Origin of the sequence: Sorangium aterium (assembly GCF_028368935.1) — a bacterium.
In the GTDB taxonomy this organism is placed as follows: domain Bacteria; phylum Myxococcota_A; class Polyangia; order Polyangiales; family Polyangiaceae; genus Sorangium; species Sorangium atrum.
Map to the genome: position 1 here is coordinate 1,494,774 of NZ_JAQNDK010000001.1, position 115,343 is coordinate 1,610,116.

81 protein-coding genes (2 of these 81 cut by a window edge) are annotated in these 115,343 nt (G+C 72.1%); 30 read left to right on the forward strand and 51 right to left on the reverse strand.

Going from position 1 to position 115,343, the window contains the following annotated elements:
• Positions 1 to 289, reverse strand: the 5' end (the start) of a protein-coding gene (locus tag POL72_RS05515; protein ID WP_272093959.1) for a carbohydrate ABC transporter permease. The gene continues 644 nt to the left of window position 1, outside the view; the window shows 289 of its 933 coding nt (coding positions 1-289); it begins with the start codon at positions 287 to 289; its stop codon lies off the left edge, out of view.
• Positions 290 to 418: 129 nt separating this feature from the next.
• On the reverse strand, positions 419 to 1,822 hold the full coding sequence (locus tag POL72_RS05520; protein ID WP_272093960.1) for an ABC transporter substrate-binding protein: 1,404 nt from the start codon (positions 1,820 to 1,822) through the stop codon (positions 419 to 421).
• 687 nt (positions 1,823 to 2,509) lie between these two features.
• Between POL72_RS05520 and POL72_RS05525 the strand changes: the two genes are divergently transcribed.
• The 3 genes from POL72_RS05525 (at position 2,510) to POL72_RS05535 (ending at position 8,347) form a co-directional block, all read left to right on the forward strand.
• Entirely contained in the window at positions 2,510 to 3,790 is a 1,281-nt protein-coding gene (locus tag POL72_RS05525) for an isochorismate synthase (RefSeq protein ID WP_272093961.1), read from the forward strand.
• A gap of 97 nt (positions 3,791 to 3,887) precedes the next feature.
• A complete protein-coding gene (locus tag POL72_RS51140) occupies positions 3,888 to 6,104 on the forward strand; it encodes a chorismate-binding protein (RefSeq protein WP_272093962.1) in 2,217 nt (738 codons plus the stop codon).
• 89 nt (positions 6,105 to 6,193) lie between these two features.
• Positions 6,194 to 8,347 (forward strand): anthranilate synthase component I, encoded by a 2,154-nt coding sequence (locus tag POL72_RS05535; RefSeq protein WP_272093963.1) that lies wholly within the window; start codon positions 6,194 to 6,196, stop codon positions 8,345 to 8,347.
• A gap of 491 nt (positions 8,348 to 8,838) precedes the next feature.
• Here the strand turns inward: POL72_RS05535 and POL72_RS05540 are convergent, their stop codons facing one another.
• Positions 8,839 to 9,666, reverse strand: coding sequence for a GNAT family N-acetyltransferase (locus POL72_RS05540; protein ID WP_272093964.1), 828 nt, complete (start codon positions 9,664 to 9,666; stop codon positions 8,839 to 8,841).
• 313 nt (positions 9,667 to 9,979) lie between these two features.
• On the opposite strand from POL72_RS05540, the gene argG reads away from it, so the two are divergent.
• Both argG and POL72_RS05550 read left to right on the forward strand, forming a co-directional pair.
• The gene (gene argG, locus POL72_RS05545; RefSeq protein WP_272093965.1) at positions 9,980 to 11,332 is read left to right on the forward strand and encodes an argininosuccinate synthase; all 1,353 of its coding nucleotides are present in this window, start codon (positions 9,980 to 9,982) and stop codon (positions 11,330 to 11,332) included.
• 150 nt (positions 11,333 to 11,482) lie between these two features.
• Complete coding sequence (locus POL72_RS05550) at positions 11,483 to 11,842, forward strand: phage holin family protein (protein ID WP_272093966.1); 360 nt, start codon at positions 11,483 to 11,485, stop codon at positions 11,840 to 11,842.
• Between the two features lie 19 nt (positions 11,843 to 11,861).
• Here POL72_RS05550 and POL72_RS05555 read toward each other — a convergent pair whose 3' ends face one another.
• Entirely contained in the window at positions 11,862 to 12,845 is a 984-nt protein-coding gene (locus POL72_RS05555; protein ID WP_272093967.1) for an aldo/keto reductase, read from the reverse strand.
• Positions 12,846 to 12,894: 49 nt separating this feature from the next.
• Entirely contained in the window at positions 12,895 to 14,700 is a 1,806-nt protein-coding gene (locus POL72_RS05560; RefSeq protein ID WP_272093968.1) for a MutS-related protein, read from the reverse strand.
• 118 nt (positions 14,701 to 14,818) lie between these two features.
• Here POL72_RS05560 and POL72_RS05565 point away from each other — a divergent pair, with 118 nt between their 5' ends.
• Complete coding sequence (locus POL72_RS05565; protein ID WP_272093969.1) at positions 14,819 to 15,709, forward strand: BON domain-containing protein; 891 nt, start codon at positions 14,819 to 14,821, stop codon at positions 15,707 to 15,709.
• Positions 15,710 to 15,785: 76 nt separating this feature from the next.
• On the opposite strand, the gene POL72_RS05570 is transcribed toward POL72_RS05565, so the two are convergent.
• From POL72_RS05570 to POL72_RS05590, 5 genes are all read right to left on the reverse strand, one after another.
• Entirely contained in the window at positions 15,786 to 17,408 is a 1,623-nt protein-coding gene (locus tag POL72_RS05570) for a serine/threonine protein kinase (protein ID WP_272093970.1), read from the reverse strand.
• Positions 17,409 to 17,990: 582 nt separating this feature from the next.
• Positions 17,991 to 19,052, reverse strand: a complete 1,062-nt coding sequence (locus POL72_RS51145) for a 3-oxoacyl-ACP synthase III family protein (RefSeq protein ID WP_272093971.1) — start codon at positions 19,050 to 19,052, stop codon at positions 17,991 to 17,993.
• 225 nt (positions 19,053 to 19,277) lie between these two features.
• On the reverse strand, positions 19,278 to 19,904 hold the full coding sequence (locus tag POL72_RS05580; RefSeq protein ID WP_272093972.1) for an endonuclease III domain-containing protein: 627 nt from the start codon (positions 19,902 to 19,904) through the stop codon (positions 19,278 to 19,280).
• Complete coding sequence (locus POL72_RS50205) at positions 19,901 to 20,656, reverse strand: c-type cytochrome (protein WP_272093973.1); 756 nt, start codon at positions 20,654 to 20,656, stop codon at positions 19,901 to 19,903. Before POL72_RS50205 ends, POL72_RS05580 begins: the two co-directional genes overlap by 4 nt.
• Positions 20,653 to 21,891 carry a YncE family protein gene (locus POL72_RS05590; RefSeq protein ID WP_272093974.1) on the reverse strand — a complete coding sequence of 413 codons (1,239 nt, stop codon included), beginning with the start codon at positions 21,889 to 21,891 and terminating at the stop codon, positions 20,653 to 20,655. Before POL72_RS05590 ends, POL72_RS50205 begins: the two co-directional genes overlap by 4 nt.
• A gap of 267 nt (positions 21,892 to 22,158) precedes the next feature.
• On the opposite strand from POL72_RS05590, the gene POL72_RS05595 reads away from it, so the two are divergent.
• On the forward strand, positions 22,159 to 23,796 hold the full coding sequence (locus POL72_RS05595; protein ID WP_272093975.1) for a metallophosphoesterase: 1,638 nt from the start codon (positions 22,159 to 22,161) through the stop codon (positions 23,794 to 23,796).
• A 121-nt stretch (positions 23,797 to 23,917) separates the two neighbouring features.
• Here POL72_RS05595 and POL72_RS05600 read toward each other — a convergent pair whose 3' ends face one another.
• Together POL72_RS05600 and POL72_RS05605 are read right to left on the reverse strand one after the other, a co-directional pair.
• Entirely contained in the window at positions 23,918 to 24,658 is a 741-nt protein-coding gene (locus tag POL72_RS05600; RefSeq protein ID WP_272093976.1) for a 4'-phosphopantetheinyl transferase family protein, read from the reverse strand.
• Entirely contained in the window at positions 24,659 to 25,498 is an 840-nt protein-coding gene (locus POL72_RS05605; protein ID WP_272093977.1) for a metallophosphoesterase family protein, read from the reverse strand.
• A gap of 234 nt (positions 25,499 to 25,732) precedes the next feature.
• Here POL72_RS05605 and gltB point away from each other — a divergent pair, with 234 nt between their 5' ends.
• The 4 genes from gltB to POL72_RS05625 all read left to right on the forward strand — a co-directional run bounded on the left by gltB (position 25,733) and on the right by POL72_RS05625 (position 33,348).
• Positions 25,733 to 30,340 (forward strand): glutamate synthase large subunit, encoded by a 4,608-nt coding sequence (gltB, locus tag POL72_RS05610; RefSeq protein ID WP_272093978.1) that lies wholly within the window; start codon positions 25,733 to 25,735, stop codon positions 30,338 to 30,340.
• Positions 30,333 to 31,772 (forward strand): glutamate synthase subunit beta, encoded by a 1,440-nt coding sequence (locus POL72_RS05615; RefSeq protein WP_272093979.1) that lies wholly within the window; start codon positions 30,333 to 30,335, stop codon positions 31,770 to 31,772. The genes gltB and POL72_RS05615 overlap by 8 nt, the downstream gene beginning before the upstream one ends.
• Before the next feature lie 9 nt (positions 31,773 to 31,781).
• Positions 31,782 to 32,777, forward strand: coding sequence for an MDR/zinc-dependent alcohol dehydrogenase-like family protein (locus tag POL72_RS05620; RefSeq protein WP_272093980.1), 996 nt, complete (start codon positions 31,782 to 31,784; stop codon positions 32,775 to 32,777).
• Between the two features lie 160 nt (positions 32,778 to 32,937).
• Positions 32,938 to 33,348, forward strand: a complete 411-nt coding sequence (locus POL72_RS05625) for a hypothetical protein (protein WP_272093981.1) — start codon at positions 32,938 to 32,940, stop codon at positions 33,346 to 33,348.
• A 106-nt stretch (positions 33,349 to 33,454) separates the two neighbouring features.
• Here POL72_RS05625 and POL72_RS05630 read toward each other — a convergent pair whose 3' ends face one another.
• Together POL72_RS05630 and POL72_RS05635 are read right to left on the reverse strand one after the other, a co-directional pair.
• The gene (locus POL72_RS05630; protein ID WP_272093982.1) at positions 33,455 to 34,762 is read right to left on the reverse strand and encodes a GRAS family protein; all 1,308 of its coding nucleotides are present in this window, start codon (positions 34,760 to 34,762) and stop codon (positions 33,455 to 33,457) included.
• Between the two features lie 962 nt (positions 34,763 to 35,724).
• Positions 35,725 to 37,113, reverse strand: a complete 1,389-nt coding sequence (locus POL72_RS05635; protein WP_272093983.1) for an FHA and sigma-54 interaction domain-containing protein — start codon at positions 37,111 to 37,113, stop codon at positions 35,725 to 35,727.
• A gap of 206 nt (positions 37,114 to 37,319) precedes the next feature.
• Between POL72_RS05635 and POL72_RS05640 the strand changes: the two genes are divergently transcribed.
• Positions 37,320 to 37,967: a hypothetical protein gene (locus POL72_RS05640; RefSeq protein WP_272093984.1), complete on the forward strand. Its 648-nt coding sequence runs from the start codon at positions 37,320 to 37,322 to the stop codon at positions 37,965 to 37,967.
• A 128-nt stretch (positions 37,968 to 38,095) separates the two neighbouring features.
• On the opposite strand, the gene POL72_RS05645 is transcribed toward POL72_RS05640, so the two are convergent.
• From POL72_RS05645 to POL72_RS05675, 7 genes are all read right to left on the reverse strand, one after another.
• On the reverse strand, positions 38,096 to 39,502 hold the full coding sequence (locus POL72_RS05645; protein WP_272093985.1) for a beta-helix domain-containing protein: 1,407 nt from the start codon (positions 39,500 to 39,502) through the stop codon (positions 38,096 to 38,098).
• A 101-nt stretch (positions 39,503 to 39,603) separates the two neighbouring features.
• Positions 39,604 to 42,540, reverse strand: a complete 2,937-nt coding sequence (locus POL72_RS05650; protein WP_272093986.1) for a TonB-dependent receptor — start codon at positions 42,538 to 42,540, stop codon at positions 39,604 to 39,606.
• A 198-nt stretch (positions 42,541 to 42,738) separates the two neighbouring features.
• Positions 42,739 to 43,176: an ExbD/TolR family protein gene (locus POL72_RS05655; protein ID WP_272093987.1), complete on the reverse strand. Its 438-nt coding sequence runs from the start codon at positions 43,174 to 43,176 to the stop codon at positions 42,739 to 42,741.
• Between the two features lie 4 nt (positions 43,177 to 43,180).
• The gene (locus tag POL72_RS05660; RefSeq protein WP_272093988.1) at positions 43,181 to 43,642 is read right to left on the reverse strand and encodes an ExbD/TolR family protein; all 462 of its coding nucleotides are present in this window, start codon (positions 43,640 to 43,642) and stop codon (positions 43,181 to 43,183) included.
• Complete coding sequence (locus tag POL72_RS05665; RefSeq protein ID WP_272093989.1) at positions 43,593 to 44,303, reverse strand: MotA/TolQ/ExbB proton channel family protein; 711 nt, start codon at positions 44,301 to 44,303, stop codon at positions 43,593 to 43,595. Before POL72_RS05665 ends, POL72_RS05660 begins: the two co-directional genes overlap by 50 nt.
• A 57-nt stretch (positions 44,304 to 44,360) precedes the next feature.
• Positions 44,361 to 45,137 (reverse strand): energy transducer TonB, encoded by a 777-nt coding sequence (locus POL72_RS05670; protein WP_272093990.1) that lies wholly within the window; start codon positions 45,135 to 45,137, stop codon positions 44,361 to 44,363.
• A gap of 177 nt (positions 45,138 to 45,314) precedes the next feature.
• On the reverse strand, positions 45,315 to 46,022 hold the full coding sequence (locus POL72_RS05675) for a response regulator (protein WP_272093991.1): 708 nt from the start codon (positions 46,020 to 46,022) through the stop codon (positions 45,315 to 45,317).
• 258 nt (positions 46,023 to 46,280) lie between these two features.
• Between POL72_RS05675 and POL72_RS05680 the strand changes: the two genes are divergently transcribed.
• Positions 46,281 to 46,862, forward strand: a complete 582-nt coding sequence (locus POL72_RS05680; protein ID WP_272093992.1) for a serine O-acetyltransferase — start codon at positions 46,281 to 46,283, stop codon at positions 46,860 to 46,862.
• 8 nt (positions 46,863 to 46,870) lie between these two features.
• Here the strand turns inward: POL72_RS05680 and POL72_RS05685 are convergent, their stop codons facing one another.
• The 9 genes from POL72_RS05685 to POL72_RS05725 all read right to left on the reverse strand — a co-directional run bounded on the left by POL72_RS05685 (position 46,871) and on the right by POL72_RS05725 (position 59,910).
• Entirely contained in the window at positions 46,871 to 48,487 is a 1,617-nt protein-coding gene (locus POL72_RS05685; protein ID WP_272093993.1) for a PrsW family glutamic-type intramembrane protease, read from the reverse strand.
• A 408-nt stretch (positions 48,488 to 48,895) separates the two neighbouring features.
• Positions 48,896 to 49,594, reverse strand: a complete 699-nt coding sequence (gene lolA, locus POL72_RS05690) for an outer membrane lipoprotein periplasmic chaperone LolA (protein WP_272093994.1) — start codon at positions 49,592 to 49,594, stop codon at positions 48,896 to 48,898.
• Positions 49,595 to 49,887: 293 nt separating this feature from the next.
• Positions 49,888 to 50,427, reverse strand: a complete 540-nt coding sequence (gene ruvC / locus POL72_RS05695; protein WP_272093995.1) for a crossover junction endodeoxyribonuclease RuvC — start codon at positions 50,425 to 50,427, stop codon at positions 49,888 to 49,890.
• Positions 50,427 to 51,935: an FAD-binding oxidoreductase gene (locus POL72_RS05700; RefSeq protein ID WP_272093996.1), complete on the reverse strand. Its 1,509-nt coding sequence runs from the start codon at positions 51,933 to 51,935 to the stop codon at positions 50,427 to 50,429. The genes ruvC and POL72_RS05700 overlap by 1 nt, the downstream gene beginning before the upstream one ends.
• A gap of 156 nt (positions 51,936 to 52,091) precedes the next feature.
• The gene (locus tag POL72_RS05705) at positions 52,092 to 54,263 is read right to left on the reverse strand and encodes a hypothetical protein (RefSeq protein ID WP_272093997.1); all 2,172 of its coding nucleotides are present in this window, start codon (positions 54,261 to 54,263) and stop codon (positions 52,092 to 52,094) included.
• A 41-nt stretch (positions 54,264 to 54,304) separates the two neighbouring features.
• Positions 54,305 to 54,496 carry a hypothetical protein gene (locus POL72_RS05710; protein WP_272093998.1) on the reverse strand — a complete coding sequence of 64 codons (192 nt, stop codon included), beginning with the start codon at positions 54,494 to 54,496 and terminating at the stop codon, positions 54,305 to 54,307.
• Positions 54,497 to 54,739: 243 nt separating this feature from the next.
• Positions 54,740 to 56,245, reverse strand: coding sequence for a PQQ-dependent sugar dehydrogenase (locus POL72_RS05715; protein ID WP_272093999.1), 1,506 nt, complete (start codon positions 56,243 to 56,245; stop codon positions 54,740 to 54,742).
• Positions 56,246 to 57,148: 903 nt separating this feature from the next.
• A complete protein-coding gene (locus tag POL72_RS05720; protein WP_272094000.1) occupies positions 57,149 to 58,309 on the reverse strand; it encodes a peptidase associated/transthyretin-like domain-containing protein in 1,161 nt (386 codons plus the stop codon).
• Between the two features lie 29 nt (positions 58,310 to 58,338).
• Positions 58,339 to 59,910 (reverse strand): serine/threonine-protein kinase, encoded by a 1,572-nt coding sequence (locus tag POL72_RS05725; RefSeq protein WP_272094001.1) that lies wholly within the window; start codon positions 59,908 to 59,910, stop codon positions 58,339 to 58,341.
• 177 nt (positions 59,911 to 60,087) lie between these two features.
• On the opposite strand from POL72_RS05725, the gene pdxH reads away from it, so the two are divergent.
• Positions 60,088 to 60,708 (forward strand): pyridoxamine 5'-phosphate oxidase, encoded by a 621-nt coding sequence (gene pdxH / locus POL72_RS05730; RefSeq protein ID WP_272094002.1) that lies wholly within the window; start codon positions 60,088 to 60,090, stop codon positions 60,706 to 60,708.
• A gap of 100 nt (positions 60,709 to 60,808) precedes the next feature.
• Here pdxH and POL72_RS51150 read toward each other — a convergent pair whose 3' ends face one another.
• Complete coding sequence (locus POL72_RS51150) at positions 60,809 to 61,183, reverse strand: HNH endonuclease (RefSeq protein ID WP_308738107.1); 375 nt, start codon at positions 61,181 to 61,183, stop codon at positions 60,809 to 60,811.
• 150 nt (positions 61,184 to 61,333) lie between these two features.
• On the opposite strand from POL72_RS51150, the gene POL72_RS05740 reads away from it, so the two are divergent.
• Entirely contained in the window at positions 61,334 to 61,747 is a 414-nt protein-coding gene (locus POL72_RS05740; protein WP_272094003.1) for a secondary thiamine-phosphate synthase enzyme YjbQ, read from the forward strand.
• A gap of 78 nt (positions 61,748 to 61,825) precedes the next feature.
• Here POL72_RS05740 and POL72_RS05745 read toward each other — a convergent pair whose 3' ends face one another.
• On the reverse strand, positions 61,826 to 62,284 hold the full coding sequence (locus tag POL72_RS05745) for a globin domain-containing protein (protein ID WP_272094004.1): 459 nt from the start codon (positions 62,282 to 62,284) through the stop codon (positions 61,826 to 61,828).
• 329 nt (positions 62,285 to 62,613) lie between these two features.
• Between POL72_RS05745 and norR the strand changes: the two genes are divergently transcribed.
• Positions 62,614 to 64,191, forward strand: a complete 1,578-nt coding sequence (gene norR, locus POL72_RS05750) for a nitric oxide reductase transcriptional regulator NorR (RefSeq protein ID WP_272094005.1) — start codon at positions 62,614 to 62,616, stop codon at positions 64,189 to 64,191.
• Positions 64,192 to 64,255: 64 nt separating this feature from the next.
• Here the strand turns inward: norR and thpR are convergent, their stop codons facing one another.
• Together thpR and POL72_RS05760 are read right to left on the reverse strand one after the other, a co-directional pair.
• Complete coding sequence (thpR, locus tag POL72_RS05755; protein WP_012237718.1) at positions 64,256 to 64,843, reverse strand: RNA 2',3'-cyclic phosphodiesterase; 588 nt, start codon at positions 64,841 to 64,843, stop codon at positions 64,256 to 64,258.
• 27 nt (positions 64,844 to 64,870) lie between these two features.
• Positions 64,871 to 66,853, reverse strand: coding sequence for a M2 family metallopeptidase (locus POL72_RS05760; protein WP_308738108.1), 1,983 nt, complete (start codon positions 66,851 to 66,853; stop codon positions 64,871 to 64,873).
• Positions 66,854 to 67,341: 488 nt separating this feature from the next.
• On the opposite strand from POL72_RS05760, the gene POL72_RS05765 reads away from it, so the two are divergent.
• Positions 67,342 to 68,382 (forward strand): phosphatase domain-containing protein, encoded by a 1,041-nt coding sequence (locus POL72_RS05765; protein ID WP_272094006.1) that lies wholly within the window; start codon positions 67,342 to 67,344, stop codon positions 68,380 to 68,382.
• An 83-nt stretch (positions 68,383 to 68,465) separates the two neighbouring features.
• On the opposite strand, the gene POL72_RS05770 is transcribed toward POL72_RS05765, so the two are convergent.
• The 8 genes from POL72_RS05770 to POL72_RS05805 all read right to left on the reverse strand — a co-directional run bounded on the left by POL72_RS05770 (position 68,466) and on the right by POL72_RS05805 (position 84,533).
• Positions 68,466 to 69,308: a glutathione S-transferase family protein gene (locus tag POL72_RS05770; RefSeq protein ID WP_272094007.1), complete on the reverse strand. Its 843-nt coding sequence runs from the start codon at positions 69,306 to 69,308 to the stop codon at positions 68,466 to 68,468.
• Between the two features lie 168 nt (positions 69,309 to 69,476).
• On the reverse strand, positions 69,477 to 70,946 hold the full coding sequence (locus POL72_RS05775; RefSeq protein ID WP_272094008.1) for an alpha-amylase family glycosyl hydrolase: 1,470 nt from the start codon (positions 70,944 to 70,946) through the stop codon (positions 69,477 to 69,479).
• 195 nt (positions 70,947 to 71,141) lie between these two features.
• Positions 71,142 to 72,065, reverse strand: a complete 924-nt coding sequence (locus POL72_RS05780) for an MYXO-CTERM sorting domain-containing protein (RefSeq protein ID WP_272094009.1) — start codon at positions 72,063 to 72,065, stop codon at positions 71,142 to 71,144.
• Positions 72,066 to 72,203: 138 nt separating this feature from the next.
• Positions 72,204 to 72,806 carry a hypothetical protein gene (locus POL72_RS05785; protein ID WP_272094010.1) on the reverse strand — a complete coding sequence of 201 codons (603 nt, stop codon included), beginning with the start codon at positions 72,804 to 72,806 and terminating at the stop codon, positions 72,204 to 72,206.
• Positions 72,807 to 72,864: 58 nt separating this feature from the next.
• Entirely contained in the window at positions 72,865 to 76,200 is a 3,336-nt protein-coding gene (locus POL72_RS05790; RefSeq protein ID WP_272094011.1) for an amino acid adenylation domain-containing protein, read from the reverse strand.
• A gap of 147 nt (positions 76,201 to 76,347) precedes the next feature.
• Positions 76,348 to 79,563: a hypothetical protein gene (locus POL72_RS05795; protein WP_272094012.1), complete on the reverse strand. Its 3,216-nt coding sequence runs from the start codon at positions 79,561 to 79,563 to the stop codon at positions 76,348 to 76,350.
• Between the two features lie 176 nt (positions 79,564 to 79,739).
• On the reverse strand, positions 79,740 to 81,182 hold the full coding sequence (locus POL72_RS05800; protein ID WP_272094013.1) for an FHA and sigma-54 interaction domain-containing protein: 1,443 nt from the start codon (positions 81,180 to 81,182) through the stop codon (positions 79,740 to 79,742).
• Between the two features lie 162 nt (positions 81,183 to 81,344).
• Positions 81,345 to 84,533 carry a hypothetical protein gene (locus POL72_RS05805; protein ID WP_272094014.1) on the reverse strand — a complete coding sequence of 1,063 codons (3,189 nt, stop codon included), beginning with the start codon at positions 84,531 to 84,533 and terminating at the stop codon, positions 81,345 to 81,347.
• A gap of 161 nt (positions 84,534 to 84,694) precedes the next feature.
• Here POL72_RS05805 and mug point away from each other — a divergent pair, with 161 nt between their 5' ends.
• Positions 84,695 to 85,273, forward strand: coding sequence for a G/U mismatch-specific DNA glycosylase (gene mug, locus POL72_RS05810; RefSeq protein WP_308738109.1), 579 nt, complete (start codon positions 84,695 to 84,697; stop codon positions 85,271 to 85,273).
• A 222-nt stretch (positions 85,274 to 85,495) separates the two neighbouring features.
• Here mug and POL72_RS05815 read toward each other — a convergent pair whose 3' ends face one another.
• Complete coding sequence (locus POL72_RS05815; RefSeq protein WP_272094015.1) at positions 85,496 to 86,002, reverse strand: hypothetical protein; 507 nt, start codon at positions 86,000 to 86,002, stop codon at positions 85,496 to 85,498.
• A gap of 290 nt (positions 86,003 to 86,292) precedes the next feature.
• On the opposite strand from POL72_RS05815, the gene POL72_RS05820 reads away from it, so the two are divergent.
• The 4 genes from POL72_RS05820 (at position 86,293) to POL72_RS05835 (ending at position 90,929) form a co-directional block, all read left to right on the forward strand.
• The gene (locus POL72_RS05820; RefSeq protein WP_272094016.1) at positions 86,293 to 88,836 is read left to right on the forward strand and encodes a PAS domain S-box protein; all 2,544 of its coding nucleotides are present in this window, start codon (positions 86,293 to 86,295) and stop codon (positions 88,834 to 88,836) included.
• A 96-nt stretch (positions 88,837 to 88,932) separates the two neighbouring features.
• Positions 88,933 to 89,505, forward strand: a complete 573-nt coding sequence (locus POL72_RS05825; protein ID WP_272094017.1) for an OmpA family protein — start codon at positions 88,933 to 88,935, stop codon at positions 89,503 to 89,505.
• A 358-nt stretch (positions 89,506 to 89,863) separates the two neighbouring features.
• A complete protein-coding gene (locus POL72_RS05830; protein WP_272094018.1) occupies positions 89,864 to 90,370 on the forward strand; it encodes a YtxH domain-containing protein in 507 nt (168 codons plus the stop codon).
• A gap of 10 nt (positions 90,371 to 90,380) precedes the next feature.
• Entirely contained in the window at positions 90,381 to 90,929 is a 549-nt protein-coding gene (locus POL72_RS05835; protein ID WP_272094019.1) for a hypothetical protein, read from the forward strand.
• A 378-nt stretch (positions 90,930 to 91,307) separates the two neighbouring features.
• Here POL72_RS05835 and POL72_RS05840 read toward each other — a convergent pair whose 3' ends face one another.
• Positions 91,308 to 92,432 (reverse strand): CBS domain-containing protein, encoded by a 1,125-nt coding sequence (locus POL72_RS05840; protein ID WP_272094020.1) that lies wholly within the window; start codon positions 92,430 to 92,432, stop codon positions 91,308 to 91,310.
• Positions 92,433 to 92,865: 433 nt separating this feature from the next.
• Positions 92,866 to 94,047 carry a mechanosensitive ion channel family protein gene (locus tag POL72_RS05845; protein ID WP_272094021.1) on the reverse strand — a complete coding sequence of 394 codons (1,182 nt, stop codon included), beginning with the start codon at positions 94,045 to 94,047 and terminating at the stop codon, positions 92,866 to 92,868.
• Positions 94,048 to 94,454: 407 nt separating this feature from the next.
• Here POL72_RS05845 and POL72_RS05850 point away from each other — a divergent pair, with 407 nt between their 5' ends.
• From POL72_RS05850 to POL72_RS05865, 4 genes are all read left to right on the forward strand, one after another.
• Positions 94,455 to 95,051, forward strand: coding sequence for a hypothetical protein (locus POL72_RS05850; protein WP_272094022.1), 597 nt, complete (start codon positions 94,455 to 94,457; stop codon positions 95,049 to 95,051).
• A 545-nt stretch (positions 95,052 to 95,596) separates the two neighbouring features.
• Positions 95,597 to 100,624 carry a HAMP domain-containing protein gene (locus POL72_RS05855; RefSeq protein WP_272094023.1) on the forward strand — a complete coding sequence of 1,676 codons (5,028 nt, stop codon included), beginning with the start codon at positions 95,597 to 95,599 and terminating at the stop codon, positions 100,622 to 100,624.
• A 272-nt stretch (positions 100,625 to 100,896) separates the two neighbouring features.
• Positions 100,897 to 101,418: a hypothetical protein gene (locus tag POL72_RS05860; RefSeq protein WP_272094024.1), complete on the forward strand. Its 522-nt coding sequence runs from the start codon at positions 100,897 to 100,899 to the stop codon at positions 101,416 to 101,418.
• A 184-nt stretch (positions 101,419 to 101,602) separates the two neighbouring features.
• Positions 101,603 to 103,471 (forward strand): serine/threonine-protein kinase, encoded by a 1,869-nt coding sequence (locus tag POL72_RS05865; protein ID WP_272094025.1) that lies wholly within the window; start codon positions 101,603 to 101,605, stop codon positions 103,469 to 103,471.
• Between the two features lie 34 nt (positions 103,472 to 103,505).
• Here POL72_RS05865 and POL72_RS05870 read toward each other — a convergent pair whose 3' ends face one another.
• Positions 103,506 to 104,639: a phospholipase D-like domain-containing protein gene (locus POL72_RS05870; protein ID WP_272094026.1), complete on the reverse strand. Its 1,134-nt coding sequence runs from the start codon at positions 104,637 to 104,639 to the stop codon at positions 103,506 to 103,508.
• Between the two features lie 376 nt (positions 104,640 to 105,015).
• Between POL72_RS05870 and POL72_RS05875 the strand changes: the two genes are divergently transcribed.
• The gene (locus tag POL72_RS05875) at positions 105,016 to 105,576 is read left to right on the forward strand and encodes a hypothetical protein (RefSeq protein ID WP_272094027.1); all 561 of its coding nucleotides are present in this window, start codon (positions 105,016 to 105,018) and stop codon (positions 105,574 to 105,576) included.
• A gap of 7 nt (positions 105,577 to 105,583) precedes the next feature.
• The gene (locus POL72_RS05880; protein WP_272094028.1) at positions 105,584 to 106,069 is read left to right on the forward strand and encodes a DUF421 domain-containing protein; all 486 of its coding nucleotides are present in this window, start codon (positions 105,584 to 105,586) and stop codon (positions 106,067 to 106,069) included.
• A gap of 7 nt (positions 106,070 to 106,076) precedes the next feature.
• On the opposite strand, the gene POL72_RS05885 is transcribed toward POL72_RS05880, so the two are convergent.
• The 5 genes from POL72_RS05885 to POL72_RS05905 all read right to left on the reverse strand — a co-directional run bounded on the left by POL72_RS05885 (position 106,077) and on the right by POL72_RS05905 (position 113,795).
• Entirely contained in the window at positions 106,077 to 107,567 is a 1,491-nt protein-coding gene (locus tag POL72_RS05885; RefSeq protein ID WP_272094029.1) for a DUF2330 domain-containing protein, read from the reverse strand.
• A gap of 246 nt (positions 107,568 to 107,813) precedes the next feature.
• The gene (gene trmFO, locus POL72_RS05890; RefSeq protein ID WP_272094030.1) at positions 107,814 to 109,247 is read right to left on the reverse strand and encodes a methylenetetrahydrofolate--tRNA-(uracil(54)-C(5))-methyltransferase (FADH(2)-oxidizing) TrmFO; all 1,434 of its coding nucleotides are present in this window, start codon (positions 109,245 to 109,247) and stop codon (positions 107,814 to 107,816) included.
• A 34-nt stretch (positions 109,248 to 109,281) separates the two neighbouring features.
• On the reverse strand, positions 109,282 to 111,870 hold the full coding sequence (gene topA, locus POL72_RS05895) for a type I DNA topoisomerase (RefSeq protein WP_272094031.1): 2,589 nt from the start codon (positions 111,868 to 111,870) through the stop codon (positions 109,282 to 109,284).
• Between the two features lie 127 nt (positions 111,871 to 111,997).
• On the reverse strand, positions 111,998 to 112,969 hold the full coding sequence (locus POL72_RS05900) for a DNA-processing protein DprA (protein WP_272094032.1): 972 nt from the start codon (positions 112,967 to 112,969) through the stop codon (positions 111,998 to 112,000).
• An 82-nt stretch (positions 112,970 to 113,051) separates the two neighbouring features.
• Complete coding sequence (locus tag POL72_RS05905; protein WP_272094033.1) at positions 113,052 to 113,795, reverse strand: hypothetical protein; 744 nt, start codon at positions 113,793 to 113,795, stop codon at positions 113,052 to 113,054.
• Between the two features lie 79 nt (positions 113,796 to 113,874).
• Here POL72_RS05905 and POL72_RS05910 point away from each other — a divergent pair, with 79 nt between their 5' ends.
• A complete protein-coding gene (locus tag POL72_RS05910) occupies positions 113,875 to 114,879 on the forward strand; it encodes a hypothetical protein (RefSeq protein ID WP_272094034.1) in 1,005 nt (334 codons plus the stop codon).
• Positions 114,876 to 115,343 carry the 5' portion of a glycerophosphodiester phosphodiesterase gene (locus POL72_RS05915; protein WP_272094035.1) on the forward strand. 339 nt of this gene lie beyond the right edge of the window, so only the first 468 of its 807 coding nucleotides appear in the window; its start codon is at positions 114,876 to 114,878; the stop codon falls past the right edge of the window. The genes POL72_RS05910 and POL72_RS05915 overlap by 4 nt, the downstream gene beginning before the upstream one ends.

The following is a 115,343-nucleotide window of genomic DNA, read 5'->3' on the forward strand; positions in this document are numbered from 1 at the left end:
CGACCGTGAAGAGGACCGTGAGCAGGACCGCGTCGAGGAAGTAGCTGTCCTGCACGAGATCGACGTAGTTCTGCGCGCCGATGATGCTCGCCGGCTCCCCGGTGCCGAGGCGCGCGTTCGTGAAGCTCAGGTAGAACGTCTGGGCGAGCGGGTAGAGGGCGATGAACGCGACGACCGCGAGCGTCGGCAGGAGGAACAGCCAGGCGCGCCGCTGTCGCCGCGCGTCGAGCGATGGGTGGTCTGGAGGGGCCGCCGCGCTCGTGGCCGCTGGGTTCGCCGGCATGCTCATGGGATGTCCGTTCTCGCGAGGTGGTCTGGCCGGGAGATCTCGTGGGCCACGCCGGGCGCTGCGCGCAGCGCGCCTCGCCAACGCTGGGCGAGGCGCGCGAGGGCGGCGTGCGGCGCGCGGCGCGCGGCGTCAGCGAAGCGCGCGCGTGAGCCGCTGCTCCACCTGCCCGAGCGCCTCCTTCGGATCCTTGCCCTGCAGGACCTGGCTCACCCCCTGGAAGAAGGCGATCGACGCCTCGTTGTACCGGGCGCCGGTGCTGTTCGAGGGGCGCGGCACGAGCGCGATGTCCTTCGCGCTCGCCAGGAAGGGCAGCGACTTCACCACCTCGGGGTCCTGCTGCACCGATCGGATCGTCGGGAGGAAGGAGCCCGAGGTCGCGCGGAACCGCTGCGCCTCGGGGCTCGTCATGTAGCGGACGAGCTCGATCGCCGCGTCCTTGTTCGGCGAGAACTTCGACACCGCGAGCTGCCATCCGCCGATGGTGCCCGCGCTCTTCTGTCCGGGCTCGTGCGGCAGCGGGCCCGCCGCGAACTTGCCCTTGATCGGCGACCGCTCGGCGTTACCCGCCGCGTAGGCATAAGGCCAGTTGCGCATGAAGGCGGCGTTGCCGCCCTGGAACGCGTTGCGCGCGTCCTCCTCCTCGTAGCTCGTCACGCCGGCGGAGGAGATCGAGCCCACCCAGCCCCTGGCGCGCGCGAGCGCCTTCTGGGCTTCCGGGTTGTTCACGGTGATCTTGCCCTCCTGGATGATCGCGCCGCCGCCGTGGGACGCGATCCACTCCAGCGCGTTGCAGGTCAGCCCCTCGTAGGCCTTGCCCTGCCAGACGAAGCCGAGGAAGTTCGGGCTCGCCGCCCGCTCGCCGTCCTGGATCTTCTTCGCCATCTGCTCCAGCTCGTCCCACGTCTCCGGCGGCTTCTGATACCCGTACTTCTCCAGGAGATCGGTGCGGTAGTAGAGCAGCCCGAAGTCGGTGAACCACGGCATCGCCACGAGCTTGCCGTCGACCGTGTTGTTCTGGACGATGCTCTCGATGTGCTGCTTTGCCGCCTCGCCGAGCTTCTCGCTCAGATCGACGAGGTTCGGCGCGAAGGCGCCGGGCCAGATGACGTCCAGCATCATGACGTCGATGTCCCCGGACTGCGCCTGGAAGAGGCGCTGGTAGACGGAGTAGGTCTCGGTCGCGTCCTTGGGACGGGGGATGATCGTCACCTCGATGCCGGTGTCCTTCTGGAACTGCTGGATCATCACCCTGTCGAGCTCGGCGCCCACGCCCACCGGCTCGCTGTAATACTTGAGCTTGCTGCCGGCGTATCGCTTCGCCTCGGCGGCGTTCGGTACGGCGGGGGGCTGCGCCTTAATCGCCTTCTCGCCCGGCGCCTCCGACACCGCGGCCGCCGTCGTGGCAGCGGCGCCAGGGCGGTTCTCGCGGGCAGGCGGGCTCTTGTCTCCACGGCAGGCGCACAGCCCGACGACGAAGAGGAACAGCGCTGCGGTTCGCCATGCGCGGCGATCATGCTGCCGAGTGGGGTCCATCGCAGGATCCTTTCTGAGCTCTGTTCTGGAGAATTTCCACATTCCCGGTCGCCGGCAGAGCTATCGAGACGTGCCGCTCACGCGCGCGCCGCGAAGGGCGAGTGCCCGCGGCAGCATCGACCAGATGCGCGCTCGGGGGCAAGGGTTCGCGCCGCCTCTCCATGGGTAAAAAACCCAGGAAAGAGCCGTCGATCACAGACGGGACGGAGCGCGCGCTGCTCGGCACTGCTCTGCTCGCCGATCGCGGGCAGCGAGCGCAGCACAGCAGACGGTGCGCCGCGCGCCGCACACGACGCGTGGAGAAGGCGCGTGGCGCGAAGGGAGATGCGCCGCGCGGGGACACGACGCGCGCTGGCGGCGAGATGAGGTGAGGAAACGCGATACGCCTGCAGCGCGCGGAAACGCGATGCGCCTGCGTCGCGCGGAGACAACGCGCGCAATGCGTGCGCGCCCGCGCGCCGACGCCGCCACCTCGCCTCGAAGCGCAATTTCAGCGGCAGAACGCGCGTCGCCCGCGCCCAGAACGTGGGCTGCTTTGCGCTTGCGGAGCCTTTCCGGAGGCGGTAGAGCCGATGCTGCGTGGCCGGCGCTCGCGATCCGGCACGGTGCCGCGGGCTCGTGGCCTGCTGGCTCCAGGCTGGTCCTGCCGAGCAGGACGAGCCCGAACCGGCCTGCGCACGGCGGTGCATGACTCCCCTGACGTTCTCCTCCTCGGCCGACGCCCCCCGCCAGGCGGCGCGGCTCGTCGCCCGCACCTTCCGGCTCGACGCCGACACGCTCGCCAAGCTGCCCGGCGGCGTCTCGTCGCTCATGGGAGACGGCGCGCGCGTCTGGCTGCACCCCGGCACCCAGCTGGTCGCGCACGGGGTCGCCGCCCGCCTCGAGCTGCCGCAGGGCATCGAGGGCGGCGTGGCGTGGATCAAGGAGGCGCTCGCCTCGATCGAGGCCGCCGACGCCGTTGGCCGCCCGGGTTGCGGCCCGGTGGCGCTCGGCGCCCTGCCGTTCGACCGGACGGAGCCGGCCGCGCTCGTCGTGCCGGCCCAGATCGTCGGCGCGGCTTCCGACGGGACCGCGTGGGTCACCACGATCGGCGAGGGCGCCGCCCCCGCGCCGCACCTGGAGCGAGCCGAGGGCCACCGGCGCTCGCCCGACAGCTTCACGCTCCGCTCGGCGCTCCCCCACGAGGAGTGGTGCGGGCGCGTCGCGCGCGCGGTGGCCGACATCCAGCAGGGGGCCCTCTCCAAGGTCGTGCTGGCGCGCGCTGTCGACGTCGAGGCGAACCGCCCCATCGTCGTCGAGGAGGTCCTGCGCCGCCTGACCGCGCTCTACCCCTCGTGCGCGATCTTCCACGTCGACGGCTTCCTCGGCGCGAGCCCCGAGCTCCTGCTCTCGCGGCGCGGGCGCGCCGTCTCCTCGCACCCCCTCGCCGGCACCTACGCGGTCTCCGCCGACGTCGACGCCGACCGCCGGTTCGCCGAGGTCCTGCGGCGCTCGGCCAAGGACCAGCGCGAGCACCGCTTCGTTGTCGACGCCGTGGCCGCCGCGCTCGCGCCGGAGTGCGCGTCGCTCGAGGTCCCCAGCGAGCCGTCGATCCTGAGCCTCCGCAACGTGATGCACCTCGGCACCCCGATCCACGGCCAGCTCGCGGAGGCGGCGCCGGACGCCCTCACGCTCGCCGCGCGGCTGCACCCGACGCCCGCCGTGTGCGGCACGCCGCGCGAGGCGGCGGAGGCCTGGCTGGGCGCGCACGAGGGCATCCGGCGCGGGCTCTACGCGGGGCTCGTGGGCTGGGTCGACGCCCGCGGCGACGGCGACTGGTTCATCGGCATCCGCAGCGCCACCGTCGACGGCGCGCGCGCGCGGATGGTCGCGGGCGTCGGGGTCGTCGCGGGCTCGAGCCCGGACGCCGAGCTGGTCGAGACGCAGCTCAAGCTCCAGGCCATGCTCGCGGCCATCATCCGCCCCTGATGCCGCGCCCGCCGCCGGCGCGCCTCACCCGAGCCGGGATCCGCGCCGGCTCGCCCGCATTGACGGCCTCGATGCGGGCCCCGAGGCGAGCTTCGCCGTGAAGACACTCCTCATCGACAACTACGACTCGTACACCCACATCCTCGGGCAGTACCTCTGGGAGGCGAGCGGCGAGGAGCCGATCATCGTCAGGAACGACAGCCTCTCGCTCGCCGAGATCGAGGGCCTGGAGCTCGACGGCATCGTCATCTCGCCCGGCCCCGGCCGCCCGGAGCGCCGGGCCGATTTCGGCGTCTGCGCCGAGGTGATCGAGGCGCTCGCCGGGACGCCGATCCTCGGCGTCTGCCTTGGCCATCAGGGGCTCGCCGCGCGCTTCGGCGGGCGCGTCCAGCACGCCCCGCGGGTCATGCACGGCAAGATCGTCGAGATCGAGCACGACGGCGCCGGGCTCTTCGAGGGCGTGCCCAGCCCGTTCCAGGCGGTGCGCTACCACTCGCTCATCGTCGGTGACGGCGGGCTGCCGGCGGAGATCCAGGTGACGGCGCGGACGCGCGGCGACCGGCTCATCATGGCCCTCAAGATCAAGGACCGGCCGTTCTACGGCGTGCAGTTTCACCCCGAGTCGATCGGCACCGAGCACGGCAGGAGGATCATCCGCAATTTCAGAGATATCGCCCTGAACACGCCGCGCGACCGGAGGCGCGCGGCGCTCCACCGGAGCGCACGCGCGCCGGGCCTCTCCGCAGGCGCGCTGGGCGGCTGCGCGCCAGGCGCGCCGGCGGGCGCGCGGCGACGCGGGCGCGTGCGTCACCTCCGGCTCCCGTGGGTCGATCCCGAGCGGGCCTTCGCCGGGCTCTTCGCCGCGGCCCCTTACGCGTTCTGGCTCGACTCGAGCGCGACAGGCCGTGACGGGCGCTTCTCGTTCATGGGGAGCGCGACCGAGGCCATCGAGAGCCGCGGCGCCGCCGTGACGCGGTGGAGCGCCGGCGGCCCCGGAGACGCCCTTACCTCGACCACGTCCGAGGGGAGCCCGTTCGCCGCGCTCCGGCGGGAGCTGGCGTCGGTGTCGCTCGATCCCAGCGGCCTGCCCTTCCACTTCACGGGGGGCCTCGTGGGCTACCTCGGCTACGAGCTCAAGGAGCACCTCGGCTTCGGCGCGTCCGCCCACCCGCGCCGCGCGCTCCCGGACAGCGCGATGATGATCGCGCGGCGGATCCTGGCCTTCGACCACGTCGAGCGCGCGGTATACGCGTGCGCGATCGATGCAGTCGATGCGATCGACGCGATCGACGGCGACGAGCCTGCGAGGCCTGCGCCGCCCTCGTCCGCACCGTGGCTGGACGAGATCGCGGCGCGTCTGCACGATCTCCCGGCGCTCTCGGAGCCGCTCCTGCCGCCTGTCCCGGAGGGCTTCGCCGACCGGCTCACGCACGCACCGCGCCTCTCGCGCCGAGAGCACCTCGAGGCCATCGAGGCCATCCTCCGCGAGATCCGCGAGGGCGAGACGTACGAGGTGTGCCTCACGAACGAGTTCCTCGTGCCGACCTCGCTGGATCCGTTCGCCCTCTACCGCGTCCTGCGCCGCACGAACCCCGCGCAGTTCTCGGCCTTCCTCAAGCTGCCGGAGGGCGCGGTGCTGTCGTCCTCGCCGGAGCGATTCCTGTCGGTCGACCGGGAGCGGCGGGTGCGCAGCGAGCCCATCAAGGGGACGCGGCCGAAGGGCGCCACCGAGGAAGAGACCCTCGCCCTGCGCCGCGATCTCGCGAGCAGCGATAAGGACCGCTCCGAGCTCCTCATGATCACCGACCTCGTCCGCAACGACCTCAGCCGCGTCTGCGCCATGGGCTCGATCGACGTCGAGGCGCTCCAGCGGATCACCGAGCACGCGACCCTGCTCCAGCTCTCGTCGGTGGTCACGGGCGCGCTGCGCGAGGGGAAGGGCGCGCTCGACGCGATCGAGGCGTGTTTCCCCGGCGGATCCATCACCGGCGCGCCGAAGCACCGGACGATCTCGATCATCGACGCCCTGGAGCGGCGCACGCGGGGCGTGTACACGGGCTCGATCGGGTACCTCGCCTACGAGGGCCCCATGGACATGAACATCGCCATACGGACCCTCGTCGCCGACGGCCGGGGGCTCAGCTTCGGCAGCGGCGGCGCGGTGGTCGCGGAGTCCAGCGCGGAGGCCGAGTACGAGGAGGTCCTCGTCAAGAGCTTCCCCCTGCTCCGCGCCATCTACCTCGCGGAGCGCGCCGCGGACGGGGGCCGGGCGTCCGCGCAAGAAGTGCGCGCGACGAGTGCGCACCGCGGATAACGCGCCCGACGGAGACGTGCACGCGGCAAAGATGCTGGTACGGCGCGCATGCCGCACCGCGTATACTCATCGCATAAGGAGACGCGGTCGTGAAACGAGACAGCAACATTACGCGGAGAGGCGTCGCGGTGCGGCGGACGGTCGAGGACCTCGCCGTCGACGGCGCCATCCAGCCCATCGTCGAGGCGCTCGACAGCCACCTGGGCGTGGTCCTGGCGTCCAGCTACGAGGTCCCGGGCCGGTACACGCGCTGGGATATCGGCTTCATCGATCCGCCGCTCGTGCTCGTCTCCCGGGGCCGCGACTTCCGGTTCACCGCGCTGAACGAGCGCGGGCGCGTTCTGCTGCCGGCCATCGACGAGGCCCTCCGGGATCTCGACGCTGTCGCGGCCCTCGAGCGGCGCAGCGACGAGGTGGTCGGCGCGGTCCGTCCGCCGGGCGAGCGGGTGCCGGAGGAGCTGCGCAGCCGGCAGCCGTCCATCTTCTCGGTGCTGCGCCGGCTCATCGAGCTCTTCGGGGTCCCGGGCGACCCGCTCTTCGGGCTCTACGGCGCGTTCGCGTACGATCTCGCCTTCCAGTTCGAGCCCATCCGGCTCCGCCTGGAGCGCCCGGCGGATCAGCGGGATCTCGTCCTCTACCTCCCCGACGAGATCGTCGCCGTCGACCACCGCCGCGAGCGCGCGACGCGCACGCGCTACGAGCTGAAATTCGGAGATCGCTCGACCGACGGGCTGCCGCGAGAGGGCGCGACGCGCGCCTATGTCGGCGCCGACCGCGCGCCCCAGAACGAGTACGCGCCGGGCGAGTACGCCGAGCTCGTCCGGGTGGCGCGCGAGTCCTTCAAGCGGGGCGATCTCTTCGAGGTCGTGCCGGGACAGACGCTCTACGAGCCGTGCCCGGTCGCGCCCACGGAGCTGTTTTACCGCCTGCGCGAGCGCAACCCGGCGCCCTACGGCTTTTTGATGAACCTCGGCAACGCCGAGTATCTCATCGGCGCCTCGCCGGAGATGTACGTCCGCGTCGAGGGCAATCGCGTCGAGACCTGCCCCATCTCGGGCACGATCCCGCGCGGCAGCGACCCGCTCGCCGACGCCGCGCAGATCGCGCGCCTGCTCGCGTCCACGAAGGACGAGTCGGAGCTCACCATGTGCACCGACGTCGATCGCAACGACAAGTCCCGCATCTGCGTGCCGGGGAGCGTGCGGGTGATCGGGCGCCGGCAGATCGAGATGTACTCGCGGCTGATCCACACGGTCGATCACATCGAGGGCCGCCTGCGCGACGGCTACGACGCGCTCGACGCGTTCCTCGCGCACACGTGGGCGGTCACGGTCACGGGGGCGCCGAAGGCCTGGGCCATGCAGTTCATCGAGGATCACGAGCGCTCGCCGCGCGCGTGGTACGGGGCGGCGGTCGGGATCGTCGGCTTCGACGGCAGCATGAACACGGGGCTCACGCTGCGCACGATCCGGGTCAAGGACGGCGTGGCCCAGGTCCGGGTCGGCGCGACGCTGCTCTTCGACTCCGATCCCGACGAGGAGGAGCGCGAGACCCAGGTGAAGGCGTCGGCGCTCCTCGACGCGATCCGGAGGCCGCGCGGCATCCCCACGCCGCCTCCGGCGGCCATCCACCCGGTGCCTGGCGGCACGCGCAAGGTCCTCCTCGTGGATCACCAGGACTCGTTCGTGCACACGCTGGCCAACTACCTCCGGCAGACGGGCGCCGAGGTGGTGACGCTCCGCGCCGGCTTCCCTCTCGAGGAGCTCGACGCCTACGCTCCCGATCTCGTGGTGCTCTCGCCCGGTCCTGGCACTCCGGGCGATTTCGATCTCTCGGGCACGCTCGCGGCGCTGCTAGAGCGGCGGCTGCCCGTCTTCGGCGTCTGCCTCGGCCTGCAGGGCATGGTCGAGCACTTCGGCGGCAAGCTCGGCGTCCTCGACTACCCGATGCACGGCAAGGCCTCGAACGTGCGGGTGCTCGGCGGACGCCTCTTCGAGGGGCTGCCGCGCGAGTTCCGCGCGGGGCGCTACCACTCGCTCTACGCGTTGCGCGACGCGCTCCCTGCGTCGCTGAAGGTCACGGCCGAGACCGAGGATGGGGTCGTGATGGCGATCGAGCACACGGAGCTGCCGCTCGCGGCGGTTCAGTTCCATCCGGAGTCGATCCTGTCGCAGGACGACAACGTGGGGCTCCGGCTCGTGAGGAACGCGGTGACCGAGCTGCAGCGGAGCGGCGGGCGGTGACGGTCGAGCGGTAAAGGTAAAGCGGGGCGCCGGGGCGAAATCCAGGCCGCCCCGCCCCGGGTGAGGGAATGGGCCGCACCGCGTAAGCGCGGAACGGCGCGCTCCCTCGCTCAGGGCCTCACGTCTGCTTCATGAACCAACGGACCCTCCACCCCCACCGGCGCGGCGGGGAGCACTCCCTCGCTCGGAGCGGGCGTTGAGGGGAGTCCGCTCTTCCCGGCTGGAGGATTACTGATCTTCCGAAAGGCGATGAGGGCCCGATCGATTCGCGGCAGGCCACAAAATGAAAAAGCGCCGCCGGGGCCTCGGGGGGGGAGAGGCCACGCCAGCGACGCTGAACCGGAGTATCAGCATGAGGCGTGCCATGGCGGACTTCCGTCATGGTCGGGCATTTCGGATGGATGTCCCGGGCGATCATTTCGGTTCTGCACGATCAGCGCTGCACGCCTGAAAGGTGCGCCGCCGGAGAGGCCGGGGCGCCCGGGAAGGGCTCAGGCAGGCGACTCCGGGCTCTCGCTCCGCCGCGTGAAGATCCCCTTGCTGTACGCCATGAAGAAGCCGAGCCGCATCGCGTTGCGCTCCGTGGGGATACCGGGGCTCGCGCTGATGCACGCCAGCTGGCAACCCTGCTCGCGCACCCGCTCCAGGCGGCGGGTGATGAGCGCCTGCTGGATGCCGCGCTCGCGGAACCGGGGGAGCACCGAGGCGCCGAAGAGCGCGGCGCCCTCGCCGTGGATCTCCACGCTGCCGCCGCCGGCGGGCTCGCCGTTCACGAGCGCCAGGTACGAGTCGCATCCGGGGTGCGCGACCAGGCGGCGCGTGATCTCGAAGAGCGCCGGCGACAGCGGCGCGTCGTCAGGCCGGAAGCCGCTCGTCGCGATCTCGATGAACACCCGGACCTGCGCCTCGTCGCCCGGATCGATGCGCACGATCTCCAGCCCCTCGGGGCCACCACGCGGCGCCAGCGCGCGGAGGTCGTCGTCCGGCGCGAGCTCGCGCGCCAGCACGTTCTCGAACTCGCGCAGCACGAACCCTCGATCGGCGAGGCCGCGCACGAGCGACCCGTGCGCGAAGGGGCAGACCTGTATCTGCGGCTCCGCGCCGCGCGCCGCGTAGAACCGCACGAGGCGATCGAGATCCTCGCCGGAGACGGGCCCGTCGAGCCCGAGCCCGACAGCGAAGTTGCCCCAGGAGCCCTCTCCATCGAAGGCCATCCACCCGCCCGCGATGGGCTCCGCGCAAGCGACAACGGCGGCGGTGCCGACCGCCAGCCGGCGCTCCTCGATCCGGGCGATCTCGGCGTACGACAGCTTCGGCATGGACTTGCACCTCGTTGGCGAGCAGGGCTCGCGTGGCACGGTGTCCTCCATCCTAGTCGGATGAGGCCCGGTCTGCGCCGTTTCGTGCAGGCCAGCGCGTTTCCGGCGGAGGCGCCGTCCGCCAGCCGGCGCGCGCGGGGCAGGCGGACGAGCCGACATCGCGCATCGCGCGGCCGCGCCGTCCCGGCGGAGCGGGCGGGCGGAGATGGCGGAGATGCCTGACGGCGCGCGCGTGCACGCACCGTCACGCGCCTCCGCCGCCCCGCGATCTCCGCTCGCGTGCTCGCGGGCGTTGCGATTATGCTGCGCCGCCATGAGCAGGATCTTCCGTTCACTCCCCCCGCCGGGCACCCACCTCGGCATCGCGTTCTCGGGCGGTCTCGACACGCGCTGCGCGGTGGCGTGGCTCTCGCGCAACGGGCTCAAGGTGCACGCGTACACCGCCGATCTGGCGCAGCCGGACGAGGACTCCCCCGGCGACATCCCGCCGATCGCCCTGCAGCACGGCGCGGTCTCCGCCAAGCTGGTGGACTGTCGCGAGGCGCTCGTCCGCGAGGGCATCCTCGCCATCCAGTGCGGCGCCTTCCACCTCTCGACGGGCGGCAAGAAGTACTTCAACACCACGCCGCTCGGCCGCGCGGTGACAACGACCGCGATCGTCCGCGCGATGCGCGACGACGACGTCCACGTCTTCGGCGACGGAAGCACGCACAAGGGCAACGACATCCAGCGGTTCTACCGCTATGGCATCTTCGTCGACCCCTCTCTCAAGATCTACAAGCCCTGGCTCGACCCGAGGTTCGTGGGAGAGCTCGGCGGGCGCAAGGAGATGAGCGAGTACCTCGAGCTCCACGGGCTGCCCTACCGCATGGGGACGGAGAAGGCGTACAGCACCGACGCCAACGTGCTCGGCGCGACGCACGAGGCGAAGGACCTCGAGCACCTGAACACCGGGATCAAGATCGTCCAGCCCATCATGGGCGTCGCCTCCTTCCGGCCGGAGGTCGCCATCGAGGCCGAGACGGTGACGCTCGGGTTCGAGCGCGGCGTCCCGACGACGATCAACGGCAAGCGCTTCGGCTCCCTGTTCGAGCTGTTCGTCGAGTGCAACCGGATCGGCGGGCGCCACGGCCTCGGCATGAGCGACCAGATCGAGAACCGGGTGATCGACGCGAAGAGCCGCGGCATCTACGAGGCGCCGGGCATGGCCCTGCTCCACGCCGTCTACGAGCGGCTCCTGTCCGCCATTCACAACGAGAACACCCTCGACGTGTACTTCACCCAGGGACGGCGCCTCGGGCGTCTGCTCTACGAGGGCAAGTGGTACGACCCCGAGGCCATGATGCTGAAGGACGCGCTCTCGCGCTGGATCGCCCCCGGCGTGACCGGCGAGGTGACGCTCGAGCTGCGCCGCGGCGACGATTACAACATCCTGAGCACGCGCGCCGACTACATGGCCTATGCGCCGCACAAGCTCTCGATGGAGAAGGTCGAGGAGGCCTATTTCACCCCCGAGGACCGCATCGGCGCGCTCGAGCTTCAGAACCTGTCGGTGACGGACAACCGCCAGTTCCTGATCCACCTCATCGAGAGCACGCAGGCCCTCGGCCCGGGCGGCGCCCCCGCCATCGGCGAGCTGCTCGGCGGCGACAAGCCGAAGGAATGAGCCGGGGCGGCGCCGCTGAGGCTGAGCGGAGGCCGCGCGCCGGCTCCGCCCGCGACACGCCGGACGAGGTTGCGCCCGGCACCTGCCTGGGTCACGAGGAAGGTGTGAACGCCGGCCCGCCCGGAGCGGTGCCGGCCCAGGGAGGTGGTCATGAAGGCGCTCATCATCCAGGCACTCGCCGCGGGCCTCGCGGTCCTCGTCGGAACGAAGATCCTGCCCGGCGTGCGGATCCGCACGACCCAGACGGCGCTCGTCGTCGCCGCCGTGTTCACGCTCCTCAACCTCCTGCTCGGCTGGCTCGTGAAGTTCCTGGTCGCGGTGGCGCTCCTGCCCGCCGCCATCCTCACGCTGGGCCTCGCGTATCTCCTCTTCGGCCTGGTCGTGAACTCGGTGCTGCTCTACGCCACCGACAAGCTGATCGACGATTTCGAGATCCGGGGGCTAGGGCCGCTCTTCGGCACAGCGGCCCTCATCTCGTTCGCTGGATGGCTGTTGCCGCGCCTCCTGTGAGCGTTCGCCCGGGCGGCGTCTACCAGAGCTGGTGAACGTGAGGCCGGAGCCGCCGGTCGTAGATCTCGCGGATCTTCGCCATGGTCTCCTGCGGCACCGGCGGCAGGTCCGCCGCGCCCGCGTTCTCATCCACCTGATCGGGCCGCTTCGCGCCGGGGATCACGCACGTCACCGCGTCCTGCATCAGGATCCAGCGCATCGTCCACGCGCCCATGCTCACGCCGGCGGGCACGAGCGGGCGGAGCTCCTCGACGACCTCGAGGCCCAGGTTGTAGTCGACGCCCGAGAACGTCTCGCCCTTGTCGAACGCGGCGCCCTCACGGTTGAAGTTGCGGTGATCGTCGGCCGCGAACCGGGTCGCTGCGCTCATCTTGCCGGTGAGCAGCCCCGAGGAGAGCGGCAGTCGCGCCAGGATCCCGACCTGCCGGCGCTTCGCCTCGGGGAAGAAGAGCTCGGCCGGGCGCTGCCGGAGGACGTTGTAGATGATCTGCACCGACTGCACGCCGGGGTACTCGATGGCCTTGAGCGCCTCTTCCACCCGCTCGACGCTGACGCCGTAAAACCGGATCTTGCCCGCCTTCACGAGCCGATCGAGGACGTCAAACACCTCGGGTCGATAGTAGACGTCCGTCGGCGGGCAGTGCAGCTGGACGAGGTCGAGCGCGTCCGTCTCGAGGTTCTTCAGGCTGCGATCGATGAAGGCCGTGAAGTTCCCCTCGTCGTAGCTTGCCGCCGTGTGCGGGCTCAGCCGCCGGCCCGCCTTCGTCGCGACGACGATCTCCTCGCGCCGCTCGCGCCTGAGGCGCGCGAGCAGCCGCTCGCTCCGGCCGTCCCCGTACACGTCCGCTGTGTCGAAGAAATTCACGCCACGATCGGCGGCCCGGTGCAACGCCGCGAGCGACTCCTTGTCGTCGACGTCGCCCCAGGTACCCCCGATCGCCCAGGCCCCGAAGCTCACCGAGGAGACGCGGAAACCCGTCCTGCCAAGAGGTCGATACTCCATGGCGGCGCATACAACCAGATTTCCCCCGCCACCGCGAGCGTGACCGCGCTCAGGCGGGCTCGACCCCGCGGCGGCGGTGCGCGCGCTTGCTGCGCTCGACGAGGGCGACGAGCTCCTCGCGCGTGACCCCGAGCCGCGCCGCCGTCCGGTGCGCGAGCGAGGTCCGGGCGACCCCATCGACGAACTGGTACGTCGGCCACTGCTGCGCGTCGAGCTCGACCTGCAGGAACACCAGCCGATCGACCGGCCGCTCCCGCTCGAGCCGCGCCGCGAGCTCGAGGAAGTGCGTCGTGATGAAGGCCTGAGGGCGGAGCTCCGAGAGGAGCGAGATCACGAGCTGGAAGATCTCCTCGCCTTCCGACGGGTTCGTGCCGGAGCAGAGCTCGTCGAGCACCACCATGTCGCCGACCTGCATCGCCTCGAACAGCGACCTGATGCGGAGCAGCTCCATCCCGAGGCGGCCCTCGCTCTGATCGGCCTGCGCCTGCTCGATCAGCGACACGAAGAGCCCGTGGCACGGCGAGAGGCGCGCCTCCGCGGCGGGCACGAAGAAGCCCGCCTGCCCCATCATCTGGGCCAGCGAGAGCGCCTCGAGCAGCCGGGTCTTCCCCCCCGAGTTCGGCCCGGTCACGATGACGGTCGCGTCGTGGTGATCCGTCGCGATGTCGCACGGGACCGTGCTCGCCGAGCTCGCCAAGAGGAGCGGGTTGAACAGCCCCTTGAGCTCACGCCCTGGGCCCTCGCCGTGCGCGCCGTGCGCGCCATCGGAGAAGCCCGGCGAGGCGAACTCGGGCAGGCATACGGCGAGCCCTGCCGCGCGGGCGCGGGCGCGCAGCGCAAGGCCGGCGAGGTAGAACTCGAGATCTCCGAGCAGCTGGACGAGCGCGACGAGATCGTCCTCGATGCCGTCGAAGACGCTGTTGACGTGGCGGGTGAGCAGCTCGTCGTCGCTGAACCGGTACCCCCTCCACAGCATCACGAGCTTCGTGACGAAGCGCCCGAGCGGCGACTGGTAGAAGCGGTTCTCGCTGTTCTCGCGGATCGACAGGGCGCGCAGGTCGCGGACATGGCCGTCGGAGCCGACGCGGATCCGGACATCCAGCGTCGCGATCTCCTCGTCGTACGCGAGCAGATCCGCGAGGCGGCGGTACGCCTCGGTCTCGCGCACGGCCGCGCCGAACGCCGAGAGCCGCGACAGGCCCGAGCGAGCGCCCGCGAACCCACCCGCGAGCGCGTCGAACGCGTCCTTGGCGGCGGCGAGGATGTCCAGCCGGCGCCGGCTGCCTTCGCCGCGAGAGATGGGGATCGTCTCGAGCTGGGCCACCCAGCGGCGCAGCGCCGCGTAGGCGCGCTCGAGATCGCGGCGCTGCGCCTCCGACCCGGTGAGCTCCCGGAAGATCGCGCGCCGGAGCTCGACCGTGTCGCGATCGCTCGGCGGCTGGGAGAGGGCGCGGCCCAGCAGCGCCGGGCTCGGGATGTACGAGCGGCCATCGCTCGTGAAATGGAGGCAGCCCACGATGAGCTCGCGCAGGAAGACGTGCTGCGCGAAGCGGGCTGGATCCCACGTCGACGCGGGCAGCGACGCCGACTCGACGTGCCGATCGAACGCCCCCGCGGGCGCGCCGCCCGCGAACGCGAACGCCAGCGACTCCTTGACCGCCCGCGCGTCGACCCGGAGCGCCGGCCGGTGCGAGAGGAGATCGGGCGCGGAGCGCTGTCCGGGCGGGGCGTCAGGCAGGGCGGGTTCCGGCGGCGCCGCGCTCACGACCTCGAGCCTACTACGATGCGTGGGGCCGGAGCGCTCGTCCGGTGTCCGGTGCCGCCGCCGCGCGGTGGCCAGGGAGGGTCTCGGCATGCCCCCGTCGACACGCGCGGCGCGCCGTTGTTCCCGGGCGGCCGGGAACGACCGAGTCCCTGGCACGACGTCTGCCTCGGTGTGTACCTGGAGATGCACCATGAGCTATCGCTGCACGATGAGCAGAATACGCGGGTTCTCCGGCCCAACCGTCCTCGCGCTCGCGCTCGCCGGCACGGCCTGCAGGAGCGAGAGCGAGAGAGCTGAAGGAGCGGTCCGCGAGCCCGCGAACCAGACGGCCAGGAGAGGCGAACCGCCTCCGGGCCCGAACCAGGCGCCCAGCAAAGACCTGCGCGAGCAGGCGGGGCGCGTGGGCGAAAAGGCGGAGCAGCTCGCCCAGGAGGGCAAGGAGCTCGGCAAGGAGGCGAAAGAGCAGGCCGGGCGCGCGGGCGACAAGGCAGAGCAGCTCGCCCGGGAGGGTCAGCAGCTCGGCCAGGAGACGCGCGAGAAGGCCGAGCGCGTGGGCGAAAAGGCGAACCAGCTCGCCGAGCGAGGGCACCAGGCGGGCCGCGACATCAACGACCAGATGAACAGGGTCGGCGCGCAGACCGGTGCGCTCAAGGACAACCAGGGCGCGCGCCCGCAGTCGGCGCCGCCCGCCGCTCCCAAGGACAAGGCCGCACCGCAGTCGCCACAACAAGGCCAGGCTGAGGGAGCCAAGAAGCAGGACGCGAATGCCGCCGCGATGGAGCGTGACGAGTGGACGAAGGCGGCGAAGGACAACGACTATCAGGTCACCTTCGGCCGCGACGGCTCGGTCATCGCCACGAAGGAAGCGAAGCGGACCGGCGCGCGCCCGTCTGACGAGACGCTCCGCAACGCGGTCGGCGGCAAGCTCGCGGACAGCGATCACGACGCGGTGAAGAAGTTGCACGTCACGGTGCGCGACGGCGTGGTCACGCTGCAAGGCAACGTCGCCAGCGTGAAGGAGGCGACCGAGGCGGTGAAGGAGGCCATGGACGCCGACGGCGTCACCAAGGTGATCGCCTTCATCCATCACGGCTCATGACCCCCGTGAGGTCGTCAACCTAGCCGCGGTCTCAAGCTGCATCCGGTCGCAGACGGCGGATGCACCGCCCGGATCATCAATGCGCAAAGTCCTTGGGGCGCAGCTTGACGGAGCGCTCCACGGCCTCCGCGGGTGAGAGCGCCAGCATGAGCGTCTCATCGAAGCAGTCGGACCTCGACACGACCACGACCTGCGTGCCCACGGGCAGCTCGGTCTTGAGCGGCGTCTTGCCGAGCGTCTTTCCCTTCCAGCTCACGATCGCGTCGGGCGGATCGCTCGAGATCACCACGCTCGCCTTGGGGCCCTCCTCGATCTTCTTCTCGACGGCCTCCTCGGCCTCGGCGCCGTGCGAGGCGACCGCGGCCGCAGGAGCGTCGAGGGCGGGCGCGACCTTGTTCGCGACGTGAACCGCGCCGCCGACCAGCGCGACCAGCGCGGTCAGGGCGGACGCGCCGATGAAGTAACCGCGCTTCGAGGCCGACACGGGCCCCGACGTGGTCGCTCGCAGGCTCACCGAATCGCTCACGGGCGTCCTGGGCCGCTCGACGCCCGACGGCCGCTCGACGCCCGACATGCGCTCGACGCCCGACCGGCTGGACTCACCGACATAGGGGAGCCTGCTGCCCGAGCCGGAGCTCGAGGGGGCCATCGCGAGGCCGATGCCGCTCATCGTCACCTGGCTGGAGGCGTCGCCCAGCAGCGACGCGCTGGCCACCCGCTCGATCTGCGCCTTGATCTGCTGGCGTATGGAGGCCCGGCTCTCGGCGAAGATCCCGCGCATGCAGGCGCCGAGGAACTCGCTGCGGACGTCCTCGCCCGACCACTGAAGGTAGTTCTCGAGCACATCGCACATCTCCTGCGCCGTCGCGAAGCGCTTCGATGGCTCGCGCTCGAGGGCCTTTGCGGCGATCTGATCGAGCGCGATGGGGATCCCCGGCACGATGGTGGAGAGCCGCGGGAGCTTCCCCAGCAGGAGCTGGTGCATCACGGTGATCTGATCGCCCTCGAACAGCCGCCGCCCGGCGAGGAGCTCCCAGAGCACGACGCCGACCGCGAAGATGTCCGCGCGGCGGTCCACCGTCTTGCCCGCCGTGACCTGCTCGGGCGCCATATACGTCAGCTTGCCCTTGAAGGTCCCGCTCTCGGTGCTGGAGGCGTTGACGACGGCCTTGGCCACGCCGAAATCCACGAGCTTCACCGCGCCGTCGTAGGTAACGAAGATGTTGTGCGGCGAGACGTCGCGATGCACGATGCCGAGAGGACGACCATCGAAATCGCAGAGCTCATGCGCGTAATGGAGCCCGCGCAGCACCTCGGCGACGATCCGGATCCACGTGCCGCGGACGAGCCCACCCGTACCGGACTCCCGCTCGACAGCCGCCTTCATGACGCGCTTCAGCGTCTGGCCCTCCAGGTACTCCATCACAATGAAGTAGCCGTCCCGGTCGCTGCCGACCTCGTAGGTCTGGACGACATTCGGGTGGTTCATGCGGGCCGAGAGCTTGGCCTCGTCCATGAACATGAGGACCTGGCGATCCTCCTCGTCCCCGGAGCTGCGGAGACGCTTGACGACGACCAGCTTGTTCACCGAGGCGGGCCCGTGAGCCATCGCGAGGAAGACGTCTGCCATCCCGCCGCGGCCGAGCTTCGCGATGGGACGATACCGGCCGAGCCCAAGCTGGGTCGGCGTGTCTCTCAAGATCGACGCTCCGTGTTCTCCGATCACACTCACCTCAGTGTGCAAAATTCAACAATTGCGCGTCCGAGTCAATGCGAAGAGTTTGCGTCCTCGCCATCAAGTGAAAACATGCTCCAATGAAGTGAATGGCCCACAACCGTAGGAGCGAGAGCGGCAGAAAACGACATTCAAACACACGCGCTCAAGTACTTACGCACTCACGCACACCCACGCGCACCACACCCCCGCACGTAGCGCACGTAGGTCACGCGCTGCGCTTTAGCTGCTGCGCGCTACCCGCTGCGCTTTACGTGCTGCGTGCGCAATTCGCCGCTGGCCGGGGAGGGGCCGTGCAGTCGAGCCCTGGGGTGGCTCCCTTCCCGGTGGCGCCCGCGCCAGGTCGATCGCATTGGAAACACGGGGTCCGCTGCGGGCGTTGATACAAACGTAACAAGCGATACGCCACGTGCAATCCGTCGCGACACGATCGCACGAAATTTCTGCAGCGTCCGCGCCGGACGCAATACGCCACGCGCTACCGCTGCGGCTCGACGACGATGAGGACGATGACGGCCTGCGAGCGAGGCGCCGCCGCTCAGCTGCTCAGAGCTTCCAGAGCGCGCAGCCCCAGTGGACGCCGGTCCCGAGCGCGAGCACCATGGCCAGTTGCCCTTTCTTCAGCCTTCCGGCGCGCATCTCCTCGTCGACGAGGATGGGCACGGTGGCGCCGCTCGTGTTGCCGAATCGATCGATGTTGCTCGGGAGCTTCTCGACGGGCACGCCGAGGTCCTTGCGGATGTGCTCGTTGATCCGCCCGTTCGCCTGGTGCGCCAGGAACACGTCGATCTGCTCGATCGCGATGCCCTGAGAGGCGCAGAGCTCCCGCGCGGTCGCCGGGAGCTTGGTCACCGCGAACTTGAAGAGCTCGCGGCCATCCATGCGGGGGATATGCAGGTCCTCGTCGAACGACGTCGGCTTCCAGTACGGGCGCGAGCGGAAGCCGCCGCCCGGCACGAAGAGGAGCTCGGCGAAGCGTCCATCGGAGCAGATCTTGTTGCCGCGCAGGCCGGCGTCGCGATCGGTCGCGCGGAGGACGAGCGCGCCCGACCCGTCCCCGAACAGGACGGCGAGGTTCCGGTGGCGGTCCGCGTGCGCCCGCGCCTCCGGCGTCGCGGAGCGGCCATTCTTCGGGTCGAGCGCCCCCCAGTCCTCCCAGGGCATGAAGCCGGCGTGCGCCTCTGCGCCCACGAACAGGATGGTCTTGGCGGCCCCGGTCTGGATCAGCCCGTCGATCGTCTGGAGGCCGAACAGCATCGCGGCACACTGCTGCCGGATGTCGAGCGCGGGGACGCCCGGAATGCCCAGCTTCGCGCCGAGCAGCGCCCCAGAGCCAGGGAAAATATAGTCCGGCGTCATCGTGGCAAAGAGGATGTAATCGATCTCCGACGGGGCGATGCGCGCCGACTCGATCGCGCGCTTCGCCGCTTCGCACGCGAGATCGCTCACCCCCACGCCATCCGGCGCGTAATGCCGCTGGCGGATACCGGAGCGCTGGTAGATCCACTCGTCGGAGGTCGTGATCACCCGCGCGAGGTCGTCGTTGGTGACAGGTTCTCCGGGCACGTAGTGGCCCGTCCCGATGATCTCAAATCCAATCTTTGTCACAGAGGTGCCTTACTCGAACCGCACGCGGGCGGCGACCCGGAACCGCACCCCCGCACACGACCGCGCCCGGCCGCCTCGCGCCGCAGCACGCGGGCGGACGCTCGTCCTCATGAGATCGCCGGGACGTTGCACCGTGCTTGACGTAGGTCGGCCGCCTCGATAGCCTGCCCGCTGTGCGGGGGGCGTTGTGCCCGGACACCGTCGCCGGCGGCCGCGGGGCCGCGATCATCGTCGGCGTGCGGCCCAGCTGCAGATGGGGCAGCCGGTCATGTCGTGGCGCAGCGCCGGGCAGTGCTCGCGGCCGAAGTAGATGAGCTGCAGGTGCAGCTTGTTCCACTGCTCGGGCGGGAACGTGCGCTTCAGGTCGCTCTCGGTCTCGACGACGTTCCTTCCGGACGACAGCCCCCAGCGGAACGCGAGCCGGTGAATGTGGGTATCGACCGGGAAGGCGGGGTGGCCGAAGGCCTGCGCCATGACCACCGAGGCCGTCTTGTGACCGACCCCCGGCAGGGCCTCCAGGGCCTCGAACGAGGCGGGGACGACGCCGCCGTGCTCGGTCGCGATCCGCTCGCTCAGCTCCTTCAGACGCCGCGCCTTGGTGGGCGCGAACCCGATCCTCCGGATGAGCTGGGCGATCTCCTCGGTGGGCACCGCCGCCATGGCCGCGGGCGTCCGGGCGCGCGCGAGGAGCGCCGGCATCACCGCGTTGACCATCTTGTCCGTCGTCTGGGCGCTGAGCATCACCGCGACGAGCAGCGAATATGGATCGTCGTGAGCCAGCGGAATGGGCGGGGTCGGGTACAATCGGTCGAGGATCTCAACGATCCTCGCGGCTTTCTCGGCGCGCTTCACGGGGGCCAGGGCAGCCCGTAGAACGAGAGCAGATCGCCGAGCTCCTCATCGGAGAGGACCTCGCGGGAGAAAGGCGGCATCTGCCCGCCGTAGCCGACGAACCCGCCGTGCCGGACCTTCTCGATGAAGACCAGCCGCCGGTCGGCCTCCGTGTACTCGCCGAGCGGGTGCTCCTTGAGCGTCTGCTCGGGCAGCGCCGGCGCCCGCGGCACGAGCCGGCCTTCCCCCGAATGGGCGCGCCCGTGACACGAGGCACAGGCGCGCTCGTGGATGCGTTCGCCGGCTGCCGCGTCGCCGGCCGGGATCTGGCTCAGCTCGTAGACCGGCGTGAAGGGGACGGCCTCGGCTGCGCCTCCATCGCTGGGCAGCGATTCCAGGTACGCATAGATGGCCTGCGCGGCGTCGTCGTCCGCGGTCCAGGGCAGATCCTTCGTCATGAAGTAATACAGGCAATGGTTGATCGCACCGAGGAGCTCGACCTCCTGCCCGCCCCAGTAATGCGGGCGCTCGACGGCGCCGGCCAGCGGGGCGCCCGGGAGCATGGCGTCGCCCGCGTCCCCGGCGGCAGCTTCATGGCACGTCGAGCAGGCATAGTGATTGAAGCGCGTCTCCGCGATCGATGGGTCCCAGAAGAGCGCCGCGCCGTGGTCGACGGCCGTCGCGTCGACGACCTTCGTCTCGGGATCGCCCGGACAGCCGCAGAGGAGCGCCGCGCACGCGAGCGCGGCGGCAAGGCCAAGGAGCGCCCTCACGGCGCCTCCGGCGCGACGCGCACGAGCCCGTCGGGATAGAGGCCCACCTCCGTGTCGCTGAGCGTCTCCAGCGTCTCGGGGTCCAGCCGGAGCACCTTGCCGGGCGTCGTGCTCCGATCGCCCTCGCAGACGAGGAAGAGCCCGTGCTCCTCGTCGAGCTGCGCGAGGTGCGGCCGCATGCATTCCTCGGCGATGTTCCGGGTGACGACCTCATTGTCGTCCGGGGTGACGCCGATCCGAACGATGGTGTCGGGCACCTGGGTCGGCACGTAGATGGCGCTCCCGTCGGGGGTCCACGCGGCGAAGTAGGGCGCGCCGATCGTGAGGATCTTCCGGGAATCGTCGAACGTCTCCGACGCGACATCGAAGAAGCGCACGTCCCTGCTCTCCGTGCTGCTCACGGCGATGGTCTTCCCGTCGGGCGACATGACGGCCGCGTAGGGTCCGTAGTTGCTGGCATGGGGCGAGGGGTTGGAGGTAGACCCCACGGGCACGCGCTTCACCTCGGCGGAAGGATCGGTCAGATCGACGATCGCGAGCACGTCCTCGCCATAGCAAGCGACGTAGGCGCGGGCGCCGTCCGGGCGCGAGAGGGCGACTCCGTGGGCGGCCATGCAGACCGGAATGAACACCGGATCGGACGATCCCGAGAGCCCGACCTTCTCGGGATCGATCACCGCGAGGGACGAGCGCGCCGCCTCGACGTCGCCGGGGTTGTCGAGCACGCGTTTCAGATCGAAATGAGAGACGACCACGCGCCGGCCGTCCTCCGAGATCACGATGTCGCCCGGGTTGGCCTCGACGCGCACCTGCCCGAGGATGCGCAGATCGTCGAGCGCGAGCTTCTGGACGTAGCCCGCCACCGCGCTCCCGCCGTGCACCGCGTGGGGGCCGATCGCGCCGGCGACGTCAGGGTACGACAGCGCGACGTAGAGCGCGCCGCCCTCGGCGTCCACGGCCACGTGGTGAGGCCCGTCGATCGTCACGGGATCGCGGCCCACGGGGTGGACGCCGAACCGCTCCCCGGTCGCCAGCGAGATAAGAGAGATCGTATCGGAGAGGCTATCGCTCACCACGCCCATTCCGCCCTCCGGAATCGTGATCTCAGGGAGTCGGTCCGGATAGGCGTCGCCCTCGTAGGCGCTGTAGCGGTATTCGATGATGGGCTCGGGATCGCTGCAGCTCACCAGCATCGCCGCCGCGAGCGCGCAACCCAGGAATCGCGAAATGACCATAGATGACCTCGAGACGAGCGCCTCCGGCTCGGACGCGCCGCATCCTAGCAGCCGCCGGCGCGCCGGCCGCGGCTCCGCCCTACCATGGCTCGGCTCGCTCGTGCGCCTCGACGTGACGCTCCGCGGCGCCACGCTGAGCGACGTGGGAGGTACTACGCTCGTTCCGAACCCTCTCTTCCTCGGTCGGCACCGGCCCTCAACGGCAACGCTACCGCGTGGGTGAACATTTCTTGATCAGGCGCTGTCGTGTTGTCATGTAAGGAAGCGATGAGCCAGACACGAGCGGTGGGCGTCACAACACTAGGGCCCGGTCGGCGGCGGATCGCGCGAGCGCGCCCAGGTCGCCCCGCGGCGCGCTTCTTTCTTACGTCTCTTGCGTCCCTTGCGTCTCTTGCGCTCGCGGCGTGCGCGGGGGAGGAATCCATCGCTCCGGCGCCGCTCCCTGCGCCGGTACCGCTGCCAGCGCTCCGCGGCGCGCCGCCGCTGACGACCGCGCGCACCTGGGCGCCGCGCGCCGCGGTGGCCGATCCACCGGACAGGAACCCCGCTGTCCCGGCGGCGATCGAGCAGATGCTCGCGGAGGGCTACGGCGAGCTCGAGAGCGGGCCGGGGCAGCCGCTCGCCCCCGCGACGCTCGACGACACCCCTCCACCACCGCGCGGCGAGCGGTCGAGGCTCCTGACGAGGTTCGTCCACCTCGCCGACACCCAGCTCGCAGACGACGAGTCGCCCGCCCGGCTGGCGCTCTTCGACTCGCCCGGCGTGTTCGCGTCGGCGTTCCGCCCGCAGGAAGGGCACGAGTGCCGGATCCTCAACGCCGCCGTCCGCACGATCAACGCGCTCCATCGGAGCACGCCGATCGACTTCGTCCTGCTCGGCGGCGACAACGCCGACAGCGCGCAGACGAACGAGATCGCGTGGTTCTCGGCCATCCTCGACGGCGCCGAGCGCGTCGAGTGCGACTCGGGCGCTGACGACGACCCCGTGCCAGGCCCCGACAACGATCCCAAGGATCCGTTCTTCGCCGAGGGGCTGCTCATGCCCTGGCGGTGGGTGACCGGCAACCACGATGTCCTGCACCAGGGGAACTTCCCGGTGCACACGCGCGCCGAGCTCGCGACGGGGAGCTGGTCGGACGGCGGGACGCGCGACTGGTCTCTCCCCGGCGCTCCGGTGATCACGGGCAACGTCGTCCCCGACCCGAGGAGAGCGCTCCTGAGCCGCCCCGATCTGCTCGATCGGGTCGCGGCGACCGGCGACGGGCACGGGATCGGGCCCGACGAGCGCGCTTACGGGAAAGCGTTCTACGAGTTCGACATCCAGGACACCCCCCTTCGCGTCATCGTGCTCGATACGGCCGCCGAGACGGGCGGGCCGAACGGCGTGATCCTCCAGGACGACGTCGATCGGTTCATCCGGCCCGCGCTCGACCGCGCGAAGCGCGAGCGCAGGTGGGTCATCCTCACGTCCCACCACGCCTCGCGCTCGCTCGGGGACGGCTCCTTCGCCGCGACGGGCACCCCCGCCGTGCCCGGCGCGATCGACGTCGAGGCGTGGCAGTCGCTCGTCGGCGGCTACGACAACGTCCTGCTCCACCTCGCCGGACACACCCACGTGCACCGGGTGACCCGGGTCTCTCCAGCCGGCGGGCACGCGTACTGGGAGCTCGAGACCTCCGCGCTCGCCGACTACCCCCATCAGGTCCGCGTCATCGAGATCTGGGACGAGGACGACGGCTTCGTCGCCATCCGGGGCGCCGCCCTCGACTACGCCGTCGACGACGACCCGATCGCCGCCGAAGGGCGCCGCCGGGCCGTCGTGGACGTCACCTCCGGCTTCGGCGACGACGGCCGCGGAGAGCCCTCGTGGCGCAACGTCGAGCTCTGGATCGCGCGGCCCGACTGACCTCGCGCGCCGCGCGCCGGGGCCGCGGGCGCGCCGGCCCAGCCAGCCGGAGGCCCGCCAGGGAGGGATGCGCGACGGCGCCGCCGCGCGGCGGCCTCGCGCCGGCGACCTCAGCCGCCGCTCATCCGCCGTCGCGCAGCGGCACCGTCTCCCTCAGCTCGATCGACAGCGGGGGTCCGCCCCCGCTGCGGATCGCGGCGGCCATCGTGTGCCGCGCCGAGGGCTGGTAGAGCGCGAACTGCCAGGCCGAGCGATCATCGCCGAGCCGCGGATCGAACGAGATGCCGATCGCCGGCCCGTCGTCCAGGTGGAACGAGAACTGATCGAGCGGGATCGCGAGCCCCATCCCGCGCGCCTTGATGTACGACTCCTTGAGCGTCCAGTACTCGAAGAAGCGCGCGCGTTGCCTCTCCTGCGGCAGCGCGCGCAGCGCGCTCACCTCGCCTGGCGAGAAGAAGCGGTCGGCGATGTCCACCGCGCTGCTCGCGCGCTCGGTGTCCTCGACGTCGACGCCCACGTCGCGATCCAGCGCGACCAGGCAGGCGATCAGCCCCCGCGTGTTCGACAGGTTGAACCGGATCGGCGGCACCCCCGGAGGTCCGGCGATCTGCGGGCGGCCAAATTCGTTCCGGACGAACGACCACGCCTCGGGCGCCACGTTCGCGTACTTCGAGAGGACCGTGCGCACGAGGGCGCGGGTGAGCAGGTACTCGTGCCGGTTCTCGGCGAACAGGAAGCGCGCCTGCTGCGCCGCCTCGTCAGGCGCCATCAGCCGGTGGTACGCCGCGAGCAACGCCTCGTCGCGAGCTGCGTCGCAGAAGACGTACCAGAGGTGCGCGGCGCCGGGACCGATCGTGAGCATCTACATCCTCGGCGGAGCCGCCCCTGCAGGGCCCGGGAGGATCTCCCGCAGACAGCTGTCGGCGCTGCGCTCGATGGGCCGCTGGCGCGGGTATCCGAACGACACCTCCTCGAAACGAACACCGTCGATCCAGTCGGTGCGGGGGATGTGGAGGTGCCCTGACACGACCACCCGCGCGCGGAACCGCGTGTGCCAGTCGTGGGTGCGACGCGTCCCGCACCAGATCGAGAAGCGCGGGATGAGCCGCAACCGCACGAGCTCTTCGCGCAGCGGGAAGTGGTTGATGAGCACCGTGGGGCGCCCCCCGATCGCGGCGAGGCGGGCCTCCGTCGCGGCGAGGCGGGCCCGGCACCAGTCGGGTCGGCTCGCGTAGGGGGCTGGGTCGAGCAGCTCCTCATCGCTGCAGAGGACGCCGCTCTCCATGGCCCACGCCACCGCGTCGCGCTCGGGAACGCCGTCCGGCCGGAAGCTGTAGTCGTAGAGCAGGAACATCGGCGCCAGCACGTGAGGTCCGCCCTCGCCGTCCCAGAGCACGTAGGGGTCTTCCGGCGTGAGCACGCCGCGGCTCCGACACAGCTCGACCAGCCGCTCGTACCGTGCCTGGCCGCGCGGACCGCCGCGCTCACTCGGCATCGTATAGAGCTCGTGGTTGCCCGGCGTCCACACGAGCCGCTTGAACCGCGGGCCCAGGGTCTCGAGGACGTAGATGAGGTGCTGCTCCGTCTCCCCGAGATCACCGGCGAGGATGAGCCAGTCGCTCGGCCGCGGCGTGATGCGCTCGATGGCCGACCGGTTCTCCGCATACCCGACGTGGAGATCGCTGAGTGCGAAGAGCTTCATCCGAATACCGCGCCGCCGGAGGCCGGGCCGGCACGCCGGCCGCAACCACCCACACCACGGCCGACGACGGGCGTCCACTGCCGAGCGCCGCCGCCGGGCGCGGCGGCCCATGGTCAGGCGATGCGACACTTCTCCCCCCATTTTGCGCCCGGTTCCGCGGCTCCTGGCGCGCCGCATTAAACTAGGGCTCCAATCCTTGTGCCACATGTGCTACGCGCGTGTGAAGTCAGCACCATGCCTCTGCCCCAACGACAAGGTCTTTACGATCCGGCTTTCGAACACGACGCATGCGGTCTCGGATTCGTCGCCACGCTCCGCCGTGAAGCGACGCACGAGGTCGTTTGCCAAGCGCTCGAGATCCTCGAAAATCTAACCCACCGCGGCGCCGCTGGCTGCGACCCCTGCACCGGCGATGGCGCGGGCGTCCTCCTCCAGATCCCGCACGAGCTGTACGCCACGTCCCTGGCCGCGCTTGGCATCGCGCTGCCTGCTCCCGGCGACTACGCCGTCGCGACGGCGTTCTTCTCCCAGCTCCCGTCGCGGCGCCGCCAGTGCGAGGCGATCCTCGAGGCCGCGGTCGTGCACCACGGACAGCGCGTCCTCGGCTGGCGCGACGTCCCCATCGACGACGCGGCGCTCGGCCCGATCGCGCGCGACTCGCGCCCCGCGATCCGCCAGCTCTTCATCGGCAGGGTCGCGCCTCGCCAGTCCTTCGAGCAGGTCCTCTACGCGATCCGCAAGCGCGCCGGCCGCGCCGCCAACGCCGACGACTTCTACATCACGTCCTGCTCGTCGCGGACGGTCGTCTACAAGGGCCTGATGCTCGCGGAGCAGGTCGCGGCGTTCTACCCCGATCTGTCCGACAAGCGCACCGTGTCGCGGCTCGCGATGGTGCACTCGCGCTTCTCCACGAACACCTTCCCCACGTGGGAGCGCGCGCACCCGTACCGGGTCATCGCGCACAACGGCGAGATCAACACCGTGCGCGGCAACACCGCGTGGATGTCGGCGCGCGAGGCGCTGCTGAAGAGCGATGTCTTCGCGAACGCGATCGAGGACTTCAAGCCGATCATCCGCCCGGGCGGCTCCGACTCGTCGGCGCTCGACAACGTGGTCGACTTCCTGCTCGCGAGCGGCCGCTCGCTGCCCCACGTGATGATGATGCTCGTGCCCGAGGCCTGGGCGCTCGACCCGGACATGTCGGCCGAGAAGAAGGCGTTCTACGAGTACCACGGCTGTCTGATCGAGCCGTGGGACGGCCCCGCGGCGCTGTGCTTCACGGACGGACGGCTGATCGGCGCGACGCTCGACCGGAACGGGCTGCGCCCCGCGAAGTACGTCGTGACGAGCGACGGGCTCGTCGTGCTCGCGAGCGAGTTCGGCGTGCTCGACATCGAGCCGGCGCGCGTCATCCAGAAGGGACGCCTCCAGCCGGGCAAGATGTTCCTCGTCGACACGACCGAGGGCCGCGTCGTCAGCGACGACGAGATCAAGCGCCGCGTCGCGACGCAGAAGCCGTACGCGGCGTGGGTCGCCGAGAACAAGATCGATCTGCGCGCCCTCGAGGACGTGCCGAGCCTCTACACCATCCCGCACGCGGACCTCCGGGGCCTGCAGCAGGCGTTCGGCTACACCGAGGAGGACCTGCGGATGATCCTCGGGCCGATGGCCACCCTCGGCGAGGAGCCGGTGGGCTCGATGGGCATCGACATCCCGCTCGCCGTCCTCTCCGAGAAGCCCCAGCTGCTCTTCCGCTACTTCAAGCAGCTGTTCGCGCAGGTCACGAACCCGCCGATCGACCCGCTCCGAGAGGAGATCGTGATGTCGCTCGTGAGCTGCGTCGGCGGCGAGGGCAACCTCCTCGAGGAGACGCCCCGCCAGTGCCGGATGCTCGAGCTGCCGCACCCGATCCTCACGCAGGACGACCTGTCGAAGCTGCGGAAGAACGTCTTCCCCGACTTCCGCGCGGCCACGCTCCCCATGTACTTCCCGGTCGACGGCGACCCGGAGGACAACCTGCGCGCCGCGCTCGCGAAGCTCTGCAAGGACGCGAGCCGCGCGATCGCCGACGGCGCGAGCATCCTCATCCTCAGCGACCGCGGCATCGACGAGACGCTCGCCCCCATCCCGAGCCTGCTCGCGGTGGGCGCCGTGCACCACCACCTCATCAACGAGGGGGCGCGCACGCGCGCGGGCATCATCGTCGAGACCGGCGAGGCGCGCGAGGTCGGCCACATGGCGCTGCTCATCGGCTACGGCGCCGGCGCGGTGAACCCGTACCTCGCGTTCGAGTCGATCGCGGCGATGTGCCGCGACAAGACCCTCGGCGCCGATCTCTCGCCGACCGCGGCGGGCTCGCGGTACGTGAAGGGGCTCAAGAAGGGCATCCTGAAGATCATGTCGAAGATGGGGATCAGCGCGCTCTCCAGCTACCAGGGCGCGCAGATCTTCGAGGCGATCGGCATCGATCAGCTCGTCATCGACGCGTACTTCACCGGCACGGCGTCGCGCGTCCGCGGCGTCGGGCTGCGCGAGATCGCGGAGGAGGCGCTCGCGCGCCACCACGCGGCGTACGGCGAGCGGTCGCGCGCGCACCTCGACGTCGGCGGCCACCACCACTTCCGCGTGTCCGGCGAGCGGCACCTCTGGACGCCGCAGTCGATCGCCTCGCTCCAGCGGGCGGTCCGCCTCGACGACGCGAAGAGCTACGCCGAGTACGCCTCCGTCATCAACGAGCAGCAGGAGCACCCGATGTCGCTCCGCGGGCTGTGGGACTTCAGGCCCGCGGGCCCGCCGGTGCCGATCGAGGAGGTCGAGCCCGCCGCGTCGATCGTGAAGCGCTTCGCCACGGGCGCCATGTCCTTCGGGAGCATCTCGAAGGAGGCGCACGAGACCCTCGCGATCGCGATGAACCGCATCGGCGCGCGGTCGAACACCGGCGAGGGCGGCGAGGACCCGGTGCGCTTCCTGCGGCTGCCGAACGGCGACTCGAAGCGGAGCGCTGTGAAGCAGGTCGCGTCGGCGCGGTTCGGCGTCACGGCCGAGTACCTCGTGAACGCCGACGAGCTGCAGATCAAGATGGCGCAGGGGGCCAAGCCCGGCGAGGGCGGCCAGCTCCCGGGCCACAAGGTCGACGCGGTGATCGCGAAGGTGCGCCACTCGACGCCCGGCGTGACGCTGATCTCGCCGCCGCCGCACCACGACATCTACTCGATCGAGGATCTCGCGCAGCTCATCTTCGACCTGAAGAACATCAACTCGAAGGCGCGCATCAGCGTGAAGCTCGTCGCCGAGGCGGGCGTCGGCACCATCGCCGCGGGCGTCGTGAAGGCGCACGCCGACGTGGTGCTGATCAGCGGCGACTCGGGCGGCACCGGCGCCTCCCCGCTCACGTCGATCCACCACGCGGGCGTCGCGTGGGAGCTCGGCCTCGCCGAGGCGCACCAGGTGCTCGTGATGAACGGGCTCCGCGGCCGCGCCATCGTGCAGACCGACGGCAAGCTGATGACGGGCCGCGACGTCGCGTTCGCCGCGCTGCTCGGCGCCGAGGAGTTCGGCTTCTCGACGGCGCCGCTCGTGGCGACCGGCTGCATCATGATGCGCAAGTGCCACCTCAACACCTGCCCGGTCGGCATCGCCACGCAGGACCCCGAGCTCCGCAAGAAGTTCACGGGCGCGCCGGAGCACGTCATCAACTTCTTCTTCTACGTGGCCGAGGAGCTCCGGCAGATCATGGCGCGCCTGGGCTTCCGCACGCTGACCGAGATGGTCGGGCGCTCCGACTGCATCGTGCAGCGGAGCGCCGGGCTCCACCCGAAGGCGAGGAAGATCGACTGCTCCGAGGTGCTGTACCGCCCGAAGGAGGCGCTCACGAGCCCGACCCACTGCGTGGAGCTGCAGGACCACAAGCTCGACCGGGTGCTCGACCTCAAGCTGATCGAGAAGGCGCGCGCGACGATCGACGGCGGGCCGCCCGTCGTCATCGAGACCCGCGTGAAGAACTCGGATCGGACGCTCGGCGCGATGCTGAGCGGCGAGATCGCGCGCCGCCACGGCAGCGTCGGGCTCCCCGAGGACAGCATCGTGGTCAAGTGCGCCGGCAGCGCCGGCCAGAGCTTCGGCGCCTTCGCCTCCCGGGGCATGACGCTCGAGCTCGAAGGCGACGCGAACGACTACGTCGGCAAGGGCCTCTCGGGCGGCGTCGTCGCGGTGCGACCGCCGCGCGAGGCGCCGTTCCGGCCGGACGACCAGGTCATCGTGGGCAACGTCGTGCTGTACGGCGCGACGAACGGCCGCGCGTTCTTCAACGGCCGCGCGGGCGAGCGCTTCGCGGTCAGGAACAGCGGGGCCACCACCGTCGTCGAGGGCGTGGGCGACCACGGCTGCGAGTACATGACGGGCGGCACCGTGATCATCCTCGGCACCACCGGCCGCAACTTCGGGGCCGGCATGAGCGGCGGGCTCGCCTACGTCTTCGACGAGGACGCGCTCTTCGAGGCGCGCTGCAACAAGGAGATGGTGCAGCTCGAGACGATGACCGCGGCCGACGCCGAGTCGGTGCGGGCGCTGCTCGAGGAGCACGTGCGGCGCACGGGCAGCCGGAAGGCGATCGAGCTGCTCGATTCCTGGCAGGCCGTCCTGTCGAAGTTCGTGAAGGTCGTCCCGAGCGAGTACCGCCGCGCCCTGGAGGCCGCGGCGTCGCCCGCGACGAACGGGGCGGACGGGTCGGACAGGCTCGTGTCTCTCCTATCTCCTTCCACCCCCTATGTTTCCACTGGACGTTACATCCCCGCCAACGCGGGTCCCCTGAGCACGGGAGAGAGGTCGGCCGCCCATGGGTAAGGTACGAGGCTTCCTCGAGATCCAGCGGGTCGACATCAAGAAGCGGCCCGTCTCCGAGCGTTTGAACGACTGGCAGGAGTTCGAGCTCCCGGTCCCCGACGCCGAGCTGCGCGATCAGGCAGCGCGGTGCATGGACTGCGGCATCCCGTTCTGTCACGACGGATGTCCGCTCGGGAACCTGATCCCCGACTGGAACGATCACATGTTCCGCGAGCGCCTCCCCGAGGCGATCGCGTCGCTCGACGCGACGAACAACTTCCCCGAGTTCACCGGGCGCGTGTGCCCCGCCCCTTGCGAGGCGGGGTGCGTGCTGAACATCGAGGGCAAGCCGGTCACCATCAAGAACGTCGAGCGCGCCATCGCGGATCGCGCGTTCGACCGGAACCTGGTGGCGCCGGTCATCGCGAAGCAGCGCACGGGCAAGAAGGTCGCGGTGGTCGGCTCGGGGCCCGCCGGGCTCGCCGCTGCCCAGCAGCTCGCGCGCAAGGGCCACGACGTGACGCTCTTCGAGCGCGACGATCGCATCGGCGGCCTGCTCCGGTACGGCATCCCCGACTTCAAGATGGAGAAGCACCTCATCGATCGGCGCATGGAGCAGATGCAGGCCGAGGGGGTGACCTTCCGCACGGGCGTCCACGTCGGCGTCGACATCACCGGCGACGCCCTGCGCGAGCAGTACGACGCGGTCGTGCTGTGCGGCGGGGCGCGCCGGCCGCGCGACCTGCCGGTGCCCGGCCGGGACCTGAAGGGCGTCCATTTCGCGATGGATTTCCTGACCCAGCAGAACAAGCGGGTCGCCGGCGACGTGATCCCCGACAGCGAGGCGATCTTCGCGACGGACAAGCGGGTGGTCGTCATCGGCGGCGGCGACACCGGCTCCGACTGCGTCGGCACGAGCCACCGCCACCGCGCGGCGCACGTGACGCAGCTCGAGCTCCTCCCCCGCCCCCCCGAGCAGCGCTCGCTGACGAACCCGTGGCCCGCGTGGCCGCTCATCCTCCGCACCTCGTCCTCCCACGAGGAGGGCGGCGAGCGCGACTGGTCGGTGTCGACCACCGCGTTCCTCGGGGACGAGCACGGGCACGTCCGCGCGCTCCAGGCGACGCGGGTGAAGCTGGAAGGCGGGAAGTTCGTGCCGGTCCCGGGCAGCGAGTTCGAGATCCCGTGCGAGCTCGTCCTGCTCGCGATGGGCTTCGTCGGCTCGGAGCGCGAGGGGCTGATCGAGCAGCTCGGCGTCGAGATGGACCAGCGCGGCAACGTGAAGGCCCACGGCGGGCGCACCAGCGTGGAGGGCGTCTTCGCCGCCGGCGACATGTCGCGCGGCCAGAGCCTCGTCGTCTGGGCCATCGCCGAGGGGCGCAAGGCCGCGGACGCGGTCGACGCCTACCTGATGCAGCCGGCGAAGCGCCGGCTGGCGCTCGCGGCGGGCTAGAGCGCGATCGTGCGAGCGCTGGTCTGGGACGGAACGGCCGCGCGCGTCATCGACCGCGAGCCCCCCTCGACCACGGCCGGCATGGCCGTGGTCGAGGTGCGGTGCGCCGGGATCTGCAACACGGATCTCGAAATTATCAACGGTTACATGGGCTTCCGCGGCACGCTGGGGCACGAGTTCGTCGGCGACGTCGTGGAGGGCCCGGCCGCCTGGCTCGGCCGCCGCGTGGTGGGCGAGATCAACTTCGCGTGCGGCCGCTGCGAGCTCTGCGCGCGCGGGCTGGGCAGGCACTGCCCGACGCGCACCGTCATGGGCATCGTCGGCGCCGACGGGGCGCTGGCGGAGCGCGTCGCGGTGCCCGTGGCGAACCTCCACGCCGTGGCCGACGGGGTCGACGACGAGGAGGCGGTCTTCGCGGAGCCGCTCGCGGCGGCGTTCGCGATCTTGGAGCAGGTGCGTGTGTCGCCGGGCACGTCGGCGCTCGTGTTCGGCGACGGGAAGCTCGGCCTGCTCATTGCGCAGGTGCTCCACCAGGCTGGCGCCCGCGTCCTCGCTGTCGGCAAGCACGAGGAGAAGCTCGCCCTGCTGCGCGCGCAGGGCATCGCGACCCAGCTCGCTCGCCCGGAGCCCTCGGGCCCGGCCGGCGCCGGCGCCTCCCCGCCTCAGGGCGCCTGGGCCGGAGATCCGGCCGAGCTGGTGGTCGAGGCCACCGGCACCGCCGAGGGGTTCGTGAGGGCGGTCCGCGCGACCCGGCCCAGGGGCACGCTCGTGCTCAAGAGCACGGTGGCCGGGCTCTCCAGCGTCCACCTCGCGGAGCTCGTCATCAACGAGATCACCGTCGTCGGGTCGCGCTGCGGGCTGTTCGGGCCAGCGCTGCGCGCCCTCGAGGCCCGGACCGTCGACGTCCGCCCCCTCGTGTCGGCGCGACTCCCGCTGGAGCGCGCCGCGGAGGCGCTGGCGGCCGCGGCGGCGCCTGGCGCCCTCAAGGTGCTCGTCACCTGCTGAGCTCGGCGAGCTCGCCGCTCGCTGGCTGTCAGCGGCTCGTCCGGGTGGCCTGCGGCCATCGCGGCATGTCCGCCGAGCGGATTGCGTGAGAATTTCTCGCGGCTGGCCGGAATAGATCCTCCTAGGGAGCCGCAGGTCGCGGCCCCGATCAGGAGCTGCGATGACCGCGAAGGACAGCCCACACCACGACGACCGCCGAGAGGACGCGCACGATGAGGCCCGGCGAGCCAGGGAGAGCTGGGAGCAGCAACAGCTACGGGAGCTCGGCCTCGTCGGCATCGAAGAGGATGCGTCGACGTTTTGCCTTCATTGTCGCCGTGAGATGCTGGCGCAGCTCGCACGGGCCCAGGCGCGCGGCTCGGTGCTGTTCGAGCTCGTCAGGCGCGAAGGGCTGAGCCCTCTTCCGCTCCACGACCCCGGGTCCGCGGCCGAGGGCGGTCACACGGCGGGGTACCGGCGCGACCTCTGGGAGATCGCAATGCACAGGCGCCGCGCCCTGTGGATCTCCCTCGCAGGCCTCGCGATCGGCGCGCTGGTGCTCTGGGTGGCACTCGTCCTCCTGAGGCGCTGAGAGCGAGGAGCCGCTCGCGTCCGGATGGGATCCGGACAGGGGAGCGGTTGTTGATCGAGGGGCGCAGATTCGTGCGTTAGGGGCTCACCTGCGCTGTTCGGCGCTCCTAGCGGCGGAACAGCCCGGACATGAACCGCGATGGCGGCGGGAGCTGCCGTGGACGCCACGCCGACGCGGCGACGAGGGACACGCCGTTGCGCATGAGCAGGATCGCGGGCTCGTCGCTCCGGACGTCGAACCCCTGGTTCAGGCGGAGCGCTCCGCGGACCAGCGACTCGTGCGGCGAGACGCGGAGCGGCTCGAAGCCGTTCATGCGGAGGCGGCGCTGCCAGGCGCCCCGGCGCTCGTGCCGCTCGACGCGCGCGGCCCCCTCGCCCACCACCACATTCATCACCTCCTGCCCGAAGAAGACCTGCTCGATGGTCTCCCGCGCGGCGATGTGCGGCGGGAGCAGCGCTTCGAGCGCCTGGAATACCGCATAGTAGTGGCCGATCGCCTCCGACAGCCGCGGGAGGAACTGGTGCGCGTTGTGCTCCACATCCGGCTCGACGAGCGTCAGCACGCGCGGCGACAGCGCGCGGATCCTCGTGAGGATGGTGTCGCGGTTCGCGGTGGCGTGCACCGAGGCATCCGGCACATGGTGCAATGCGAACGCCGCATTGACCGCAATGGGCGCCGTGGAGCGGGACGCGATACGGCTCCAGTCGACGCGCTCCACCGAGGACGCGACGCCGTGGAACTCGAAGGGGACCTTCAGCCGCTCCGCCCACCCCCCGATGAAGGCGCCCGCCCAGCGCAGCCGCTGCTCGGGATCGGGGCCCCGGCACGGCAGATCGATACCGGTCAGCCGGACCCGCGGCGGGCCGCCGGGCCGCGTCGCCAGCCGGTGTAGCAGGAATGGCCACTGCGTACCGCCGCCAACGCCGATGTCGATGACATGGATCTCCCCCTCGTCCTGGAACGCCTCGACGATGGCCGCGTTCGCGCTGAGGTAGCCGAACCGGATGAGCGGCGTCGCGTGCACGAGCAGCTGAAACGCCGCGAGCATGTCCCGCGGCCCGGCGCTGCGCAGGTACAGATTCCCATCGCCGGAGCGATCTCCGTCCAGGCGGGCGAGCAGCGCCCTGCCAAACACGCCAGAAATGCGCTCGGACGCGTCCCCCGTATCGGGTTCGGCCCGCAGGATGCCCTCGATGAGGGCCCTCGCGCGCTCGCCATCCCCCGCGTCGATCGCCTCGCCCGCCGCGAGGAGGCGGCTCAGGAACGGGCGGCGACGCGAGTGGGTTTGGCGGGTTCCCGAGCTCGGCTGCTGCCCTGGGCTGGACGCGGTCGAGCTGGTGGGCCCCTCGATGTGCGCTCGTAGGCTAAGAGGCGCCTCTTCGGCCGATACTACGTGTCTACGGATCGCGTTCATGGTGTCCAGGGCTGTTCAACCAGGCAGCCCGCCGTCCTGGCTGGGCTCTCCGCAGGCGGCCGATTTCAGGCGCGAACGCATGACGTCGACCACCTCGCAGGAGCCAGGGGTTTCAATGTTTGCAGATGTCGCTGAGGGAGAGCCCGACGGCGAGCAGGGAGCAGGCGCTCGGCGGCCGCGCGCCCGCGGCAAGGCCGCGAAGCGCAGCGCCCGCCCGTGACGCGACGGGGCCTGAGCTCGCACGGAGACCCGAGAGGCAACTCTCTGTACATCGATGAAGCCGCCCGCCCGGTCAAGTCCAAGATCGTCATTGTGCGTCGCGCGCCCGTCCTCGTGTTCCGCGCGCCGTCCGAGCCTGTCTTCTGGCGACAGACGTAGGCATTCGTAGGCGTCCCGCGAGGCGAGCGTGATCGCGCCGCAGGCGGAAGCCCGGCCGGCCCCGGCGCGCGCGGATCGCGCGGAGCGCGGCCTCGATGACGCAGGCCGCGCGCGACGCACGGGCCCGCGGGACACTTCACTGGTGGTCTCTTCAGGGCGCATCGTGGGCTCCGACCTGGCGAGCACGCGCCGGACTCGTCGAGTGGACCGTGGTCGTGACAGCACCTCGCTGGGGACGGGGCTTACACACCACATTACAACCCGCATAATCAGCTCTGTAAAGTCCCTATACATGGGCGCTCGGTCGATCGATCCCACGTTGCGTCGCCAGATGGAGGCAACCCTGCGACGATCGGGCGCTCCTTCGCCCGAGAAACAGCGCCGCGAGGGCCTTCAGGCCTTCGTAAGGAGCAGAGCGTTTGCTGGAGGTGATGTACGGAACGACCGCCCCCTCGGGCTCAGCAGCCTACGCCGGGAGTGACTTCGTCATCGCAACGCAGCCGGGTGACGAGCGCTCTCCAGCGACGCGGCGGCACCATTGACGCACTCCTGCACCTGTGCATGCGACGGCGGGCGCCAGCGGTTCAGTCGTTATCGGACAGGTCGCTTCCCTCGGCGAAGTGGGAGCGATCGACGCCATTCTTCTCGAGCCAGCGTCGAATTCGATTCCTGTGCACTCCGAGCCTGATGGCGGCGCGAGACACATTGCCTCGCTCGAGGCGAAGCGCCTCGGCGATCTCATCTTCGGGCGGCGCCTGTCCTGCGCGCGCCGGTCGAACATCGCTCGCCGTCGGCCGGGCGTGCGGCTCGAGCGCCTCCGGGCTCAGCCCGACGCCGGCGAGCGGGTCCAGATCCTTGGCCTCGACCGTGCGCCGCCCCTCGTCGAGCGCGCGCGTCACGGCGCGCCGCGCCTCGCCGACGAACTCGCGCAGATTCCCCGGCCAGCGGCGCATCGCACACGCGATGATCATTGAATGGTGAATCGTCGGCGACCCACTCTGAGCGGCCGCGCCGACCGCCTTTGCGCATTGCGCGAGCAGCCACGGGATCTCCTCGGTCCGCTCGCGGAGGGGCGGGAGCCGGACCTCGGGCCGGCCGATACGGTAGTAGAGATCATCCCGGAAGCGGCCCTGGGCGACGCGGGCGCGGAGGTCGTGTGTCGCCGCGCAGATCCGGATTTGCACCGGGCGAGGCGCGACCGCGCCGAGCTCAAGGACCTGCCGGGTGTCGATCGTCCGCAGCAGCTTCGCCTGGACCGCCGCGTCGAGCTCCGCCACCTCGTCGAGGAAGAGCGTGCCTCCGTGGGCGGCCTGCACATAGCCGTCGGTGTCGTGCGTCGCGCCGGAGTAAGCGCCGCGCCTGGCGCCGAAGAGGAGCCGCTCCGCCAGGCCCTCCGGGATGGCCGCGCAGTTGACGGCGACGAACGGGCCGCGCGCCTGCGGCCCCGCCTCGTGGTAGGCGCGCGCCGCGAGCTCCTTGCCCGTGCCGCTCTCGCCCGTCACGAGGAGGCTGTCTCCCGCGGCCGCGGCGCGGATGATCGTGTCGTAAATCAGCTGCAGCCTCGGCCCGAGGACGCTCTCTTTCTCGACGCGCACGCCCCCGCGCGCGAAGCTCCGGATGTCGCTGAGCGCAAGGAACACCGACGTCCCCGCGCCGACGACCTGGATCGCGTCCCTCCGCACCTCGCCGCGGATCGGCTCGCCGTTGACCGACGTCCCGTTGGTGCTGCCGAGGTCCTCCACGGTCCAAGCGCCGCCGTCGTACGCGATGCGGGCGTGTCGTCGCGACATGAGCGAGTCGTCCATGAGGGGCACGCCGCCGACGCCTCCGCGACCCACCACCACGGAGCCACGATCCAGCGGGATCGGAGCGCAGCGCGGCTGATCCCCCGAGAAGATCAGGACGATGCCGGGAACGGGCTCGGCGACCGAGGGCTCCGGTGAAACCGAGACGCGGACGGTGGAGTGGTCCATCGGGCACAATCTTACCCGTTGAAGAACCTGGCCGGCCAGTGGCCGGCCATCCCAACGGCCCGCGAACGCTCTCTGGGCAGAACTCCCAGCAAATCCATGTCGCCCCGTTCGCCAGGTTCGGCACAAGTTGTGCTTGTTCCCTCGGCATGGTGGCCTCTGCAAGAGCTCGCATCCATCGGGACCGGGGGTCCGCCCTCGAGGTGAACATGGGATCCGGCCGCAACATCGAGGAGGCGAGCCGCCGCTCGTCCCGGCGTCTGCACACATCCCGCACCCTGCCGAGCCTCCCCTCCCACCCCGGTCTCCAGAGCATCAGCGGCCTCCGCGGCGCGCTCGAGTTCCTCGAGTGGCCGGCGTCCGAGTGGACGCCCAAGGACCTCCAGGACTGGTTCGTGGACCACCTGGTGACCCCGGGCCTGATGAAGCGCCCCCAGATCGTGCGCGAGCCCGGCGCGACGCCCGTCATGCTCGATCCCCGGGCCGACGGCAGCAGCAACCTCGAGGAGCTCATCCACAAGGCCCGCGGGCGCGTCATCACGGCCCTGCGGGGGCTGATCGCGCCCGTCGCCGACGATCGATTCCTGAACGCGGCGATCTACGGGGGCAGGGTCCGCCGGGCGGCGGTCGGCGGCCGTCCCGTCTGGGTCGCCTCGCCGCGCGAGATCGACTTCCTCGGTGACATTGTGCTCAGCTTGCTCGCCGCCGACATCCTGCTCGACCGGGAGTTCTATCGCGCACACCTGTGCATCTGCGAGGTGTGCGGAAGGGTGTCATTCAAGGAGACCGCGGACGCGCGAGGCGTATGCAGCGAGCATCGGAGCAGTGTGTCCGGGTTTACGCCGCGGGTGCGCTGAGCGCCTGCGGCGGAGCCGTGATGCTCGTGACGATAAAGGCCGGCTGAAGAGCCGGCCTTCGTCATTTCTCTCGCCACGGATCCGGTCCGCCCACCGCGTCGCGGAGGGCCGGCGCGGACGGCGCGGCGTCAGTTCGCGTCGAACGAGACCCAGGCGCCCGTCGCCCAGGTGTCATCGGCCTTGAAGGCGCCGATGTACTTCGCCTCCGGGTCGAAGAAGCCGTCATCCGGCGGGGTCGCCGCGTTCTCGGTGAGCGTGGCCTCGGGCCGGAAGTCGGGCGTGGCGGCGAAGCAGTCGGCGAGCCCAGGATCATCGGTGCTGTTGGTCGCCTCGTCCCCGAACCACGCGACCTCGTCCGCGCCAGCGTCGTCGTCGTCGTCGAGCTTCGACTCGGTCGCCGCCTCGGTATCCGTCTCTTCGTAGGCGATGTTCTCCTCGATGTTGCCGAAGAAGATCGAGCTCGCGAGCTCGACCTCGGTGAGCTCGTTACGCAGATCCACCCCCGCCTCGAAGCCGGTCACGATGGTGTTGAAGATGTGGGCCTTCGTCGAGCGGCGGAGCAGCATGCCGTACTGCTGCTTGTCGACCTCCTTGTTCTTGCCGCACAGGGTCGCGTTGTAGATCGTCGGCTCGCTGAGGGGCGTGTTGGCCGACGAATCGGCGTCGTTGTCGCCCTCGAAGCCGTTCGTCTCGTCGGCGACGGACGGGTCCTGCTGGAGCGCGAGGAACTGGAGCTTGCCGGTGTAGCCGAGATCCCAGTCGAAGCCGTCGTCGCCGTTCTGCGCGCAGATGAGGTGCTTCGCGTTGACGGTGCCGCCGAAGAACTCGAAGCAATCGTCGAGCGTGTGGTGCACCATCACGTGATCGACGGTCGTCCCGGAGCCGACGCCGGCGAAGGTGAGGCCGTTGACCTCGTTGTCCTGAGAGAGGAGGATCCCGCTGTACTCGATGCGCACGTACTCGAGGACACCGCTGTTGTCCGCGGGCTTGTCGCCGCCGTACTCCGTGCCTTCGCCGGTGATGCCCTCGACGTTGGCCTTGCCGCCTTCCACGTTGACGGGCGCCTCGCCGAGCAGGATGACGCCGCCCCAGTCGCCGGCGGCGCGATCGCCCGCCTCGCCCTGGCTCGTGAACACGATGGGCTTGCTCGCCGTGCCCTTGGCGTTGATCTTGGCGCCGGGCTTCACGACGAGCGTGGCGAGGCTCACCTTCTCGCCCATGATCGTCGTGCCGGGCTCGATGGTCAGGGTCGCGCCGCGCTCGACGAAGATGATCCCCTTCATGAGGTAGCACTTGTCGGCGGTCCACTTCGTGCTGGCGGTGATCGCCTCGCTGACCTCCACCGGGGAGGAGCAATCGGCGCTGACGTCGCCACCACCACCTCCGTCGCCACCGCCGCCACCGCCGCCACCGCCACCGTCACCGCCGCTAGCGGAGCTGCTCGCGGACGAGGTGCCGGTCGAGGACGGGGAGATCGAGTCGTCATCGCCGCACGCGGCGAACGCCGCGACGGACAGCGCCGAGGCGCAAACCAAGCCCAATTTGAATGTACGCAATTTATTCTACCTCCTGCCCCAACATGGCGCATGTAGGAAAACTCGTGACGAGCGCCGCGTGACGATTCAATGGCAGGTGCTCAGTAGGTGAACGCAGCGCTCAACGTCACAGTCGTCCCAACGCTGTACTGGCTGGCGATCTTGTCCTCATCGCCGTCGCTCCCCTTGGTGACGCGGATGGGCGCATTGATGAGGTTCTCGCCGGCCAGCTTCAGCTCGATGTGCTCGCCGAGGCGCTGGGCCAGGGTCAAGTCGATCTGGTGCCGCGGCTGCTCGTACTCGTCCTCCAGCCCCTTGCGACCCACCCGCTTGAGCCGGGCGCCGAACACGTTGTAGAGGAGCCGGGCGCTCGTGCCGGTCGACTCGCTGGCATAATCGAGCCCCAGGTTCACCACGAAGGGGGATTGCCCCTGGAGCGGGTGCGTCGGGGTGCTCTCGATGGTGACCCCTCCCTCGTTGTCGTCGGGATCGATCGTCACTTCCGACTGCACGAACGTGAGGTTTCCGAGCGCCGTGACCTCCTTCAGGAGCGGGGTGATGAAGCCCAGGCCCTTCCTGAGCTCGAGCTCGACCCCGGCGACATAACCGGCTTCGCCGTTCACGTAGCTGAGCCTGCCCCTGCCGCCGTTCGGGAAGATGATCTCCTCGATCGGATCCTGGAAGTGCTTGTAAAAGACGCTGACCGCGGCCACCTCGCCGGCCGTCGGGAAGATCTCGAAGCGGAGATCGGCGTTCACGACGCTCGTCCGCCCGAGTTCCGGATTGCCTTCCGCCTCCATCCCGCTGTATCCCTCCTGATACAAGGTCGGGCTGAGCTCGCGGAGCTGGGGTCGGGCCAGCGTCCTGGACACGCCGAGCCTGACATTCGAGATCGAGCTCGCCTTGACGATGACGTTGGCCGCAGGCAAGAGATCGACGTTATCGCTCTCGGCCCTCCTCTCGGGGCTCGCCGGGGAGTACCTGTCGAACGCCCTCAGCGACAGCGTGGAGGCCTCGATCCGGGCGCCGAGCACCGCGCGGAGCCATCGTGTGATCGACGCGTCCGTCATCACGTAACCGGCGTAGAGATCGCTGTTCGCCGTGTAGGAGTCGGTCTCTCGCGTGATCTCCTCCAGCTCGAGCGCCGTACCGATGTTCTCGTCCGAGAACAGCTGACCCGGCTCCTGGCGGAGGATCGTCGGATCCGAGCCCGGGCGCTGCTTGAACCGGAACCGACGCGCGTTGAACTCGCGCTCTCGGAGGTTGAACAGACCGCCCAGCTTCAGCCGGGTCGGAGTGTCCCCACGGACGAGAGGCTGGGTATAGGAGAGCTGCCCGCCGTAGTTCACGTCGGTCATGTCGCTGAAGAAGTGGGCGCCGCTCAGCGTGCCCTCGTCCCACGAGAAGGCTCCGCTCGTATCGTCCCTGATGTAGACGGTCTCTCTCGTATCGGGCTCGTCCGAGGACGCGCCGGAGATGGACGCCTTCCAGTCGAGGGTGCCGCCGTCCAGCGCTCCGAAGCGGTGCTCTCCCTGGAGCTGACCCAAGGTGAGGGCGCGGGAGATGAACCGCTGCTGTGTATCGCGAAACGCGCTGCTGCCGTCCAGAGGGTTCCCGCTGACCTCGCTGGCCAGGTCCTCCGACGAGCGGCTGTGGAGCCCGGTGATCGTCACCTTGTGGTTCTGATCGGGGTTGTAGGTGGCGCTGGCGAAGGCGCCCCAGGACACCTGATCACGGATGCTTCCGGTGCTGGTGTCGGCGTTGGGTATGGGCTCGCCGCCCAGAGGATCGGGGTCGAATTTCCTCGTGCGCTCTTCAGCGCGCGGAGCGAACTTCCGGCCATAGCTCAGGGTGGCGATGTAACCGAGGCGCTGCTCGCCGCCGAGCTTCAGGGTGTCGCCAACGACCACGCTGCCGCTCCCGTTCGGCGGGGTGAATGACCGTGTCGTCACCATCGACGAGTTGATCGCCCGCCCGTAGGCCGTCATCTCGTCCCTCGTGATGGTGCCGCCGCCCGGCTTGCGGCCGAGTCGCAACACCTTGTAGTCGGGGATCTCGCTGGGAAGCGCGCGCGCGCCGCCGTCGATCCCGAGCCAGTCGGTGCCCGATCCGGCGTAGGTCAGCCGATCACGGAACGTCGCCTGGCTGTTCAGCCCGAGCGACAGCGATGCCTGGAAGAGGAACTTCGTCGGGAGCTCGCGTGTGTTGATCTGGACCGAGCCGCCCGCGAAGTCGCCGGGGAGATCGGGCGTGAACGTCTTGACGACGGTGATGTCGCTGAGGACCAGCGACGGAAAGAGATCCAGCGGGACGGCCTGCCGGTCGGGCTCGGGGCTCGGCAGGGGGGCGCCGTTCAGGAGCGCGTTCGTGTAGCGCTCGCCCAGGCCACGGACGTAGACGTACCTGTTGTCGACCACGGTCGCGCCGACGATGCGCTTCGCGGCCTCGGCGGCGTTGCGATCGGGCGTCTTCGCGATCTCCTTCGCGCCGATGGCGTCGCCCACGTGGGCCGCGTTCTTCCGGATGAGCAGCTGCGCCGCGACGCTCGCCCGCTCCGGCTCGAACTCGACCTCGATGACCTCCTCTGTCTGCTGATCGGGATCGAGGCCGACATCGACCTGGACCACCTGCCCGGCGGTCACCCGTACGTCCTGCACGCGCTGCGGCTTGTGCGCCTCGTACCAGACCCGCAGCTGATGGGTGCCCGGCGGGAGCTCCAGGCGATACCGCCCGTCGAGGTCCGCGATCGCCTTGAGCTTCGTCCCCACGACGGACACCTGGGCGTCGAGCAAGGGCTCTCTCGTGGCGGTGTCGGTGACGACGCCCCACACCACGCCTTTCCCCGCGGGCGGCGGGCGCGACGGGCTCGGCTCATCGAGCCCCGCGACGTCCTCCGCCGCAGGGCCGCCGGCCTGATGCGCCGCGCCGTCCGGCTGCGGCGCAGCGGCTCCGGGGTCGCCCTGCGCGAAGGCCGTGGCCCCCCAGCAAAGCGGTGTCACCAGCGCTGCGACTACCCCCGAGATCCTTCTGCGACTCATGCACCTGTCCCTTCGCGCGCTCCGAGCCCGGGCGCGACTCTCGATTCGATGGCCGGGCGCACGCGCGCCCGTCTGATGAGGAGAGCGCAGGGCCGACTCGCGCCCTCTCCCGTGCACCCCGCCGCGCTCGCGCGCTCGAGCGACGCGGCGGCGGCTCCCGCGCGCCTCGACTTCACCTCATCGGGCCTGTGCCCTGGCTCAGCGCGCGGGCTTCTCCGTCAGGACGGCGATCGTCTTGGCCCCGCCCATGCGCGCGGCGTCCATGGCCTCGACGGCGACCGCGTAGACGGCCTCGTCCTCCGCGTCGAAGTAAAGAACGTTGTCCGAGCGCGCCGCGAAGATGCGCGCGAGCCGCTCCTTCAGCTCGCCGCGCTGCACCTCGGCCTGGTTGATGCGGAGGACGCCGCGCTGATCCACCGTGAGCACCACGGGCTTGTCGGCGTCGACGGGAGGCGGCGCGAGCTTCGCTGTGTCGTCCTTCTTGGGCAGATTCAGCCAGAACTGCTTGGCGAGCAGCGGCGTCACGACCATGAAGATGATGAGGAGCACGAGCACCACGTCGACGAGCGGCGTCACGTTCATGCTCGGCGCGACACCGCCCTTCTTGCCCCCACCCTGCGGAACGCTCATCCCCATGGCGCTATCCCTCCTCCGGCTCCGCGGACGCCCCGCCGCCCCGCTGGCTCACCTGCAGCGAGATCCCGGCGAACCCGACCTCCTGGCACAGCGCGAAGGCCTCCCGCACGCGGCCGTACCTCACCGAGGAGTCGCCCTTGATGACCACCCGGCGCTCCGGCTCGGCAGCGCGGATGGCCCGCAGCCGCTCGCCGAGCGCGCCGAGGTCGGCGACGGCCTCCTTCTCGAGGAACACGGTGCCTGCGCCGGTGATCGTCACGTAGATCGGGTCGAGCTTCGATTTCGACTTCGGATCCGGCTGAAACACCGCCGGCAGCTCGACCCGCTCGCCGTGCTCCATCTGGGGCGCGATCACCATGAAGATGATGAGGAGCACGAGCACCACGTCGACGAGCGGCGTGACGTTGATCTCCGGCTCAGGCGGCGGCTGCCGACCCGAGCGACTGCTCTCCGCTCGAACGCCCATGTTCGTTCTCCATCTCGTCGATGAGCTCACCCGCGCTGCGCTCGAGCGCGAGCTCCACCGCGGCGATACGGGTGGTGAGGTAGTTGAAGCAAAGCACCGCCGGGATGGCGACCGCGAGCCCGAGCGCGGTGACGATGAGCGCCTCGGAGATGCCGGCGCTCACGGCGCCGAGGCCGCCCGAGCCGGTCGAGGCGATGGTCTGGAAGGCCGTGATGATGCCGATGACGGTGCCGAGCAGCCCGACGAACGGGGCCACCGAGCCGACCGTCGCGAGCACCGAGAGGCCGCGGCGCAGGTCGGCGGAGATCGCCTCCCGGCGGCGCGATACCTCGCGGCGCGCGAGCTCCACCGGCGGCACGCCGCCCTCGCCGGCCTCGACGGCGCGCTGGAAGCGGCGCACGGCCGCGCCGACGAGCCGGGCGAGCGCGGAGCTTCCGTAGCCGTCGGCGATCGAGACGAGCCGCGCGGTGTCCCAGGCCTCCATCACGGGGCGCGCCTCCCTCGCGAAGCGCCGGGTCTCCGACGCCTGACGCGCGAGCGCGATGAGCCGCTCCACCACGACGGCGACGCTCGCCAGCGCCATGAGCACGAGGGCGAACGCGACGAGCTTGCTCAAAAGCCCCATGGTCGCCCAGATGTGCCCGAGATCAAACTGCATCATGGCTAACCTCCTTCGTTCCTCGCGCGAGAGGCCGCGTCCGCGGCCGCGCGCTCGACGTCATCTCTTCGCCTTGAACGGGATCCTGACCGTCTTGAAGGTCGACACCGGCCTGCCCTCGTGGATCGCCGGCCGGTAGCGCCATGTCCTCACGGTCGCGAGCACCACGTCGTTGAACAGCGGATGGCCACGGACGATGGTGACGTTCGTGACCTCGCCGGTCTCGGTCACCACGAACCGGACGACCACGGTGGCCTCTATCCCCGCGCTCCGCGCCGCCTCGGGGATGGGAGGGAGCGAGTTGGAGAGCGCGACAGGCGGCGTGGCGTTCTCGGGGAGGTGAATCGGCCCTTTCGCCGGCGGAGGAGGGGGCGGTGGCGGCGGCGGCGCGGGCGCAGCCACGGCGGCCGTCCCCGTGCCGCCGGGGACCCCTCCGGGCACGCCGCCCGGTACGCCTCCCGGCTCACCGTAGGTGTCGTCGTTGCTCGCCTTGGCCTGGCTCGGGTCCGCCTCCACCGGCGCCTCGCTGGGCACCACGGTCGGCGCGACGAGCGCCGGGCGCCGGGGCGCCGCCGGGCGAGGCGCCGGAGCCTCCGCCGCCGCCGCCGGCGGCGGGGGCGCGGGCGCAGGGGCCACGGGGGGCGCCTCGGGGAGCTGGGTGGCGAGCTTGACCTCGACGACCTCCTCCTCGGGCGGAGGAGGCGCGATCGCGCCGCTCAGGCGGGCGGCGGCGAGCGCGACGGCCGCGAACAGCAGGAGCCCAGCCGCAACCCCGATCGCGAGCCGCTTCGCCCGCTCAGGATCGGCCTCCCCTGCATTCCACGTCTCAAGATGCATCGAGGCTCCCGACACACGCTGGCGACGACACCGGAGCTCCGCCGGACCTCATGAGAGGGACCGGCAGTCTTCAACGATGTCGCTCAGCATGTGAATCACCGTCTGCACGGTACACCGGCTGTCGTTGCGGCCCGGTGACGGTGGGGCAACGATTGTCGTGCTCGCCCGGAAGGGCGCTCAGGCGCTGCGGCTCTCGGGGAGATCGGGCGAAGCGGCGAATCGATAGCCGATACCGCGGACGGTCTGTATGTAATCGCCAGCGCGGCGCAGCTTGTCGCGAAGCCGCTTGACGTGGGTGTCCACGGTCCTCGTCGTGATGCTCACGTCGATGCCCCAGACGCCGTCGAGGAGCGCGGTGCGCGTCTGCACGCGCTCGCGCGCCTCGTACAGCGCGACGAGGAGCTTGAACTCGAGGAGCGTCAGCTCGACCTCCTCGCGCTCGACCCACACGCGGTGAGCGCCCTCGTCGATCCGCAGGCACCCGAACTCGATGCTCCGCTCCCCGTCCCCGGAGGATTTCGCGCGGCGGAGCACGGCTTGCACGCGCAGCACGAGCTCCCGCACGCTGAACGGTTTGACCACGTAGTCGACGGCGCCGAGCTCGAAGCCGACGATGCGGTCGACCTCGTCCCCGCGGGCCGACACGATCATCACGGGGATCCGCTGGGTGCCATCGCTCTGCTGTAGAGCACGGCACACCTCGGTCCCTGGGATGTCCGGCAGCATGAGGTCGAGCAGGACGAGATCGGGCCGCTGGTCCATGGCCAGCCGGACCCCCTCGCCGCCCTGCCCCGCGAGGAGCACCTCATGCCCGGCTTGCCTGAGGTTGTAATCGAGCACCTTCTGGAGCGCCGGCTCGTCCTCGATGACTAAAATCCGCGCCATGGTGAAGAGCGCGTGTACCCGAGCGATGTGACGGACCGATGACCGGATGGCAACAGGGCGGTGCGGCGGCGAAAAGACCGCGCGGGCACGCAGGCGCAACGGACTCACGACGACGCACGACGACGCACGACGAGATGTAGCAGGGGCGCGCAGGCGCAGAGGCGCGGCGAAATGTCACGCGGGCGCTCGCGACGACGTGCCCCGCGGGCGCGCGGCGAAAGGTCGCACGGGCGAGGCGAGATGCGCTAGCCTCGTCCGATGCTGCGGACTTTGCGACTCATCGCGGCCGACGTGCGCCAGAAGGCCACATGGTGCTACGGCAGCGATCCACTGCCGACCATCCTGAAGACGCTGGCGACCGACGGCACGGCGGCGATGGTCCTCTACAGGTTCACGCAGGCCGCGCGAGCCCACCGGATGCCGGTGCTCGAGATGGTGCTCAACAAGGCGACCAACCTGGCCGGCGGCTGCGTGATCGGGCGCGGCGCGGACTTCGGGCCCGGCTTCGTGCTCATCCACTCGAACGGCGTCGTCATCAACGGCAACGTCCGCGGCGGCTCGAACGTGCTCATCGAGCACCAGGTGACCATCGGCGCCGATCGGCGACAGACACCGGTGCTCGGGAGCGACCTCTTCATCGGCGCGGGGGCGAAGATCGTCGGCGGGGTCACGGTCGGCGACGGCGCCAGGATCGGCGCCAACGCCGTGGTCGTGCACGATGTCGCGCCGAACACCACGGTCGTGGGCATCCCCGCGAAGCCCGTGCAGCGGCGCGAGGACCGAGCCGCCCAGCCCGCCGCGCGCCCAGCCGCGGACGGGACGAACACCTCGCAGAGCTGACCCCCGCCCTATCGAGGCGTCCGGGCGAGAAGCTCTTGCCTGAGCTGCGCGATCTCCTGCCGGAGCGGGCCGATGAAATCGGCGCTCAGGGTGCGGTTCCGCGCCTGCAGCGCGCGCGCCGTGTGCCACTTGCTGAGCGCGAGCCGCGCGCCGGCGCGGATGAAGCTCCGCCCCGTGGCGCCGCGCCAGCCCAGGGTGCACCGGAGCCGGCCGATCGGCGAGCAGACGAGCTCGAGCTCGTCCTGGGTGAGCATGCCGAGCGCGACCTCATCGCGCAGATGATCCCGGATCACCCAGCCCTTGCGGATCACGAGCGCCACGATGATCCCGAAGAACGACGCGACGAAGCACAGCCAGAGCAGGAGCCACGGCATGAAGATGTCGCCCATCGCGCGCCCCAGCGCGGTCGGGAGGAAGTTCCACACCGCGTGCAGCGCGACGCCGAGCAGGTAGCCGCCGATCGGGGCCGTCGCGCGCACCCACGTCCTCGACGACTCCCGGGCGAGCCCGAAGCCGATGCCGGTCATCGACGTGAACAGCGGGTGGAGCCAGGGCGTGAAGACGCCCCGCAGGACGAACGTGCCGGCGAGCACGTCGCTGCCCTGCATCGAGGCGCGCGCGTAATAGAGCACGTTCTCCACCGCGGCGAAGCCGAGCGCGCAGAACGTCGCGTAGATGATGCCGTCGACGATCCCATCGAACTCCCGGCGCAGGAAGTAGAAGAAGCCGAACACGCCGAGCCCCTTGAAGAGCTCCTCTGCGAACGGCGCGCTGACCGATGCGCTGACGAGCTCGCCGGCCGACTCGCCGAAGTTGCTTGAGACGCCGATATGGACGCCGGTGTTGATCAGGATCGAGAAGCCGGTCGCCGCGAGCGCGCCCCACAGGAACGCCATCACCAGGCACCACCAGGGCTCGGGATCGTACCGATCGATGATCATCGGGACGAACAGGTAGAGGACGAGCGGCGGGAACGCGAAGAGCGCCCCGACGAGCATCGCGCTCAGCATGCTCCCCCCGGACTCGATGACGCCGAGGAGCGTGAAGAGCACGTTGAGGACCGCGCCCGCGACGAGGCCGATGGCCCAAAGCCACAGCCCGGCGATGCGCAGCCGCCGGTCCGGGTCGAACCTCCGAACGGCCGCCGGGTAGCCTGCGTGGTGATGCGCGTACGCGTGCCCCTGCTGCCGCTGCGCATAGCCCTGGGGTGCCTGCGGGTACGCGTGCCCCTCCGGCCCGTGCGCATGACCCTGCTGCCCCTGCGCATAACCCTGCGGCCCATGCGCGTACGCGTGCCCCTGCGTATAACCCTGCGGCCCCTGCGCGTACGCTTGCCCGTGCGTATAGCCCTGCGGCCCCTGCGCGTACGCTTGCCCCTGCGGCCCTTGCGCATAACCGTGCGGTCCCTGCGCGTGCGCGTGTCCTGGCGGGCCCTGTGGATACGCGTGCCCCTGCGCGTACGCGTGCCCCTGCGGCCCCTGCGCGTACGCTTGCCCCTGCGGCCCCTGCGCGTACGCTTGCCCCTGCGGCCCGTAGGGCGGTTGCCCCGTGGCGCTCTGCCCCGCGCCTTGCGCCGGATACCCCGACGGGAGCTGCCCACCTCCAGGCTGCGCGCGCTCGCTCAAGCGCTCCGCCGGCCGGGGTTGTTGCGGCACGCCGGGGGAATCGGGACGATGTCCGGGGGGATTGTTCATGGATCGAGCGCTCTCGCGAAAGCCTCGTGACAGCGGGTGACCGTTCAGCCGAGGCGAATCCCCGCCGCGCGCGTGGAGCCGAAAGCAGCGGTGACGATCCGCGGTGGGCGACGCCAGCCTCGGAGCTGTCGCTCACGCCCGTGGGATCGAAGTATCACGCAATATTTCTACCACGGCAGGGACGCGCCGGGCATATATCCCAGCAGCTTCGCCACGGCGCGCTGCCGGCGAGGAGCGCGGAGGCTGTGACGCTCCGCTTCCACGAGTTTCACGCGCTGTCGGGGTCGGCCGGGTAACGCGGCAGCAGCCTCTCCGCGCCGGGAACGTGGCGGGAGGACGTCAGGGGCGGACGACGCGCGTGCCCGGAGGAGGCGTGAAATCGAACTCGGTCTTCCCGACCGGCTGATTCACGACCGGCGACGAGAAATCGAACCGGTTCCGGTTGCCCTGCGCGTCGAGGATCAGCACGCGGCGGACCTGGTTGGTCTGCCCGTCCACGTAGAGGAGCATCTTCTGATACGCAGGGGTCGCCTCCTTCGGCGTGCCCTCGAGGACATAGCCGCCCTCGAACTTCATCTGCGCAGGATCGAGCAGGCGCAGCGAGAAATCCTTCGTGAGCTGCCCCTTGCCCATCAAGAACGCGAGCGCCGCCGGATACTGAGAGCCCTTCACCGGGGTCTCGAACATCTGCTCGTTGTCCTTCTCGTAGACCTTGATCGTGACGCCGTCGGAGACGACCCGGTTTCCGTTCGGCGCGTCGTAGATCCAGCTCATCTTGCCCGGCTTCTCGAAGGTCACCTTGCCGGTGGAGACCTTCTTCACGTCCTGGACCTTGATCGTGTAGGTCTGGGTGAAGCTCGCCTTGAAGGTCTTCGTGGAGTCGTAGAACTGCTGGACGCGCCTGCCGAGCTCTTCGGCGGTGGGACCCGCGGCCTGGGACTCGCCGACGGTCGCGAGCGTCGCGAGCACGACCGTGAGGGGCGCCGTCAGCCCGATGAGGCACGCGGCGGCGAGGCGGTTGAGTGAGGTTCGCGTCATCCTTCCCGATCTCCTTTGATGTCCAGAGGCGTGTCGCCCCCGCTCGTCGGCGACGGGGGCGCCGGCGATGCACCGCCGGTTCCGTGCCCTGGCGCCGCACCCTCGCTGAAGCCGGGGCGCGCCGCACGATTTTCATGTTGGACGCGGCGCGGGAGCGTCCGATGCAGGCTCCATAGCACACGGGATGTGCGCCCGGACCGCCCCGGCCGCGCCCGCCGGCCCCCAGCCACGCAGTCAACCGAGGCGCCGCGCCTGGCGTCCCCATGTGCGACCAGGGAGCCGCGTCGGCCCGCTCAACCGAGGCGCGCCCGTCGCGGCCGGGCGCGGCGCGGGACGGGCGCGCCCGACGCCGCCAGCGCGGCCGCGAAGCCCGCGGCGCTGAGGTGGGTCATCGCGATGGCCAGCGCGTCGGCCGCGTCCGGCCGCGGGGGCGCGGCGAGGCGCAGGACCGCGGTCATCACCTGCGCGACCTGCGCCTTCTCGGCCGCGCCCCGGCCGACGATCGTCCGCTTCACCAGCGCCGGCGGATACTCCGAGATCGGCACGCCCGCGCGCGCCAGCCGCAGCAGCACGACCCCGCGCGCGTGGCCGAGCTTCGCGGCGCTCTGCGCGTCCTTGGCGAAGAACAGGCTCTCCACCGCGGCCGCGTCGGGCGCGAGCGACGCGATCACCTTGCCGAGCTCGTCGTCGATCTCCACGAGCCGGCCGGCGAACGTCCCGCTCGTGTCGATGTCGATGACGCCGTGCGCGACGTGCTCGATGCGCGTGCCCTGCCGCACGAGCAGGCCCCAGCCGAGGTGGCGCGAGCCGGGATCGATGCCGAGGACCCGCATCAGCAGGCCCCGTGGGAGGGCGCCACGACGTGGGTCGGGAAGCCCGGCGCGCGCTCGGCCCCCCCGTCGCGCTCGCCCCGCTCGGCCGCCTCGAGCGTCCGCCGCGGGAAGATCTTGTGCGGGTTGAGCAGGCCCTTCGGGTCGAACAGCGCCTTGATCTTGCGCTCGATCGCGATGAGCTCCGGCGACTGCTCGAGCGCGAGGAAGTCCGCCTTCGACGTCCCGATGCCGTGCTCGCCGCTCAGCGTGCCGCGCATGCCGATCACCGCGCGGAACAGGCGCGACAGCGCCGTGTCCACCTGGGGGACGAGGTCCGGGTCGTTCCAGAGCAGGTTGACGTGGAGGTTGCCGTCGCCGGCGTGGCCGTACGTCAGCATGCGGACGCCGGTCGCCGCCGAGATCTCCGCGACCTCGTCGAGCAGCGCCGGGATCTTGTCGCGCGGGACCACGACGTCCTCCGAGATCTTGTAGCGCGCCATGGCGCGCGTCGTGGGCGAGAGCTGGCGGCGCGCCTCCCAGAGCCGCTCGCGCTGCGCCTCGTCCTGCGCGACGAGGACGTCGAGCGCCCCGGCATCCATGCAGACCTCCCCCACGCGCTCGGCCTGGACCTCGCAGTCCGCGGGCTCGCCGTCGACCTCGATGATCAGCATCGCGCCCGCGCGCTCGTCGACCCCGACGCCGCGCGCGCGGACCGCGTCGAGCGTGGGGCGATCGAGCAGCTCGAGGCAGCGCGGGACGACGCCGGCGGCGACCAGGGCGCTCACCGCGCGCCCGCTGGCGCGCACGTCCGGGAACAGGCAGAGCAGCGTCATGACCGACGGGGGCTTCGCGATGAGCCGGAGCGTCGCCTCCGTCGTGATCGCCAGCGTGCCCTCGCTGCCGACGAGCAGCGCCGTGACGTCGTACCCCGTCACGCCCTTCACCGTGCGCCGGCCGGTGCGGAGGCGCGTGCCATCGATGAGGATCGCGTCGAGCCCGAGCACATACTCGCGCGTGACGCCGTACTTGAAGGCGCGCGGGCCGGCCGCGTTCTCGGCGATGTTGCCGCCGAGCGCGCACATCTTGAGCGAGTTCGGATCGGGCGGGTAGAAGAGCCCCTCGGCCTCGACGGCCGCGTGCAGGTCGGCGAGGATGACGCCCGGCTCCACGACCGCGATCTGCTCCTCGCGGCTGATCTCCTTGATGGAGTTCATGCCGATCGTGGCGATGACGATCCCGCCCCCCACCGGCACCGCGCCGCCCGACTTGCCGCTGCCAGCGGCGCGCGGCACGACCGGCACCTCCGCCTCGCTCGCCGCCCGCACCGCCTTCTCGATGTCGGCCGCCGAGGACGCGAGCACGACCGCATCCGGGCTCACCGGCGGCTGATCCGACTCGTCGCCCGCGTAGGCCGCGCACCCGTCGGCCGACGTGATGACCTTCGAGGGGCCGAGCGCGCGCTCGAGGAGCCGGCGCGCCTTGTCGATGGCCGACGCCGACGGGCGGGGGAACGTGGGGTGCTGTCGCATCTCCCCCATTTACCGCGGATCGCGCGGCGATGCTGGGCGGATCCGCGCGGGCGGCCTCAGGGCTGGCCGCCGCCGGGATCTGGTTCGCGGACACGCGCGCTCCGCGCGGCGTGCCCTCGGTCTGCCTGCCAGCGGGCGCGCGGACGCGCCGCGCGATCAGAGCAGATCGAGGAAGGCGAGGAGCGCCTCGATCGCGCCGGCGTCCAGCGCGACGAGGCCCTCGCCCGCGGGCGCGCCGTCGTGGGAGAAGGCGCCCGGCGCAGCGGCGGCGGCCGCGCCGCGCTGGTCGCCGGCCGCGCGGCCGCCCGTGTCCTCGAAGCGCGCCCGCTCGAGCACCTCGCGCAGCGTCTTCGCGGAGCCGTTCGTGAAGTAGGGCCGCTTCTTGTAGAGCCGCCGGAGCGACGGCACCCGCGCGCCTTCCTCGTGCACATACGGCACGACGCCGGTCTTCTCGTATCCGGCCCTCCCCCACACGATCGCGCCCTCGGGCGCGAACACGAGCGCCTCCCAGCGCTCGAACGGCGCCGCGGAGCCGGGATCGTCGCTGCGGAGCACCGGCGCGTGGCAGCGAGCGCAGCGGTCCCGGAACACCCGGGCGCCGTCGCGCTCGAGCGGGGTGAAGCTCGTTCGGCCGAGGGCGGCGGGGTTCGCGCGGTGCGAGAACGCCATGAGGAAGCCCATCAGCGCGCGGCGGAGCGCCTCGGGCGACCGCGCATCGCGCCCGCCGTCGACGAGCCCGAGATCGGCGAGCCACGGCGCACCTTCGCTCGAGATGGAGAACCAGGGGTCGTGGCCGCTCAGCGCGCCGGCGACGCGGAACTCGTTGTCCGCCACCGCGGTGAGATCCGGATCGAGGGCGCGGGAGAAGTGGGGGCGGTTGTTGAACAGACCGAGCAGCGGCTTGGTCGTGGCGCGCACGTCGCCGCGGCCCGTGTGGTGCGTGCGGCCGTCGACGTAGCCCTCGAAGTGGCACGTCTCGCACGTGAACCGGCTGAGCGGGCCGTCGGCCTTGTTCCACGGGGCCATCAGCGAGGTGAAGAAGAGCGCCTCGCCGATACGGATCTCGTCGGAGCGGGCGTCCTCGCCGTCCCGGACCGGCTGCTTCACGACCGCGCCGTCGCCTGCGTCGAGCAGCCAGGCGTCGAGCAACGGGTTCGCGTAGGCGAAGGCGCCCCCGCCGAGCGCGGCCATGGCGGCCACGCCGGGGGCGAGCGGGCGGGTGGAGACCTCCGGCGCGCTCCCGAGGCCGGCCTCCGTGGCGCGAAACAGGAGCTCGGCCCTGCGATCGCCGCCATAGCCGGTCGCGATCACGCGCACGCCGCTCGATCCGGGGATCGCCGAGAGCGCGATCGCCTTCGGGGTGAGCACGCCGAGCTCCGAGACGTTCACGGCCGAGAGCCGCGTCACCTCGGGCCGGACGCCGGCGACGACGCGGTAGAGGAAGACGAACGAGTCGATGTATCCGAACGAGCCGCCGGTCCGGTCGAGCGGGTGATCTTCGACCCCGCCAGCCGCGAGCAGGAGCCCGCCCCCGGCGCCGCCCGTCTCGAGGGCGTCGAAGCTCCAGATCGGGCCGTCGTGGCGGACGCGCGCCGCGCCGCCCGGGAGCGGGCGGCCATCGGCGCCGACCGGGAGCACGACGAGCGTGTGGTCGAGGAGGCAATCGACGATCAGGTGATGCGCGAGGCGCACGACGCGGAACGGGCCAGCGCCGATCGGCTCGTCCCAGCGCTCGATCGCGATGCGTCCATCCGCGCCGGCGTGACCAGGGCGCAGCGTGACGAGCGTGCCGGCGCGCTCGTCGAGCGCGTAAAGGAGGCCCTCGGGGCCGGCCGCGAGGTCCCGGACGCCGTGGAGGCCCGCGAGCTCGATGCGCCCCGCGGGCTCGAGCGAGGCGCCGCGGACGGCGTAGCGGAAGAGCGAGGGCGACGCCTCGCCGCTCGCGAAGACCTCGCCGGTGGGCACGACCGCGACCCCTGTCGGCGAGGCCGGCGCGGGGGCGCGGGAGAGCTCGCGAAGCGACGCGTCGAGCAGGACGAGCGCGTCGCGGCCACGGAGCGGGGAGAGCAGCGCGGGCGCGCCCGGCGCGGCGGGGCGGCCCAGCGGATCCACGGCGCGGAGCGCGATCGGGTCGGACCCGAACAGCCGGTCGGAGCTGGGTGCGCGGGAGAAATCGGCCTCTGCTCGGCGCGCCGCCTCGAAGCGCCGCAGCGGCTCGAGTGGGTCCGGATCGGGGCCACCGCCGTGGACCGGCGGCGCAGGGCGGCCGTCGCACGCCAGGGCGGTCAGGCCGAGCGAGAGCGTGAGCGCGAGGCGGACCGCGGCCATGCGCCTGCGCCGCGGGGCAGCGGGCCGAGCCGCCGCGCCGATCACCAGCCGCCGGTGCTCGCCGGCTTCGCGGTCTCGGCCGGCGCCGCCTTGTCCGGCTCGGCCTTGGGCGCGGGCTTCGCCGCCTCGGTCGTGGCCGCGGGCTTCGCCTCGGGCGTCGCCTGGGGCTTGCCCTCGCAGCCGAAGAGACACATGGCGCCGAGCGCCACAAGCACTGTCAAGACATTCTTCATGGGACTCCTCCTGAACGAGCGGGGCAAGCGAAGCACATCCGCTGGGCGCTCGGAAGGGGGGCGCGCCGTCCGCTGCCATCGGAGGCGGCGCGACGGCGGCTGCGCGGGGTTGGCTGCGTCGGCGGAGGCGGAGCGGGCGAGCTTGGCCGCCCGCGTGCAAGAACGTGCAGGAGCGTGCGGGAGCTCGCGCGCTGGATCCAGGGCCGGGCGCGAGATCCGGCGCCCGCGCCCTGGGCGGCCTGCTCAGGTCCCGGGAACGATCTTCACCAGGCTGTTGCGATTCGCGACGAAGTATTGCTCGCCGTCGTTGTCCTCGACGACCGCGGTGAGCGCGTTGAAGGTCGGCAGGTTGCCCTGACGCGTGAATGCCGGAGCGTTCGGCGCGTTCGGATCGGGGTTCTTGTTGATGACCGTGATGGGCGACGTCTGCGCCCCGCACTGCATGAGCGCGCCCATTTTCCCTCCGGTGTAGTCGCCGAACAGGTAGACGCCCCGGAGCTGCGGCACCTGGCTGCCCCGGTACACGAATCCGCTGACGACCGACTTGTAGTCGCGGTACGGCCCTGTCGCGCTCTGCCGCCGATCCATGTCGGCGATGGGCGGGGTGTGCGTATCGCCCGCGCGCATGGTGCGCCCCTGGCAGGTATCCGCGTGGGTGCCTTCCCACTTCGGCCAGCCAAAGTTCAGCCCCGAGGTGCCGGCAGGAACGTAGTCGACCTCCTCGTAGCTATCCTGGCCGACATCGCCGATGAAGAGGTCGCCCGTCCCCCGGTCGAAGGTGAAGGTATACGGGTTGCGCAGACCATAGTGCCAGACCCGCGAGGCCGTGCCGTCGAGGGGATTGCCGGCCGCGGCGTACGGCTCCGCAGCATTCGGATCGAGGCGCAGGATCTTGCCGAACAGCGAGGCCGGATCCTGCGACCCGCCAGGCTTGTCGCTGTTGCAGGACCCGCCCCCGTCGCCCGTGCCGACGTAGAGCATGCCGTCGGGCCCGAACACGATATGGCCGCCGTTGTGATTCACCGCGGACGCGTCGAGCCGCAAGATCGTCTTCGCCGAGTTCGCGTCCGCCACGTAAGGATCGCTGGACCGCTTGTACTCGACCACCATGTCACGGTTCATGTTCGTGCCCGTGGTCGCCGTCATCATGATGTAGAACTTGCCGCTCGTCGCGTAGTCGGGCGGGAACGCCATGCTGATGACCCCGCGCTCGTCGTCGAAGGTGCCGGAGCTGAGCTGGATCTGACTGCTCACGTCGAGGAAGACCCCGCTGCGCAGCTGACCGCCGGAGAACACGCGGATCTGCCCGGTCTGCAGCACGAGATACCAGTCGCTCGACCCCTTCGGCTGAGCGGCGTAAACCAGCTTGTCCACGCCGGTGACGACGGGAGCGAGCGCCAGCTTCCCGACGTCGGGCGCCGCGCTGGCATCGCACTCCACCGGGTCGCCGCCGCCGGCGCCGGAGCCGCCCTGTCCGGCGGTGGTCCCGGACGACGACGTGGTGCTGCTGCCACCGCCGGAGCCGGAGCCGGAACCAGAGCCGGAGGCGGCGTCGGAACCAGAGCTGGAGCCGGCGCCTGCGCCGGAGCTGGAGGCGGAGCCAGCGCCGGCCCCCGTCCCCGTCTGCGTACCGGAGGAGCCCTGGTTCCCTCCGCTCGTCGCGGAGTCGCCAGAGCTGGTCGCCCCGTCGTCGCTGCACGCACCGGCGCCCAGCGCGAGACACGCGCCGCCACCCAGCGCGAAGGTCATCCACAAAGCCAAGGTTGAACGCTGTTTCGTCATGGGACGCATTCTATACATGACAAGCGCCGTGGCGCACTCATGAACTACTGCCGGACGAAAGAACAGGACATCGGAGCCCGGGTGAGCAGGTGACGGATCATGCCTGCAGAACGTCAACACCCGCTCGCCTGGCCGGCCGACGGCGTGCGTTTGCTCGATGCGAGCTCGGCGACGCCGGCCGGGCTCCTCTCTCCATGGCCTGTGGGCTCAAGGGCCTTCGACAGGCCTGCTCGCCCGGTCGCCACCGCAATGGGGCAATGGGAGAACAGCGCCACTCGACCGGCGTCGAGCAGCATTGCCCACATTTTGATCAGCCGTTCAGATGAAATGCACCTGGCGCACGCCTTTGATGCGCTGCTCACTCGCTGAGGTGAATATTTGAAACAGAGCGGTACGTGCGAGTCCCCGAGGTCCGCTCGGGGCCGGGGCTATATTCCCGTCCAGGACCCTTCTGATCATCGCCTGCGACGGATCATCGCTCGCCACACCCTCGCCACCGGAGCTCGCTGGCCGGCGCGCAGCGTCACCAGCAAGCCAGCCGCGCCGCGCCATAGCGCTACGGCGCCTGGCTCGGCGCGCCGGACGAGCCCCGGCGGAGAGACGTGCTCTGTTTCACGCGCGCGCCGCAAACGATGCCGGCCGACTCGGCATCATCGATCGAGCTCGCCGCACGGCGCCACGTCGGAGAGGCGATCCGTGTCAATCGAGGCGCCGCGTCGAACGCCGGTATCTCCGGGCGCCGTCGCTCACTCCGGCTCTCCGCTGTCATCGGTGCCAATCGGCTCACCCGGCTCGATGCCGGACGGCGTGGGGCATCCCGCGAGCGCCGCCGCTGCGACGACGCCCCCTCCTGCTCCCAGGGCGCTCCGCTCAGAGCGTGCCCGCGATCCAGACGCTCCCGAGGCCCAGACCGACGCGCGCGCTCCAGGGGGCGTCGGGCGTCGGCCCGCGGCCGCGCACGGACGCCGCCGCGGCATCAGGCGCAGACGGCGCGCTGATCCAGAGGATCGCCCCGCCCACGGCGAGGGCCGCCCCTGCGATGAACACCGCCGTCCCGATGTTGCCCTTCGCGACCGCGTCGTCGCGCAGATCGAGGCCCGTCTGATCGACGCAGCGGCCCGCCTCGTCGCAATGGCCGCCGTCGGTGGCCTTGTCGAACGTCGATTTCGCCATGAAGCCGAGCGCCGTGCCGACGCCGAGCCCGACCACGCCGAGCCCGACCCCCACGATGCCGAGCGGCTTGCGGACGCTCCCCCCCTCCGCCGAGGGCGGGTCGCTCGCCGGCGGATGGACCGGGGGCGGCGACGCGACCGCCGGCGTCGGCGCGCCGCTCGCTCCCGAGGCGTAGGCCGGCTCCGTGGCGCGCTCGAGCGCCGGCACCGTGACGCTCACCACGCCCGGCTTGTCGATCGTGACCTTCGCCTCCCAGGGCTCATGCCCAGGCGCGGCCGCGGCGATCCGATGCTCACCCGGGTCGAGCGGCACCGCCGTCCCCCAGAGCGCCCTGCCGACGGCGACCCCGTCCCGCGTGAGGCTCAGCCCCGCGATCGCCGCCGCCGGCGGGACCACGATCTGCAGGCGGGAGAGCCGCGGCTCGAGCGCGGCGGCCCGGGCGCGCGCCACCCGCTCGCGCTCCGTCTGCCCGGCCGAGAGCGAGGCGGCCGCGACGTCGCGGAAGCCGATCCACGCCGTCGCGATCTTGCCGGTGCGCTCGTAGCAGTCGGAGAGGTTGAAGAGGGTGCCGATGCCCGGGTCGATCGCATGGCTCTCGGCGAACTTCGGACAGGCCTCGGCGAGCTTCCCCGCGGCCATCAGCGCGCGGCCCTCGTCGAACAGCGCGACCGCGGCGGCGCGCTCCTCCCGGGTCGGCTCGGCGGCGCGCGCGGCCGGCGCGAGCGAGGCGAGCGCAGCGAGCGCCGACAGGAGCGCTGCCGCTCGACGGCGACCGGCCCCGGCCAGCGGCGCGCGGGAGAGCACCGCAGGTCGGCCGGACTCCGGACAGAGGCTCGAGAGACGACGATGGCAAAGCAAGACGGCACCTCTCCTGGGCTCACGGGATGTCATCGCGGATCGGAAAAGAGGTCTTGCGGCGCAGTCGACGTGGGGCGGGTCGGCGGCGGCGTCCGCCCCGACGGCCGCGCGCCCTTCGACGATGCCACCGGTCGCGGCGCCGCAGACCCGCTCTCGGTCGGCCGCGCGGTCGCGAGATCGGACACGGGCGCTTCAGGCGGCGGCGCAGGGCCGCCGTCGAGGAGCTCGGCCGCCTTGCCCGCAGCGAGATCTGCCGCGGGCACCGCCGCGTCGCGCGAGGGTGCCTCCGGCGCCAGGGGCGCCTCCGGCGCCAGGGGCGCCTCCGGCGCCAGCGAGGACGCCGACGCGGCATGCGGCGCCCCACCCGACGCGGGGGCGCGGAGCGCGAACCACACGAGCCACGCGAGCCCCGCGGCGCCCACGAGCGCCGCCGCGAGGGCCGCCGCGATCCCGAGGGCGCGCGCCCCGCCGCCCTGGCGCGACGAGGCGCGCGTGCCGCCCCAGGAGCGATCCGTGGCCGCGCCGTCCGAGAGGAGCGCCGTGGGCGCGCCATCCCACGCGGAGCCGGCCGCCACGCCCTTCCCATCCGAGTCGCTGGACGACGGCGTCGCGGGCCCGGGCGACGTGGAGGTCGAGCGCCGGGGCGGCCCGGGCGCGCGGCCCGCCTCGGCGCTCGCGTCGAGGCGGATCTGCAGCACGCGCGCGGCGCGGTCAGCCAGGTGCTGCGCGTGCGGCGGCGCGAACCGGGCGAGCTCGGCAGCCAGCTCGGCGATGTTGCCGAAGCGATCGGCAGGGCTCTTCTGGAGGCAGCGCTGGACCACCCAGCCGAGGCGCTCGGGCACGTCGGACCGCTGCGCGTCGAGCCGCGGCGGTCCCTCCAGGATGCAGTCGTAGATGGCCATCGCGGAGTCGCCCCGGAAGGGGACGGCGCCCGTGAGCAGCTGATAGAGCATGGCGCCCATCGACCAGACGTCGGCCCGCACGTCGACGCTCTTCGAGGAGACCATCTGCTCGGGCGCCATGTAGAACGGCGAGCCCAGCATCGCCGAGCTCTCGGTCATGTCGTGCGCCTTGGGCGCGGCCGCCTCCGCCGCGAGGGCCATCTTGGAGATGCCGAAGTCGATGACCTTGATGAGCGGGCTGCCGTCGGCCCGCTGGGTCAGGAACAGGTTGGCCGGCTTCAGGTCCCGATGGATGATGCCGAGCGCGTGCGCCTCCGCGAGCGCGTCGCACGCTTGGAGCAGGTAGTCGCAGGCGAGCGCGACCGGGAGCGGCCCGCGGTCGCGCAGGACGGCCTTCAGATCGGTCCCCTCGAGGTACTCCATGACGAGGTAAGGCTCGCCGCGCGCGAGCGTGCCGACGTCGTACACGCGCGTCACGTGCTCGCTGCGGATGCGCGCCGCGACCTGCCCCTCGCGCAGGAAGCGGGCGACGAGGTCCGCGCGCTCGCGGGCCTCGGGCCGCAGGAACTTGATGGCCACCCGCTCGCCGAGCAGGAGATGGCGGGCGGCGACGACAACGCCCATCCCGCCTTCACCGAGGACGCGCTCGACCTCGTATTTCTCCGCGAGGACGTCCCCCACGCTCACCGGTACGACCATGCACGCCCTCGCTCTGCCCCTCCGCTAGTATCAAACCAGCGCGTGCGCGACAACGCGAGCTTTCCCGGAAATCGGCGAGGAGCAAGGGAAGCCGCCGCGCCGCCATTATCCACCCGAGGTCGCGCGTGTCGCGCGCGCATCGCGGGTTCGCCAGCGGCGCGCTCTGCTTGTATATGCATGACGCAATTTCACCATGAGCACCGGTTCACCATGATCACCGAGCCGACCGATCCGTTCGTCCTCGCGCGCGAGCTCCTCGAGCAGCGGCAAACCACCGAACCGACCGACGCGACCGCCATGACGCTGGCCACGGCGGACGCGTCCGGGCGCCCCTCGGCGCGGATGGTGCTGCTGAAAGGCATCGACGATCGCGGGTTCGTGTTCTTCACCAACTACGAGAGCCGCAAGTCGATGGATCTCGCGGCGAACCCGTTCGCCGCGCTGTGCATCCACTGGGCGAAGGCCGCCGAGCAGATCCGCGTCGAGGGGCGCATCGAGCGGGTCAGCGACGCGGAGTCGGACGCCTACTTCGAGACCCGCGCGCGGGGCAGCCAGATCGGCGCGTGGGCGTCCCGGCAGAGCGCGCCGCTGCCCTCGCGCGAGGCGCTCCTCGATCGGGTGCGCGAGATCGAGCTCCGCTTCGAGGGCCGGCCGGTGCCTCGGCCGGAGTTCTGGGGCGGCTACCGGGTGGTGCCGGAGCGCGTCGAGTTCTGGTACGGCCAGGAGAACCGCCTGCACGATCGCGTGGTCTACGTCCGCCACGGCGACGGCTGGCGCGTCGAGCGGCTCTTCCCCTGAGCGCGGCGCCGCGAGGAGGGAGCCCTCGCGGCCGCGCGTCCGGATCCCGACGGGGCCTCCTGCGCGGGGGCCATGCCTGCACCGCCACGGCGGAGCGACGCTATGTCCCGGCGCCGCGGAGGCGGCTCGCCTTGCGCTCCTTGAGCCGCTCGATCACCGCGACGAGCCTCGGGTCGTCGCGGCGCCGGACGTCGAGCCGCATGCCCTTCAGCGCGTTGCACCGGCCGCACGCGAGCGCCAGGTTGTCGAGCGCGTCCGTCCCGCCGTGCGCGCGCGGGACGATGTGCTCGATCGTCGCGCGCTGGATCGGCTCGCCGTCGAGGCCGACGACCACGTGCGACAGGCAATGGATGCACTTGCCCGCCCACGCCGCCTGACCCCGGATCTCTGTGCGCTCGAACGTCGCGTCGGTCGCCACGATATCGAGGATGAGCCGCCGCCGCGCCGCCTTCACGGCGCTCGATCGTAGTCCCACGGCGCGGCGCCCGCACGCGGTTCGCGAAAGGCCTGGAGGTGGGCTATGGAGCCCGGGAGCCGGCGCGCGCCCGCGGCGGCAGGCGGCCGGGGCGCGATCGTCGATCACGCGCGCTCCGTCACGCTCCGTGACCCGCGCGGGGGAGAAGCCATGAAGTCGAAGACCGATTATTTCTACTTCGAGACGAAGGCCAGGCGCGAGCTCATCAACGTCACCGAGCGCGTCGCGGCCGTCGTCGCCGCCAGCGGCATCCTTGAAGGCATGGTCCTCGTGAGCGCCATGCACATCACCGCCGGCGTGTTCGTGAACGACCACGAGCCAGGCCTCTGGGAGGACATCTGGGCGTGGCTCCAGCAGCTCGCCCCCGAGGGGCCCGACTACAAGCACCACAGGACCGGCGAGGACAACGGCGACGCCCACCTCAAATCGATCCTCGTGCACCACCAGGTGATCGTGCCCATCACCGCGGGGAAGCTCGATCTCGGGCCCTGGCAGCAGATCTTCTACGCGGAGTTCGACGGCGGCCGGCGCAAGCGCGTCGTCGTGAAGGCGATGGGGGAGTGACGCCGCCGGCCGACGCGCGGGCTCCGCGGGCGACAACGTCGAGGGGGCTCGCCTCCCCTGGCCGCCAGCGTGCGCAGCCTAGCCGCCCGCATGCGCGGCGGGCGGCGGCGCGTGGGGCCTCGCGGCGCCGTACTCCCTCGCGCCGCGCTGCATGAGCGAGGCGATCGCGCCGAGCGCGTCGGTCCAGGCCTTCTGGTGCGCCGGGGACCAGTCCGCGGCCGCGACCTCGGCCATCGCGGAGATCAACGCGTCGGCGACCCAGGGGTACATCGCGTCCGTGACGCCGTAGTCGACGTGCTTCGCCCCCATCGCCATGAGCTTCTCCTCGAGCCACGACGCGTCCTCGAGCCGGTCGATGACCGCGGCGAGCGCCTCCGTGAGCATCTTCTCCTGCTGCTCCTGGCTATTGCGCCCGAAGAGCGGCTTCACCTGCGGATACCGAGAGAACAGGATCCCGTAGAAACGGTGCGTGAGGTTGGGCTCCCTCTCGATCACGAGCTCGAAGCTCTCCCGCAGCAAGCCAACGTTCAATCCCATGACAAACCTCCAGGCCGGGCGCTGCGCCCGTGCTAGCCGTCGTCGCCGGTCGATTCGCCCGTCGGCGCGCGCAGGCGGAATGCGCTCGCACGGGCCGTGCCAGGGGCGTTTCTCCGCGGATCGCGTCGATCCTCGCCGGATCGGCGCGACCTCGGCAGACGGCGCGGTTTCCCATGGGAAACCCGGCCGCCTGCCGAGGGCGGCCGCTCCGGCGGCGCCCACCCGCGCGCCGGCCCGCCGCGCGCCTTGCTCCGCTGCACCTCACGGTGTTTCCTGCCGGAGTCTCCGACAGGAAACCTCCGCCGCACCCGTCTCCTCGAGGAACCCGCGTGACCCTGCTCGACGCCGTGCTCAGCCTGTCGGAAGCGCCCGCCCGCGACGAGGCGCTGCAGCGGATCCTGCGCGCGCTCGCGCGCGTGACGGCGGCGGACGCGCTCTCGGTGCTCACGGCGGCGGAGGACGGCTCGGTCGGCGTCGCCGCCCAGATCGGGCTGTCGCCGGCCGCCCTGGGGATGAGCTTCCGGCCCGCGGAGCACCCGCGGCTCCGCAGGGCGACGCAGGCGGCCGGGCCGATCCGGTTCCTCGACCCGAGCGAGCCTGATCCCTACAGCGGCTGGCTGCTCGGCAGTCACGGGGAGATCCATCCGATCCACGCCTGCATGGCCGTGCCGCTGCACGTGCAGGGCCGCCTCGCCGGGCTGCTGACGCTGGACGCCTGCGATCCCCACGGCCTCCGCGGCCTGCACGACGAGGACGCGCGCGTGTTCGCGGGGCTCTGCGCCGGCGCGCTGCGGCTCGACGCCGGCGCCGGGCTGCTCGACGCCCGCCCGGAGGCGCGCCGCGCGCTCGGCCCGGATTCAAGGGGCCCGGCGCCGGCGAGCCGATCGGCCGGGATGCAGCGGATCGAGCGCGAGATCGCGGTGCTCGCCGCGCTGTCGGTGCCGGTGCTCGTCACGGGCGAGACGGGCGTGGGGAAGGAGCTCGTCGCCCGCGCGCTGCACGAGCGATCGCCCCGGGCGAGCCGGGCGCTCGTGATCGTCAACTGCGCGGCGATCCCCGCGCAGCTGGTCGAATCGGAGCTCTTCGGCCACAGGAGAGGCGCGTTCACCGGCGCCACGGCCGCGCGCGCCGGCAGGTTCGAGGCGGCGCACGGCGGGACGATCTTCCTCGACGAGATCGGCGAGCTCCCGCTCTCGGCGCAGGCGCAGCTCCTGCGCGCGCTCCAGGAGGGGGAGATCCAGCCCGTGGGCGAGGACCGGGCGCGCCGCGTCGACGCGCGGGTCGTCGCGGCGACGAACCGCGATCTCCGGCGGGAGGTCGCCGAGGGGCGCTTTCGCGCCGATCTGTTCCATCGCCTCTGGGTCTACCCGATCTGCGTGCCGCCCCTGCGCGAGCGGCGCGAGGACATCCCCGCCCTCTGCGAGCGCTTCGCCGCCGAGCTCGCGGCCGAGCTCGGCGCGGGGCGGGTGGACTTCACCGAGCCGGCGCTGAGCGCGCTCGCGCAGGGAGCGTGGCCGGGCAACGTCCGGGAGCTGAAGAACGCCGTGGAGCGCGCCGTGCTTCGCCGGACGATCACGGAGGGCAAGAGCGCAGCCGGCAGGGCGATCGTCGTGCGGCGCGAGGATGTCGACGCGATCGATGGCGACGCGCCGGAGCGCTCGCCCGCCCCGCGGATCGAGCTCCCCGGAGAGCGGCTGCGGCTCACGGACGCGCTACAGGGGCAGCCCGTGGAGCCGCTGGCAGAGGCGCTCGAGAGGGCCCGCCGCGAGGCGTTCGCCCGAGCGTTCCGGGCAGCAGGCGGCAACGCGGCGACGGCCGGGCGGCTGCTCGGGCTGAGCCGATCGTTCGCCTACAAGGAGGCGGTGCGCCTCGGGCTCATCCCTCCGGCCGGGCCGCGCAAGCGCTGAGGAGCCCGAGCGAGACGCCGTCCTCTCGAAGGGCGGAGCGCAGCACCTCCACGGAGGACGACGCTCAGCGCGCCGGCTCGGGGGTGCCGATCCCCTCGAGCGGCACGCGCGCGAGCGCGGTGTAGCGCGCCCCCTTCGGGGTCAGCTCGCTCTGGTAGACGATGATCTCCTCGATCCGCGTCTCGCCGAAGTCGACGCTGCCGACCGCCTGAGCGCAGGCGTCGAGCGCCGGATCGCCGCGCGGATCGCGCGAGCGGGCGAGGGTGAGGTGCGGCTCGAACGGCCGGTCCTCCGGCACGTAGCCCGTCGACATCGAGAGCGTCTGCTCCAGGTCGCGGTGGATCGCGGTGAGGGCGCCGACCGCGCCGCCCACGCCGAGCCAAAGCACGCGGGGGCGGCGCCGCGTTCCGAACGCGCCGCCCTTCTCGATGCGCAACGTGAGCGGCCTGTGGAATGCGGCGACGCTCCCGGCAGCAGCGATGACGAGCGGCAGGCGCTCCTCTCCGATCTCGCCCATGAAGGCGAGCGTGATATGCAGCCCAGCAGGCTCCACCCACTTGGCGGACGGAGCCCGTGGCGAGATCTCCCGCAGGAGATCTCCGACCTTGGCGAGGAGCTCGGCTCCCGGATCAACGGCGACGAAGACGCGCACAGCTCACCTACGCTCACCCACGCTCAATTACCACCCACAGACTTCACCCTTGTTCTGCTCCTTGAGCCACCTCCGGAGGGGCTCGAAGTACTCCAGCATCGCGCCCGGATCGGCGGCGGTCTCCCCCGTCACCGCCTGCATCGCCTCCTGCCACGGGCGGCTCGCGCCGAGCGAGAGCATGGCGCGCAGCTTCTCGCCCGCCGCCGCGCTGCCGTAGATCGAGCACGTGTGCAGCGGCCCCGTGTGCCCGGCCGCTTTGCACAGCGCGCGGTGGAACTGGAACTGGTAGATGTGCGCGAGGAAGTAGCGCATGTACGAGACGCCGGCCGCGACGTGGAACTTCGCCCCCGGGTCGAAATCGGCCTCGCTGCGCTGCACCGGCGGCGCGACGCCCTGGTACTTCAGCCGCAGCGCCCACCACGCCGCGTTGTAGTCGGCCGGCTTCGTCCTGCCCGAGAAGACATCCCACCGCCACTGGTCGATGAGCTTGCCGAACGGGAGGAACGCGATCTTGTCGAGCGCCTTCTTGAAGAGGAAGTTGATGATCCCCTTCTCGTCCTGGGACACCCTGTCGAGCAGCCCCAGCGACCTCAGGTAGCTCGGCGTCACGGAGAGGGCCAGCGTGTCCCCGATCCCCTCGTGGAAGCCTTCGTTGGCGCCCGACTGAAAGAGGATCGGGAGCTTGTAGTACTGGTGGAAGTAATAGACGTGCCCGAGCTCGTGGTGGATCGTGATGAGATCCTCCTCGCTCGGCTCGATGCACATCTTGAGGCGGAGATCGTCCCGGTCGCCCACGTCCCAGGCGTTCGCGTGGCAGACGACCTCGCGGTCGGCCGGCTTCCTGAGCAGCGATCGCTCCCAGAAGGTCGCCGGCAGCGGGTCGAACCCGAGCGAGGTGAAGAACCGCTCGCCGAGCGAGACCATCTTCTTCTCGTCGAGCTTCTTCGCCTTGATCTTGCGCGTCACGTCGAGCGAGGGCTGGCCCTTGTACGGCTCCATGAGCGCGTAGACGTTCGACCACTCCTGCGCCCACATGTTGCCGAGGAGGTGGGCCGGGATCGGGGCCTTCTCGCCGATCCTGTCCTTGCCGTAGATCGCGCGCAGCCTGGCGCGCACGTAGCAGTGCAGCTCGTCGTAGAGCGGCTTCACCTTGCCCCAGAGCCGCTCGGTCTCGGCCTCGAACGCGTCGGGGGGCATGTCGTAGCCGGCTCGCCAGAGCGCGCCGACGTCCGGGAGGCCGAGCTCCGCGGCCCCCTTGTTGCCGAGGGCGACGTAGCGCTCGAACTTCGGCCGGAGCGGCGGGGCGATCGCGTGCCAGCCTGCCCACGCGTCGAGCAGCTCGTCCCAGTCACGGCTGGTCTTCAGGATGCTGGAGAGCTCGTCGAGCGCGAGGCACTTCGGCTCGGCCCCGGCGCCCGCGGGCGCCGCCCCGCGGGCTGCGGTCGCCGCCCGCCCTGGCCTGGCCTTCGGGCAGTGCTTGCCCTTGCCGTACAGGCTCGTCATCTCGACCGAGAGCGCGGCGAGCTCGGCGCGCGCCGCCGGATCGCTCGGAGCCGGAAGGGAGGTCGATATCTTGAGGAGCGCCAGCTGGCGGGAGACATCCGCGGGCAACGCGAGCCCGTCGAAGCGCGCCGCCGCCTTGATCGTGCGGCTCAGGTACTCCATGCTCGCCTCCTCGGCAGAGGCGGCGAGCGCGTCGGTGTCGTCCGTGAGGTAGGTCTGGTTGACCCAGGACGCGCGCGCGGACTGGATCCGCAGCCTGCGCAGCTCCCGGTCGACGGCGGCCACGAAGGCCTGCGCCTCGGCCGGGCCGGGCGGCGCCGCCCGCTGGGGGGCGGCCTCCGGCCGGGCCCCCACGGGCGCCGGGGTCGCGGGCGCCTCCTCACCTTGGCGCGGCGGCGCTGGCGCCGTCGTCAGCGAAGCGGCGCCGCTGCACGCCGCGCCCAGCCCGAGCGCGACGAGCATCAGCGGACGCGCGATGGCCGTCCGGGCGAGGGCAAAGCGGACCACGGGCCCTTCATACACGCCGGACCGTGCCGAGGGAACCAGGAGCGACGTGCGATCGTCGGGGCGCGGCCCCGCCGCGCCGCCCCTCGGGATCCACCCGCCCCCCGGGATTCACCCGCACCGTCCGCGATTCACCCGCACCACCCGCCCGTCGCACGGCTCGGCGCGACCAGGACGAACCACCCCGCGGTGACGGCTGCCATGCGGCGGGGAACTGCCGTTACAATGCGCACCCACCATGAGGAAAGCCCTCGCGCCCAGGCCCACGATCTCGGCGGTCCTCGGCCTCGCCGCCACCGCCCGCCCGGCGCCCCGCTCGCCCGCAGGACGGGCGAGCGGCCGCCGCCCGACGGCCCGATGCAGCTGCTCCCGGTTGCCTCGCAGCGCGAGGCGGCGAAGCGCTGCGACGAGCTGCGACCTCGACGCGAGGTGCAGGCCGATGCCCCACCCCGAGGCGCAAGCCACGACCTTTTGCGCACCGAGCGACGGCCATGAGTGAGCTCGAAAATTTCTCGTTCGTGATCCCCGGCGAGCTCGCCGGCATGGCCTACCCCCACGCGCCCCAGGCGGTCGAGGAGCTCGCGGAGCTCGGCTTCCGCAGCCTGGTGTCGCTCTCGCGCCGGGCGCCGCCGCCCGCGGCGGTGGGCCCGCTCATCCACCTGCATTGCCCGCTCGCCGACTTCACGCGCATCCCGAGCGTGGATCTCCTCCGCGCCGTGGCGTTCCTCGGCCGGGCGCCGCGGCCGATCGCCGTTCACGGGGAGGGCGGCGTCGGGCGCACCGGCGTCGTGCTGGCGTGCCGCCTCGTGTCGCTGGGCAGGTCGGCGGCCGAGGCCATCGCCGAGGTGCGGCGCGTGCGGCCGGGCTCCATCGACGACCCCGAGCTCGAGGCGTCGGTCGCGGAGTTCGAGCTGTTCTACCGGAGCGCGCACGAGCAGATGACGCCGGCCCCCTTCAACTTCGCGCCCGCGTCGCCGCTCGACAGGATCGTCCACGGCGCGGAGCGGCCCGGCTTCGGGATGGCGCTCTGGTCGGCTTCCGGGATCCGCTCTTCGGTGGTCGCGCCGCCGAGCTCGACCTCACAGCCGGATCCGAGCGACGCGCCCGTCGAGGCGTGGCTCGCCTTCATGGCGCGGCACGGTATGCGCGAGGTGCTCTGCCTGCTCGACGAGGGAGAGCTGGCGCTCCACCGGATCCCGCTCCTCGGCCGCTACCAGCGCGAGTTCCTCCGGGTGACGCACGTGCCGCTCGAGGGGGGCGCGCTCCCCTCGCCCGACGCGCTGGAGCGCGCGCTCGACGCGCTCAGGCGCGCCGAGTCCAGCGGCGCGCCCGCCGTCGTGCACTGCGCGTCCGGCGCGGGCCGCGCGGGCGTCGTGCTCGCAGCGTGGCTGCGCGCCCGGCACGGCCTCTCCCCCGAGGCGGCGATCGGCGCGGTCCGGGATCACGCGCGGCACTTCGGCGCGCACCGCGACCCGCTGAAGGCAGGGCCGGCGGCGCGGGATCTCATCGCGGGCGTGCCGGCGCTCGCGTGAGCGCGCCGCTCGCGTGAGCGCGCCGCTCGCGTGAGCGCGCGGGCCGGCATCGGCGCCGTCCCGCGGCCGGGCGGCTTCGAGCGTCACCCGCCGGCGCTTGGTCCGGGCCTCGCGCGCCGGTGCTCGCGGTACATGCGCAGGGCGAACGCGCCGGCCGGCTCGCCGCGGAGCCCTTCGACCAGCGCGCGGAGATCGGACGGCAGCTCGGAGGGCGGCGGGAGCGGCGACGGGTGGTGCTCGGGCGCGAGCAGCGGCGCGGCGAGCGCGGCGAACGTGAGATCGGCGGCCGAAAAACGGTCGCCGACGAGGAACGGGCGCCCATCGCGCAGGCGCTCGTTCACCGCGTCGAAGACCGCGCGGACCTTGCCGCGCGAGCGCTCGGCGGCGGCGGCGTCGATGCGCATGGCGCGCTTCATGACCGCCCGCGCGACCGGGTAGTAGGCGCGGAAGGTGCCGCGCCCGAACCACCAGGGCAGCGCCGCGCCGGCGCCCTCGAGCGAGCGGAACGACCCGCCCATCAAGGCGAACGCGCCGTCCGCGTCGGGCAGGAGGTGAAAGTACGCGACGCGGCGGGTCGCGGGGCCGAGGTCGACGTCGAAGCGCTCCTCGAGCGCCTCGACCTCGGCGCGGCCCGCGTCGGGCTCGCGGGAACCCTGGAAGAAGAGCGCGCGCTCCGGCGGCACGAGCGTGTCGGCGTAGCGCAGGATGTCGGTCGAGTCGTGGAGCACGCCCGCCGGCGAGACGAGCACCGGGACGGAGCGGCGCCCGCCGGCCCGCAGCGCCGGGAGCGCGTGGGCGAGCGGGAGGTAGGCGTCCTCCCTGTACGGCGCGCCGGCGCGATCGAGCGCCCACCGCGCCTTCTCGCAGAAGTGGCTCCAGGGAATGGTGATGAGGCGGAGGGGCGCGCCCGCGCCAGGATCAGACATCAGATCTCCAAGGGCTACCGCGGGGCGCATCTTCGTGCGCTGCGGGCTAAGCCGCGTCGTTCGGCTCGCTGCGGCGTACTTTCGTACGCCTCACTCGCCTGCCTAGCGGTTGAGCCCGCATCACACGAATCTGCACCCCGCCATGGGAACGACCGGGCGCGACGCGCCTCAGCGCCGGATCTCGAAGAGGTGGATGCCGTACGCGGGGAGCTCGACGCCGAGGCCGCGCGACAGATCGACGAGCTCGTCGCCGTCGCGCGGGTGCTCGTTGCCGGTCATGAGGTCGGCGAGCAGGACCTTGCGGCCGGCGATGCCGGCGATGTCGAGCGGGATGCGGCACCCGCTGCGCGACGGGGCGAAGTTGATCACCGCCACGAGGGGCGCCGCGCTCCGCGGCGCGCCGGTGGCCGGGAGCGGCTCCCACCGGTACGCGACGAACGCGTCGGCGCCCGGACCGCGCGCGGTGAGCGTGGCGAAGCTCCCGGTGCGCAGGATGGGGCGGCGCACGGCCGCGAGCAGCCGCTCGTGGAAGGCGAGGCAGGCCTGATCGACCGGCTCCTCAGGGGCGCGGGCGAGGTGCAGCGAGGCGCGCACCGTCCGCCCCTCGAGCTGGCCGTGGTGGATGAACCGCATCCCGGGCACCGTCGCCGCGATGAACTCGGCGGCCCGGCGCCGATCCGGGGGGAGCACGGCCGCGATGCGCGGCTCGTCGTGGTGCTCGATGAAGCGGACGCTCCGCCGCTGGTAGTCGGGCGTCGCCGCGAGGTGGCCGCGGACCGACGACGCGGAGGCGTGGCTCAGCCGATCGTAAAGGCTCTTGTCGAAGGTGTAGTCGAACCCGAGCATCTGCAGGCGCCACTCGAGGTCCCAGAAGGCCTCGGCGATGAAGACGAAGCTCGGGTGGTCACGGCGGACGGCGTCGATGGCCTCGGCCCAGAACTCGCCGGTGGCCTCGGCCTTTCGCTCCGCCGGCGGGCGCTTGGACCACGTGCGCCGGAAGACGTCGTCGAGCACCAGCATCGCCATGTCGCAGCGGACACCGTCGCAGCGCGACGCGACGCCGCGGAGCGCCTCGACGGACGCGGCGCGCGTCGCCGCGAGGCGGTAGTCGAGCTGGGCCGTGTCGGGCCACGGCGGGATGTAGGGATCGCGCCCGCTGAGCGGGGCGCCGTCGTCGCCGGCGATGAAGAGCTCGGGCTTCTCCGCCACCCAGTGGTGATCGCGCGCGACGTGGTTGGGGACGAAGTCGAGGATGACCCCGATGCCGCGCGCCGCGAGGCGCCGGCGCAGATCCGCGAGGCCGGCGTCGCCGCCGAACGCGGGGCTCACCTCGTAGCGCGCGACCGCGAACGGGGAGCCCGCCACGTCGGCCTCGGTCCAGTCCGGCAGCACGCGGTCGTACTCGGCGCGCAGATCGGGATCCGTGAGCGAGCGGCGCGGGCCCTCCTCGCCGAGCGTCCACACGCCCATCAGGTGCACGTAGTCGACCCCGAGCGCGGCGAGCCGGTCGAGCGCCGCGTCGGGCACGCTGGCGAGCGTCACCCTGGCCTTGGCGGCGCGCGAGAGCTCGTGGAGCCAGACGCGCACGAAGATCGCGTACAGCAGGGGGTGCTGGTGGGCAGGGACTAGGGAGCTCATCGATTGGATTGGCGACGGCGGGCCCGCGAGGGAGTCGCGGACAGCGGACGTCGGCGGAGGATTGTCTGCGGGCTCGGGTGGTCCCTGCAAGGGCGATCACGATGTGCTGCAGGCGCGGCCGGCCGAGGCCGCGCGCGAAACGTCCAGCACAGAGGCTGCCTCGCTCGATCCCGGGCGCTCGCGGCGCGGGCGCTGTCAGGCGCGGCGCGCGCGGCGCTCGCCGCGCCTTCGCGCGAGCGCGGCGGCCGCGCCGAGGGCGACGAGCGGCAGGGCGAGGGGCGTCGCGGCCTCGTCGGGCGAGAGCCGGCAGCCGCAGCCGCCCTGCTTGGGCTCCACCGGCGGCGGCGCCTCGGTGGGCGGCGCGTCGTCGATGGGCGCCTCCGCCTCGGCGGCGCCTTCCGCGGGCGCGCCCTCGGACGCCTCTTCCTTGGCGGGCTCGTCGCTCTTCTCGGCCTCGGCCTTGCCCGCCTTGTCGTCCTTCTTTTTCTTCTCGCCGCTGAAGACGATCGCGCGGCGATCGATGACGGGGTTGTCGCCCTGGAGGGTGATCTTCTGCTTCTGCCCCATCTGCACGCCGTCGCTCGCGCGCTTGATCACGAGCTCGTACTCGCCGGCCTCGAAGCCCCGATCGCGCCGGAGGACGAAGTCGAACTTGGTGATCGCGAAGATCTTGCCGCTGCCGTCGGAGAAGCCGACGTCCATGCTCTCGTTGATCGACTGCTGGTTCTGGAGCGGGATGCGGACGAGGATCGGCGTCTCGGGCGACTTGTCGGTGAGCGCTCGCTCGTAGTGCACCATCGGCGTGAACGAGAACAGCATCGGGATGTGCCCGAGGTGCGGCATCGCTCCGTAGTTCATCGTCATCTTGAGCTTCCATCGGCCGTCGTCCTCCTTGGGCGAGCGGTCGACGATGGTGACGGTGCCCGCCGCATGCGCCGCGCTCGCGGGCAGCCACGCCCCGATCAGCGCGAGCGCGGCGGCGACCACGCGCGCGGCGAGGAAGAGGCGGCGCGCCGCGCCGGGCTGGGTCGCGGCGGGGCGGGCGTGAGGACGCTCGGCGCGCGGACGCCGCGCGCCGAGCTGAGACAGGGGACCGGTTCGAGATCGGGCGGTTCGCATACGCGGCACGCTACCAGGGATTTCGCGGCAACGAGACGCGGACGAAGAGGGCCGGCGGCGCGGATGAAGAGGGCCGGCGGCGCGGACGAGAAGATCACCGCCAGCGTGGACGAGACGGCGACCGCCAGCGCGCGGGGCTCAGTCCGGGAACCAGAGCAGCGCGTCGGAGGTGGGCTTGTAACAGGCCTGGCGGCCCGCCTCCTCGTTGTCGGTGCAGCTCGCGTTCTCGAGGCAGTCGATGATCTCGTAACGGCCGGTGGCGTTGTAGATGGTGGTGAACATCGCGCGCTGGGCCCCCTCGAGCTTGCTGAACGCGCTCTTGCACGCGGGGACGGGCACCCTCTCGCAGCGGGCCATGCGCGCGCAGCGGGACTCGATGACCTGCGCCGCCGTGGGCTCGTCCGGGTTGAGCTTGACGGCCACCTCGTCGTTGCACTCCAGGATGATCTGGCTCCGGTCCGGCGAGCTCTCGGTGGCGGCCTCCATGCGGCGCGAGAAGCAGCTCGTCATCGCGCGGAGGTACGTGGGCGACGCGGTCGGGTAGGCGGCCTTGCACGCGTTGAGGTGCTCCCAGGATGCGCCGGCGCGCTGGAGCTTGGCGAGCGCGGCGCACCACTCGGCCTGGGCTGCGATGACACCGTCGCGATCGGGGAAGCTGGTGGGCCGCTCAGAGCAAGCGTTCAGCTCGAGCATCGACGCAGCCACCGCGATCGGCAGGGCCAAGGATCGAAGGGCGGGCATGGGCGGACCCTAGCACGAGAGCCCCGCCGACGCGGAATCTCCGGATACCCACCGCCCGTCATGGCCGGTTTGGCAGAAGCTCGCAGCGGAGCCTCGCGCCCCCGCCGCCGCGGAGGGCGGCGGCGGCGGCGGCGCCGGGGCCGAAGACCACACCGAGGTCCAGCCCACCCCGGGCCGCGGCGCGGATCTCGATCGCCTCGACGCACAGGGCGCCGGGGCCGCCGGCGAGCAGCGCGGCGCCGGGGGCATCCCCGTCGAACAGCGGCGCCCCGCTCCTCGAGGCCACCCGCAGCGCGGCGGGCAGCTCGGCGATGAACCGGTGCGACGGTCGCGCGCCGCCGCAGCCGCCGGCGCCCATCTCCGCGAGCGACGCGAGGGTCCCGAGCGGCTCGAGCGGGCCGACCTCGCCACGGGCGACGTCGATCGGCCCTGCGACGACCTCCCCCGAAGCGACGGAGTAGCCGATGAGGGCCACGCCAGGAACGTCGAGCCGGCGTCCCAGGGTGAGGCGGGCGCCCGCAAGCTCCGGGACACGCGCGAGCCCGAAGGCCGGGAAGGTGCCCTGCCGCACCGCGACGACGAAGCTGCGCCTTCCGGCGTCGAGGGCGAGCAGCTCGCCGCCCGGCAGCTCGACCGCGGCGGCGATCGTGCCGGCGTGGTCGAACGGCAGGAGCGCAGGCGGCTCGGCGCCCGCGCGGACGCGGAGGCCGCGCCGCCCCTGCGGCCCGCTCGCGTCGAACAGCAGCAGGAGATCCGCAGGCGCCCTGGCGCCGGGCGCGAGCAGCACGGGGACAGCATCGCCGGACACCACGCCGAGCGAGCCGTCGCGGAGCGACAGGCGGCGCGGCGCTTCGGCGCGCGCGAACGGAAGGAGCACGCTCGCGGTGAAGGTGCCGTCGCGGAGCGCGCCCAGGGGAGAGGACGGGGCGGTCGACAGCGAGACGACCGGGAGCTCGCCGCCGGTCAGACGGGCCGTCGCGGGCTCGCCGCCTGCCGCGGGCATGCCCCGGGGAGCGCGGCGATCGGGGAGGCGACCCGAGGGGCGCGGCGCCGGGGCGGCCGGCGGCGATGGGAAGGAGGACGGGTCGTCGTCGAGGCGGCAGGAAACGAGCGGCGGAGGGGAGGCGCGGAGCGCTGGGTTCGCCGCAGGAGCGAAGGGCGGCGCGCTGCGCGGCGAGGGCGGAGGGCCGCCCCAGCCGAGGCGGACGAGGCCGTGCTCACCCATCGCGCAGCCGATCGGGGAGCACGCGAAGGGGGCGCCCTCGTCGAAGGGAGGCTCGATCTGGCGTGCGGGCGGGCCCTCGGCCGGGCGCCACGAGCGGCCGCCGTCGGTCGACTCGAAGAAGGCCGGCGGGTCGTCGCCGGTGGCGGCGAGCGCGAACCGCCCGCCGACGACGACGTTCTGGACGCCGGCCGGGAGGGGAAAGACGGTGACGCCGCCGCGCGCGTCGATGCGCAGGCCGGCGATGCGGCCGCCGCGGCGGCGCGAGAGCAGCGGCTCCGCTCGACGGGCGCGCGCGGGAGAGCCCGCCTCCGGCAGCGCATCGCGGGCGGGCGAGACGCCGTCGACCTCCTCGGGCAGGTGCAGCCAGCCGCGCACGGCGCCGTCGTCGTCCTCCCAGAAATCGGTGTCGATGAGGCGCGGCGATGCGGCATCGCCGGACCCCGGGAAGGCGCCGCCCACGAGCGCCGGCAAGGCGCCGCCCGCGAGCGCCGGGTCGCGATCGCGCACGCGGACCACGCGGACGCCTTCGGGTGGACCCACAGGACGACGTTCGCGCCCGCTCACGGGAGGGCCGGGGGGCGACCTCCGCGGCGCGCCGTCCTCCTCCTCGATCTCGGAGGTCCGGCGCCCTTCCTCTTCGTCCTCCTCGGAGGGCCGCGGCCCCCTCGGCGCCTCCAGCACGAGCGCGGTGACGGTCCCGCGCTCGCCGACGATCCAGCGGTAGAGGCGGTCGGCGTCCTCGCCCTCGATCCGGCGCTCGACCCAGCGGCCGCCGCCGACGCGAACGCACACGCGTGCAACGCCTTGCTCTGCGGGCTCGCGGCTCGCGGCGTCCTCTTGCGGCTCGTCCGGCGCCGGCCGCGCGGAGCGCCGGGGCCATGGCGTCTCGTCGTCCGTCGGGACGACGTCTCCCGGGCTCTCCGGAAAGTCGTGGAGCCCAGGGGGAACGCTGCCGCACCGGCCGATGAAGGCGAGGCGACCGCGGTCGTCGCCGACGAACGCGCCCGGAGAGCTCGCGATCGGATCGGGGCCTCGGCTGCGGGGCGGGAACGTGGCCTCCAGCCGTGGCGCGGAGAGCGTCGTCTCGAGCCTGAGCACCTGGGCGGCCTCGTGCGCGCACGCGAGCAAGACGTCGTCGCCCGACCGGAACGGCTGGCAGCGCGCATAACTCGGGTCGAGGCTCTCGATCTCCGCCTGCGCGAGGGGCTGGGCGGTCGCCGCCGCGAGCACCGCGAGGCCGCCGTCGCGAGCGACGAGCAGCCTGCCGCCAGGGAGGAGAGCGCCGGCGGCCGCGGCCAGCGCGACCCCCGACGGAGCGAGCGCGCGGGCCGAGGTGGTGCCGAGCGGCAGGTCCCGCGCAGGCGGGAGAGAGAGCGAGGCGCTCGGCCCGGACCGCGGCGGAGCGGGCACCGCGGGTACGAGGCCGGCGGCGCTCACGTGGAGCGTGGCGCCGCCCGACGGCCCGAGGAGCGCGACCGATCTGCCGCCGTCCTGCTCCTCGAGGAGCGACGTGGCGAGCCCGCGCGTCTCGAGCACGTCGATCCAGGTGGCGCCCCCGTCGAGGGTGACCGAGGCGCGGCCGACCAGGTCGAGGCGCGCCGCGCGGCGCGCGTCGACGGCCACCGCGTCGACGACGCCCGCGGCGCCGAAGCGGCGAACGGCGAGCGTGGAGGGATCGATCTCGAGGAGCCCCCGATCGCTGCGCAGGAGGATCGTGTCGAGGTACGGCCGCGCGCCGCCGGGAGCGCCGACGTCGGCGATGGGCGCGAGCTCGCCGAGGAAGTCGGCGGCGCGGTAGACGCGGTCCTCGGACCACAGGAGGAACCCGCCCCCGAGGCGCGCCGGGATCGACCGGAACCCGCGGAGCAGCTCGGCCGCGGGGGCGTCGGCGAGCACGACGCCTCCCTCAAGGCGCACGCGGCGCCCTTCGAAGAGCGCGGGCTCCGGGCGGGGCGCGGGCACCCGTTCGTCGGCCCCGGCGGCGTCGAGGAGGACGCCGATGTCCTCGGTGAGGACGTAGCGCGCGGGAGAGAGCGGCAGCGGGTCGGTGAGCGCGGCGGCCCGAGGCTGCGCGGGCCGCGGGGGGCGCTCCGGAGCGGCGCTGCACGCGACGGCGAGGGAGAGCGCGAGGAGCACGCCTGCGCGGGAGGGCATCGCGGCGGCGCTCACGCGACGCATTCTAGACCATCTGGAAATCCACTGCAGGGTGCTCCTGGACGCGCAGACGGTGCGCCGCGAACGCTGCGCCCTCCGCGGCGCCCCGCGCGGTCCGGGGCCGTGCGCCGCGGCCGAGAGGACCGAGAGCGCGCGCTCAGCTCAGCGCGCGCTCACGACCGCCTTGCACTGCACCGGCTGCCGGCTCTCCTGGCCGTACAGGACGAGCGCGAGCGTGCCGCCGCCGGCGCCCTGCGCCGGCTCGCTCCGCCGCGCCGCCGCGGGGCTCGGCCCGCCGCGCCCGCGCCGATCGACGAGCCCGCCGTGCGCGCCGAGCGGTGCCGCGGGTGATGGCCCCGCGAAGCGCGCGATGAGCTTCTTCACGACGCCGGGCGGCTCGTAGAATCCGAGGCCGCCCTCGTAGCGCTCGTCGCGCACGACGAGCTCCACGGCGTCGAGGCACGCGCGTTCGCGCGACCACCGGATCACCGCGACGCCGGCTGTCCCGGCCGCGGTGATCCCCGGCAGCGAGCCGGGCACGAGGCCGATCTCCGTGTCGAACGGCAGGACCACGCGCACCTCTCCGGCGCGCGGCGCGCAGGCGGGGTCGCTGCCCGCGCCGAGCGCGCCGAGCGGGGCGAGGGCTTCCTCGGGGCCCAGGGTGCCGAGCACGGGGTCGACCGGCGAGAGCACCGCGCCGCCGTCTCCCGCCACCGCCACGAAGACGGGCGCGCCCGCGCGCGCGCCTGCGCCGAAGGCGAAGCGCGCCTGCTGCGCCGCCGTCGCGCGCGCGGTGCGCTGCACGTGGAGCTCCCGGATCGCCGGAGGCGGCCCGCCGCCCCCAGGCCGCGAGAGAGGAGCCCCGCCGCGCGCGCCGCGGAAGTCGACCGAGCTCACCGCGAGGCCGTCGTGCCGAGGGCTCAGGAACACCGCGCGCTCGCCGAGATCGACGCCGATCGCAGGCTGGGGGGCGCAGCCGCCGACCGGCCGCGTGACGCGCGCGGCGTCCAGCAGGCCGGCGAGGCACGCCTCCGCCGGGCCGGCCGCGACCGGGGCCACGCGACCGTCGCGATCGATGACGAGCCCGACCTGCGCCTCGTACGGCCGGTACGCGAGCTGGAGCAGCCCGGCGCCCGCGAGGGGCACGGTGGCGCGGTGGATCTCGGCGCGCACGTCGAGCGGCGCGATCCACGCGAGCTCCGCGTCGGCAAAGGAGGGGCCCGGCAGGCCGCCACTGCCCGACAGGCCAACGCTGCCCGACAGGCCAACGTTGAACGACGGCAGCCTCAGCATCCCGAGGGTGCCGAGCCGCAGCGTGCCCGCCATGCGCGACGGCGGCGCGGCGACGGCGCCGAACCCGGACGACTCCGGCACGCGCGCGGCGTCGAGCGGCCCCGCGAAGGTGCAGGCGAGCCGCGCGAGGGGCAGCGGCGCCGGAGGCCGCGCCGCCCTGTCGCGATCGGGCGGGGGCCGCGCAGCAGGGAGCGACTCCGCCAGGGCCGCGCCGGGCGGCGACGCGGCGCGGCCTCCGCCGCCGCGGGAGCGCGGGGCCGACGCCCACCCGAGCCGGAGGAGCGTGCCGAGGCTGCAGCCCACCGCCGAGCAGGCGTTGAGGCGCGCGGCCCCGCCGCCCGGCGGCGGCGCGACGGGCGCCCACCGCTGCCCTCGATCGATCGTCTCGAAGAGCCCGCCGTCCTCGGTCTCGGCGAGCGCGAAGGGGCCCGACGCCGCGATCGAGCGCGCGCGCGCCGGCACGGCGTGGCGGCGCAGCCGACCGGCGGGGTCGATCGTGATCGGCGCGGGATCGGCCGCGTAGCCGTGCACGGGGAGCCAGCCCTCGATGGCGCCGTCCGCGCGCGCGGCGAGCGCGCGCGAGAGCAGCTCCGCCCGCTCGTCGCCGTACGGGGGCCAGAGGAGCGGCGGCTCGCCCCGCGCGAGCCGCACGACGCGCAGCGCGCCGCGCACCTCGACGCGCTCGCCGTCCGGCAGGAACGTGCCGGGGCGCGCGATGAGGGCGACCGCGCCCCCGCTGCGGCGCGGGATCCAGGCGAGGACGTCGCTCGCGTCCGCCGCGTCGAGGCGGTGCTCGACCCAGTCCCCCGGCCCGCGCCGCACGCAGAACACCGCGCTCTGTTGCGTCGCGTCGCCGCCGAGCGCCCCTTGAGAGAGCGCGCGGAGATCGATCCGCGGCCTCGGCGTCCCCTCGCAGGGCCCCACGTAACCGAGCGCCTCGCCGTCGACGCCGACGAAGCGATCGGTCTCCCGCGCCGGCTCGGGCAGGAGCTCGAACGAGCGCTCGACGCGGAGCGCGCGCGCGTCGCTGGAGAGGTCGACGACGCTCGCGCGCTCCGGGCCGGCGCAGACAGCGAGCAGCGCGTCGCTCGCGCGGAACGGCGCGCACTCGCCGCTGCCCGGCGGGAGCGGCGCGACGGACGAGGCGCGGCCGGTGGCGAGGTCGACGCGGCCGATGAGGCCATCCACGGCGAGCGCGGCCCCGCCGTCGGCGAGCGGCAGGCCCGAGGCGACGGCGTCCGCGAGCTGCTCGAACGGCCCGCGGCCGAGCCACCCGGGATCGACGCCGGCCGCCGGCGGCGCGCGCCGCGCGCGGGGCTCGCCGAGGCGACCGCTCGGCTCGACGGCGCGCTCGAGGCCGAAGGCCAGCGAGGCGACGATCTCCTCGCCGCGGACGTCGAGCGCGATCGCATCGCCGAGCTCCGACGTGACGTCGCGGTACGACGCGCCCGCGTCCAGCGTGAGGAGCGCGCGCCCGAAGACGGTCAGGACGAGCGCGCGGCGCTCGCTGGCCGCCGCGGCCGCGACGAGGGACGGCGAGCCGAGCGGCCGCAGCGCGCCGCTCGCGCCCTGGACGACGAAGCTCCCGGCCGCGGTGAGCAGCCCGATGCCGTCCAGCCATGGGAACGCGCTGGCGACGTCGCCCGGCAGGGTCGCGAGCTTGCGGAGCTCCCCGCCGAAGCTCTCGGCGGCGTAGATGTCGCCGCCGCTCCAGAACACGTAGCGCGCGGCGCCGACGGCGCGCGCGCCGGGCCGGGCCCACGCGGGGAACGCCGCGCCGCCGGCGAGCACCACGCGGTCCGCGCCCAGCGGCTCGAGCCGATCGAGGCCGTGAAGCTCGGCGCGCTGGCCGTTGACGATCGCCCTGTCGACCTGCCGGCCGTCGATGACCACGCGTTCGACCAGGCCGAGGTAGGGCTGCGCGACGTACCGGGCCGGGCCGAGCGCGACGGTCGCGGGGGCGCGGGGAGGCGGTTCGAGCGCGGCGTGCGGCGCGGCCGCCGGCTCGGCCGCGCCGCACGCCGCGAGCGCGAGCGCGGCGAGGAGAGGGGCCACGACGTCCAGTCTCAGGCGGGCAGGATCCATCCCGTGCGGTGCTCGGCGCGATCGAGGGCAGGCCGCTCAGCGCCTGCGCAGCAAGAGGCGGTGAGCGGGCATGAGCTGGAGCTGGCGGGTGAGCGGGCTTTCGGTGGTCATGCGGGGAGCGGGGGCGGCCTCGGCGGGCGCGAGCGCAGCCGCTCTGCGCGGCGCCGAGCGCGATGCTACCCGCGAAACGCGTCGGCCTTGAGGTTGTACCGCCTCATCCAGCGGTGCACCTGCACTCGATCTCTTCCCAGCACGCGCGCCACGGCGGCGACGTTCCCCTGGTGCCGCGCGAGCAGATCCCGAAGCACGCTCTCCTCCGGCGTGGTCCTCGGCGGCAGCGGCCCGCCCGGCGCGGACGCCCCGTCCTCCGCGGGCTCCTCGTCGTACTGCGGGTAGACGGTGGCGCGGGAATCCTCCCCGAGCTGGCTCGCGAGGGCAGCGCCCCGGGCCCCGTACGTCTTCATCCGATCGCGGATGATGTCGCTGAGATCCTGGACGCCGAACTCGGCGCCGCGATCCGCGGCGGCCCAGCGCTTCAGGAGCGCCTCGAGCTCCCGCACATTGTAGGGGAAATCGTGGTGGAGCAGGGCCGTCATGGCGACCATGCTGGGCCGGATCTCGGACCGACCGTGGCGCGCCGCGAGCGCGGTGCAGAGCAAGAACATGTCTTCCTTGCGTTCGCGGAGGGGGGGCAGGGTCACGCTGTGCTCGTTCAGACGACCGAACAGATCGGCGCGGAAGGCGCCCGTCTGCTGGAGCTTGTCGAGATCGCGGTGCGTGGCGGCGACGATCCGCACGTCGATCCGCTCGGACTGCGTCCCGCCGAGCGGCGTGAACTCCTTCGACTGGATCACCCGGAGGAGCTTCGCCTGGGCCTCCGCCGGCATGTCCCCGATCTCGTCGAGGAAGAGCGTGCCCTCGTGGGCCGCGCGGAGGATGCCGGCCCTGTCGCGGTCGGCGCCCGAGAACGCGCCGCGCCGGTGCCCGAAGAGCTCCCCCTCGACGAGGGCGGCGGGGATGGCGGCGCAGTTGACGGCCAGGAACGGGCCGCGCCGGCCGCTCCAGTCATGGAGCTGCTGGGCGAAGATCTCCTTTCCAGTCCCGCTCTCACCGCGAATCAGCACCGAGAGCTCGCTGCGCGCGATCTCGTACAGGCTGCGAGCGAGGCTCCGGGTCTGGTACCCGCCCACGATCCGCCCCATCGAGAAGCGCGGCGGCCCCTCCGGCAGCTCCTGCGCCTCGAGGGTCGCGCCGTCGATGCGGTAGCGGGCGTAGCTCTCGACGTCGCGCTCGACGAACTTGAAGATGGCGTCGCCGACCCGGACCTGGTCGAGGTGCGCGATGGGCACCTCCGTGACGAACTCGCCGTTGCAGAGCGTGCCGTTGCGGCCGCCGAGGTCGGTCAGCACCCAGACGCCGCCCCGCCGCTCGATCCGGGCATGATGGCGCGAAGCGCTCCGCGTCGGTACGGACACATCCGCGGTCGGATCGCGGCCGAGGACCGAGCCTTGCTCGAGCACGGGATACGCCGGCCGGAATTGCTCGTAATTGTCGGCGTAGAGCAACACGAGCCCCGCCCCGGCGCTGTCCTGCCGAGAGAACGGAGCACGAATTTGCATTGTCGCTGTACTATCGACGTCCTTCGACCGCTGTGTCCCGTCGCCGTGCATTGCAAATGGTGATGGTACCAACCTATCCGTCCGCAGGGCGCATCATTCGTCCGATCCGATCGTGCTCGCGGAGGGGTCTTCGGACGAGCTGACCCACATCCACGCCGCGCCTCAGCCGTCCTCGGGCCGCGCGCCCACGGAGCACGCGAGGCGCTGGGTCGTTGCCTGCGCTCGCAGCACGCCTTGTCCGGCGCCGGCGCCGCGCCTCTCCTGCCCGCGCGGGGCCGCCCACCGCGCGACCAGCGCCGCGCCCTCCGCGCGCTCACCGCGCCGCCTCGAGTCGGAGGCCGCGAGGTGCAGCGCTTCGAGGCAGACGCGCTCGCGCCCCCAACGCACTTGCGCGAGGCCCTGGTTCCCGAGCGCGAGCGCGGGCAGCGCCCTCCCATCGAGGCGCAGGGAGCGCTCCGGATCGAGCGCAACGAGCGCGCGCCACGCGCCTTTCAGGGCGCGGCAGCGCGCGTCGCTGGCCGCGGTCAGCGTCGCCCAGGGCGCGAGCGCGACCACCTCGCCCACGGTCCCTCCCATGCGGTCCAGCACCGCCGCGCCCGCGATCTCGAGGGCCGAGCCGTCGAGCACCAGCACGCCGGCCTCGCCGTCGTCGCGCCACGCGAGGGTCATCGGCCGGCCCCGGAGCTCCTCGCGGTCGAGCGCCACGAGGCGTGCAGGCCGCCGGGGCTCCGGCGTGTGCTCCTCGATGGCCACGCGGCGCCGGAGCTCGCCGAGCACGAGCGCGCGGCCCGGACCGAGCAGGAGACCCGGGGCCCGCCCCGGCGCGGTGTCCGCATAACCTCGGCGCGGCTCGAACGCCGGGAGCGCCTGCGCGCCCTGCGGGCCGAGCAGCAGCTCGCCCGCCTCGGTGAGGACGAGCAGCCCGACCTCGCCGCTCGCGGCGAGCAGCGGCATCGACGCGCTGCGCTTCCCGCGTTGCCCGCCGCTCAGCGCGAGCTCGGTCGCGTTCAGCCGCAGCGCCTCGCCGCGCAGATCGAACGGCGGGAGGTAGAGCACGCTGTGCGTCCGGACCGCCGCGACCTTCGGGCCCCCCTTTCCCGGCGCCGCGGCGCCCTTGCCCGACGCCGCGCCGTTGGGCGGCGCCTCCTCGGGCGCGGCCTCCTCGGCGGGCGGCGCCTCCTCGGCTGGCCGCGCGGCGCGCCCAGGCGCCGGCGCGTCGGCGACGAGCTCGAGCGTCTCGCCATACGACGTCGGCACGGTCCATTGCTCCGAGCCAGCCTCGGGCGCTGCGCCCGGGCGCAGCGCCGGCAGCTCGATCGGCGCGCAGGAAAGCGACGGCAGCGCTGCCGGCGGCTCCTCGATCCGGCCGGCGCCGCCCACGCAAGCCGCCGCGTCCGCCCCGGCATCGCCCGCGCGGCTCGCCTGCGCCGCCCCGCAGCCGAGGCCCGGCGCGGCGGCGATGGCCGGCGACAGCTCGCCCGCGCCCCAGCCGAGCCGCACCACGCCGCTCAGCGCACACCCGAGCGCGGAGCACCCGCCCTGGAACGACGGCGGCGGCACCGGCGAGCGCCCCGCGGCGCGCCACGTCCGGCCGTGATCGAGCGTCTCGTAGAGCTCCGCGCCGGCCGTGACGAGCACGCCGCGGTCGCCGGTCACCACCATCCCCGCTGGATCCGGCGGCAGGGCGTGCGGCGAGACCGTCCCGTCCTCCGCGATCGTGACGCCCAGGCTCGCCTGCCCGACGGGATCGGGCCACTCGACCGACGACAGCCACCCGTCGACCCCGCCGTCCTCGCGCGCGCGGAAGCGCCTGTCGACGAGCGCCCGTGTCCCGTCGCGCAGGGGCGGCGTCCAGTACCAGCCGGGGAGGTGCCCGCGGAGCTCCACGACCCGCGCGCCCCCCTCGTCGCGGCCCCGCGGCGCCCCGGCCGGCGCTGGCAGCCGCGCGTCTCGCTCGCCCCTCAGCAGCGCGATCGCGCTCCCGTCCCGGCGCGGCGCCCAGCCGACCAGCGTCTGTGACTCGCCGAGCTCGACCGCGTGCTCGACCCAGTCGCCCGGGCCGCGCCGCACGCAGATCCTCGGGTGGATCACGACCTCGCCGTAGCGGCGATCTCGCTCCTCGTCGCTGGCGACCCGCGGCGACGCCGCGCAGCCGCCGACGTAGCCGAGCGCGCCGCCGTCGTCGGCCACGAAGAACCCTTCGTCGCTGAAGGAGCGCTCCATCCGCGGCGCCTCGCCGCGCTCGGAGCGCAGGACGTAGCTGCCGTAGCCGTCGTAATCGTCCCACACGCAGAGGAAGAGCGGCCCGTCCTCCGCGGGCACCGGCGCGCAGCCCAGCCCCTCCGGGAGCCAGCCGGAGAACCGCTCGCGCACCGCGCCCGTGCTCACGTCGATCCGCGCGGCGCCGCCCTCGAACACCCCGAGCGCGGTCCCGTCGGGCAAGAGCGCGCCCGCGGAGACGGCCGCCGCGAGCGGCGCGAGATCGTCGAGGACGGGGGCGTCGCGCGAGGCGGCCTGGGCGCCCGCGAAGTTCAGCTGGAACGACCCGCTCGGCCAGCTCGAGCGGAGGTCGCCGTCGGGCCGACCGAGCGAGCCGTCCGGGAGGACGGCCACGCGCCCGAGCGCCGTGTCGAGCGCGAGCGCATCCGGGGCGACGCTCAGGGCGCGCACGGCGAGCCCGAGCCGCTGGCCGGCATCGATCCACGTCCTGCCGCCGTCCGCCGTCGTCGCGGCGCGGCCGAAGACGTCGAGGCGCGCCGCGCGCGAGGCGTCCAGCGCGGCCAGATCGTGGATGGCCGGCATGTCGAGCGCCCGGCCCCGATCCTCGCCCGGCAGGAGCTCCCGCGGCCCCTGCTCCAGGAAGACCACGACGCCTCGCAGGCCGTTGTGGGCGCCCCGCACCGCGCCGCCGCCGCCGAGCGCCACCTCCGCGAGCGGCCCCGTGAAGCCGCGCGAGCGGAACGCCCTGCGCCGGGTCCAGTGCAGGAAGCCCCCGCCGAGGTGGGGCGCGATCGCGAGCGATCCGACGACGGGGTCGCCGGACGCCCACAGCTCGGCCTCCCACGCCGCCGCGGCGATGCGCCCGTCTCCGCCGAGCTCGATCCGCGCGCCCTCCGTGACGACGCGAGCCGCGACGGCCGCGGCCGGTCCGTCGTGCGTCGCCCGGAACACGCCCTCGGAGAGCGCCTGGAAATAGCGCGCCCCCGCCGGGGCAGCGCTGGCGGCGCCGGTCGCGCCCGGCGCACGCGCGGCCCGAGCAGCCCCCGCGCCGCTCGCCGGGCTCGGCTCGGGCGCACGCGCGCAGGCGGCCGCGAGGAGAGCCGAGATCAGACCGAGGGAGCGCACCAGCATCCGGGGAAAGCACGACGGTATCCGTTGTCGCGCCCCCGTCCAGGGTCGATCCACGTCCTCGCCCCCGGCGGCCGCGCCCATCGTCCCCGGCTCCCGCGCTCCTTCAGGCAGCGCCCGTCGTAAGCTGCAGCCGCGGCGCCCTGCGCCCGCCCGGAAAGCCTGTGCACTCCCCTCCCCGACCTCGACGACCCACCCGCGACGAGCTCCTCGCCGCCGCCGGCAAGACGGTGCCGGACGTCATCGCCCCGGACCTCGATGTCCTCTTCTGCGGCATCAACCCGGGCCTCTACACCGCCGCCGTCGGGCACAACTTCGCCCGCCCCGGCAACCGGTTCTGGCCGGCGCTGCACGCCGGCGGGTTCACCGATCGCGTGCTCTCCCCGTTCGAGGAGCGCGAGTTGCTGAAGCTCGGCGTTGGGATCACCAACGTGATCGAGCGCGCGACCGCGTCGGCGGACGAGCTGTCCGCCGAGGAGCTCGCCGCGGGCGGGCGGCGGCTCGAGGCCACGGTGCGACGCTACCGCCCTCGCTTCCTGGCCGTGCTCGGGATCGGCGCCTACCGAGGCGCGTTCGGCAGGCCTCGCGCCGTGCCCGGCCCCCAGACAGAGACGCTCGGCGCAACGCGGCTCTGGGTGCTGCCGAACCCCAGCGGGCTCAACGCAAGCTATCAGCCGGACAGGCTCGCGGCGATGTTCCGCGCCCTCCACGAGGCGGTCACGTCGACCGGGGCCTCGCCGTGAGCGGCGAACGCGCGCCGACGCCGATCCCCTGAAAGGCAGGGTCCAGCGTACCGTCGCCGCCCCACGCGACGTGCGTCGTGCCCCGACTCGGCTCCTCCGCTTCAGGCCAGCTCAGCGGCCGCGATGGCCGACAGACAGGCGGTCTCCCGGCGCGCGCTCACGGCGTCGCTCGCCGGCGCGCCTACGCGGGCAGCGCGCTCGCGGCGTCGCTCGCCGGCGCGCCTACTCGGGCAGCGCGCTCGCCTCCTCCTGAGGCACCTTCGCGCGCGCCCTGCGGGCCTCTTCCCGGACGGCGGCGAGGCCGGGCGGCCCCTCGGACGATCGCCCGCCGCGGTTGCTCACCGCGGCGAGCCACGCGAACGGCGAGTCCGGCGCGCTCTGCGCGACGAGGAGGACGGCGCGGGACGCGTAACGCGCACAGCCGTCCTCGCACACGGGCAGGACGAGGCGGAGCCCTCCGCCGCCACCTCGGCTCACGAGGGGCGCCACGCGGAGCTCCGCCGGAGGCGGCGACAGCACGGCCATGATCGTGCGCTCCATCAGCTCGACGAACGTCGCTCCAGACATCGCAGGCGGCTCGGAGGTCGGCGTCCCCGCGCGGTCCGCCGCGTCGAGCCGGCCTGGCGGGAGCGCGAAGAGCCCCGCTCCGTCGGCCGCCGCCGCTGGCGAAGTCGGCAGCGCGCCCACGAGCGCCCCCACGAACGAAGCCAGCTTGAGTCCGAATCGCATACGTGCTCCCTCTGCGGCACGTCCAGCAGGCCCCATGCCAGCCACGCGCGGCCGCCCGCCCCGTCGCGGCGCCCCATCCAGGACGGTCCGCTCCGCTCGCCGCGCGTGACGGATCGCCACAGCGTGGCGTGCGGAGGCCCGATCCCGCGCGGCCTTGTCGCCGCGCGCTGGAGACGCCGCGGCGAGCCGGAGAGGACTGCTTCGAGCGCGTCGAGCAGGAGAATGGCCCTCGCCGGCCGAGCGCCGCTTTCGCTTGCCAGAAGGTCCGGGCGCCGTTAACCGTCTTCGTCATGCCCGACCGAAAGCCAGGGCTGAGCCCGCTTCAGGTGAAGTCCTCGGTCCCGCCGGGCGCTCCCCTCCCGTCCGCTCCTTCCGAGCCCGTGGCGAGCATTCTGCTCGTCGACGATCACCGCGCCAACCTCCTCGCCCTCGAGGCCGTGCTCGATCCGCTGCGCCAGCGGCTCGTCACCGCGCAATCCGGCGAGGAGGCGCTCGAGCACCTCAACCGCGAGGAGTTCGCGTTGATCCTCATGGACGTGAAGATGCGCGGTATCGACGGCTTCGAGACGGCCGCCCGCGTGAGGGGGCTCGATCGGGCGAGGCACACGCCGATTATCTTCATCTCGGGGCTGCCGGAGGACGAGGACCGACGGTATCGCGGCTATCGCGAGGGCGCGGTCGATTATGTCGTCAAGCCGTTCAATCCCGACATCCTCCGCGCCAAGGTGGCGGTCTTCGTCGAGCTGCACCGGAGGGCCGAGCAGATCAAGCGGCAGGAGGCCGCGCTCCGCCAGCTGGAGCGCCAGGCGAGCGACGAGGTGTTCCGGCGCATCATGGACACCAGCATGATGGGCCTGCTCTTCAGCGACTACGAGGGGCGCGTCATCGAGGCGAACGACTGCTTCCTGTCGATGATCGGCTACACCCGCGAGGACCTCAAGGCGGGGCTGCTCAGCTGGCAGGAGCTCTCCCCGCCGGAGTACGAGCACGTCCACCACGACGCGGTCAACGAGCTGAGCCTCCACGGCGTCACGAAGCAGTTCGAGAAGGAGTACATCCGCAAGGACGGCAAGCGCGTCGCGGTCCTCGTCGGGTCCGCCCGCATCGAGACGCAGCGGCGCAACCTCACCTACGTGCTCGACATCAGCGAGCGCAAGCGCGCCGAGGCCAACGTCAGCCTCCTCGCCGGCGCGGGCGAGATCCTCTCGTCCTCGCTCGACTTCCGCGAGACGCTCGGGCAGCTCGCCCGGCTCGTCGTCCCGCTCCTCGCCGACTGGTGCGCCGTGGACATCCAGGGCCAGGACGGCGCGATCCAGCGCGTCGCCGTCCAGCACACCGACCCTCAGAAGGTGGAGCTCGTCCGCCAGATCGAGCAGATCTATCCTGTCGATCCCGCGGCGAGCCGCGGTGTGCCGAAGGTGCTCCGGACCGGCGAGGCCGAGTGGGCCTCCGAGATCCCGGACTTCCTGCTCGTCGAGAACGCGCGGGACGAGGAGCACCTCCGGATGGCGCGCGAGCTCGGCCTCCGGTCGTACCTGGTGGTGCCGCTGGCGGCGCGCGGCCGCGTCCTCGGCGCGATCACGCTCGCGCACGCCGAGTCGGGCCGGAATTACACCAAGGCCGACGTGCAGTTCGCCGAGGAGCTCGCCCGGCGCGCCGCCCTCAGCGTCGACAACGCCCTCCTCTTCGAGCGCGAGGTCACCGTGCGCAAGGAGGTCGAGACGCTCGCGGAGGAGCTGAAGCACAGCGAGGCGCAGTTCCGGCTGCTCGCCGAGACCATGCCGCAGCTCGTGTGGACGAACCGCCCGGACGGCCACCACGAGTACTTCAACCGGCGCTGGTACGACTACACGGGGCTCACCGCGGAGGACACCGGCGGCGAGGGCTGGAGCCGGATGATCCACCCCGAGGAGCACGAGCGGGCGATCGAGGCCTTCCGGGAGGCGCTCCGCACGGGCGAGCCGTACGAGAGCCAGTGCCGGCTCCGGCGCGCGGACGGCGTGTACCGCTGGTTCATCGGCCGGGCGGTCGCCGCGCGCGACGGGTCGGGCCGCATCGTCCGCTGGTTCGGCACGTACACGGACATCGACGATCAGAAGCGCGCCGAGGAGGAGCGGCAGCGGCTCGTCCAGGCGCTGGAGCGCAGCAACAAGGAGCTCGATCAGTTCGCGTACGTCACGAGCCACGACCTCAAGGCGCCGCTCAGGGGCATCGCCAACCTCTCGCAGTGGATCGAGGAGGACCTCAACGACAAGATGACGGCGGAGAGCCGCAAGCAGCTCGATCTGCTGCGCGGACGCGTCCACCGGCTCGAGAACCTCATCGACGGGATCCTGAGCTACTCGCGGGCGGGCCGCGCCCGCGAGAAGCCCGAGGCGATCGACGTCGGCAAGCTCCTCCGGGAGATCATCGAGCTGCTCGCGCCCCCGCCGGAGACGCGTGTCGAGATTGTCCCCGACATGCCCGTCCTCGTCACGGAGCGCGCTCCGCTCCAGCAGACGTTCCTGAACCTGATCGGCAACGCGCTGAAGCACGCCGGGGGCACCGATCCGGAGGTCCAGATCAGCGCGCGCGACGCCGGCCCGTTCTGGGAGTTCTCGGTCTCCGACAACGGGGCGGGCATCGCCCCCGAGTACCACGACCGCATCTGGGGCATCTTTCAGACGCTGAAGGCGCGCGACAAGGTCGAGGGCACCGGCATCGGCCTGTCGGTCGTGCAGAAGATCGTCCTGAGCAAGGGCGGGCGCGCCTGGGTCGAGTCCGCCGTCGGCGCCGGCGCCACCTTCCGGTTCACCTGGCCCAAGATCGAGGCCAGAGAGCCTTCATCCCCCTGATGACCCCGCCTCGAGCGCTGGACAGGCACGGAGCTTGAACAACCTCCTCGGAACACAAGGCGGCTCATCACGGCCGACCTCGAAAGGAGGGTTCTCATGCTGTCGATGTCCAACCTGCCCAGGCTCTGCCTTGGCGCGCTTGCGCTCTCGCTGTTCACCGCGTGCGCCGCGGCCCCACCCCCGGAGCAGGCTCACCCCGAGCCGAGGTTGCCCAACCCCGGCCCGGATGGAGTCTACAAGGTCGAATGGCCCGATCTCAGGGAGGGCGAGGATCGGTTCATCGGCCTCACCCTCGGGGCCGACATCGCCGACGTCTGCCGCCTGCCCAAGACGAGCTTCGCCTTCGACTCCGCCGAGCCGCTGCCGCAGGAGCACGTGGAGCTCCGGGCGCTCGTCGACTGCCTGCTCTCCTCGGGCCTCCAGGGCGCGAGGATAGAGCTCGTCGGCCGCGCCGATCCGCGCGGCACCCAGGCGTACAACCAGGATCTCTCGCTCCGCCGCGCCGCGCGGGTGAAGGAGATCCTCGTGAAGGAGGGCATCCCTGCGGATCGCATCACGACGCGCGCGACGGGCGACGCCCAGGCCGTCGGAGCTCAACCGATGTACTCCTATGGCTATGATCGCAGGGTCGACGTCGCGCTGATCGGCGTCGCCCACGCCCCCCGGTGACGCGCGCGCTCGCCCGCTCGGCGGACGCGGCTCGAAGCCCCTGCCGCAGCGGCGCAGCCGCTGGATCTCCCGCTCTCCGCGGGCCTGCTCTCCCCTCTCCTCCCCTCATCCCATTTCTTCCGTTGGCGACGGCGCCGCGCGCCACGGCCCTTGGTTCACGGGCGCTCGTCTCATGGCATGCGTTGCGCCCGAGGCGCGTCACGACAGCTGTGGCGTTTCGTCACGCTCGCGCCACGGCGAGGATGCGCGGCCTCGGAGATAGGCGCTCTGGACGCGAGCTCTCGGTTGGTCCGGGCCCTGCAATGGTTTCCTGACACGAACCGGCGGATGTCGTGTCCGTCACGAGGAGACAAGAGCCATGACGAACCGAATGAGCAACGCGGTGGGGACTGCGAAGGGTGTGGTCGAGTCGGCGGCTTCCGGCGCGGGCGTCGCCGCGACGACGGCCAGGACGACGGCGTTCGACGTCGCGAAGGCGATCGCCGGCGTCGCCGCCACGGTCGGGGCGCTCGGCTTCGACGACGTGCTCGGCTGGGTCGGGCTCGCGCGCAAGCGGAGCCCGCTCACGGCACTCGGCCTCTTCGGCGCCGGCCTCGCGGTGGGCGCGGGCGTGGCCCTGATGCTCTCGCCGACGTCGGGCGAGGCGCTGCGCCGCGAGCTCCTGACCCGCCTCGACGGCCTGAAGCGCCAGGCGACCCGCGGGGTCGAGCAGGCCGAGCGCAAGGTCCAGGACAAGGTCGGCAATGCGGTCGACGCGGTGAAGGGCGCGGTCACGCCGTCCGAGACGAGCTCTGCGAACTCGCATTACGGCATCGAGGGAGCTGGGCTGTCCCACGGCGGCGAGAGCGGCCATCACCTGAGCTGAGGCGCTTGCCGTGTGGCTCGAAGCCATCATCACGCGGGAGGATCTCGCCCAGCTCCTGGGCGAGTTCCTCCCTGTGAAGATCCACCTGGACGACGATGAGACGACCGATCGCTGGCTGTACCTGGGCAAGGCGACCCAGATTGCCCTGGCCGATGACCTGGGCTTACGGGTCACCTGCCCTGCGGAGCTCCAGTGGTCCATCGCGGGCGTCAACCCCACCATCCGGCTCGACGAGCTCAGGGTGCTGATTTGCCCCGAGATCATCGAGAGGAACAAGGGGAACGTCCTTGCGTTCAACGTAGAGCTCGAGGAGGCGGACATCCGCGGCATCCCTTCGATCCTCGATCACACCGTCATGAAGGCGGTCAACGCGGCGCTCGCGAACAAGCGGCCTGAGTGGAACTTCACGAAGACGCTCACGCACACCGTAGGTCTCCCCTCCAACCTCGATCCCATCGAGGGGCTGCACATCGGGGTCGCCTGGGGCAAGCGCCGCATCAGTCAGGACGCGCTCGTGCTCGTGGTCTCCTTCAAGCTCAATTTCGTTCGAGGCGATTGAGCTCTTGAGCTCCGCCTCTCGATTCCCGACGAGCGCCCCGCCCCCCTCTCGGGTTGGCGGGGCGCGTTGCTCGAGCGTCCTTGTGTCCGGAAACACGCTCGCCCCTTACCTCCCGAGCCCGGAGGGGGCCGGGCATCCCGCCGAGCCCCCCACCATCGGTCGCCAACGTGAACGTTTACGTGGTCGTGAACGTTTGCGTGGTCGTGGTCGTGAACGTTTACGTGGTCGTGAACGTGGTCGTGGTCGTGGTCGTGGTCGTCAACGATAGGCCGTGAACGACCACGACCACGACCACGACCACGTAAACGACCACGACCACGTTCACGACGACGTAAACGTTCGGATGTAGGAGGACGCGGCGCGAGGCTTGGTTAACGCTTATGCCGAGCCGACCTGAGGAGCCAGGTGAATCCTCCCGAGCCGCCCCCCCCGCCCGCGCGTGAGCGCGCCCGCGATGTCCGAGTGCTTCACGAGCCCGAGGTAGCTCTCTCCGTCGAAGACGGCGACCACCGGCGTGTTCTTCTCGATCATCTGCCGCCCCACCTCGTTGAGCGGCACGTCCGCCGCCACCCGGGGCAGGTCGCAGCGCATGATCCACGCGATGAACGACCCTTCCTGGCCGGCGGCCAGCGCGCGCATGACATCCGTGCGCGTCACGATCCCGATCACGCGGTCCTCGTAGACGACCGGGAAGTCCGGCTCCTGGCTCGCGAGGATCCGCCGCGCGGCGTCGCCCACGAGCTCGCCAGGCCACAGCTGAACCGCCCTGCCCTCGCTCGGATGTTCTTCGGGCGGCGCCGCGGGCGCCATCACCGCCTGCGCCGCGCTCCACTCCCGCCGCGCCTCCACGAAGAGGAGCGCCGACACCGCGGCCACGATGAGCTGACCGCCGAACAGGCCCATGAAGAACAGCACCGCCGCTGCCGCTTGCCCGAGCGCCGCCGTCATCGACGTCGCGAGCCAGGCGCCGGTGAGCGGCGAGAGCGCCTCGCGCAGCGCGCGCCCCCCCTCGAGCGGCAGCGCCGGCAGCAGGCCGAGCAGCGCAATCCCCAGGTTCGCGCTGGCCACCCACACGATCGCGGCCTCGCGCGACGGAGCTTCGGCGGCCTGAAGAGCCGAGATCCACCCGAGCTCGCCCACCCCGCGCTGGGCCTCGACGGCCAGCGCGAAGAGCGCCGCGAGGGCCACGTTCGCCGCGAGGCCGAGCGCGCGGCCCTGCGCCCGCCCCCCAGAAGGACGCGACCGGAGGGCGATCGGGCCGAGCGGCGAGAGCTGGACCTCCCGCAGCCTCAGCCCGAGCAGCCTCGCCACGATCCCATGCACGAGCGCTTGCAGCGCCGCGCACCCGAGCAGCGCCGAGCCCAGCGCGCAGCCGAGGAGCGCGCCGCTCCACCCGTGCCGCGCCCCCCACTGGAGCGCCCCGATCGGGAGCAGCAGGCCGAACGCCGCGTGCGCAAACACATCAACACCGCCGAGCCGCGTGATCCTGATGACCGACTTCATGGTGTCTTGCTCCTGGGGTTCCCGCGCAGGCACCTGCACATGGCGGGAGGCGCAGTTCCGACGTGCCACTGCCTCCTCCCCCGGGGCGTGGCGAACACCTCGTCGCGCGATCGACGGCTCGGCTGACGGGCACTTGTCCCAGATCTTTCTGATTTTACTGCAAATCACATGCCGGTTTCCTGCGCCTCGCTTGCAAGGGAGCGGCGCGCGGAGCCACTCCTGGCGGTCAGAGCGGGCGCGACTGGCCTGAAGGGCTATTCCGCGGCGTTGGTGGTCATCATCGCGTCGTCATCGCGCCCACCGAGGCGGAGCGCCTGCGGCAGAGCCTGGACGGGCCTGCGGCGCACCCGAGGGCGCAGCAGATGCACCGGGCTCATCGCACCTCGCCTGAACGCCGCGGTGTGGCGTTCCGCGACATGGTGGGCGCATACCGTCACGGCGCCGCATCGGGCAGCCTGTCGCCCGCTCCAGCCCGACGTGTGCGGCCCGAGGCCGGAGCACGACCCTCCGCCGCTTCCATGACAGAGGAGGTCCGGGTCAAACGCTCCTGCGGCAGGTACGCACCACTCTCGAGCTCCTGGACCCAGCGGAGCATCTCCTCGCGAAGCCAGCACCGCAGATCGAACAGCTGCCCAGGATCGCGCGCCGAGACGAGCAAACGCACCTCGATCGTGCGCTCTGTCACATTCGTGACTTGAACCGCCTTCACGCGCTTGTCCCAGAGCTCGCTGCTCGGGAGGATCGACTCGAAGTGCCGCCGCAGGGCGTCCACCGGGGTCCGGTAATCCACGTAGAGCTCGACGGTGCCCAGCTTCTCCGACCCGTGCTTCGTCCAGTTCTGAAACGACTGGTCCAGGAGCCTCGCCGTCGGGACGATGAGCCGCCGCTCGTCCCAGATCTTCACGACCACGTGGGTCAGCCGGATCTCCTCGATCGTCCCGAACTCGCCGTCCACCACGACCTTGTCGCCGAGGTCGATGGGGCGGGTGAACAGGATGTGGAGGCCCGACAGGATCGCGCCGACCGGCTTCTGCGCCGCGAGGCCGAGCACGACGCCGGCGATGCCGGCCGACGCCAGCAGCGAGACGCCGACGTTCCTCACCGCCTCGAAGTTCATGAGCACGAGCGCGCCCGCCACGATCACGATGAGCACCCGCGCGACCCGCTCGAGCACGCGAGCCTGGGTGCGCAGCCCGCGGGACGACTCGCTCCCTTCCTTGAGATGACGCACGGCGCGCGCGTCCAGCACCTCCGTAAGGATCCCCACGATGCGCATCAGGAGCCACGCCACCCCGCCGATGAACAGCGCCGAGAGGAGCGACCGCAGATCGGTCACGAGGCCCTGGCCGATCCGCGTGAGCTTGGCGAGGCCGGCTGTCAGGACGACCCCGAGACAAAGGGTCACGGGGCCGATTGCCGCGTCGAGTGTCTTTTCGTCCCACGGCGTCGCGGTCCGTCGCGCGACGACCGAACCGCCGCGTCGGAAGACGCCCGCGGCGATCCGAGCGAGCCCGAAGCCGACCGGAACGCTCGCCGCGACGATCACCCACGGCCACACTCCATCACCCGGGATCCCCAGCCGGGCGCCGAGCGATTCAAAGTTCGAGTTCTGCATGCGTCCACTCCTTCACCAGCGCACCAGCGCCGCGCGCGCCTCCGTGATCTGGAGCCCCGGGGACACGGGCCTCCCCGCCGCGCTCTGGAGAGCGGCGGGGAGGGCTGTGACCGAGCGAGGCGCGGCGGGCTCATCCATCGTGTGTGCGGCGTCCCCACGGCACAGGGCGTGCCGCCGGACCCTCCCCCGCGTGTCCAGCCGGATCTCCGTCGCTCGCCGAGCAGAGCTCGCGAGGACGGATGGAGGCGCGCGCGCCCCGCTGCGGCGATCCGCACCAGCGCCGCTCGACCCCGCTCGGTGCGTGCGACCGACCCGAGCGGCGCGGCATGCTGTGTGCACGCTGGATCTGCAGCGGAGCCGACGGGGCGTCGAGATCGGCTGAAGAAACGCGGCAAAAGGACTCGTTTATGTCAGAGCGCAGAAGCCAGGTCGATGATTTCACTCGGCTCACCGAGGAGGATTTCACGCGGCTCACCGAGGAGACGGAGCGGCTCGCGAAGCACGTCGAGGACCTCCGGCACCGGATCGCCGCGACGACCGCGAAGCGCCGCGCGTCCTCCGGTACGCTCCCTGCGCAGAGCGCCGCCCCGTTCACGCCGCCGCACGGGTCCCCCTTGGAGCGGACGCACAACGCGACCCCGGAGCGGCCGTGCGACGCCGCCGCGGAGCGGCCTTATGACGCCGCCCAAGAGCGGCCGTATGACGGGCTGCCGGAGCGGTCGTATGAGGCCGCCCAGGAGCGGACGCACGACGCGGCATCGGAGCGGCCGCCCCGCGGAGCGACGGAGAGGCCGCCCCCCCGTCACTCTCCCTTTCCCGAGCGCACCTCGTGCCTCGCGAACGTGTCGCGGTGGCTGCCGCCGCTCAGGACCGGGAGAGACGCCATGGAATCGGGCGTCCATGAGAGGGTGGGAGAGGCAGGGCGTTACAGCATCATCACGCCGCGCAACAAGCCGAGCGATCTCCCGACGAGGCGCCGCTCGCCCAAGTCCGACGTGGCCTGAGGCGCCGACTCGGAGGGTAGCCGCGCCGGCGCGGGGGGCCCTTGCCCCGGTGTGCCGCCGCGGCTTCACGCGCGCGCTCGGCCCGATAGAACGCGGCGAACACGCGCGCCTTGCGTGCCGCACGCGTGGCCTGCACACGCACGCCCTGCGCTGCGCGTGGCGCGAAGCTTGCGCGGCTGAGCGCCTGCGGTGTAATACGAACACATGCTGCTGCGGTGGGAGCAGAAGCGCATGGCCGACGTGCCATGAAGCCTGAACCCGAGGGGATCCCGACGGCCCGCTCGTGGTCGGGCAGCGAGGGCCCCGTTCCTCGGCGGCGGGAAGCGTCGCGCGGCGCCCGAGCGCAGCGTCCATCGATGAGACCGCCGTCCAGGCGAGAGGGCCTGTCCTCCTGTGGTCCCCTCGCGCGGCGCCCTGGGATCACGCCGGGGCGCCTGGTTCGACGGCCTCCAGCGCTCCGGAGCCCCTCCGCGCCCGGGACGCGCGCTCATTTCCCTTTTTGACCGATCGGTCCTGTCCGCAGGCGGGACCAGGAGAACAGCGGCATGGAGCAGCGAAGCGACCTCGACAAGGCGGCCCGCAAGGCGAGAGCCGGCAATGGCAAGAGCAAGAAGGCCGCGTCCGGGGACGGGCTGGACGGCGCCGCGCGCGCGGCGAAGGCCCGCCCGGCCGAGCGCCTCCGCGCCGCCGCGCCGCTCGAGAGCGACAGGCTCGATCGGCGGACGCTGCTGATGGCGCTGACCGGCCTGAAGAAGGGCGATTTCTCGGTGCGGCTGCCCGTCCACTGGCTCGGGCTCGACGGGAAGATCGCCGACACGTTCAACGATGTCGTCGAGCGAAACGAGAAGCTCGCCAAGGAGCTCGACCGCCTGAGCCGCGCGGTGGGCAAGGAGGGCAAGCTCTCGCAGCGCGCCTTCATCGGCGAGGTGAGCGGCGCATGGGCCGACGAGATCGAGTGCATCAACGCGCTGATCGGCGATCTCGTCCACCCCACCGCCGAGACGGCGCGCGTCATCGGCGCCGTGGCCAAGGGCGATCTCTCGCAGACGATGGCCCTCGAGGTGGACGGCAGGCCGCTCGACGGCGAGTTCCTGCGGACCGCCAAGACGGTCAACACGATGGTCGAGCAGCTCGGCTCCTTCGCCTCCGAGGTCATCCGCGTCGCCCGCGAGGTCGGCACCGAGGGCAAGCTCGGCGGGCAGGCCGACGTCCGCGGCGTCGCCGGCAGCTGGAAGGACCTCACCGACTCCGTCAACTCGATGGCCGGCAACCTCACCTCCCAGGTGCGCAACATCGCCGCCGTCACCACCGCCGTCGCCACGGGCGATCTCTCGAAGAAGATCACCGTCGACGTGAAGGGCGAGATCCTGGAGCTCAAGGACACCATCAACACGATGGTCGATCAGCTCCGCTCCTTCGCCTCCGAGGTCACCCGCGTCGCCCGAGAGGTCGGCACCGAGGGCAAGCTCGGCGGGCAGGCCGACGTCCGCGGCGTCGCCGGCACCTGGAAGGACCTCACCGACTCCGTCAACTCGATGGCCGGCAACCTCACCTCCCAGGTGCGCAACATCGCCGCCGTCACCACCGCCGTCGCCAACGGCGATCTCTCGAAGAAGATCACCGTCGATGTAAAGGGCGAGATCCTCGAGCTCAAGAACACCATCAACACGATGGTCGACCAGCTCAACTCCTTCGCCTCCGAGGTCACCCGCGTCGCCCGCGAGGTCGGCACCGAGGGCAAGCTCGGCGGGCAGGCCGACGTCCGCGGCGTCGCCGGCACCTGGAAGGACCTCACCGACTCCGTCAACTCGATGGCGTCGAACCTCACGGCCCAGGTCCGCAACATCGCGACCGTCACCACCGCCGTCGCCAAGGGCGATCTCTCGAAGAAGATCACCGTCGACGTGAAGGGCGAGATCCTCGAGCTCAAGAACACCATCAACACGATGGTCGACCAGCTCAACTCCTTCGCCTCCGAGGTCACCCGCGTCGCCCGCGAGGTCGGCACCGAGGGCAAGCTCGGCGGGCAGGCCGACGTCCGCGGCGTCGCCGGCACCTGGAAGGACCTCACCGACTCCGTTAACTCGATGGCCGGCAACCTCACCTCCCAGGTGCGCAACATCGCCGCCGTCACCACCGCCGTCGCCAACGGCGATCTCTCCGAGAAGATCACCGTCGACGTGAAGGGCGAGATCCTGGAGCTCAAGAACACCATCAACACGATGGTCGATCAGCTCCGCTCCTTCGCCTCCGAGGTCACCCGCGTCGCCCGAGAGGTCGGCACCGAGGGCAAGCTCGGCGGGCAGGCCGACGTCCGCGGCGTCGCCGGCACCTGGAAGGATCTCACCGACAACGTGAACTCGATGGCCGGCAACCTGACGAACCAGGTGCGCGGCATCGCCAAGGTCGTGACCGCGGTCGCCAACGGCGATCTCAAGCGCAAGCTGGTCGTCGACGCCAAGGGGGAGATCGCCGCGCTCGCGGACACGATCAACGGCATGATCGAGACGCTCGCGACGTTCGCGGATCAGGTGACGACGGTGGCGCGCGAGGTCGGCGTCGAGGGCAAGCTCGGCGGGCAGGCGAGCGTGCCCGGCGCGGCCGGCACGTGGAAGGACCTCACCGACAACGTGAACCAGCTCGCGGCCAACCTCACCACGCAGGTGCGCGCGATCGCCGAGGTCGCCACCGCCGTGACCAAGGGCGATCTCACCCGGTCCATCAAGGTCGAGGCGCAGGGGGAGGTCGCCGCGCTGAAGGACAACATCAATGAAATGATCCGGAACCTCAAGGACACGACGCTGAAGAACAGCGAGACGGACTGGCTCAAGAGCAACCTCGCCAAGTTCTCGCGCATGCTCCAGGGGCAGAAGGATCTGCTCACCGTCGGCCGGAGGATCCTGTCCGAGCTCGCCACCGTCGTCACGGCGCAGCAGGGCGTCTTTTACATCATGGATGCCGCCCGCGAGGAGCCCGTCCTGAAGCTGCTCGCGAGCTACGCGTTCAAGGAGCGCAAGCACGTCGACAACCAGTTCAAGCTGGGCGAGGGGCTCGTCGGGCAGTGCGCGCTCGAGAAGGAGAAGATCCTCCTCGTCAACGCGCCCCCCGATTACATCACGATCACGAGCGGCCTCGGCGACGCGCCCCCGGTCAACATCATCGTGATGCCCGTGCTCTTCGAGGGGCAGGTGAAGGCCGTCATCGAGCTCGCGTCGCTCGAGCGCTTCAGCCCCACCCACCAGGCGTTCCTCGACCAGCTCACCGAGTCGATCGGCATCGTGCTCAACACGATCGAGGCCAACATGCGCACCGAGGACCTGCTCAAGCAGTCCCAGTCGCTGGCCCGCGAGCTCCAGAGCCAGCAGGAGGAGCTCCAGGAGACCAACGCCGCGCTCGGCGAGAAGGCGCGGCTCCTGGCGGAGCAGAACGTGGAGGTCGAGCGGAAGAACCACGAGGTCGAGCAGGCCCGCCAGGCCCTCGAGGAGAAGGCGCGTCAGCTCGCCCTCACGTCCAAGTACAAGTCGGAGTTCATGGCCAACATGTCCCATGAGCTCAGGACCCCGCTGAACAGCCTCCTCATCCTGTCGGACCAGCTCTCCAGGAACAACGACCAGAACCTCACCGCGAGGCAGGTCGAGTACGCGAAGACGATCCACGCTTCAGGCACCGATCTCCTGGGGCTCATCAACGACATCCTGGATCTCACGAAGATCGAGTCGGGCACCGTCGTCGTCGACGTCGGGGAGATCAGCTTCACGGACCTCTCGGACTACGTGCGCCGCACGTTCCGGCACGTCGCCGAGGCCAAGAAGCTCGATTTCGAGCTCTCCTTCTCGTCGACGCTGCCGACGTCGATGTCCACCGACGCGAAGCGGCTGCAGCAGGTGATCAAGAACCTGCTCTCCAACGCCTTCAAGTTCACCGAGCGCGGCAAGGTGGTCCTGGAGGTGACAGTGGCCCGCAGCGGCTGGAGCCGTGAGAACGATGTGCTCAACCGGTCCGACGCTGTGATCGCCCTCTCCGTCCACGACACAGGGATCGGGATCGCGCCGGACAAACAGCAGATCGTCTTCGAGGCGTTCCAGCAGGCGGACGGCAGCACGAGCCGCAAGTACGGCGGCACCGGGCTCGGGCTCGCGATCAGCCGGGAGATCGCGGGGATGCTGGGCGGCGAGCTCACCCTGGTCAGCGCGCCGGGGCGCGGCAGCACGTTCACGCTCTACCTGCCGCGCACCTTCCGGCCCGTGCGGGCGGCGCGGCGGCAGCCGACACACGTCCTCGACGCGCCGCCGTCCGTCGATGATGCCGTCCACAGCAGCCGGCCGTCGGATCGCACGTCCGCGAGCGCGGACGTCCAGATCATCGACGACAGCGAGAGCGTCCGCCCTGGCGACCGCGCGATCCTGATCGTCGAGAACGACACGGTGTTCGCCCGCTTCCTCGTGGATGTCGCGCGGGAGCACGGCTTCAAGGCGGTCGTCGCGCTCCGCAGCGCGACCGCGCTCTCGCTGGTGCGAGAGCTCGAGCCCGCGGCGATCACGCTGGACATCAACATGCCCGACGTCGATGGGTGGCGCGTGCTCGACGGCCTGAAGCGCGACCTCTCGGCGCGGCACATCCCGGTCCAGGTGATCACGACAGAGACGGAGGAGGAGCGGAGCCGCGCGCGGCGGATGGGCGCGGTGGGCCTGCTCAACAAGCCGCTCAGCAGCAGGACGGCGCTCGACGAGGCGTTCGCGCGGCTCGCCGGGCTGATCGCCTCGCCGCGGCGCCGGCTGCTCGTCGCGGCCCCGGACGAGGCCTCCTTCGCCCGGCTGACCGAGCTGCTCGGGGACGAGGAGGTCACGGTCGCCGGCGCGACGACGGCCCAGGAGGCGCTCGACGCGCTCGATCGCGAGGCGTTCGACGCGATCGTGATCGATCTGCACCTTCCGGACATGTCCGGCCTCGAGCTCATCGAGCGCCTCGATCGCGCGGGGCGCTTCGCCGATCTCACGGCCATCGTGTACGCGCCGGCGGGCGTCGTCGGGGACGACGAGGCGCGCCTCTCCCGGCTGGCGCAGACGCTGCCCGTGAAGCCTGTCCAGTCGAGAGAGCGCCTGCTCGACGAGCTTACGCTCGCGCTGCACCGCCGGCTCTCGGACCTGCCGGAGCAGACGCGGCTCATCGTGGAGCAGCTCCACGAATCGGCAACCACGCTCTCCGGCAAATGTGCGCTGATCGTCGACGACGATTTCCGCAACATCTACGCGCTGAAGACCGTCCTCGAGAGCTACGGGATGACCACCCTCACCGCCGACACGGGGAGGGCCGCCATCGAGCGCCTGGGGAGCACGAGCGGGATCGACGTCGTGCTCATGGACATCATGATGCCGGAGATGGACGGATACGACACGATCCGCGCGATCCGCAAACAGCCGGCATTCCAGACGCTACCGATCATCGCCGTCACGGCGAGGGCGATGAAAGGCGACCGGGAGAAGTGCCTGGAGGCGGGCGCGACCGACTACACCTCGAAGCCGGTCGACACGGAGCAGCTGCTGGCGCAGCTCCGCATCTGGCTGCATCGCTGAGCTCGCTTCACCTCGCGTCACCGCCGCTCCCACACAACGCCCCGAGATCACTCCCGAGCACGTCCGTCGGTTTCGTCTGCGCTGCAACGACGCCTCAGTGTGGCGCACCTGCGCAAGATCTTGCGCGGCACACGGGCCGTCGACAGCGCAAAATACCGAGCATTTTCCGCATTTTCTTTTGGCATACCGCCTGCTGTAGCAACGCAGCGATGTGGGATTCCAGAATACAGGCAAGGCGCGCGAGAGGACGTTCGTCGGGAAAGGAGCTGTAGGTGAGGGCAAAGCTGGTGACCGGTCTCGTCAGGACCTGGTCGGACGCCGAGAGGTCGGTCGAGCGCGTGATGAGCTGCGGATACACGCGTGACGCCATCAGCCTTGTCATGAGCGATGGGGAACGCGACCAACGCGCCGTGGGCGGAAACGCCGGCGCGGCGGCGGACGTCGGCGGGGCGGCGGGATCGGCCTCGGCCGCGCTCGCGGTGCTCGGCACGAGTGTGGCGTTCCCTGACCTGGGGCTCGTGGCGGCGGGGCCCATCGAGGCTGCGCTCGCCGGCGCCGGCGCCGGCGCGGGCGGCGCGGCCGGCGGGCTCGTCGATGCGCTCGTCGACGCCGGCATCCCCGAGCACCGGGCGAGCATCTACGACAGCGGCCTGCGACAAGGCGCGATCCTCGTGGGCGTAATGGCTTCCTCCGAGCGAGATGTAGAGATCTTGGAATTGATCCTCGAGTATGCCGGCGCCGAGGACGTCCGGAGCGAGAGCTCGCAGCGGCGTCCTTACGACAGCTTCATCTGAGCGCTCGCTGGAAAGCGAAAGGCACGTGGCAACTTGCCTCGCTGAGGCGCGCTGCCGCTGACGCGCCCGTGCAGGGGTTCAGGAGCTCCCCGAGCGGATCGCCTGGCACAGGCGATGCTCCAGACTCGGCGCGTGCCGTCGCGTGGCGAGCGGCGGATGGCCGGAGCACACGGCAGGAGACCGCATGTCGAGCAACATGACCCAGGCGTTCGATCACACCTCAGGGGAATGCTTCGAGGTCGGCACGGTGGTGGGCGACAAGTATCAGCTCCTCCGCAAAGCGGGAGAGGGCGCGATGGGGTCTGTCTGGGTCGCCACGAACACGGCGCTCGAGGCCAATGTGGCCATCAAGGTGCTGCGGCCGGAGATGCGCTCTCCCGCGATCGCCGAGCGCCTGCTGCGTGAGGCGCGGGCCGCGGCGAAGCTCAGCCACCCCGGGATCGTGCGTGTCTTCGATCTCGGCAAGACCGCGGGCGGCACCCCGTACATCGTGATGGAGCTCCTGGAGGGCGAGGCCCTCCGGGACGTGCTCTGCCGCGAGCACCGGCTCGCTCCCGAGGTGGCGGTCTCCATCCTGCTGCCGGTCGCGAGCGCGATGCACGCGGCCCACGAGCGGGGCATCGTTCACCGGGATCTCAAGCCGGACAACGTCATGCTCGCGAATCAGGGCGACGGGCGGATAAGGCCCAAGGTCGTCGATTTCGGGATCGCGAAGGTGACGTGGACCGAGCCCGAGTCCGGATCGACGGGCGCGGCCGTGATCGGGACTCCGCAGTACATGCCGCCGGAGCAGGCGCTGGGGCAGGGCCACATCGATCATCGCGCGGACGTCTGGGCGCTCTGCACGATGCTGTACGAGGTGATCGCGGGCGAGACGCCGTATGCGGGGGAGCACGGGTTCGGGACGCTGCGCGCGATCATCCAGGATCCGGTGCGCTCGCTCGTCGAGCGGTGCGGCTCGGACCCGGCGCTGTGGTCGATCATCGAGCGCGGGCTGCGCAAGGATCCGGCGGATCGCTGGGGGAGCATGCGCGAGCTCGGCGGCGCGCTCGCGACGTGGCTCGTATCGAGGGGTGTCTCGGAGGACGTGAGCGGCGCGTCGCTGCGCGCGCAATGGCTGGAGGAGCGGGCCAGCCAGATCCCGTCGCCGTCGCCGCGACAGATGGCGGTGAGCTCGGCGCCGACGCTGCACTCGCGCCGCGCGGAGGACTCCCTGGAGCTGCAGCTGCCCCTGACGGCCGCGCCTAGGGCGCCGGGGGCGGCGGAGCGCAAGGGGATCGAGGAGAGCGGAGAGCGCGCGTGGTCCGAGGCGACAGCGATGGTGAATCTGCCAGGGGCGGCGCCTCCGTCGCCGCGATCCTCGTGGCGGGAGCGCTTTCCGCTCCGCGCCGTCGCGGCGGCCGGGCTCGTGGCCCTGGCGGGAGCGGGGGTGTGGAGCGTCGCGCTGGGCACGACGGGTAGCGCGGTCGAGTCGACGCTGGCGCCGCCGGTCGAGCCCGTGGCGGTGATCGCCGCTGCGCCGTCTCCGGCGCAGCCAGCGCTAGAGGCGATCTCCCGTTCGGCCGGCGTGGCGCCCGGGAGCGTGGCGCCGCCGGCCGGGCCCCCGGTACAGCGCCCGGCGCGCGCTCTGAAGGCTACGGTCCCCGCGCCTGCGACGCCGGCCGCGGCAGCGCGGACTGCGACCGCCGCGCCGGCGGCGAGCGCGCCAGCCGCGACCGGGAAGCCGCCGGCGGCAGCGGTGGGCGCGCCGCCCGGGTCATCCGGGCCCAACACAGGCGCGGAGGCGCCTGCCCCGCCTGCACAGCCGGTGTCCGCCGGCTCGGCGCCGGTGCCGGGGAGCGCCGCCTGTCCGGCTGGCGGTGGCCGGGAAGGCGGGGAAGCGGCCTGCCCGCCGGCCGCCGAGGCGTCGGCGAGCGCCGCGGAGGTCTACGATGACGCCGGGGCGGCCGAGAAGGAGCCCGCCGTTCACCGTGCGGCGCCCACCGAGGAGGCGCCGCCGTCCGCGGATGCCGGCGCAGCGGAGGGCTCTTCGAGCGCTCCAGCGGCGCCGTAGCGGCCCGATGCCGCCCCGGCGGGCGGGGCTGGAGCTAGACGCCGAGCGCCCGCAGGAACCCGCCGTCGCACTCGGCATCGGGGAGCGCGCCTCCCCGGCGCACGCCCGCATGGCGAGGCTCCAGCAGGTCGAGGCCGAAGCTCCACAGCGCGTTGCGCGCCTGCGCGAAGAGGCCCTGCCTGGGCAGGTTGTCGAGGCGCACGGCCTCGCTCCGCCCGAGGTCCTGCTCGAACAGGCGGGCCGTGTCCCTCACGAAGGCGGGTTGCTTCACGATGAGGTTCGCCTCGCTCACCCACCTCAGGCTCGTCGGGTTCACGTTGAAGGTCCCCACCGTCGCCCAGTCGTCGTCGATCACCGCGAGCTTCGCGTGGAGCATCGACGGGAGGAACTCGTGGATCTGGAGCCCGTTCTCCAGCCATGACGTGTACCGCGCGAGGCTCGCGTGGCGGATGGCCGGGAGGTCGGAGTCGCGCGGCACGATGATCTTCACGTCGATCCCGCGGCGGGCGGCGTCGATGAGCTCGCGCTCGAGCCCGCGGGGAGGGCAGAAATACGCGTTCTCGATCCACACCCGCCGCCGCGCCGCGCGCACCCGCGCGAGGTGGCGCTCGTAGATGACCGCGGGCGGCGTGGGCGCGTCGGTGATGAACTCCACGTCGTCGTAGACGCCGTCCGTCCAGTAATCGAAGGACCGCCCCGCGGCCTCGTCGGCGAGCATCCAGCGGCACTCGAACGCCCGCGCCATGTCGGTCACGCAGGGCCCCATCACCCGGCTACAGACCTCGTGCCAGCCGTCGCCGCCCTCGTCGCGCGGCAGCCACTCGTCGGCCCACGCAGCGCCGCCGACGTACCCGGCGCCGTCGATCACCACGATGCGCGCGTGCTCCCGCGGGAACAGGGCGCCCCCGCGGAGGACGGCGCCCAGCGGCCTGTAGGCGCGGGCGCGGATGCCGCGGGCCCTCATGTCCTCGAAGAACGCCGCCGGCGTCGTGTGGCTGCCGAGCGCGTCGTACAGGAGCCGGACATCCACGCCGCGCCGCGCGGCGTTCGCGAAGGCGTCGGCGAAGCGATGACCCATGAGATCGTTGCGGTAGATGTACGTGGAGATCCAGATCCGCTCCCGGGCACGCGCAATGTCATCGAGGAGCGACTCGAGCACCCATTTCATCCCCGGGAGGAGGCGCGTCGTGTGGAGAGCGCCCCCTGCCGCAGCGCGACCGGTGCTGGAGTCCGCCCTGGAGCCTGGAAATGTCGGCGCCGAGCAGGTCATGTCGAGTCCCGAACGCCGGGCGGTTGCAGCTCGATTGCCACAGCGGCCCGCGCGTCCTCACCACCGTGGCTCAAGCAGCCGGTGTGCCACGTCGCCAAGGCGCGAGCGCGCAGGGATGTCAGCAGGAGAAGGCTCACCACGTGGCAAAGTGCCACGCGCGTGGCGTCGGTGAGGCGACCGTCTCTCCGGCGCATCGGCTGTCCTCGCGGGCTTCGCAGGCGGGCCACGCGTGCGCGAGCGGGCCGCGGCACCAGTCTTGAACGGCGTGGGCGCGATGATGCCCGCCGCCCGCGAGTTCGCCGCTCCTCGACCCGCCCGGACGCGCGCCAGGTCGCGCCGAGCGCCCTCCGAGCCCCAACCCAGACCGCCGCCCGCGCCGCCGCTGCGGCGCCGGCTCGCCCTGGATCCCCTGCACGCGATCGGCGCGTTCGCGCTCGCCTGCGTGGCCGCAAGCGCCTTGTTCATGCACGCGCGGGGGACGCGCGAGGCGACGGCGCAGGGGCTCACCCTGCGCGTCGCTCATCCCGAGAGGATGCGCTTCCGCGACATGGAGCGGGTCACGCTCGACGTGCAGAACACGGCGGGCGAGCCCTGCCGGGCGGCCGCGCTCACGCTCGACGAGGCGTACCTGGACAGCTTCGAGGAGCACCACGCCACGCCCGCAGAGGCGGCGTTCGGGCGCTTCGAGCTGGGCGACCTCGCGCCCGGCGAGCGACGCCGGATCGACATCGAGCTCCGCGGCGAGCGCAGCTGGCTCGCCTCGGGCAACGCGACCCTGTCGTGCGGCGGGGAGCGCGGCGTCAACGTGCCGCTCCGCACGTTCATCTTCCCCTGAGATCACCATGGAGACCGTCGCGCGCGTCGCCTTCGTCTATGTGTTCCTCGCCGCCGCGTTCCGCGTGCTCGGCAAGCGCGAGCTCAGCTCGATGTCGCCCTTCGAGCTCGTCACGCTCATGCTGATCCCCGAGATCGTCTCTCAGGCCCTCGTCCGCGAGGCGTCGCTCGCGAACGCGCTCGCGGGCGTGTCCACCGTCCTCGTGCTCGTGTTCCTGACGTCCGTCCTGACGCACCTCTTCCCGAAGGCGTCCGAGGTCATCGACGGCTCGCCCACGGTGCTGGTCGCGAAGGGCCGTATCCTGGAAGCGGCGTGCAATCGCGAGCGGATCCAGCCGGAGGAGATCCTGTCCGAGATGCACAAGAGCGGGCTGGAGCGCCTCTCCCAGGTGCGATGGGCCATCCTGGAGGCGGACGGCGCCCTCACCATCGTCCCGGAGCAGGGCCACGGCCTGCCCGTCTCCCCGGCCAGGACGCGGGACGAAGGCGTGTGAGCGCCGGTCAGGCCGGGCGGGAGGCGAGGCGGCGCGCGCCGCGGCGGGCGATCGCCGCCGCGAGGGCGAGGGCGCCGAGCGCCGTGCCCACGAGCGTGCCCTGCCCGCGGGTCCGCGAGGGGCGGTCGCCGTCGAGGACCGGGGTCGCCGCGCCGCAGAGCACATCGGCGTGGACGCTGACGCGGGCGCGCAGCCAGTTGTCGACCCGCTCCTGCGGCGCGGGGCTCAGGACGAGGTCCGTGTCGAGCGCGGCGCGCGGCAGGTTCGCCTCCAGGCGGGTCAGCCAGACGTCCTTCGGGTGCAGGCCGACCATCGCGATCGCGAGGTCGTCGAGCGCCCCGCACGCGAGCTCGCGCGCGTCGATCTGGCCGGAGGCGACCTCCCCGCAGCTCGGATCGGACAGCGGGACGCCGGCCGGGCACGGGTTCGCCACGGCGCGGCTCTCGGTCGCGATCTCGGCGAAGCGCACGGCGCACGCGGCGTCCTGGACCTCGCCGGTCTCGCCGTTGGCGAGCCCCTGCTGGGCGAACGCGGCGGCGATCGTGTCGACCGGGGTGGTCGAGCCGCTCGTTGTGTAGCGCACGCCGAACGGCGCCGCGGGGCTCGACACGGGCGAGAACAGCGAGCCCTGCTGCGCGTAGGGGGTGAGGAACGCGCGGCCGCCGTCGGCCGCCGCGATCGCCTTCTCGCGGAGCACGCCGTAGTTCGACTCCTGCGAGGCGAAGTCCCACGCGAGGAGGTCGATGGGGACGGCCGCGGCCGCGAACCCCTCGGGGGCGAGCCGCGCCTCGCTGATGGTGAAGAGGGTGATCGCGACGTTCGCGCCCGTCCCGGCGGCGACCATCCGGAGCGGGAGCGCGGGGTTCGCCCCCGGCGTGACGACCCGCACCGGCGTCATCTCCTTCACGTCCTTGCCGGGCTGAAGCCTGATGGCGATGAAGTCGAAGCCCTCCTCGACATAGGCATCGATGATCGGCTGCGTGGACTCGTCGACGTTGAAGCCGTTCGTCTCGAGCCACGTGTTCAACGCGCCGGGCGTGTCCGTCGCGAGCGTCACGGTCTCGTACGGACCGACGGTGCCGCGGTGGAGCACGGTGACCTGATCGCCGACGCCGAGCGAGTCGCCCGCCGCCTCCGCGGAGCCGAGGGTCGAGCCGCAGCCGCCGCCGCTCCGGGCGCAGGTGGAGCTCGGCGCGGTGATGCGCACCGACGTGGCCGCGTCGAGCGTCTCGAACCAGGCGTCCGAGCCTTCCTCGAGGATCGCCCCGCGCTTCACCGGGAGCACCCACCCGAACGCACTCGGATCGCCGGAGTACTGGATCTGATCCCAGAGCACCGACTGGACGGGCGACACGGAGAGCACCATCCGGTGCGCGTTGACGACCGTCGTCTCGGTCGGCGGAGCGAAGCACCCGCCGCAGGCGAGCGCCTCGCGCGGCGACAGGAGCGTCGCGGAAGGAACGGCGAGCGCAAGGAGCGCGAACAAGCGAAGTTTCATCGGCTACCTCCAGGGGCGCAGGTCAGCGCGGGCGGGCTCTCGGGAGCGCGCGGGCGGCGCGCGGCGCACCGCCGTCAGGCTATCCAAGCCCGCGCGCGGCGGGCAGCCCGCGCACGATTGGCGCGCCGCCTGCTGCCCGGCGAGCCGCCGTCGGCCCGCGCACGATCAGCGCGCCGCCTGCCGCCCGGCGAGCCGCCGTCGGCCCGCGCGCGATCGGCGCGCCGCCTGCCGCCCGGCGAGCCGCGGTCAGCCCGCGGCCCACCACGCGTCGAGATCGCGGAGGGCACGCTCGGCCATCACCTCGTAGCGGGCGCGCTTGCGCAGCTTGCCGTGCGCTGGATCGAGCGGCGCGATGTGCGCCCAGGTGATGTTGGACGGCTGATACGTGGGCTGCTTCCGGCCGAGGTGCGTGAGGATGCCGCCGAGCGCCGTCGTGGGCGGCGGCGGCCGGAGCGGCTCGTTCCGCAGCTGCTGCGCGAGGAGGATCGCGCACACGAACCCGGCCGCGGCGCTCTCCACGTAGCCCTCGACGCCCGAGATCTGGCCGGCCAGGTGCACGCCCGGCATCGCGCGGAGCTCCATCGCGGGGCCGAGGAGCGCGGGAGCGTCGACGAAGGTGTTCCGGTGCACGGAGCCCATGCGGAGGAACTCGGCCTCCTCGAGGCCGGGCACCATCCGGAACACCCGCAGCTGCTCGGCGTACTTCATGCGCGTCTGGAAGCCGACCAGGTTGTACGCCGTCGCCGCCTCGTCCTCCGGGCGCAGCTGGAGCACCGCGTAGGGGCGCCGGCCGGTGCGCGGATCGGTGAGCCCCACCGGCTTCATCGGCCCGAACGCGAGCGTCTGCTCGCCGCGCGCCGCCATCACCTCGCAGGGCAGGCACCCCTCGAAGTAGCGCACCTCCTCGAAGGCGCGGGCCTCCACCTTGTCCGACGCGACGAGGGCCTGGACGAACGCCTTGTACTGCGCCTCGTCGAAGGGGCAGTTCACGTACGCCTCGTCGCCGGCCTCGGCGTCGTCGCGGCGCTCGGCCGCGTCCTCCGGCTGCGCGGCCCGATCCGGCTGCGCGGTTTGCTCCCGCTGCGCGGCCCGGTCGCCGCGGACGGCGCCCCCCTTGCCGTAGCGCGACTGCTTCCACACGCGCGACCAGTCGATCGAGTCGGCGCTGACGATCGGCGCGATCGCGTCGTAGTAGGCGAGGTGCTCGGCGCCGACGGCCGCGGCGAGGCTCGCCGCGAGGGCGTCGGAGGTGAGCGGCCCCGTCGCGAGGATCACGGGCCGCTCGGCGGGGATCTCGGTCACCTCCCGGTGCTCGACGGTGATCCGTGGGTGGGCCTCGATCTCACGCGTCATCGCCTCGGCGAACCGCTCGCGGTCGACCGCCAGCGCGCCGCCGGCCGGCACCGAGGTCTCGTCGGCGCACCGCAGGGCGAGCGAGCCCACGCGCCGGAGCTCCTCTTTGAGGAGCCCCACCGCGTTGCTCAGCGCGGCGCCGCGCAGCGAGTTCGAGCACACGAGCTCGGCCATCCGATCGCTCGTCTGCGCAGGCGTGCGCTTGTGAGGCTTCATCTCGACGAGGCGCACGCGCAGCCCGCGCTGCGCGAGCTGGTACGCCGTCTCGCAACCGGCCAGGCCGCCTCCGACGACGACGACGTCGTGCTGGCTCTCCGCTCCGTTCATACAGCTCACCAGGTGGGGGGGTGTCGCGGGCTTCTTAGCTCGCCGTGCGGCGGGCGCGCACGGCCCGCTTTTCGGCGGCTCCCTGGGCCGCGCCAGCGCCCTGCGGCGCCGCCTCGGGCCGGCCGGCCGGCGTGGGCTCTGCCGGCGCGGGCCGGGCGGCCGGCGCCGGGGCGGCGCTCGCGACGACCGCCGCGGCGTCCGGGGGGGCGGCGCCGTCCGCGGCCCCGTCCTCCCCTTCCCCTTCGACGATCTCCTGCTTGAAGCCGCAGTCCTTCGTCGCGCAGACGAGCATCGCCTTCTTGCCGCCGGTGCGGGTGACGAACTTCGCGCCGCACTGCGGACACGGGACCGGCACCGGCTTCTGCCAGAGCTTGAACTCGCACTTCTGCTCGGCGTTCCAGTTGGAGCAGCCGTAGAAGGTGCGCCCGCCCTTCTTGCGCGGCCGGATCTCGATGAGATCGCCGCCGCAGCTCGGGCACGCGACGCCGAGCGGCACCGGGCGCGTGTTCTTGCAGGCCGGGTACCCGGTGCACGACAGGAAGTCGCCGAAGCGGCCCGTCTTGATGATCATCGGCTTCCCGCACTTGTCGCACGAGATGTCGGTCTCGCGGACGGCGGCGGTCCCCCGCGCGTCGGACAGGTCGCGCGTCGCCTTGCACTTCGGGTAGCGCTCGCAGCTCAAGAACCAGCCGTTCTTGCCCCACTTCTTGAGCATCATCGACCCGCACTCGTCGCAGACGATGTCGGTCTTCTCTGCCTCGGGCTTCCACGGCGCGAGCTTCTTCGACTTGTCGAGCTGCTCCCTGAACTTCTTGTAGAAGGTCTTGAGCAGCTGCTCGCGCTTCAGGCTGCCGGCGCCGACGGCGTCGAGCTCCTCCTCCATCTGCGCCGTGAAGTTCGGATCCATGATGTCGAGGTTCGACCGGACGAGGCCGTCGACCACGAACTTCCCGAGGAGCGTCGGCTGGAACGCGCCGCCGTCCCGCTTCTCGACGTACGCGCGCTGCTGCACCTTGCTGATGATCTCGGCGTACGTCGACGGGCGGCCGATGCCGCGCTTCTCCAGCTCGCGCACGAGCGAGCCCTCGTTGTAGCGGGGCGGCGGCTGCGTGAACTTCTGGTCGGTGATGACCCCCGGGGGCGACACGGAGAGCGCCTCGCCCTCCTTCATGTCGGGCAGGAGCGCCTCCGAGTCCTCCTCGGCCGAGGGCCCCGGCGCCGCGCGCTCCGCCTCGACGGCGGTCGCCTCGGGCGCCGGCGCGGCGGCGCCGCCGTCCGGGGCTGCGCCTGCGCTCTCCTCCTCGCCGGCGAACTCCTGCTGGCCCTCGGTCACCTGCAGCCAGCCGGCGAACTTGAGGATCCGCCCGGTGGCCCGGGCGAGGTAGCTCCGGTACGCGGGCGCCGCGACCGTCGGCGCGACGTCGATCTCGACCGTCGTGCGGTCGTACACCGCCGGGGTCATCTGCGAGGCGACGAAGCGGTTCCAGATGAGCTTGTACAGCTTGTACTGCTCGTCCTTGAGGTGCTTCTTGATCGAGTCCGGGTGGATCTCGACGCTCGTCGGCCGGATCGCCTCGTGCGCGTCCTGCGCGTTCTTCTTCGACTTGTAGACGTTCGGGCGCTCGGGGACGAACTCCTTGCCGTACCGCTTCGCGACCACGCCGCGCACCTCGGCGATCGCGTCGTCGCTGACGCGCGTCGAGTCGGTACGCATGTACGTGATGAGGCCGACCGGGCCGCCGTCGCGCTTGAGGTCGATGCCCTCGTAGAGCGCCTGCGCGATCTGCATCGTCCGCTTGGCGCCGAAGTGCAGGTAGTTCGTCGCGTCCTGCTGGAGCTTCGAGGTGGTGTACGGGGCGGGCGGGTTGCGCTTCTGCTCGCGCCGCACGACCTTCGCCACCCGGTAGCGGGCGGTCTCGAGATCGGCGCGCACCTTCCCGGCGACCTCGCCGTTCGTCACCTCGAGCTTCTTGCCGTCGGCGGAGGCGAGCTTCGCGACGAACGGGGCGCGCTGCGGCGGGCTCGCCGCGCCGAGGCCGACCGCGATGTTCCAGTACTCCTCCGGGACGAACGCCTCGACCTCGCGCTCGCGGTCCACGATGAGCCGCAGCGCGACCGACTGCACCCGCCCCGCCGACAGGCCGAACGCGAGCTTCGACCAGACGAGCGCCGAGACGTCGTAGCCGACGATGCGGTCGAGCACGCGCCGCGCCCGCTGCGCGTCGTACAGGTTCTCGTCGAGCTTGCGGGGGTTGTGGACGCCGTGGTCGACCCCCTTCTTCGTGATCTCGTGGAACTCGACCCGCGCCACCTTCAGCTTCGGGTTCTTGATCTCCTCCGAGATGTGGAACGCGATCGCCTCCCCTTCGCGATCGGGGTCGGTCGCCAGGAGCACCTCGTCCGCCCTCTTCGCGGCGGACTTCAGCTCCTCCAGGACCTTCTCCTTGCCCTCGATGACCTCGTAGGTCTCGGCAAAATCGTTCTGCACGTCGACGGCGTTCTGCTTCTTGGGCAGGTCCTTGACGTGCCCCTTCGAGGCGAACACCTCGTACCCGTTGCCGAGATATTTCTTGATGGTCTTCGCCTTCGCCGGCGACTCCACGATGACGAGCGTCTTGGCCATCACCACCTTCTGAGCAACGAGATCGGGCTTGTGAGGATTGAGGGGCGCCCTTCGGTGCGAGGGAGGCCCCCCCGCGAGGAGGCGGCCACCCGAAACCGCACTGGGCAGGGTGAGCCGGCGCGCCCCTTCAACGAAGAGCCCGCCGAAACAACCCGGCGGGCCCCTCTACTACTACGGCCTGGAGCGTCAACGTCAAGAGTGCCTCCACGGCGCGTCTGGGCGGAAGCCCCGTCCTCTCGCAGACCTCATCCACGTGCGCCGGCCGGGCGTCCAGGGCGTCGAGGACCGCGCGTTCGGCCGCGCTCATCGACGGAAATGGCCCGCTTTCCCCGGACAAAGCGCTCGCCGGCGCCCCGAAGGCGGCCTCCGGGAGCGGCAGCGTGCCGCCGCCGGGCGACCTGCTGCGCGCCGAGCGCCGCGCTCGCCGGCGGGGAGGCGGCGCCTGCCCGCCGAGGACGTCGATGACGTCGGCCGCGCGCGTGACGGGGCGCGCGCCGGAGACGAGCTCCAGCGCGCAGCCCACGCCGCGCGGGCTCCACGGGGCGTGGGGGACGACGCAGAGGTGGCGGCCGAGGCGGCGGGCCGCCGCGGCGGCGGAGCGGGCGCCGCTCTCGACGCCCGCCTCGACGACGACGGTCGCGAGCGTGAGCGCAGCGAGGACCGCGTTGCGCTGGAGGAACAGCGCCGGCAGCGGCGGCGTGTCGTCGGGGACGCGCGCGAGCAGCGCGCCGCCCGCGGCGAGGACGCGCTCGAACAGCGCCGCGTGCTCCCGCGGGTACGGGCGCGCGTGGCCGCCGCCGCTGACGACGACCGTCGGCGCGCGCGCGTCGAGCGCGCCCTCGTGCGCGGCCGCGTCGACGCCGCGCGCGCCGCCCGACCAGATCGAGAAGCCCGCCTCGCCGAGCGCCGCGGCGAGCGCGCGGGTGAACCGGAGCGCCTCGTCGCTCGCGGCGCGCGTCCCGACGATCGCGACGCCCGGGCACGCCGGGAGCGCGCCGCGCAGGTAGAGCGTCGGCGGCGCGGCCTCGGTCTCCGTCACGAGGGCCCAGAGCTGCGCGGGGTAGGATGGATCTGCGGGCTGGATCTCGATCGACGCCATACGCGGCGTGTCGACCGACGCCCGGGGCGAGTTGCGCGAAATGAAGAGCGCGCGGCCGCCCGCTCCCGGCGAGATCGCCGCGCTACCGGGGCGGCACGCGGGGCGGCGCGCTCGGCGGCGCCGTGTTGGGCGGGGTCGCGCCGGACGGCGCGGCGCCGGGCGGCGCGGCTGGACGCGCGCCCCGGAAGCCCTGGACGAGCACGACGCCCGCGCCGCGCCGCACCTGCGCGTGGAGCTCGACGACGAGCGGCGCGGCGGCGGGCGCGGAGAGGCACGCTCCCCGGCCGCCGATCACCGCGACCGGGCCGCGGTCCGCGTCCTGGGCGACGATCTCGAGCGCGGGCGGCGCGCCCTTCGTGACGAAGAGATCGACCTCGATCACGCCGAGCCCGCCCTGCGCGATGAACACCGCGCACTCCCCCGCCGGGATGCGCGCGGGGATCGCGCCGCTCTCCCCTTCCGCGATCGCGAGCGACACGACGTCGCCGAGGGGCGCCATGCCCCCCGCCTCCCCGCGCGCGGTGTTGGCGAGCGCGAGCGCCGTCACGCGCGGCACCGGCGCGCTCGCCGCGGGCCGCTGCTGCGCCGCGCGGCTCAGGAACAGGCGCGACGCCTCCGGGTCCGGCTCGGGCGCATCGCGCGGAGGCGGCGGGTTCCGCTGCGCGTCGGGCGCGGGCGAGGAGGCCGGCGGAGGCGGCGGGCTAGGGTGCAAGACCTCGGTGCGGCCTCCGCCGCAAGCCGACACGGCGAGCGCGAGCGACGCAGCGAGCAGGCGGCGCGCCGGCCCGAACGGATGCAGTTCGATGAGAGCGAGGGCGCGCCGCACCGCGCGGAGCCTACCAGAACCGCCGCGCCGCGCTCGGTCTGCGAGCGGCCGGCCGTGGGTCGTGCTACCCACTCGCCCGATGAAACCCAGGGACATCGTCGTCGCGACGCATGGTCACTGCTTCGACGGCATGGCGAGCGCGGCGCTGTTCACCCGCCTGATGCAGGCGCTCCGCCCTGGCGAGCCGCTCGCGCTGCGGTACCGCTCCTGCGGGTACGGTCCGGGCATGACGATGATCCCGCCTTCGTGGCTCGACGGCGACGAGAACGCGATCCTCGACTTCCGCTACACGCCGACGAAGAAGCTGACGTGGTACTTCGACCACCACGTCACCGGGTTCGGCTCGGACGAGGAGCGCGACGCGGCGCTCGCCGGCGCGTCGCGCTCGAAGGTCGCGGGCGACGCGCCCCAGGTCTTCTACGACGCCGCCTACGGCTCGTGCACGAAGCTCATCGCGGACGTCGCCCGCGATCACTTCGGCGTCGAGATGTCCGGCGCCGATGAGCTCATCCGGTGGGCCGACCTCATCGACACCGCGCGCTTCCCCTCGGCCGAGGCCGCCGTGAGCCGGGAGGAGCCGATCATGCAGCTCGCCTCCGTGGTGGAGCACCACGGGGACGGGCCGTTCCTCGCCGCCGTGGTGCCCCGGCTCGTCGAGCGGCCCGTGAGCGAGGTGGCGCGCGAGGCGGACATCCAGGAGCTCTGGCGTCCCCTCTCCGTCTCGCGGCAGACGTTCGTCACGCGCATCGAGCGCGGCGCGCGGAAGCTCGGCCGCGTGGTGCTCGTCGATCTCTCCGACGCGCCGCTCGAGGCGGTCGGCAAGTTCATGACGTACGCGATGTACCCGGACTGCGTGTACTCGGTCACGCTCTCCCGGCAGAAGCAGCACTACAAGCTCTCGGTCGGCTATAACCCCTGGTGCGGCGTCCCCCGCGATCGCGACATCGCCCCGATCTGCCGCCGCTACGACGGGGGCGGGCACCCGGCGGTCGGCGCGGCGTCCTTCCCGCTCTCCGCGCTCGAGCGCGCGCGCGAGGCGGCCCGCGCCGTCGCCGAGGAGCTCGACAAGGAGCCCGAGCGGTGACCTGGGCCGAGCAGCGCTTCCGCAGGAGCGCGCGCGAGACGGGGCGGGCAGCGTCATCACGCGCGCAGGCCGGGGCGGCGGCCACGCGTGCGCCGCTCCTCTTCGGGCACCGGGGCGTGCGCGGCGAGGGCGCCCCCGCGGAGAACACCCTCGCCGCCTTCGAGGAAGCCGCGGCGCAGGGGGCCGACGGGATCGAGCTCGACGTGCGGGTGTGCCGCTCGGGCGAGCTCGTGGCGCTGCACGACCCGGACCTCGCGCGGGTGACCGAGGGCGCGGACCCGCGCGCCGCGGCGGCGCTCCCCTGGGACGAGCTCCGGCGGGTCGACCTCCGCGGCGAGCGGGTGCCGCTCCTGTCCGAGGTGCTCGCGTTCGCGCGCGGCCTTCGGCTCGCCGTGAACATCGAGATGAAGCGGGACGTGCCCGATCGCACCGCCGTCGTGCTCGCGACCGCGCGGCTCGTGCGC

Coding starts and splice junctions, on each gene's coding strand:
- POL72_RS05785 (WP_272094010.1), bottom strand. CDS start 72,806: ATGCCCGCCCTTCGATCCTTGGCCCTGCCGATCGCGGTGGCTGCGTCG.
- POL72_RS05900 (WP_272094032.1), bottom strand. CDS start 112,969: ATGGCGTCGATCGAGATCCAGCCCGCAGATCCATCCTACCCCGCGCAG.
- POL72_RS05555 (WP_272093967.1), bottom strand. CDS start 12,845: ATGGAGTATCGACCTCTTGGCAGGACGGGTTTCCGCGTCTCCTCGGTG.
- POL72_RS05540 (WP_272093964.1), bottom strand. CDS start 9,666: ATGCCGAAGCTGTCGTACGCCGAGATCGCCCGGATCGAGGAGCGCCGG.
- argG (WP_272093965.1), top strand. CDS start 9,980: ATGAGCAGGATCTTCCGTTCACTCCCCCCGCCGGGCACCCACCTCGGC.
- pdxH (WP_272094002.1), top strand. CDS start 60,088: ATGACGCAATTTCACCATGAGCACCGGTTCACCATGATCACCGAGCCG.
- POL72_RS05855 (WP_272094023.1), top strand. CDS start 95,597: ATGGAGCAGCGAAGCGACCTCGACAAGGCGGCCCGCAAGGCGAGAGCC.
- POL72_RS05550 (WP_272093966.1), top strand. CDS start 11,483: ATGAAGGCGCTCATCATCCAGGCACTCGCCGCGGGCCTCGCGGTCCTC.
- POL72_RS05875 (WP_272094027.1), top strand. CDS start 105,016: ATGATGCCCGCCGCCCGCGAGTTCGCCGCTCCTCGACCCGCCCGGACG.
- POL72_RS05765 (WP_272094006.1), top strand. CDS start 67,342: ATGAGTGAGCTCGAAAATTTCTCGTTCGTGATCCCCGGCGAGCTCGCC.
- POL72_RS05880 (WP_272094028.1), top strand. CDS start 105,584: ATGGAGACCGTCGCGCGCGTCGCCTTCGTCTATGTGTTCCTCGCCGCC.
- POL72_RS05665 (WP_272093989.1), bottom strand. CDS start 44,303: ATGATGCAGTTTGATCTCGGGCACATCTGGGCGACCATGGGGCTTTTG.
- POL72_RS05705 (WP_272093997.1), bottom strand. CDS start 54,263: ATGGCCGCGGTCCGCCTCGCGCTCACGCTCTCGCTCGGCCTGACCGCC.
- POL72_RS05565 (WP_272093969.1), top strand. CDS start 14,819: ATGAGCAGAATACGCGGGTTCTCCGGCCCAACCGTCCTCGCGCTCGCG.
- POL72_RS05910 (WP_272094034.1), top strand. CDS start 113,875: ATGAAACCCAGGGACATCGTCGTCGCGACGCATGGTCACTGCTTCGAC.
- POL72_RS05670 (WP_272093990.1), bottom strand. CDS start 45,137: ATGCATCTTGAGACGTGGAATGCAGGGGAGGCCGATCCTGAGCGGGCG.
- POL72_RS05770 (WP_272094007.1), bottom strand. CDS start 69,308: ATGTCTGATCCTGGCGCGGGCGCGCCCCTCCGCCTCATCACCATTCCC.
- POL72_RS05595 (WP_272093975.1), top strand. CDS start 22,159: ATGAGCCAGACACGAGCGGTGGGCGTCACAACACTAGGGCCCGGTCGG.
- ruvC (WP_272093995.1), bottom strand. CDS start 50,427: ATGCGGGTCCTCGGCATCGATCCCGGCTCGCGCCACCTCGGCTGGGGC.
- POL72_RS05870 (WP_272094026.1), bottom strand. CDS start 104,639: ATGAAATGGGTGCTCGAGTCGCTCCTCGATGACATTGCGCGTGCCCGG.
- POL72_RS05650 (WP_272093986.1), bottom strand. CDS start 42,540: ATGAGTCGCAGAAGGATCTCGGGGGTAGTCGCAGCGCTGGTGACACCG.
- POL72_RS05700 (WP_272093996.1), bottom strand. CDS start 51,935: ATGCGACAGCACCCCACGTTCCCCCGCCCGTCGGCGTCGGCCATCGAC.
- POL72_RS05745 (WP_272094004.1), bottom strand. CDS start 62,284: ATGGGATTGAACGTTGGCTTGCTGCGGGAGAGCTTCGAGCTCGTGATC.
- POL72_RS05775 (WP_272094008.1), bottom strand. CDS start 70,946: ATGAGCTCCCTAGTCCCTGCCCACCAGCACCCCCTGCTGTACGCGATC.
- POL72_RS05600 (WP_272093976.1), bottom strand. CDS start 24,658: ATGCTCACGATCGGTCCCGGCGCCGCGCACCTCTGGTACGTCTTCTGC.
- POL72_RS05625 (WP_272093981.1), top strand. CDS start 32,938: ATGACCGCGAAGGACAGCCCACACCACGACGACCGCCGAGAGGACGCG.
- POL72_RS05560 (WP_272093968.1), bottom strand. CDS start 14,700: ATGCCGAGACCCTCCCTGGCCACCGCGCGGCGGCGGCACCGGACACCG.
- POL72_RS05805 (WP_272094014.1), bottom strand. CDS start 84,533: ATGCTGGTGCGCTCCCTCGGTCTGATCTCGGCTCTCCTCGCGGCCGCC.
- POL72_RS05740 (WP_272094003.1), top strand. CDS start 61,334: ATGAAGTCGAAGACCGATTATTTCTACTTCGAGACGAAGGCCAGGCGC.
- POL72_RS05615 (WP_272093979.1), top strand. CDS start 30,333: ATGGGTAAGGTACGAGGCTTCCTCGAGATCCAGCGGGTCGACATCAAG.
- POL72_RS05680 (WP_272093992.1), top strand. CDS start 46,281: ATGCTGCGGACTTTGCGACTCATCGCGGCCGACGTGCGCCAGAAGGCC.
- POL72_RS05590 (WP_272093974.1), bottom strand. CDS start 21,891: ATGGTCATTTCGCGATTCCTGGGTTGCGCGCTCGCGGCGGCGATGCTG.
- POL72_RS05825 (WP_272094017.1), top strand. CDS start 88,933: ATGCTGTCGATGTCCAACCTGCCCAGGCTCTGCCTTGGCGCGCTTGCG.
- POL72_RS05830 (WP_272094018.1), top strand. CDS start 89,864: ATGACGAACCGAATGAGCAACGCGGTGGGGACTGCGAAGGGTGTGGTC.
- POL72_RS05725 (WP_272094001.1), bottom strand. CDS start 59,910: ATGGTCGTACCGGTGAGCGTGGGGGACGTCCTCGCGGAGAAATACGAG.
- POL72_RS05850 (WP_272094022.1), top strand. CDS start 94,455: ATGTCAGAGCGCAGAAGCCAGGTCGATGATTTCACTCGGCTCACCGAG.
- POL72_RS05655 (WP_272093987.1), bottom strand. CDS start 43,176: ATGGGGATGAGCGTTCCGCAGGGTGGGGGCAAGAAGGGCGGTGTCGCG.
- POL72_RS05640 (WP_272093984.1), top strand. CDS start 37,320: ATGGGATCCGGCCGCAACATCGAGGAGGCGAGCCGCCGCTCGTCCCGG.
- POL72_RS05780 (WP_272094009.1), bottom strand. CDS start 72,065: ATGCGAACCGCCCGATCTCGAACCGGTCCCCTGTCTCAGCTCGGCGCG.
- POL72_RS05710 (WP_272093998.1), bottom strand. CDS start 54,496: ATGAAGAATGTCTTGACAGTGCTTGTGGCGCTCGGCGCCATGTGTCTC.
- POL72_RS05815 (WP_272094015.1), bottom strand. CDS start 86,002: ATGCGATTCGGACTCAAGCTGGCTTCGTTCGTGGGGGCGCTCGTGGGC.
- POL72_RS05660 (WP_272093988.1), bottom strand. CDS start 43,642: ATGGGCGTTCGAGCGGAGAGCAGTCGCTCGGGTCGGCAGCCGCCGCCT.
- POL72_RS05845 (WP_272094021.1), bottom strand. CDS start 94,047: ATGCAGAACTCGAACTTTGAATCGCTCGGCGCCCGGCTGGGGATCCCG.
- POL72_RS05840 (WP_272094020.1), bottom strand. CDS start 92,432: ATGAAGTCGGTCATCAGGATCACGCGGCTCGGCGGTGTTGATGTGTTT.
- POL72_RS05630 (WP_272093982.1), bottom strand. CDS start 34,762: ATGAACGCGATCCGTAGACACGTAGTATCGGCCGAAGAGGCGCCTCTT.
- topA (WP_272094031.1), bottom strand. CDS start 111,870: ATGGCCAAGACGCTCGTCATCGTGGAGTCGCCGGCGAAGGCGAAGACC.
- POL72_RS05675 (WP_272093991.1), bottom strand. CDS start 46,022: ATGGCGCGGATTTTAGTCATCGAGGACGAGCCGGCGCTCCAGAAGGTG.
- POL72_RS05715 (WP_272093999.1), bottom strand. CDS start 56,245: ATGACCTTCGCGCTGGGTGGCGGCGCGTGTCTCGCGCTGGGCGCCGGT.
- POL72_RS05635 (WP_272093983.1), bottom strand. CDS start 37,113: ATGGACCACTCCACCGTCCGCGTCTCGGTTTCACCGGAGCCCTCGGTC.
- POL72_RS05865 (WP_272094025.1), top strand. CDS start 101,603: ATGTCGAGCAACATGACCCAGGCGTTCGATCACACCTCAGGGGAATGC.
- POL72_RS05605 (WP_272093977.1), bottom strand. CDS start 25,498: ATGAAGCTCTTCGCACTCAGCGATCTCCACGTCGGGTATGCGGAGAAC.
- POL72_RS05520 (WP_272093960.1), bottom strand. CDS start 1,822: ATGGACCCCACTCGGCAGCATGATCGCCGCGCATGGCGAACCGCAGCG.
- POL72_RS05795 (WP_272094012.1), bottom strand. CDS start 79,563: ATGGATCCTGCCCGCCTGAGACTGGACGTCGTGGCCCCTCTCCTCGCC.
- trmFO (WP_272094030.1), bottom strand. CDS start 109,247: ATGAACGGAGCGGAGAGCCAGCACGACGTCGTCGTCGTCGGAGGCGGC.
- POL72_RS05800 (WP_272094013.1), bottom strand. CDS start 81,182: ATGCAAATTCGTGCTCCGTTCTCTCGGCAGGACAGCGCCGGGGCGGGG.
- POL72_RS05525 (WP_272093961.1), top strand. CDS start 2,510: ATGACTCCCCTGACGTTCTCCTCCTCGGCCGACGCCCCCCGCCAGGCG.
- POL72_RS05820 (WP_272094016.1), top strand. CDS start 86,293: ATGCCCGACCGAAAGCCAGGGCTGAGCCCGCTTCAGGTGAAGTCCTCG.
- gltB (WP_272093978.1), top strand. CDS start 25,733: ATGCCTCTGCCCCAACGACAAGGTCTTTACGATCCGGCTTTCGAACAC.
- lolA (WP_272093994.1), bottom strand. CDS start 49,594: ATGACGCGAACCTCACTCAACCGCCTCGCCGCCGCGTGCCTCATCGGG.
- POL72_RS05885 (WP_272094029.1), bottom strand. CDS start 107,567: ATGAAACTTCGCTTGTTCGCGCTCCTTGCGCTCGCCGTTCCTTCCGCG.